The organism is Deltaproteobacteria bacterium (genome assembly GCA_016875395.1).
GTDB lineage: Bacteria > Myxococcota_A > UBA9160 > UBA9160 > UBA6930 > VGRF01.
In genome coordinates, this window is record VGRF01000002.1 from 224,427 (window position 1) to 337,150 (window position 112,724).

Below are 112,724 nucleotides of genomic sequence, written 5' to 3' on the forward strand. Positions count from 1 at the left end.
GGCGCGATTCGCGCCGCGTTTCCGCCCGGCTCGATGACGGGCGCGCCGAAGCTCGCGGCGATGGCGCTGCTCGCGCGCATCGAGCGCGCGCGCCGCGGCCTCTACGCCGGTGCGCTCGGTTACCTCGACGTGCGCGGTGGCTGCGATCTCGCGGTGGTGATTCGCAGCGCGTTCCTGACCGCGGGACGCATCGCGCTGCACACGGGCGGCGGCATCGTCGCGGACAGCGACGCCACAGCGGAGTGGGCCGAGGCGGAGGCGAAGGCCGCGGCGCTGCTGCGCGCCGCCGGCGCGAAGGTTTGAGCGCGCGCTGCCGAGCCGCGCGTCTCGCGTGGTAGCTTCGCCTCCTTCCTCGGGAGGCCCACCATGCATCGCGCGCTTCGTTTCGTGCTCGCCGCCGCAGTCGCGCTCGGCGCGGCGTTCGCCGCGCAGGCGGACGAGACCTGCCAGTCGCCGTACCTGCCCAAGATCGTCGGGCAGGAAGACTTCATCTACGTGTGGACGCTCGGGGTCGAGGGCCTCGGAGACGGCTCGGACAAGCTCGTCACGGTCGGCGCGAACCCGAGCCGCAGTGATTACGGCAAAGTCGTGCACTCGCTCTCTGTCGGCGGGCGCAACGAAGCGCACCACGCGGGCTTCACCGACGACCGCCGCCACCTTTGGGCCGGCGGCCTCGACTCGAGCAAGATCTTCGTGTTCGACGTCGCGACGGATCCAGCAGCGCCGAAGCTGCTGCGCACGATCGAGGACTTCCCCGCGAAGACCGGCTGGGTCGGCCCGCACACGTTCTATCCGATCCCCGGCCGCATGCTGATCACCGGCCTCTCGAACGCGAAGGATCTCGGCGGGCGCACCGGCTTCGCCGAGTACAACAACGACGGCACGCTGGTGCGCACCGTGTCGATGCCCGAGGGCGCCCCTTACGGCTACGACCTGCGCATCAACGCGCACCTGAATCGCATGCTCTCGTCGTCGTTCACGGGCCACCAGAACTACATGCGCAAGCTGCCCGAGCTGTTGGGCGACGCCGAGGCGATGAAGAATTTCGGCAACACCATGGTGGTGTGGGACTTCCACGCGCGGCGGGCGCTGCAAACGCTCGACGTGCCGGGCGCGCCGCTCGAAGTGCGCTGGGCGCTCGCGCCCGACGCGGAGTACGCGTTCACGAGCACCGCGCTCACCTCGAAGATCTGGGGCGTTTTCCGCAAGGAGGACGGCTCGTTCGAGGCGGTCGAGGTGGGCACGATCGGCGACCCCGCGAAGGTTCCGCTGCCCGTCGACATCTCGCTCTCGCGCGACGACAAGTTCCTGTTCGTCGACACCTTCTTCGACGGCACGGTGCGCGTGTTCGACGTGAGCAGCCCGCGCGCGGCGAAGCAGGTGTACGAACACAAGATCGGCTCGCAGGTGAACATGGTCTCGCAGAGCTGGGACGGGAAGCGCCTCTACTTCACCAGCTCGCTGCTCGCGAACTGGGACGGCACGGGCCACCCCGACGAGCAGTTCCTGAAAGCGTTCACCTGGGACGGCGCCAAGCTCGCGCCCACTTTCGCGATCGACTTCACCGAGGCGAAGCTCGGCCGGCCCCATCACATGCACTTCGGCCAGCTCGGCTTCTGGGGCCTGCCCGCGGAAGGCGCGGCGGGCGGTGAAGTGGCGAAGTAGCTCGGGAGAAGCGATGCGCTCGGTACTCGCGGGGATCGGGTTCGCGCTCGGGGCGCTCGCCGCCCACGCGAATCCACACGCGCAGCACCATGCGCCGCCGCCCGCCGAGCGCGAGCGTTTCGCGGCGCCGGCTGCCGGCACGTACGAGCTGCCGCCGATCGACCGCGTGGCGCAGCACTACTTGTTGGGGACGAGCGCGAAGCCCGAGCCGCTGATCGGCCTCGAGACCGGCGAGCTCGCGCTGATCTCGTTCGTGTACCTGCAGTGCGGCGAAGCCTGCCCGCTCGCGACGGCGATGCTGCACCGCCTCGACGGCGAGCTCGCGAAGCAGCCGGAGGTCGCGAAGCGCGTCGAGCTGGTGACGGTGAGCTTCGACCCGCAGCGCGACACGCCCGCGCAGATGCGCGCACTGCGCGAGCGCCTCGCACCGAAGGGGCGCTGGCGTTTCCTCACCGCCGCGAACGAGAGCGCACTGCGACCCGTGCTCGAGGACTTCGGGCAGGACGCGGTGTGGATTCCGGGCACGCCCGAAGCGCCGGACTCTCTGCGCCACGTGCTCAAGGTGTTCGTGGTCGACGCGAACGGCGCGGTGCGCCAGATCTACTCGACGGGATTTCTCGACTCGCGCCTCGTGATCGCGGATCTGCGGACGCTGCTGGGTCTTTACTCGCCGGCGCCTGCACGCCCGGGATCCCACGCGCACCATCCCAGGTGAGCGCGCGCTTCGGCTCAGCCGCTGCGGGCTTTGGCGTGGGCGCGGGCTGCGCCGGCGCGACCGGCCGTGCCGCACGCATGCTCGGCCGCCGCTCCTCCAGCTCCTCGAGCGTGCGCGGCCAGTCCTTCCGTAACAACTGCGAGAGCGCGCGATCCGCGAGCACGCGTCCCCCCGTTTGACAGCGCGCGCAGTAGTTCGTCTCGTTCTCGGCGTGCACGATGCGCTGCACCGGCGCTGCGCAGACGGGGCATGGCTGCTTGAACTTGCCGTGCACCGCCATCTCGGGGCGGAACGCGGTGACTTCCTCCGGGAACGCATCGCCCGTTTGCACGCGTAGGCGCTCGGTCCACGCGCGCAGCGTCTCGCGAGTCGCGGCGAAGAGGCGCGCGATTTCTTCGGGCGCGAGGTTCGTCGTCATCTGCACCGGCGAGAGACGCGCGGCGTGGAGGATCTCGTCCGAGTATGCGTTGCCGATGCCGGAGAACACGTGCGGGTCGGTGAGCGTGCGCTTCAGCGTGTGCCGCTCGCGCGTGAGCAGCGCCGCGAACTCGGCTTCGTCGCACGCGAACGGGTCGACGCCGCCAGGGTCGTGCGCGAGCAGCGCCGCCTCGCCTCGCACGGCGTGCAGCGTCGCGCGCTTCTTCGTGCCGGCCTCGGTGAGCAGCAGCGTGCCGTTCTCGAAGTCGAAGCCGGCGTGCGCGTAGCGGCGCTGCAGCTTCGCGCCGAGCGCGCGCCAACGCAGGCGGCCCGCGATCATCAGGTGGATCACGAGAAACAGCTCGCCCTCGAAGCCGAGCACGACGCGCTTGCCGAGCCGGCGCGTCGTCACGAGCCGCCGCCCCGCGAGCTCCGCCAGTGGCGGCTCGACGCTGCGCAGCAGCGAGATGCTCGCGAGCCGCACGCCCTCGAGCCGCCTCCCGACCAGGCGCCGCTCGATCGCCTCGCGATAGAGCTCGATGTCGGGGAGCTCGGGCATACGCGCACTCTACGAAACGCGCACAGGGGACGTACGTGCACAAAACCGCGCACCAGGGACGTACGTGCACAGAACCGCGCACTAGGGACGTACGTGCACACTCTCACGCGTAAGACGGTGCACGTACGTCCCAGGTGCGCGCAGATGTGCAGGTACGTCCCCAGTGCGCGCCACCGGGCGCGTTCGAGCGAGATGCACGTACGTCCCCGTTGCACGTCCCGCGGGTGTCAGGCGGCGCAGACGAAGTCGCGTCGCTCCTCGTACCCCAGCGCGGCGAGCTCGGCGCGGATCTCGGCGCGCGGCTTCGAGCCCGCGACCGAGACGAGGAGCGGCAGCGCGCTTCGTTCGCGCAGCGCGGCGGGCGGCACGACCTCGGCGCCGTGGATGCGCTGACCGAGCCGGCGCGGGTGTAGCTCGATCACGCGCCCGAGCTGCTTGCCGCGGGCGGCGAGCGCTTTCGCGAGGGCGCGCCCGGTGCCGCCGTAGCCCCAGAGCGCGTAGCGCTCGTGCGCCGCGAGGAAGCCCTGCGCGAGGTACTCGGCCTTGCACGCGGTGAAGGCGGCCTGGGCGTAGGCGGGCGACGTGCGCGAGAGCCGGGCGGGGCCGTCGCGCCAGGCGAGCAGCTTCTCAGGCACGACACCGAGCGCACGCCCGGATGCGAGAACGCGCAGCACGAGGTCGTAGTCCTCGGGCCAGCCGCGCTCGCGATAGCCGAGGCTCCGAAGCAGCTCGCGGCGCAACACGAGGGTCGGATGCGCGAGCGGACACTCGACGAACGCGTCGCGCGCGATGTCGGCCGCGCTCGCGAGCGAGTTCAGCCACGCGCCGTAGTCGCGCAGGCCCTCCGAGATCGCGCGCTGCGGGAAGAGATGCACGTGGCAGCCCACACCCGCGAGCGCAGGGTCCGCGTCGAGCGCGTCGCACTGCTTCGCGAGACGCGTGCGTCGCATCACGTCGTCGGCGTCGAAGCGCGCGACGAGCGGTGCGCCGCACTCCGCGATGCCCCGATTCAGCGCCGCGACGAGCCCTTCTCGCGGTGCCGCGATCACGCGAAAGCGCGCGTCGCGTGCGGCGAAGCGCTGCGCGATCTCGCGCGACTCGTCGCGCGAGCCGTCGTCCACGATCACGCACTCGAAACGCGCCTCGCTCTGCCGCGCCACCGACGCGAGCGCGCACGCGAGCGTCGCCTCCGCATCGCGCACGGGCAGCAGCACCGAGACGCGCGGCGTCAGTCTGTGCGCCCCGATCACGCGCGCATCTCGCTGTCGCTCTGCCCGAGCGGTCCGAACAGGACCCGCGCGCCGAGCTCGCGGTGATCGAGCTGTGCGGCCTTGTCCATGCGCGCGACGAACTCGGGGCGCTGCATCGTCCAGCGCACCGAGCCGCTCGCGCAGCCGAGCGCGGCGAAGCGCGCCGCGACTTCGTCCCACCACGGCACCACACGACCGGCGAGCGGCTCGAGCACGAGCACGCGCGCGCCGGCGGCGAGGCCGCGTTCGAGCGCGCCGAACACGCGCTCGCGGGCGTCGTCGTCGCACTCGTTGAGTAACCAGCCGAGCAGCGCGACATCGCCGCGCGCGAGCTTCGGGATGCCGAGGGGGAGCTGTGCGCGCTGCGTCTCGCCGCGCAGGCCGAACGCGGCGTACGTGCGGCGCGCTTCGGCGAGCGCGAAGCCCGAGCGCTCGAGCGCGAGAATCGGCGGGTGGCTCGGCGCCGCGAGCGCAGCGCCCGCGCCCGCCGCGCCGCTGCCTGCACCGAGGTCGACGATGCGCGCCGTGTCCGTGAAGCCGCGCTCGGGCAGCGCGCGCACGACGCCATACGCGGTCGCGAGATGCAGCGGTGCGAAGTAGGCGGCGAACGCGGCGCGCTTCGCAGGCGAAGCGAGCGCGTCGCCCGGGTCGCGGCGCAGGGTGTAACGCCGAGAAAGCGCCTGAACGCCCTTGCGGATCTCGCTGAAGGTGAGCGGCGCCGCGCGCTCGACTGCGGAAGCGATCCATGCGTCGACACTCGCCGCGATCTCGGCGGGAAACTCGGCCGGCGGATCCGCAGCGAGCACCGCCTCCATCCCGTGTCCGCCGGCGCGAGTCATCAGGCCACGGTAGTCGCGCTCGCGCGGCGCAATCCCCTTTTTCCGCACTTCCTCGCGGCTACCGTGCCGCGCGTGATGCGCGCCCTCGCCACGCTCCTCCCGCTCTGCGTGCTCGTGGGCGCTCCCGCGGCGGCGCAAACCGACATCGCAGCGACGCCTCCGGTCACCGTGACCTCGACCAACTGGGACGAGGTCGAGCTGCTCGGCAAGCGCGTTCGGCCCGGCGACAAGCGGCGCCTCTTCCTGAGCTCGAGCGAGTCGTTCGCCGGTTCCGACACCGAGCTGCCGGTCCTGGTGACGCGCGGCGCGACGCCGGGGCCCACGGTGTGCCTGATCGCCGGCATTCACGGCGACGAGCTGAACGGCATCGAGATCGTGCGCAAGGTGGTGGAAGGCCTAACACCTCGGCGCATCTCGGGCATGGTGATCGCGGTGCCGGTGGCGAACCTGCACGGCTTCCGCCGCTCCTCGCGCTACTTGCCCGATCGCCGCGATCTGAACCGCTTCTTTCCCGGCACCGCTTCCGGCAGCGCGGCCTCGCGCATCGCGTGGTCGCTCTGGAACGACGTCGTGCGCCACTGCAGCTCGCTGATCGACCTCCATACCGGCTCGTTTCACCGCACGAACCTTCCGCAGGTGCGCACCGACACGACGGACGAGCGCTCGCTCGCACTCGCGAAGGGCTTCGGTGGCGCTCTCATCGTGCACGACCCGGGGCAGGATGGAACGCTGCGCCGCGCGGCGCGGCGAGCGGGCATCGGCGCGATCACGTACGAGGCCGGTGAGCCGCTGCGCTTCCAGGAGCGCGAGATCGCGCGGGGCGTCGAGGGCGTGCGCAACATCCTCGCCACGCTGGGCATGAGCGACGCCGCGCCGCTGAAGTACGCGCCGCGCGTCTACCAGCGAGCGCGCTGGGTGCGCGTCGACGACGGCGGGATCTTCTTCACGCGCAGGCGCCTCGGCGAGCAGGTGCAGCCGGGTGATCTGTTAGGCACCGTCACCGACCCCGTGACGAACGAGACGAAATCCGTCGAGTCGCCGCTGCGCGGTCGCATCATCGGCATGGCCGTTCCACAGGTCGTGATCCCCGGGTACGCCGCGTTCCACCTCGGGATCGACGCGGCGGCGACTGCCGCGGAGGAGCCCGCGCTGCCTGCGCCGAGCGAGGATGCGGATGCGATGGCCGAGCAAGAGGCTGGGCGCGAGATGGATCCGGAGGCGGCGCCGGAATGAGCCGTTCCTCGCTCATCGTCGGCGCGCTGCTCGCCCTGCTCGGGCTCGCGGTCTTCGGCGTGAAGCACTTCCGCTACGGAATTCCGCTGCGCGTCGCCGAGGGCGTGGGCCCGTGGCAGGTGGAGCTGCGCGTGAACGTGCGCGGCGCGAACACGCGCGGCAGCGTGCGCGCGCTGCTGCCGAACAGCGAAGCCGGGCAGACCCTCTTCGACGAGAAGCCCACGAACGACCGGCTCGAGTTCACGACGCGCGACGAAGCGACCGGCAACCGCATCGGCGTCTGGTCGGGCGTGATCGGACCGATCCACGAGGTCGTGTACGCGCTTCACGTGCAGATGAGCGCCGTCGAGGCGCCGCTGCCCGAGGGCCGCAGCTTCCCGGCGCCGCCGCGCGGGGTCGCGGCGCTGTATCTCGCTCCCGCAGCACAGCTGCCGATCGATGCGCCAGAGATCGTCGCGCGGCTCGAGCAGCTCAAGCTGCCGTCTTCGCAGGATCTGCCGGCGCGCATTCGCATGATTTATCAGGCCGTCGCGAACGAGGTCGCGACGATCGAGCGAGGCCCCGAGGATCCGCTGCTCGTGCTCGCGAACCGCGAAGGCAGCGAAGCGGGCAAGGAGCTGCTGCTCGTGACGCTGATGCGCGCCGCGGGCGTGCCGGCGCGCGTCGTGCACGGGCTCGAGCTGCGCGCCGACGCGACGCCGCGCGAGCGCACGTGGAGCGAGGTGTGGATCGCGGACAAGTGGGTGCCGATGCACGCGAGCGCGCTCGAGGGCAGCCCCGAGGGCTTTTTCGCGCGGCGGCCTGAGAACTTCCTCGTGCTCGGCCGCGGCCTCGTGCCCAACGTCGAGGCGACTTCGGTCACGAACATCGGCCATCGCTACCGCTCGCTGCGCGAGCACCTGCGCGCGGACGAGGTCGCGAATCTGCTCACCCCGGACAACCCGGTGTTCGAGTTCCTCTCCTTCTATCGCTTGCCGCTTCCCACGCAGGCCGCGCTGCGTGTGCTGCTGCTGATCCCCCTCGGTGCGGTGGTGATCGCGCTCTTCCGCAACGTCGTCGGCGTGCGCACGTACGGCACGTTCATGCCGATTCTCATCTCGCTCGCGCTGCGCGAGTACTCGCTGTGGCGCAGCCTGGCGCTGGTCGTCGGCGTGATTCTGTTCGCGATCGTGCTTCGGCGCGCGCTCGAGTCCCTGCGCCTGCTGATGGTGCCGCGCCTCTCGATCATGCTCTGCACCGTGGTGCTCTTGGTGGCCGGCTTCGCGCTCGTCGGCGAAGACGCCGAGACCTCGGCCCTGTTCGCCGGCGTGCTCTTCCCGATGGTGATCCTCACCATGCTCACGGAGCGCATCTTCATCACCGCCGCGGAGGAGGGCGTGCGCGAGGCGACGGTGCGCGCGGGCATTTCGACCGCGGTGGCGGCGACGATCCATCCGCTCTTTCAAAGCGCGCGCGCCGAGTACCTGATGTTCACCTTCCCCGAGCTCACGTTCTGCGCGATGGGCGTGCTGATCTGGATCGGCGGCTACACCGGCTATCGCATCGCCGACTTGCTGCGCTTCCGCTCGCTCGCGCATGACCCGAACGCCGAGGCCGCGTGATGCTCCCGAAGCGGCTGCACGCGCTCGGCGTGCTCGGCATCAACGCGCGCAATCAGAAGTACACGCTGCGCGTGAACGAGCGGCGCTTCTATCCGCTCGTCGACGACAAGCTCGCGACCAAGCGCATGTGCCAGGAGGCGGGCATTCCGGTGCCGCGGCTGCTGGCGGTCGCCGAGGTGCACGCGCAGGCGAAGCGCCTTCTGCCGCAACTCGCGGGCGAAAAGGCGTTCGTGCTGAAGCCCGCGCGCGGCGCGATGGGCAACGGCATTCTCGTGATCGACGTGCGCGAGGGGAAGATGATGCGCGGCTCGCGCGTCGTCAGCGCCGACGACTTCGTCTACCACGCGGCGGGCATCATCTCCGGGCTCTACTCGCTCGCGGGCCACGCAGACGTCGCGATGGTGGAAGAGAAGCTCGTGATCGACGCGCGCATCGCGCACCTCGCCGTCGACGGCGTGCCCGACCTGCGCGTGATCGTCTACCGCGGCATTCCGGTGATGGCGATGACGCGCCTCCCGACGTCGATGTCGGGCGGACGCGCGAACTTGCATCAAGGCGCGCTCGGCGTGGGAATCGATCTCGGAACCGGCGAGACGACGCACGCGATGTTTCGCGGCGAGTCGATCGCGAAGCATCCCGACAACGGCCACGCGCTGATCGGCTTCCTGATCCCGAGCTTCGACGACGTGCTCACGACCGCGGTCTCCGCGGCGGCGCGCACCGGCCTCGGCTACGTCGGCGCCGACGTCGTGATCGACGCGAACCTCGGCCCCGCGATCCTCGAGCTGAACGCTCGCCCGGGCCTCGCGATCCAGCTGGCGAATCGCGCGGGGCTCGGCCCGCGGCTCGACGCGGTGGACGAGGCATTAGGGGAATGGAAGAAGGGCGAGAGCAACGACATGTCGATCGAGGCTCGCGTGGCGCTCGGCCGCGAAGTGGCGCGCATCGCGCAGGCGCGGCGGGCGGCGTGATGCGGCGCGCGGTGGTGCTGCTCGCTGCACTGCTCGCGCTGGCGAGCGCGGCGCTCGCGCAGCAGGCGCCCGCGCCTCGAGGCACCGCCTACGTCACCACCTTCGAGGCGCGCATCGTGCCGAGCGAGCGCCTCGCGCACGCCACGATTCGCCTCGGAACCGGCGCGCTCGCGGTGCGCTTCATCGAGCTTCAGATCGACCCGAAGCGGCACGTCGACTTTCGCGGCGACGGCCGCGTGGTCGTGGATGGCGCGCGCGTGCGCTGGGAGCCACCCGCGCGCGGCGGTGCGCTGCAGTACGTGTTCCGCGTCGACAACTTGCGCACGTCGTCGGCCTACGACGCGCGCTGCGCCGAGGACTGGGCGCTGCTGCGCGGCGACGACTTGTTCCCGCCCGCGCGCGTGCGCTCGAACGTCGGTTCGCGCTCGCGCTCGACGCTGAAGCTGCGCGTACCCGAGGGCTGGAAGATTGCGGTGCCGTACGAGCGCCTCGCCGATGGCAGCTATCGCGTCGAGCACGCGACGCGGAACTTCGATCGCCCGATCGGTTGGTTCGCGCTCGGCAACATCGGCGTGCTGCGCGAGAGCATCGCGGGCTCGCGCGTCGCGGTGGCGGGCCCGGTCGGGCAGGGCGTGCGGCGCCAGGACCTGCTCGCGCTGATGCGCTGGACGCTGCCGAGATTGAAGGCAGTGCTCGGCGAGCTGCCCGATCGAATCCTGATCGTGTCTGCGGGCGACCCGATGTGGCGCGGCGGCCTGTCGGGCCCGAGCTCGGTGTTCATCCATGCCGACCGGCCCCTGATCACCCCCGACCTAACAAGTCCGATCCTGCACGAGCTCTTCCACGCCGTCACCCGCGCGCGCGCGGGCGACGACGGCGACTGGGTCGTCGAGGGCCTCGCCGAGTACTACAGCCTCGAGCTGCTCGTGCGCTCGCGCGGCGTCTCGAAGCGGCGCCACGCGAACGCGCTCGACGAGCTCGAGCGCCGCGGCCGCGGCGCGCAGCTCGCGGGCACGCGCTCCTCCGGCGCCGAGACTGCGCGCGCGGTCGCCGTGCTGCGCGACCTCGACGCACTCATCCGCAGCGAGACGAGCGACCGCGTGAGCCTCGACGCCGTCGTCGCCGTTCTCGCGCGCCAGCAAGCGCCCGTCACGACCGCGGGTTTCCGCGCCACCGCGGAAGGGGTGACCGGCCTCGACCTCGGCGGCTTCTTCCGCTCGCGCGTCGGGCTGGTGAGGTAGGGCGAGCCGGGCCGCGGCTCACCGCCACGCGAACACGGGCTGCTCGTAGTGGTCGACGCGCGTGGCGCGGCCGAACAGCGCGACTTCGCGCAGCTGGAAGAGGATCGCGGCGGTGGGCGCATGGATGTGGGTGTCGAGCAGCGGGATCGAGATCACCGGGCGCTCGCTCTCCGGGATGCGGCGCAGGTGGGGCACTCCCGGGTGCGAGAGGTCGGCGACGGGCACGCGGTAGATCGCGGCGACCTCCTTCGGGTCGGGTCGCAGCTCGGGGTGCTCGCCGGTCCACACCACCACCGGAGTGATCACGAAGCCCGAGCGCGTGGGGTAGTCGTCGAGACGCCCGAGAATCGCGTCGTCGCGCAGCTCGAGCCCCACCTCTTCGTGCAGCTCGCGCAGTGCCGCGCGCTCCGGCGTTTCGCCGGCGTCGAGGCGGCCGCCGGGTAGCGCCCACTGGCCCGCGTGATTGCGCAGCCGCGCCGCGCGGCGCGTGATCACGAACGCGAGCGCGCCGTCGTCTCCGGGCACGAGCGTCGCCGCGACCGCGGCGTGCCGCCTGCCCTCGAGCGGGGCCTCGCGCCGCTTGGCCGCGAAGCTCGCGAGATTCCGGCGCACCTCTTCGATTCGCTCGCGCATTCGCGCACGGTAGACCGCCTCGCAGAGACTCGTGCGGCTGCGCCGCCGCTCGCTCGCCGAGTTACGTTGCGCGCCCCTTCGGAGGCCGCTCGTGACTCCCGCTCGCGCCATGCTCGCCAGCGCAACGCAGCGCACGCTCTCGCTGCCGCAGCGCGGCGTCGAGATCGCGCTGCTCGACTTCGGCGGCGACGGGCCCCTCGCGCTCCTCCATCACGCGACGGGCTTCTGCAAAGGCGTGTGGGCCCCGATCGCGGAGCAGCTGCGCGCGCGCTTCCGCGTGATCGCGATGGACGCGCGCGGCCACGGCGACTCCTCCGTCGTCGAGGGCCCCGCGGCGTATGCGTGGCCGGAGTTCGCGCGCGATCTCCAGGCGGTCGTCGAATCGCTCGCGAGCGAGCTCGGCCCGGTCGCGCTCGGGATGGGTCACTCGTTCGGCGGCACCGCGATGCTCAGCGCCGGCAAGGCGCGCCCCGACTTGTTACGGCGTCTCGTGCTCGTCGACCCCGTCGTGCCGATGCCCGCCGCGATGTATCCGCCGGACGCGCTCTCGCGGCCGAACGCGCTCGCGGACGGCGCGCGCCGCCGCAGGACCGAGTGGCCAAGCCTCGCGGAGGCGCGCAGGAGCTGGGGCGAGCGCAGCGTGTTCAAGACTTGGCGGCCGGAGGTTCTCGACCTCTATGCGCTCGATGGCCTGCGCGAGCGCGCGGACGGCAGCGTCACGCTGAAGTGCCCGAGCGCGGTCGAGGCGGCGATCTTCGATCAGGGCCGCGACCTCGACGTGGCGGCGATCGCGCAGGACCACCCCGTCCCGACGCTTTGGATCCGCGCCGGTCAGGGCAATTTTCCCGGCGAGTGGTGCCGGTCCCTTGCCGGCCGGATGCGCGCTTGTGAGTACCGCGACCTCGACGTCGGCCACCTCGTGGTGATGGAGCAGCCCGAGCTCGTGGCCGCCGAAGCGCTGCGCTTCGCCGAACCGGCAACAGAGGCGTAAACCCGCCCGCAGCGTTGGCCGATGCACTAGGCGCCATGAATTTGCGCGTGCACGCGGCCGTTGTCTTCGCGGGGATCCTCCTGTGGACGGGAGCGACCTCGGCCCAGCAGGCGCAGAGCCTCGACGCGAAGGCGCCGCCCCCCGAGATGCGCGTGCTCGTGATGCCACCGCGCGCGACGAGCGTGTATCGCAGCGTCGATGCTGGCGTGCGCGAGTGGTGGGCCGCCGAGATCGCGGCGAACGACGTGAGGGTGATCGGGCGGCACGAGACGGCGGCCGCATCTGCGGCGGTGCTCGCCGGTGCGACGCGTCCCCACTTCAGCGCCGACGCGCCCGCGCTCGCGAAGCAAGCGAACGCCACGCACGTCGCGCTCAGCGAGCTGCGTTACGAGAAGGGCCTCGCGGAAGTCTGGCTGCGCGTCTACGACGCGAGCGGGAAGGCGCTCGCTGCGGGAAGCGCGAAGGGCAAGCTGGCGAAGCTCGGCGACGTGCTCGTGCAGGCCTCGGCGCCCGCACGAAAGCTGTTCGGCGCCGCGCCGCCGGAGTCGCCGCGGCTCTCGGAGCTCGGCGTGTTCGAGACCGCGGGCGATGCGCTGGGCGCATCCCGCCCGTCAGACGCAGTGGCTTCGCTCCTCAGCGCGAAGGGACGCACTGCCGACGCGCTGCGCGCCGAGCTCGAGCGCGCCGCGAGCGACGACCGCGTGCCGCTGCCCGAGCGCTCCCGTCTCGCGAGCGTGACCGGCAACGACGACCCGAACTGGCTGCGCGTCCGCCAGGGCATCATCGAGGGCAAGGATCCCGAGTTGTTATTGGCGGGCGCGGTGAACGCGAGCGCACGCGGCGAGCACGCGCGTGCGCTCGAGTTGTACCGCCAAGTGGAGACCGCAGCGCCCGACGCGCGCGCACGCCTCGGCATCGCGCGTGCGCTCACCGCGCTCGACCGCCATGCGGAGGCGCGGCCCGCGTGGGAGGGCGTGCTTGGGGACGATCCCGAGAGCTTCGAGGCGCGCAGCGCGCTGTCGCGGAATCCGTCGTTGCCGCCGGCAAAACGCGCTGAGCACGCGGTCGCGCTCGGCGAGCTGAAGGCGAAGGCGTTCGATCGCGAGGGCGCGGAGAAGGCGTTCGAGCACGCCACGCTGCTCGCGCCCAAGGAATCCGGGGCTCGCGCGAAGCTCGGCGTCGCGCAGATGCAGGCGCAGCTCGGCGAGCGCGAGGAAGCCTTGCTCGTGTACGAAGAGCTCGGCGCCGCGGGGCCGGAGGCGCTCGGCGAGCACGCCGCGAGCACGTATGCAGGGCTCGGCGACATCCGCGCGCTCTCCGGTGACGACGCCGGCGCGAGTGAGGCCTACGCCACTGCCCTGGCGGCCGACCCGCAGAACGTCGACGCGCTGTCGGGGCAAGGCGAGATGCTGATGAAGGCGGGCAAGCCGCAGGAGGCGCTCTCGCCACTCGAGCGGGCCGCGCAGCTGGAGTCGCAGGCCGCGGATCGCCAGCTCCGCTGGGCGCGGGCGCTGCGCGCGGCGGGAGACGAGGAAGGCGCGCTGGTGGCGCTGAAGGCGCCGATGGTGCCTGAAGACCAGCAGGCCGAGCTGCTGCGCGAGACGGCCGACATTCAGCACGAGCAGGGCAATGCGGCGGCGGCGGCGGAGACGCTGCAGAAGGCCGTCGCGCTCGAGCCCGACGACGCTCCGCTGCGCACCGCACTCGCCGAGGCGTACGAAGAGACTGGCGACGCCGAGGCCGCCGCGCGCGAGCGCGCGCGGGTGTCGGCGCTGACCGGCCTCGCGCCGACCGACACGCGCGCGACGGCGCGCCAGGAGACGGAGAAGCCGAAGGAAGCGGGCGCCGGTGGCCCCTTCGCGTCGGTCGCCGCGGGCTTTCCGAAGGCGCGCCGTGACGGATCGCCGTTCGCGGGCGTCGCGTTCATCGGCGTCGCGCAGGAGCGCACGCCCGTCGATCACGTCCGCGCGTGGCTGTTGCCGCGCAGCCTCGACCTCGGTGCGCTCGAGGCTGAGCTGCGCGCCGCCTTCGAAGCGCGCTACGGCCTCGCGCCCGTTGGAGCCGTGAGCGACCTCGTTCGCCCGGCCTACGAGCGCGTGCTCGCGTTCTCGTCGACGGACCGCTCGGACCTCTCGCTCGTCAACGACGACCTCGGAGTCGAAGTCTCCTTCGTCGCGATGCTGACGCCGAACGAGCCGACCGGCATCGACTCACCGCTCGCGCCCGAGTCGCAGCTCGAGATTCGCATGCACACGGGCCGCACGACCGACGCGGTCGAGATCCTGCGTCTCGCGGCGAGCGTGCCGAACCCCGAGTCGTACCTGCGCTGGAACCCGCGCGCGCTGCTGCCCTACGGAATTCTGCTCGCGCTCGCGATGGCCCCGTTCATCCGCGGCTGGGGAAAGCTCAACGTGCGGCTCGAGCACGAGTCGCGGAAGAGCGCGAAGGGCTTCTTCACGATCGAGATCTCGCGCAGGCCCGGTCAAGCCAAGCGCGAGAAGGAGAAGGCCGGAGCCAGCAAGCTCACGCAATACCAGAAGAAGGGCGCCGCCTGGTCGCGCTTCCGCCGCTTCATGGCGCAGCGCGAGAACGCGTTCCGGATGATTCCCGCGCGCAGTTATTACGTGTGCGTGCACGGAGTCATGCAGGACGACAAGGGCGATATCGTCGGTAGCTACCTCGAAGAGCGGAAGGTGAGGATTCCGCGCGGCGGCACGGTCGACGTCTCGTTCGACTTCCGGCCGCGCGAAGCGGCGCTCGAGGTGCGCTTGGTACGGCCCGAGGGCGACACGCACGGCGTGGCGCGCGTGTGCGTGCGCGGGATGCCTTCGACCATGCGCTTCGTGAAGGAAGAGACCACGACGCTCTACGTGAGCAAGGGCGAGCACTTCGTCGTGGTCGGATACGGCGACTGCGTGTTCGAGCGCCGCGTCGAGATCAGCGAGCTGACCGCGCACCAGGTGACCATCGGTCTCGGCGACGTGAATCAGGCCGTGTTCCAAGGCGTGAAGGAAGCGATCGAGCCCTTCCTGATCGGCGATTTGCCGGCGTGCGCGCGCCCTCGACAAGGCCGGGCTGACGAAGCAGGCCAACGAGCTGCGCGCGCAGTACCACGAGCAGCAGGGCGACAAGGCCGCGGCTGCGAAGTTCTACCGCGAAGCCGGCCAGCTCACGCAGGCGGCGGCGCTGTCTGCGGAGAGCGGCGGAAGCGCGCAGAGCGCCGAGCTGTACGAGCAGGCCGGCGATCATCGCAGCGCAGCCAGCGCGTATCTCGAAGCCGGCGAGTTTCAGCGCGCCGCCGAGATGTTCGAGGCCGCGTACGACTTCGCGGACGCGATCGAGGCATACCGCAAGGCGGGCGCGCGCGAGAAGGTGTGCGACTTGCTCGAGCGCGTCGGGCGCCATCACGAAGCCGGCGTGCTCTCACTCGAGCTCGGCGACGAGGACCGCGCGATTCGCAATCTCCAGCAGGTCGACCTGCGCGATCCCGACTACGCGGAGTCGTGTCGCGCGCTCGCGGATCTGTTCCTCGCGCGCGAGGAGTGGATGCTCGCGATCGACCGCCTCAAGGAGGCGATCCACACCGTCGGCGAAGACGCGGCGTCGCTCGAGATGTTCGAGCAGCTCGGCGACGCGTTCGAGAAGAACGGCGACCTGCAGGACGCGCTGCAGACCTTCGAGGGCATCCGCAAGCGCGACTACCAGTACGCGAACATCGCCGACCGCATCCGCTCGCTGCGTGAGCGCACGCAGATCCAGGAGACGCAGCGCCAGTCGCAGCTGAACACCGCAGCTGCGGGCGCCACCACCATGGCCGCGGGCGCCGCGACCGCACCCGCCGCTGCGCCCGTGGAGGATCGCTACGAGATTCTCGGCGAGCTCGGGCGCGGTGGCATGGGCATCGTCTTCAAGGCGCGCGATCGCCGCCTCGGGCGCGTCGTCGCGCTGAAGCGCCTGCCCGACAACCTTCGCGATCACCCCACCGCGGTCGCGCTGTTCCTGCGCGAGGCGCAGTCGGCGGCGGCGCTCAATCATCCGAACATCGTCACGATCTACGACGCCGACCAAACGGCGGGGAACTATTACTTGACGATGGAGTTCCTCGAGGGCATGCCCCTCGATGCGGTCTTGAGAAAGCGCGGGAAGCTCTCGCCCAAGGACGCCGCGCGCATGGGCGTGCAGATCGCGACGGGCCTCCAGTTCGCGCACGAGCGCGGCCTCGTTCATCGCGACATCAAGACGGCGAACCTGTTCTTCACGCGGGATCGCGTGGTGAAGATCATGGACTTCGGCCTCGCGAAGATGGTCGAAGAGGTGCGCAAGGCGGCGACGGTCGTCGGCGGCACGCCGTACTACATGGCGCCCGAGCAGGCGCTCGGTGAGCGCGTCGATCACCGCGCGGATCTGTACGCCTTCGGCGTCACGCTCTTCGAACTCGTCGCCGGCCGCGTGCCCTTCAAGGACGGCGACGTCGCGTACCACCACCGGCACACGGCGCCGCCGGATCTTCGCGGTCTCGTGCCGGGCATCCCCGAGGCGCTGGCCGCGCTGATCGAGCAGCTGATGGCGAAGAAGGCTGCCGATCGCCCCGCGACGACCGCGGAAGTGACCGCTGCGCTCGAGGCGCTGGTGCGCGGCGCGTAGCGAGCGCGCGCCCGATCCCCGCCATGCAGAGGAACTTCGAGCGGGTACGATGCGGCGCTTCCGAGAGTGAGGAAGCGATGCGAGACGAGAACGCGGCGCCCGAAGGTGGCGAGGCACAGGACGAGCTGCTCGAAGCCTTCGGCGTGAATGCCGGCATCGTTGCCGAGATTCGGCAGCGCTACGAGCTCGATCCACGCTCCGTGCATGCGAGCTGGGCGAAGCTGTTCGAGCCCGAGCGCGATCACGACGCCGAGCCGCTGCCGGAGGAGACGCCCGGCGCCGCGCCTTCGCTCGCGAGCCCACAGATCGCGGAGAAGTACGCGCGCGTGCTGCGCATGATCCACGCCTACCGCGCGCGCGGTCACCGCATCGCGGATACCGATCCGTTGGGGAGCCGCGTCGAGTACTTCCCGGAGCTCGATCCCGCTCACTACGGTCTCGGCAAGGACGACGAGAGCAAGCCCTTCTTCGCCGGAGATCTGCCGGGCGGCCCGATTCAAAGCCTGGCGCAGATTCTCGATCGCCTGCGCACCACGTACTGCCGCCGCGTCGGCGTCGAGTTCACGCACATCCAGGACCCCGGCAAGCGCCAGTGGCTGATGCGGCGCATGGAGGAATCGCAGAACGCGACGCAGCTCTCCGCCGAGGAGCAGCTGCGCGTGCTCGAGAAGATCTGCGCGGCGGAATTGTTCGAGCGCTTCCTCCACACCAAGTTCGTCGGCCAGAAGCGCTTCTCACTCGAAGGCGCCGAGGCGCTGATCCCGCTGCTCGACACGATCGTCGAGGACGCGCCGAGCCATCACGCGCGCTCGCTCGTGATCGGCATGGCGCACCGGGGGCGCCTGAACGTGCTCTCGAACATCGTCGGCAAGTCGCTCGCCTCGATCTTCTCGGAGTTCGAGGACGTCGAGGAAGCCGAGGCGCCGTTCGGCTCGGGCGACGTGAAGTACCACAAGGGCTACACGACCGATCGCATCACGCGCAGCGGCGGACGAGTGCACCTCTCGCTCACCGCGAATCCGTCGCACCTCGAAGCGGTCGACCCGGTGGTCGAAGGCCGCACCAAGGCGAAGCAGGTGCGCGCAGGCGACGCGAAGGGCAAGCAGTTCGTGCCGGTGCTCGTGCACGGCGACGCCGCGTTCGCGGGCCAGGGCATGGTCGCGGAGGTGCTGAACCTCTCGCAGCTGAAGGGCTACTCGACGGGCGGCACGATCCACGTCGTGGTCAACAACCAGATCGGCTTCACCACGACGCCGCAGGAAGCGCGCTCGACGCTCTACTGCACCGACGTCGCGAAGATGATCCAGTCGCCGATCTTCCACGTGAACGGCGACGACCCCGACGCGGTGGTGCACTGCACGCGGCTCGCCTTCGCGTATCGCCAGCGTTTCGGCGACGACGTCGTGATCGACATGGTTTGTTATCGCCGCCACGGCCACAACGAGGGCGACGAGCCGAGCTTCACGCAGCCGCTGCTGTACGAGAAGATCCGCAAGCTGCCGGGCCTGCGCGCGCAATACACCGAGCAGCTCGTGCGCAGCGGCGTGCTCGTGACGGCGGACGCCCAGCGCATCGAGGCGGACCTGAACAAGCAGCTCGTGCAGGCGCGCGAGTCGATCAAGACCGCACCGCCGAGCGCCGAGGCGGAGTACGAGCTGCGCGGGGCGTGGACGAACTTCTCGCGCACCCGTCCGAGCGAGCCGGCGCTGACGAGCGTCCCAGCCGAGCGCCTGGCGCGAATCGCAGAGTCGCTCTCGGCCGCGCCGGCGGGCTTCCAGGTGCACAAGAAGCTGGTGCCGCTGCTCGAGCGGCGCAGCAAGGTCGTCGCCGAGGGCGGACCGATCGACTGGGCGCTCGCGGAGGCGCTCGCGTTCGGCAGCCTGGTCACGGAAGGCACGCCCGTGCGCTTGTCGGGGCAGGACTGCTCGCGCGGCACGTTCAGCCAGCGCCACGCGGTCGTCGTCGACCAGGCGACGGGGCAGGAGTACGCGGCGCTCGACCACATCGCGGAGACGCAGGCGCGCTTCGAGGTGTACGACAGCCATCTCTCGGAGGCGGGCGTGCTCGGCTTCGAGTACGGCTACTCGCTCGCGGCGCCTGGCACGCTCACGCTGTGGGAGGCGCAGTTCGGCGACTTCGCGAACGGCGCGCAGGTGATCATCGACCAGTTCATCGCGTCGGCTCACGCGAAGTGGGGGCGCATGAGCGGGCTCGTGATGCTGCTGCCCCACGGCTACGAAGGGCAGGGTCCCGAGCACTCGAGCGCGCGCATCGAGCGGTACTTGCAGCTCTGCGCAGAGGACAACCTGCAGGTCGCGAACTGCACGACGCCCGCGCAGTACTTCCACATCCTGCGCCGCCAGATGCGCCGCAACTACCGCGCGCCGCTGATCCTGTTCACGCCGAAGAGCCTGCTGCGCGCGCCGCGCGCGGTGTCGAGCGTGAGCGAGCTCGCGAGCGGCGGCTTTCAGCCCGTGATCGACGACGCCGCGATTCGCGATGCGAGCGCCGTGCAGCGCGTGCTCGTGTGCAGCGGCAAGGTCTACTACGACCTCGTCGCTCGCCGCGAAGAACGCGACGGACGCGGCGAGGGAAGCGTGCGCGGCGACGTTGCGATCGTGCGCGTCGAAGAGATCTACCCGTGGCCCGACACCGAGCTGGGCGCCGCGCTCGCGCGCTACGCGAATGCGGCGCGCGTGACCTGGGTGCAGGAAGAGCCCGCGAACATGGGGCCCTGGACGTTCGTGCGCGCGCGCGTGCAGGCGCTGCTGCCTCCGCGCGCGCAGCTCGCCTACGCGGGCCGCGCGCCGAGCGCCAGCACCGCGGTCGGCTCCGGCCGCGTGCATCGCCTCGAGCTCGAGGAGCTGCTCGGCGTGGCGTTCGGGGAGTAGCGGTAACGGGCGGGCGCCCGAATCGAGAAGCGAGCGTCAGACGCGTTCTCCTCGATTTCGGAGAATCGAGGGCCAGGCGTCTGACGCTGGATTGGCGATTCGCCCCGCGGGTGCGTCGCGCGCCCACGCGCGGCACCGTCGTGTGATGCGCGCGCTCGAGCCCCGCGTTGCCGTCACCGCCGAAAGCGTCGCCGAGGCCCGCGCGCTGCAGGAGCAACTGCGTTCCCGCGTAGTCGCGCGCGATGCGTTCCCGCGCCGCGTGCGCTTCGTCGCGGGCACGGACGTCTCGTTCGATCGCTTTGCGCCGACGCTCTTCGCCGCGGTCGTGGTGCTCGACGCGCGCACGCTCGCGGTGGTCGACGCCGCGTGCGCGGAGGTACCCGCGTCGTTCCCGTACGTGCCGGGCTTCCTCTCGTTCCGCGAGCTTCCGCCGCTGCTCGCCGCGTTCGCGAAGCTGCGCGTCGCGCCCGATCTCGTCGTGTGCGACGGCCATGGCCGCGCGCACCCGCGGCGCTTCGGCCTCGCGTGCCATCTCGGCGTCGCGCTCGATCTGCCGACGCTCGGCTGCGCGAAGTCGGTGCTCACAGGCGAGCACGCCGAGCCCGCGCGCGAGCGCGGCAGCTTCGCGCCGCTACGCGACGGCGGCCGCACGCTCGGCTCCGCGCTGCGCACGCGCGACGGCGTCGCGCCCGTGTACGTGAGCGTGGGGCACCGCGTCTCGCTCGCGACGGCGCGCCGCTGGCTGCTGCGCCTCGCGCCGACGCATCGCCTCAGCGAGCCGATTCGCGCTGCCCACGAAGCGAGCAATCGCGCGCGGCGTGGAGGCGTAGCATGAGCGCGCCCAGCGAGGAGACGCGATGCGCCACTTGTTACGCCCGATCGCGGCGGTGCTCGCGATGAGCGCGGCGGCGTACGGCGGCGACGACCGCCCCGCCGAGCGCGAGCGCATGGTCGCGGAGCAGATCGCGGCTCGCGGCGTCTCCGACGCGCGCGTGCTCGCGGCGCTGCGCAAGGTGCCGCGTCATCGCTTCATGCCCGAAGCGGTGCGCGACCTCGCGTACGAGGACCGCGCGCTGCCGATCGAGAATGGGCAGACGATCTCGCAGCCCTACATCGTGGCGGTGATGTCCGAGGCCGCGCGCGTGAAGCCGGGCGACCGCGTGCTCGAGGTCGGCACGGGCTCGGGCTATCAGGCCGCGGTGCTCGCGGAGATGGGCGCAGACCTCGACTCGATCGAGATCGTGCCCGCGCTCGCCGACTCCGCCGCGAAGGTGTTAGGCGAGATGGGCTACGCGCGCGTTCGGGTGCACACCGGCGACGGCTACCGCGGCCTGCCCGAGCGCGCGCCGTTCGACGCGATTCTCGTGACCGCCGCGCCTGATCACGTGCCGCAGCCGCTGCTCGATCAGCTCGCGATCGGCGGCCGGCTCGTGATCCCCGTCGGCGCGAGCGTGCAGGAGCTGCGCGTCATCGAGCGCACCAAGGACGGCACCGCGCAGCACTCGATCTTTCCCGTGATGTTCGTGCCGATGACGGGCGAGGCGCAGCGCGGGCGCGAGTGAGCTGCTGCGCTTCTCTCAGGGCCGCAGATGCAGGCGTCCCGTCAGTGCTTCCCCGCTTCGAGCTTCACGCCCGCGCGGCGCGAGAGCATGTAGGCCTCGAGCGCGATCATGCGCGGGTCGTCGTGCGCGAGCGGCTTGCCCTCGAGCGGGTTCTCGATGCACCAGTTCGTCATGTCGCGAAGCAGGGCCACCTTCTTCAGCTGGGCCTGGAACTTCGGATACGTCTCGGGGTGCGTGTTCGACGCGTGCGGGTGGCACATCGCGCACGCCACGCCGTTCGTGCCGATCTCGTCGCTGTGGAAGAGCCGGTCGCCCTCGGTCACGACCTTGTCGAGCTCCGCCTGCCAGATCTTCTTCTCGCGTTCGGTCGGCTCGCCGAAGCTCACCTTCAAGAACGGGATGTCCGCGCCTGGCACGTAGTTTTCGTAGACCATGCCGTTCGCTGCGACGGTGATGTGCTGGTCCACGCCGACGTGCGCGACGATTTCTTCCTTGCAGTAACGCATCAGCCCCGTGAGCACGTCGGCCACGAGCTGCGCCTTCTCGGGCGACATCTTCTCGTCGGGCCTGACACCTTGCACCACGACGATCTTGCGGCGGTCGCACGCGGTCACCGTGCGCGACGCCCAGCCGCCGCGCTCGCCCGCGACGACCTCGCCCGCGAGCGCAGGCGCGCTCGGCGCGCCGAGCACGAGCCACGCGCCGGCCAGCAGTGCGGCGCCCATCGCCGAAGCCACGATCTTGTTCGCGTTCATCTCGTTCTCCTCGAGTGCGTTTCCGTTCCGCCGCGACCGCAAGCGCAACGCGCAGCAAGCCGCAGGCGAAGTCGACTAGTAAGAAGGGCCCTGATAACCGCGCGGGCCGGGCACCGCGTCGCCCGCGAGCTGCGCGGCGGTGACGATGCGCGGCGACTTCGCCCACAGGTTGTAGTGCTTGTCGACGTGGCCACCCGTGAGCACGTCGACGCGGCCGTCGCCGCAGCCGTCGAGCTGATTGAACGGATCCGAGCGCGACATCTGCACCGTGTACTCGGGCAGGCCCTGCGGTGCGTACGGCCACGGCCACGCGGTCGAGAGCATGCCGTGGAAGTGGATGTTGCCGATGCGGTTCGTGAGCAGCTGATGCGTGTGACCGTGAATCACGCTGACCGAATCGAAGGGCGAGAGGATCGCCTGCACCTGCTCGGCGTCGTCGGTCCAAAAGTTCCACGGCTTGTAGAGCTTGTAGAGCGGTGAGTGGGAGAACACGACGAGCGGCCTCTGCTTCGGCACGCGCTTCAGCTTGCGCGCAAGCCAGTCGCGCTGCTCCTCGCCTACCTCGAATGGGCTCTGCCGGTTGTCGTCGAGGCCCGACACGATCGCCATGCGCTCGGCCGGCGTGTAGCCCTTCTCCGTCCAGAAGTCCTTCTCGACGACGCTGTTGAGCACGACGAACTGCACGCCCTTGTGCTCGAACGTGTAGTAGTCGCGGCCGAACATGCGGCGCCACTCGTCGCCCATGTCGTAGTACCAGTCGTGCTCGCCGACCATCATGCGCAGCGGCGCGCGCACGTCCTTCAGGATCTGACGCCCGAGCTCGAGCTCGTCTTTGCGCCCGAGCTGCGCGAGATCGCCGCCGAACAGCACGAAGTCCGGCTGCGGGTCGAGCGCGTTGATGTCTTCGACCGCCTTCACGAGCGACTTCGCGAAGCGGTGCGTCATGCCCTTCGCGTACAGGTGCGCGTCGGAGATGTACGCGAAGCGAAACTTAACCGTCGGCTCCGCGCCCGGGGTCTCCGCGTACGCAGCGCTCACGAGCTGGAAGCTCTGGTCGGGGATGAGGCTCGCCGCGGCCGCCATGCCCGCGAACTTCAGCGACGTGCGCAGGAACTGGCGGCGGTCGCAGTTCAGCAGCGCGCGAATCTCGCGCTCCGCCTCGGGCGTGCGCTCCGCGAACGCGCGCTCGATCTCCTTCTTCGTCATGTCGTTGCGGTACATCGGGATCCTCCCGTCGTTGGGCGAAATCAGTTTTTCGGTGCGACCTGCGCGAGGCGCTCGAGGTCGTCGCTCGTGAAGCTCTCGAGCAGCGCGACGAGGTCCGTCTTTTCGTCCGCCGTCAGCGCCAAGGGACGCATGCCGCCGTCGAGGTACGGGTTCGCGTTGCCGCCGCGGTCGTAGTAGTCGATCACGCTCGCGAGCGTCGCCTCGCTGCCGCCGTGCATGTACGGCGCCGTCTTCGCGACGTTGCGCAGCTGCGGCGTCTTGAAGGCCCCGAGGTGCCGCTCTTCGCGCGTCACGAGGAAGCGCCCGAGCTCGCCCATTTCCTCGCTGCCGAGCGCGAGGTCGTCGATCGAGGCGCCCGCAGCGCCAGCCGCGGCGGCTTTGCGCGATGCGACCGCGAAGTCCACGCGCGTCACGCCCACGCCGATGTTGTGGAAGTCGTCGTCAGTGAAGAGCGGGATCGCTTCGACGTAGCCGTGACACGTGCTGCAGCGCGCCTTGCCGTTGAACAGCTCCCAGCCGCGTTGCGCCTCGGCGGAGATCGCGCTCGCATCGCCGCGCAGAAAGCGATCGATCGGCGCGTTCACCTCGATCAGCGTGCGCTCGAAGCTCGCGATCGCCTGCCCCACGCGTTCGATCGTGATCTCGCGCGAGCCGAACGCCGCCTCTAAGGGAGCGCCGTAGTCGCTCAGCGTGCTCAGCTTCGCGACGACGGCCGGATGATCCGCGAAGCCGTGCTCGATCGCGTTGATCAGCGGCAGCACCGCCTGCGCCTCGAGATTCGCGGCGCGGCCGTCCCAGAACTGCGTCGCGAGGAACGCGGCGTTCAGCACGGTGGGCGCGTTCTTCGAGCCGACCGCGCCGCCGACGCCGGCCGAGCCCTTCGTGCCGCGCCCGTCTGCGAACGCGTGCTTCGGATCGTGACAGGTCGCGCACGCGACCGTGCCGTCGGTCGAGAGGCGCGTGTCGAAGTAGAGCTTCTGGCCGAGCGCGATTTTCTCCGCGCTGAGCGCGTTGTCTGCGGGGATCTCGGGCGGGAACACGCCGGCCGGAAGCGCGGGCAACAGTGCGTCGTTCGCGCCGAGCGCGAGCAGCGCGAGCGCCGCTGCCGAGATCGCCGTGAATGCGCGCCGCTTCATCGCGAGCCTCCGACTCGGCGCGACTCTCGGCTAGATAACAACGACTGGCAACAAGAAATCGGCTTCAGACCGAGTTTTCGCAGCGGGCGCAGCGCCCCAGCACCACGACCGAGATGCGCTCGAGCGCGAAGCCTTCGGGCAGGTTCGCCTTGGCGCGGATCGCGGAGTCCGCGCTGCTCGGGAGATCGTGCAGCGCGCCGCACACGCGGCAGCGCGCGTGATAGTGCGGCGCGCTGTTCGCCTCGTAGCGGTAGGGCTCGCCGCCGTCGGTCACGCACGCGGCGAGCCCCGCGCCGACGAGCGAGCCCAGCACTTCGTACACGGTCTTCAAGCTGAGGCTCGGCTGCTTGCGCGCGAGCGCGCGATGCAAGCTCGCGGCGGTGGGGTGAGCATTCGATGCGCGCAGCGCCTCCAGCACGCCGACGCGCTGGCGCGTTGCGCGCAGACCGTGCGCCGCGAGCTCGATCGCGATCTGCTTGTGGTTGGGGTTCGCGCGCGCCATGCGCGAAATCGTTATCCGATCGAGGGAAACTCTGCCGCGCCTCGACGTCCAGCCACTTCGCGAGGATCGTCGCGGGATGCCGCAGCCCTGCGTCGCCGAGCCGATCACGCAGCCGCGCTCGCCCGACGCCGAGCGCTTCGATCCCGCGGTGTGGAAGGCGCGCTGGGTGCCCGAGCGCGAGCTCGCGTGGGGCGCGTTTCTGCGCGATGCGCGCGAGCGACTGGGAGCTCGCGCGGCGGACCTCGAGCGCGCGCTGGAGCACGGCGGGATGCACGTGTCGGGGCGGCCGATCGATCCGAGCGCGCCACCCGGGACGATTCCGGCAGGCTGTTGGGTCGCGATCTACGGCTTCGTGCGCGAGCCGGAGCCCGTCGCGTTCGACGCGGCGCGCATCCTGCTCGACGCGGACGGCCTCGTCGCCGTCGACAAGCCGCCGTGGCTCTCGATGCAGCGCACGCGCGCGAGCTTTCGCGCCTCGCTCGAGGATCAGCTGCAAGCGTTGTTAGGGGATCGCACGCTGTTCGCGGTGCATCGCCTCGACCGCCAGACGAGCGGCGTCGCCCTGTTCGCGCGCGGGCGCGAGCGCACCGCGGAGCTCGGGCGCGCCTTCCGCGACCGCCGCGTCGAGAAGCGCTACGTGGCGTGCGTATCCCCGCCGCCGCACGAGGACGAGCTCGCGGTGCGCGGATTCCTCGGTCGCGTGCCCCATCCGTCGCGCTTCAAGTTCGGCCTGTTCGCCGAGCCTGCAGAGGGCCGGCGCGAGAGCGCGACACACTTTCGTGTCACGCGGCGCTGCGCGCGCGGCGCGCTCGTCACCGCCGCGCCCGAGACCGGGCGCACGCACCAGCTACGCGTGCACCTCGCCGCGCACGGCTGCCCGATTGCGGGCGATGACCTCTACGGCCTCGCATGGGCGCCCGGCGCATCCCACGCCGCGGCGCGCGTCCTCTTGCACGCGAAGTCGCTCGCGCTCTCGCTCGCGGGGCGCAGCCTCGTCGTGGACGCGCCGACACCGCCCGACATTCGCGAGTTTGCGCTGGAAGGTGCTGGCTGAGCGCGGGCCGACTGCCGTGCGCGCGCTCGCGGGTGACGCGCTGCACGCGCTCGCCTAAAAACTCGCGCCCATGAACGACTCGAGCCTCGACTCCGACGAACGCGCCGCCGCGAGCTACCCCGGCGCGCGCCTGCCCGACCGCCGCCGCACCGTGAAGTCGTTCGGCGTCGACTTGTGCGTCTCCGAGTGGGGCGACGAGCGCGCGCCCGTGATTTTCTGCTCGCACGGCGGCTTCGACTTCACCGGCACCTTCGACGTGTTCGCACCGCTGCTCGCCGCGGGCGGCTACCGCGTCGTCGTGTGGGATCAGCGCGGCCACGGCGACTCGGGCCATGCGCCGCTCTACTCGTGGGACGCCGACGTGCGCGATCTGCTCACGGCGCTCGATTCGACGACGCGCGAGCCCGCGATCTTGTTGGGGCACTCGAAGGGCGGATCGATCTCGACGTACGCGATCCAAGCCGCACCGCACCGCGTGCGCGCCTTCGTGAACATCGACGGCATGCCCTCGCACCGGCCGCCGCCCGACGTCGCCGATCACGAGCGCACGAAGCTGCTCGCGACCGAGTTATCAGGCTGGCTCGACCACCGCCGCGCGGCCGGCGACAAGGTGCGCCGCGCCGACACGCTCGGCGGCCTCGCCGAGCGCCGCGCGCGCCAGAACCCGCGCCTCTCGAAGGCGTGGCTCCGCTACCTCGTGACGCGCGGCGCGCGCAAGGACGCCGACGGCTGGCGCTGGAAGATCGATCCCGTGCTGCGCCCCGGCGGCTTCGGGCCGTGGCGCGCGACGTGGTCGATGGCGCGCCTCGCGAGCCTGCCCGTGCCGCTGCTCGGCCTGCTCGCGACCGAGAGCGAGCCGATGGGCTGGGAGACGCGCGCCAGCGAGGTGAAGCCGTACCTGCCGCGCCGCGCCGAAGTGGTGGAGATGAAGGGCGTTGGCCACTTCATCCACATCGAGCAACCCGAGCGGACCGCGAAGCTCGTGCTCGACTTCTTGCGGAACCTCGCGTGAAGACGATTCGCCTGAAGCACGCGCGCATCGAGCTCGCGCTGCACGAGCTACGCGCAGGCGACGGACGCGCGCTGTTGCTCCTGCACGGCCTCGGCGAACGCTCGCCGCGCGAAGTCCCAGCCTACGCCGCAGCCTGGTCTGGTCCCGTGTTCGCGGTCGACTTCACGGGCCACGGCGAGAGCTCGCTCACGAGCGGCGGCGGCTACAGCGCCGAAGTGCTGATGGGCGACGCCGACTGCGCGTTGCGCCATCTCGGCCGAGCGACGTTGTTAGGGCGCGGCCTTGGCGCCTACATCGCGCTGCTGATCGCCGGCGCGCGCCCCACGCTCGTGCGCGGCGCCATCCTGTGCGACGGCCTCGGCCTCGCCGGCGGCGGCGCCGAAGCCGCCACGCCGAGCCTCGTCTACCCGAACCCGCACGCCGTCGCGTCGCCCGACCCGTTCGCGCTGGTCGAGCTCGCCCGCGACGTGCGCCCGCCGGATTACGCCACTGCCTTCTGGCGCCAAGCGAACGAGTTATCAGGGCTCGAGCGCCCCATCGCGGTGTGCTGCGCCGAGCGTCCGGATTGGCTCGAAGCGGTGCTGAAGGAATCCGAGCTGCGCGTGACGACGGTCGAGGATGCGGTCGCGGAGTACGCGCGGGTGGCCTGAAACGGCGCGTCGACGCACTCGCGAGCCGCGGCGTCGAGCTGAAGTGGTTCACGCACGCGGAAGAGAGACGCGCCCCGAGTGGTCGCCGCTCGGTCGAGGACGCTCAGCGGCGTTCGTCGCGAGTCTCTCGTGAGTCCTCCGCAATCGCCCTCATCTCCCGATGCAGCGCCTCGCGCTCGGCTTTGAGCTTCGCCGCCTCCGCAGGGCGCAGCTTCACCGTCGCCCACGCGCGCGCGTGCTCCCAGAAATGTTCGTAGCGTTCGTGGAAGAGCATCGCGAACCACGCGGCGAGCGGGCCTAACAAGAACGTCGCGACGCCCGCGGCCCAGCCCCACATGCCGCCGGCGACGAACGCCCACACGAGCCAGGTGATCGGGTAGAGGAAGAACCCGCCGAGCAGCTTGACCGTGGCGGGCAGGTTCTCGCCGGGCGTGAGGCGCGCGCCGGCCCAGATGATGCGGTACGGGATCCAGTTCATCGCGCTGCCCAATGCCGCGATCGGGAGCCAGAAGAAGAGCAACGTCGCGCTGCCGATCGCGTACGCGATCACCTCCTCGCGCGGATACTTCGCAGCGACATGCTCGTCGCGCAGGCGCTGCTCGGCGAGGCGGTGCTGGTAGTTCTCGACGCGCGCGGTGAGCGCGGCGACGCGATGCGGGTAGCGCTGCTTCGCGCGCTCGTAGAGGCGCAGCGCCGTGCTGCGCAGCTGGAACGCCTCCTCGAGCGCCATGCGCGCGGGCAGGTCGCGCTCGCGCTCGGCCCAGAGCGCAGACGCCTGATCGATCACCGGCACGTCCTCGTGCTTCGGGTAGTTGAGCGTCACCGCCTCCAGCGCGGAACGCACGGCAGCTGTCAGGTCGCGCACGGCGCCGGCTTCGTCGCTCGCAGCGCTCGCGATGAACGGCGCAGGATCGAGCGGCGCGCCGATCGTCACGAGCGAGCGCGAGCGGAACTTTCCCTTCTGCTCGAAGGTGAGTCCCACGGGCACGATCTGCGTGCCGCGCACGCCGAGCTCACTGGCGGCGCCGAGCACGATGCGCGCGGCGCCAGTCTTGAGCCGCGCGAGATGCGGCGCGTCGTGGCTGATGCCTTCGGGAAAGAGCGCGATCGCACCGCCCTCGGCCAGCACGCTCCAGCACGCGCGGAATGTCTCGTCGTTCTTCGACATGTCCGAGCCGTCCTGCGCCCGGTACACCGGGATCACCTTCGCGAGCTTCAGCAAGAGGCGCGTGAACGGCACCTGCCAAAGCGTCGCCTTCGCGAGAAAGCGCGCGTGCACGCCCGTCGTCCCCAACACCAAGATCGGATCGACTAGGCTGTTGTGGTGATTCGAGACGAGCACGAGCGGCACGCCGCGCGGAATGCGCTCCTCGCCCGTGACTTCGATGCTGCGGAAGAACGTGAAGCAGGCCGCCTTCGCGAGCCCTTCCACGAACGTGCCCGCGCCTCGCTTGTCGCTCGTTTCGCTCACGACGCCCCCGCCTGCGAGCACTCTACTCGCCGCATCGGGCGGGCGATGAAGGAGCGTGAGTCCGGGTCTCGTAGACGGATAATCTGCGCGCGAGAGGCGATCCATGAAGCTGTTCGACGACGGCCAGCGGCGCATCGCGGAGGCGCTCTCGAAGCTCACGCACGCGAACCCGTTTCTTCCGGAGCGCATCGAGCACGAGCGCGAGGTGCTCGGGGGCGCGTTCGTGCCGGGCCGCGTGGTGTGGAACGTCGACGCCGACCTCGACGGCATGAACCCGAACCTCGCGCGCCTCGAGACCACCGCGCGCGAGCTGCTCGCGACCGCGCGCGAGCGCATCCTCGGCGGGCGCAAGCCGAGCGCCGAGGAAGCCGCGCTCTACGAGGACGTCGTGCTCTATTGCGTCTACGCGCGCTACGAGCGCGAGTGGCGCGCGACGCTCGATCGCGATGCGGAGCGGCCGCGCCCCGTGGCGGCGTGGGAGGCGTTCGCCGAAGACGTCCAGCGCGACCTCGCGCTGCCCGGTTTCCCGAAGCCCGACGCCGCATTCCTGTTCGCGTACGGCTACCAGACGCGCCGCGCCTTCCACTTCGTCTTCCGCCATCTGTACGGCGCCTCGCTGCCCGCGGCGCAGCTGCGTGCGGCGGCGTGGCAGTCGATCTTCTCGCGCGATCGCCGCCGCTATCGCCGCGCGCTCGTCGCGCACATGCACGACGTTCCGACGCTCATCACCGGCCCGAGCGGCACCGGCAAAGAGCTCGTCGCGCGCGCGATCGGCTGCTCGCAGTTCATCCCCTTCGACGCCGAGGCGAAGGCGTTCGCGCATGCGCCCGAAAAGCGCTTCTTCGCGCTGAACCTCTCGGCGCTCACGCCCACGCTGATCGAGTCCGAGCTGTTCGGGCACCGCCGCGGCGCGTTCACCGGCGCGGTCGACGATCGCGAGGGCTGGCTCGAAGCCTGCGGCCGCGGCGGCGCGGTGTTCCTCGACGAGATCGGCGAAGTCTCGCCCGAGATCCAGGTGAAGTTGTTACGGGTGCTGCAGACGCGCAGCTTCGAGCGCCTCGGTGAAACGCGCGCACGCCGCTTCGACGGCAAGATCGTGGCCGCGACGAATCGCGACATCGCGGCCGAGATGCAGGCCGGCCGCTTCCGCGAAGACTTCTACTACCGCCTGTGCGCCGACCTCGTGCGCACGCCGAGCCTTCGCGAGCAGCTCGACGACCACCCCGACGACCTGCGCAGCTTCGTCGTGGTGATCGCGCGCCGCCTGTTCGGCGAAAGCGAAGGCGACGCCGTGGCGCGCGAGGTGCACACGTGGATCGACGCGAACCTGCCGCGCGACTACGCGTGGCCCGGCAACGTGCGCGAGCTCGAGCAGTGCGTGCGCAACGTCGTGATTCGCGGCGGCTACGCGCCCGCGCTGCCGGCCGCGCGCGCCGCCGGCGTGCCCGCGAGCGGGCCGGTCGCCGAGCTCGCGGCCGAGCTCGCGCGCGGCAGCACCTCTGCCGACGCGCTGCTCTCGCGCTACGCGACGCTCGTCTACTGGCAAGCCGGCTCGTACGAGGAGACGGCGCGGCGGATCGGGCTCGATCGCCGAACCGTCAGGGCGCGCATCGATCAGGAGTTCTTGGCGCGGCTGAAGGGATCGGATCAGGGCGAGAAGAGCGAAAGCTGATCCGCGATCCCCGGTCTCCGGAACGCCGCGGTGGAGAGCTCCGGCCCGCGGCGCGCGAGTCCCGCGCGCTTCAGGCCCAGCGCGAACAGTGCCTCGATCTGCGCCGCGAACTCGCCGGCGCCGCGCTGGCGGTGCGCGTAGCGCGAGTCGTAGAGCGCCCCGCCGTGCAGCGAGCGCAGGCGATTCAGCACCTTCTCGCGGCGCTCGGGGACGTGCTGCGCGAGCCAGTCCGCGAACAGCTCCTTCACGCCGTGCGGCAGGCGCAGCACGACGAAGCCCGCATTCTTCGCGCCCGCGTTCGCGGCGGCCTGTAGAATCGCAGGCAGCTCGTGATCTGTTAGGCCCGGAATCATCGGCGCCGCCATCACGCCCACGGGTACGCCTGCCTTCGCGAGAGCCTCGATCGCGGCGAGCCGCTTCGACGGCGGCGACGCGAGCGGTTCCATCTTGCGCTGAAGCTCGGGATCGAGCGTCGTGACCGAGATCATCACCGAAGCAGCATTGACGCTCGCGAGCTCCGCGAGCACGTCGGCGTCCCGCGTCACGAGGAAACCCTTCGTCACGATGCCGACGGGGTTCTTGAACTCGGCCAGCACCTCGAGGCAGCCGCGCGTGATGCGCAGGCGTCGCTCCGCGGGCTGATACGGATCCGTCACGCCCGAGAGCGCCACGACCTGCGGCTTCCACGCCGGGGACATCAGCTGCTTCCGCAACAACTCGGCGGCGCGCGGCTTCACGAGGATCTTGGTCGAGAAGTCGAGGCCCGCGGAGTAGCCGAGGTATTCGTGCGTGGGGCGCGCGTAGCAGTTGTGAGTGGCGAGGCCGTTCGCGTAGAAGGTTCGCGTAGAGGTCTGGATGTCGACGACGTCGCGAATCGGCCCTGGCTCGATCGCGGCGATCGTCGCGGCGCTTGTTACGGGATCGAGCTCGAAGCAGGCATTGATCTTGCGCTGGATCGCGGGGCGCACGGCAGCGAAGAAGCGCATGCGCTCGCTGACCGTGCCCACGAGCCTGGCCGAGCTCGCGTGGTTCTCGCGGGGTTCGAGCTTGAACTTGAAGCCGAGGCTCGCCGCGTAGCGGATCACTCGCTCGAGAACGGCCTGATCCAGCTGTGATACGCGAAGCGTCCCGCTGTTGTGCCCCTCTGCGTCGAAGAAGCCCGCGAGCCAGCCTCGACGGAAAGACTCGCTGTCGAGCTCCGTGCGAATCACCTTCGACACGATCTCGAGCTTCGAAAGCGAGCGAGTCTCGACCTTGAAGAGCGGCTGTCGCGCGGACTTCCCGCCGTCGAAGGGGCGCAAGAACAGCTCTACGCCGAGGGGGCGCATGAACTCGATGCAGCGTTCGAGAGGCGCGCGATCGATCATTGCGACGCGCCAGTACGCGGCAGGGAAGCCGAGCTTGTCGCTCCGCCAGCCCGGCTCGTAGCGGAAGGTCCCGTCACCGAGCGACAGGCCCGCGACGTAACCGACTCGGTAGTCCGCATCGAGCGCAACGCGGGTTGGATTCATTAGGTGGCGGAGCCGCCTTCCGACCTGAAGCTGGGTCGTTCGCGACCAGCGAAACATCCACCACTGCAGCCAGCGGTGCTCAGCTGTCGTGACGACCTCCGCACGATCAGTCACCACGCGGATCGTCGACTGCCGCGACCACCACACATGCTCCACGACACTATTCCTGAGCTTGCGCGTGTGATGACCGTCGGCTGGGAACTCGTCGAGGCCGACGATCTCGTCGCCCGGCTTCAATTCTCCGATCGGGCTCGATGTCATGTCCGCACGGAGAACGGATGTCTCCGGCTCCAGGCAGTAGCTGCACGCGTGTTGGCAACCCCGATACGGGTTCACGCTGGCGCCGAAGTTCAGGTCGGGGCTGTCGTTGGTGGCGACGATCGTGCGCGATGGATCCACGAGCAGCTCGGTGCGCGGATCCTCGGGCGGGTCGTCGGGGCTCGGCCCGAAGCCGAGCTCGGGCATGTCGGCGACGTGGACGCGCTCGAAGCGGTTGGGCGGGTTGGCGAGGGCGCCGGGCGGGGAGGGCATGAGGCGAATCTACGACGAATCTGTCTAGGCGATCAAGCGCGAAGTCGAAGCCGCGTGCGCGGGGTGGCGCCTAGTCCGCCCACTCCGGCAGGCCACTCGCGCGCAGCGCCTCCAGATCGTGCGAGACCACCACCGTGAAGTCGTCCTCGGCGTCGAGCGCGGCGAGGTAGCGCCGCAGCTGCTCGGTGCGGCGCGTGTCTTCCGGCACGAGCAGGCCGCTGTAGAGGAAGCCCTTGCCGCGATTGGCGAGCAGCGCCTCGCGCGTGTTGGTGATGTCGCCGGACAGGATCCAGACGTGGTTGCCCACGGCGAACGCGAACATCGTCGAGCACGCCGTGTGCCCGCCGAGCGGAATCAGCGCCGTGCCCGGGAACGCGGCGAGCGTGAGCAGGCCCTCGTCTCCCGCGCTCGTCGCTTCGAAGCACGAGCTTTCGACTAGCGCAGCGCCTTCCGCGGTGTTCGGGTCGCGCAGCGTCGCCTGCGGACTCCCCCTGATACACGCGCGCGCCGGGCGCCGGCCCGGCCGCGCACAGCGCCTCGATGCCCTGCGTGTGATCGATGTGCAGATGCGTGAAGCCGAGGCCGCGCACGCGCGCGACCGCGCTGCCGATCTGCTCGGACACCGTGCCGTGCGGCGTCACCTGCCCGCCGCCCGAGAGCGTGCCTAACAACTCGCCGAACTCGACGGCGGCTGCGGCATCCATGCCCGCGTCGACCTCGAACAGCGAGCCATCGGGCCACTCGGCGAGAAACACCGAGTGCGCGATGACGCCGCGCGCGAGCGGCTGCGAGGAGGTGTTGATCCAGCGCAGCGAGCGCGGACCGCCGGGAGCGCTCGTCAGCGAGCGCAGCTCCTCCGCGCTGGGAAGCCGCGGCGCGACCCGGCGGATCTGCAGGTGAGCGGGAACGATGCGCAGAGCGAGCGCGGCGAGTGCGAGCAAGGGCAGGGCGGCGGCGATGCGAAGTGCCCAGCGCATGGCGAGAGCTGCTCCTTACGCCCGCTCGATCCTCGCTCTTACGTGCTTGTGCCACGGCGTGCCCGCGATCCAGTCGCGGTCCTCGCTCGCGGTGAGCTCGTTCGGCGCGACGCCCGTCGTGCGCGAGCCCTCGGCGCCGCCGGGGTAGTGGAGGCCGAGGCCGTTGGGCAGCGTCGCGTGGCCGGGCAGCAGCGTGTCCGTCACCTCCACCTCCGCGACGCCTTCGCCGCGCTTCGTGGTGATGCGCGCGCGGGCGCCGCTCGCGAGGCCGAGGCGCGCGGCGTCCTCGGGGTTCATGCGCAGCGCGCCTGCCGCGTCCTTCGTGCGCCACGCGGGGTCGCGCACGATCGTGTTCGCGGTGCTGGTGCGCCGCTCGCCGGCCGCGAGCACGAACGGGTAGGCGTCGTCGCGCGCGGGCCGCTCGTCGCGCAGCGCGCGCAACTCGCCTAACAGCTCCGGGATCGCGAGGTGCGCCCGGCGGCCGTCGTGCGTGACGCGGCTCCACGAGTCGGCGTGCTCGTCCGCCGTGAACACGACTCCGCTGCGCTCGCGCAGGATCGCGTCGAACAGCGCGAGGCCCTGCTCGATCGGGTTCGCGCCTGCGAAGCCCGCGCGCCGCACCGAGTCCGGGTACTCCTGCGCGCACTGGATCGCGAGCGCCGCGAGCGCCGCGGCGTTCGCGGCGCCGTCCGGCAGCGTGGGCCCGAGCGTCTCGTACATCACCACGGGCGCGACCTGCGCGAACTTCGGGCTCTTCGCGAGCGCTCCGAGCAGCGCGACGGCGTACTGCGCGCGGCCCTGCCTCGCGGCCTCGTGCAGCGGCGCCACGTCCTCGTCTCCGTAACAACCGAGCGCGCGCACGAGGCGGCGGTGAATCTCGGCCTCGACGAGCGTTCCCGGCGCGGGCTCGAACAACGGCGCGCGCAGGTGGAACACGTTCTTCGGGAACTCGAAGTTGAAGAAGGTCGCCTCCCACTTCTCGAGCTGCGACGCCGCGGGCAGCACCCAGTGCGCGAGGCGCGCCGTCTCCGTCATCGCGACGTCGATCACCACGACGCACTCGAGCGCGGCGATCGCCTCGCGCATGCGAGCGCTGTCCGCGAGCGAGTGCGCGGGGTTGCCGCTCTCGACGAGCAGCGCGCGGAAGCGCTGCGGGTGATCCGTGAGGATCTCTTCCGGAATCGCGTTGCAGGGCATGATGCCGCCGATCACGCGCGCGCCCGTCACCGCCGTCTTGCGCTCGCTGCTCTTGCCGATCAGCGCGCCGAAGTGCGTGTGCAGGTTCATCGCGCCGGGCTTCGCGAAGTTGCCCGTCAGCAGCCACGCGAGCTTCTCGAGGTACGAGTTGAGCGTCGAGTGCGGCGCCATCTGCACGCCGAGGTCTTCGAGGATCGACACGCTCGCCGCGCGCCCGATGCGCCGCGCGACTTCGCGCAGCGTGCTCTCCTCGACCCCGGCGCGCGCGCAGTAGTCCGCGATCGGCACCTCGGCGAGCGCGGCCAGCACTTCGTCTGCGCCCACCGTGCGCGCGGCGAGGAATTCGCGGTCGATGAGATCTTCACTCGCGAGGATCGCGAGCAGCGCGGCCAGCAGGAACGCGTCGCAGCCGGGCTTCACCCGCAGGTGGAAGTCGGCGAGCTCCGCGGTCTCGGTGCGGCGCGGATCGATCACGACGAGCGTGCGCTCCGGATCGCGCGCGATTTCCTTCAGCACGATGCGCGCGCGCGGGAAGCCGTGCGACTGCCACGGGTTCTTCCCTAACAACACCGCGACTTCGGCGTGCTCGAAGTCCGGCGTCGAGTGGCAGTTGGGCCGCCCGAACAGCTTGCCGTCCACCCAGAACTCGCCCGTCTTCTCCTGCGCGAGCGCGTTCGACGCGTACACGTAGCCGACCGCTGCGCGCGTCGCGCGCCCGTAGCCGCCGGGTAGGTGGTTGCCCTGGCCGCCGCCGCCGTAGTAGAGGATCGACGCGCCGCCGTGCGTGTCGCGCACGCGCGCGAGGTCGCGCGCCACGCCCGCGATCGCGACATCCCAGCTCACCGCCTCGAACGTGCCGTCCGCGCGCCGGCGCAGCGGCGACGTGAGGCGATCGCGCCCGTTCTGATAGGCGTCGAGCCCGCGCGCCGGCTTCTCGCACGTGTAGCCCTGAGACGCGGGGTGCGCGCGATCGCCGCGCATCTTCACGACGCGGCGGCCGTCGGTCTGCACCTCGAGTCCGCAGTTGAGGCTGCACAGAATGCACGCGGACTTCTGCCAGCGTGATGCATCGGCGTTCGGCATGGAACCTCGCGGGGCGCGTCGCCACGGAACCTACCGCGGACCCGAGAGGCGGCAGGGGGCAGTCGGCCGGGCCGATTAGGCCCCCGCCCGCGCTACTTCGCGCTCTCCAGCCACTTCGCGAGCTGCGGCTTCACGCGTGCGTCGAAGGCGAGCGTCAGGTCGATCTGCTCGGTCGCCTTCCTCACGGCGCGCACCGCAGTCGGCACCGGGTTCTGCTTGAAGAACGCGGCGATGTCCTTTCGCGCGCCCCTCGTGGCGAGGGTCGCGGCGGCCTCGATCGGGCGCGCCACGAGCGCGGGCGGCAGCTTCTTGCGCAGCGCGACGAAGCGACGCTTGAAGAACTCCCAGGTCGCGGGCGCCGCGTTCGGGTTCGCGAGCTGTGCCGCGAGCACGAGGCCCACGTCCTGCGCGCCGATGTCGTCCGTGAGGCACTGCGCGTGCGTGCGCTGCACGAGCTCTTTGCTGCGGAACTCCGCGAGCGCCATCAGCATGCGCCGGCTCTCGAGCGGCGTGGCAGCGTCCTTGCGCGCCGCGACGTAGCGGTCGTAGAGCGCGGCGTCGCCGCACGACGCCGCGATCGTGATCGCGGCCGCCGCGAGCTCGGGCTCGACGCTGCCGCGGTCCGCGAGGTACGCCGCCACGAGCTCGGCAGCCTGCCCGCGCGCGGCGGCGTTCTCGCCGACATCGCCGACGAGCGCGAACAGCACCGCGCGGCGGCGCCGCGTGTCGTCGCTCTCGCGTGCGCTCGCCGCGAGGCCGAGCTGCGCGAGCGCGGGCCCGAACGTGACGGCGATGCGCGCGCGCAGCTTCTGCTCCGCGTCCGCGCCGAGCGTGCGCTTCGCTGCGCGCGCGATGCCCTCGAGCGCGGGCCGCAGCGCGACGAGCACGTCCGCGTCCGGCTCGTCGCCGAGCGAGAGCGCGAAGCCGAGGAAGCTCGCGAGATCGCAGTGGCCCGCGCGCAGCGAAGCCCAGAGGTGCCCGACGAGCCCTTGCCTCTCGACCGAGGTGAGCTCCTTCTTCGCCTGTGCGAGCGCCGAGAGCTCCGCGGCCGTGTGGAGCGGGCGAATGAACGCGGACTCCTCGGCGTTTCCGTACAGGAAGCGCGGCGTCTCGCCTTCGACCTCGAATTCGCCGCGCGAGCGCCCTAACAGCTGGCGCAGGCTGCGCGAGCCGACCGCGGTGCCGGCACGCCCGACCCACGGAATCGGCCAGCGCTTCGTCGCGTCCTTGGCGGGTTTGTCGGCGTTGGGGCGGAAGCGTTCCTGCCGGTAGCGCACGAGCTGCTTGCCGCCGCGCTCGACGCGTTCGAGTCGCAGCAGCGGGAAGCCCGGCTGCTCGATCCACGCGCGCATGATCGGCTCGACGTTCTGCCCGGAGACCTCGGAGAGCGCGTTCCAAAGATCCGCCGCGACCGTGTTCCCCTCCTGGTGCTCGCGGATGTACTTGCGCACCCCCGCGCGGAACACTTCGGCGCCGAGGTAGCGCTCGATCATGCGCACGACCGACGCGCCCTTCTCGTACGTGATCAGGTCGAAGTTCTCGGTCGCCTCGGCGGGGCTGCGCACCTCGACGTAGATCGGATGCGTCGAATCGAGCGCGTCCATGCCGAGCGCGGCGGCGCGGTCGTGCTGGAACGTCGACCACATGCTCCACTCGGGCTTCCACGCGTCGACGATCTGGTACGCCATCCAGGTCGCGAAGGCCTCGTTGAGCCAGAGGTCGTCCCACCAGCGCATCGTGACGAGATCGCCGTACCACATGTGCGCGAGCTCGTGACAGATCACCTCGGCGACGCGCTTCAGCTCGAGCGTCGTCGTGCGCGCGGGGTCGACGAGCAGCAGCGTCTCGCGGAAGAACACGGCGCCCGCGTTCTCCATCGCACCCGCCTCGAACTCCGGGCACGCCACGAGGTCGAGCTTCTCGTACGGGTAGGGCATGTCGAAGTACGTCTCGAGTCGCGCGAGCGTCTCGCGCGCGCACTCGAGCGCGAACGCGGTGAGGTTCTCCTTGCCCGGCACGTGCCAGATGCGGATCTCGGTCTCGCCGCAGTGCACGGGCTCCGAGGCGACGAGCTCGCCCACCGCGAGCGCGAGCAGATACGTCGAGAGCGGCGGCGTCTGCGAGAACACCACCGTCTTCCGTCCGCCCTCGCGGGGCACGATCTTCTCGACGGGGTTGTTACTGAGCACGGTGTTCGCGTGCGCAGTCGTCACCGAGAGCCCGAAGCGCGCCTTCAGCGCGGGCTCGTCGAAGCACGGGAACACGCGGCGCGCCTCGGTCGACTCCATCTGCGTGAAGGCGTACTTGCGCTCGCCCGCGCGCGCGGCGTAGAAGCCGCGCAGATCGGTCGCGAGCTTGCCCTTGAACTCGAGCGCGAGCGTCACCTCGCCCGCGGGCGTTGTCTCCGCGAGCACGATGTCCACCGTCTCGCGATCGGGGCGCATCACCGCGCGCCCGCGAATCACGCGGTCGCCCACTTCGGCCTGCGCGCGCGTGATGGTGATGCCCACCGCGTGCAGCTCGAGCGTTCGCTTCGGCCGCGCGAGATCGAGGTGATGCAGCACCTCGCCCGTGAACGCGGCGCTCTGCGCCGGGTCGACCGCGATGTGCAGGTCGACCTCGACCGGGCGCGTGTCGGCGGGCAGGCGATACGCGCCGCGCTGCCGCTCGCTGCGCACGCGCCGCGCCTCGCGCCGGGCGGCGGGCGTCGCTTGCTTGCGTCCGGGTTGCTTCGCGCCGTCGCCCTTCGCCACATCGGCCTCCGAAAAAGAGGGCGCATCTTACCGGCAGGAATGGGGAATCCGAGAAGCCCGCGAAATCGAGGGACCGGCGCCTGACGCTGGGCCCTCGATCTGCGCGTTTGCGTCCGCCCGCGTGCGAAACCGTTCGCGCGGGGGCGCGTTCTACCTCGTGCACGCCCTGAGGAGTCACGTCATGTCCCGCATGCTCGTCGCTTCGCTCGCGCTGGTTGCCTCGTTCGCCGCCGCTGGCGCCGCCGGCGCGCGCGAGTACCGGTTCTTCCAGGGCAGCGATCGCGTCTACTACGAGACGTTCCACCGCCGCTTCGAGCCGATCTCGGAACCGCACATCCACTTGACGCGCGCGGCGCGCGCGTTCGCGAACGCGAGTCGCTGGTACGCGGCGGAGAATCTCGAGAAGGCCGCGGCCGGGTTCTCGTACTTCGAGGAGCGCGCCGCGGGCGAGGACCGGCGCCAGCTCGATCGCGCGGGCCGCGCGCTCGAGAAGCTCGCGCGTCAGGTGCGGCGCGGCGACGTCGACGGCGTCGAGATCGTCGAGCGCGCCGTCAGCGATGCCCAGCGCGTGCTCGCAGGCGAGCGCGTGATGGAGACGCGCGTTCCGGCGCAGTCCTGACTACTGGCTAGCCGCCCCGCGCGCGCTCGCGACGAGGGCTGCGACCGCGGCGCGCAGCGCGCTCGCTGCGCGCTCGTTCGCGAGGATCGCGCTCGCGTCGACGCGATTACTCGCGAGATGCAGCGTGATCGACGCCTCCGGCACGATGCGCGCCTCCATCGTCGCGAGGATCTCGCGCAGCTGCGGCGTTGCGAAGTGCGAGCGCGATGTGTCGATCAGCGCGAGCGGCTTCCCGCACAGCTCGCCGCTCGACACGATCCAGTCGAGCGCGTCCTTCAGCGCGCCGGGAACGCCGTGCACGTACTCCGGGCTCGACAGCAGCAGGGCGTCGCACTCGCGCAGCGCGTCTCGCCAGCGCGCGACCGCCGGCGGCGGAGTGTCGGCCTCGCGGTCGAGGTCGGGGTTGAAGTGCGGCAGTTCGCCGATTCCGAGGAAGCGCTCGACGCGCGCGCCAGCAGGCGCCAGTTGAGCGGCGGCATCGAGCAGAGCCGCATTCGAGGAAGCCGCGCGCAGACTCCCGCAAGCGGCGAGGACGCGTGTCACAGCGCGAGCCGCGCGATCTCGTCGCGCCGACGGGGCTCGTCGTAACGCAAGAAGAACTCGTCGAGCTGCGGCGGCGCAACGCGGGTGCCCGCGAGCATCGAGTGGACCTGCCCGCGGTGATGGATCTGGTGCGCGAACAAGTGCTCCAGTGCTGCGGGCAACGCCTCTTCGAACACGCCCTCGTCTCCGCGATCGAGGCCGACCGTGCGAGCGAGCGCGGCATCGCCCTGCGCATCGCAGTACGCGATGAGCCGGCGGTCGGACGCGAGCTGCTCGGCGGCGAGCGGCGCGATCTCGCCGTGCTCGCGCTCGCGCAGCGCGGTCCACGTCGCGAGCCCGCGCCCGGTCGCTTCGAGCTCGCCGAGGTAGTACGCGTCGACGCGCAGGATGTGATTCAGCGTGAGCATCAGCGAGGGGAAGAAGCTCACGCGCGGCGCGTGCAGCTCTTCGCGCGTGAGCTGGGCGCACGCGCGCAGCAGGCGATCGTTCGACCACGCGTTGTTACGGGCGCAGGCGCGAAAGTGCGCGGCGAGGGTCATCGCGGTTCTCCGGCACGAGGCGCGATCTTCGCACGCATCCAGCTTGCGCGAAGTACGATGCGCGCATGACGCCGCTGCGCGCTTCCGGCTTCGCCTTCCGCGATCTGCGCGAGGTGCTCGCCAAGGCGAACGAACCGAAGAGCGGCGATCAGCTCGCGGGCATCGCGGCGGCGAGCGCGCAGGAGCGCGTCGCCGCGAAGCGCGCGCTCGCGGAGCTGCCGCTCGTGCGCTTCGTGGAGGAGTCCGTGATCGCGCCGGAGCGCGACGAGCTCACGCGCGCGTTCCTCGCGGAGCAAGACGCCGCGGCGTTCCGCTCGCTCGCGAACGTCAGCGTGGGCGAGCTGCGCGAGAAGCTGCTCGCGGGCGAGCTCGCGAGTGCCGAGGCGCAGGCGAAGCTGCGCCGCGCGCTCCTGCCCGAGCACGCCGCCGCCGTCGCGAAGCTCTGCTCGAACCTCGATCTCGCGCTCGCGGCGAAGCGGCTCCCTGTCGTCGCGAGCGCGCGCACGACGCTCGGCCTCGCGGGTCGCCTCGCTTCGCGCATTCAGCCGAATCACCCCGCCGATGCTGCGGACGGAATCCGTGCGGCGATCCTCGAGGGCCTCGCGTACGGCTCCGGCGACGCGGTGATCGGCGTGAATCCGGTCGAGGATCGCCTCGAGACGGTGGAGCGCATCGCGCGCGCGATCGACGGCGTGATGACGCCGCTCGGCGTTCCGACGCAGAGCTGTGTGCTCGCGCACGTGACGACGCAGATGCGGGCCTTCGAGCGCGGCGCGCCGCTCGATCTCGTGTTCCAGTCGGTCGCTGGCACGCAGAAGGGGAATCGCGCGTTCGGCATCGACCTCGCGCTGCTGGGCGAAGCGACGGCGCTCGTGCGCGAGAAGGGGCGCATGAAGTCGCCGCACGTCTGGTACTTCGAGACGGGGCAGGGCTCCGAGCTCTCGAGCGACGCGCACGAGGGCGTCGATCAGGTCACGCTGGAGGCGCGTTGTTATGGCGTCGCGCGCCGCCATGCGCCGCTGCTCGTGAACACGGTCGTCGGCTTCATCGGCCCCGAGTACCTGTTCGACGCGCGCGAGATCGCGCGCGCGGCGCTCGAAGATCACTTCATGGGCAAGCTGCTCGGCGTCCCGATGGGCGCCGACGTCTGTTACACGAACCACGCCGAGGCCGATCAGAACGACCTCGAGAGCACCGCGATGCTGCTCGCGAGCGCTGGCTGCAACTACTTCATGGGCGTGCCGCTCGGCGACGACTGCATGCTCCACTACCAGAGCACGAGCTATCACGACGTCGCGGCGCTGCGTGAGCTGTTGGGCCTGCGCCCCGCGCCCGAGCTCGAGGCGTGGCTCGAAGCGCGCGGTCTCATGCGCGACGGCAAGCTCACCGCGCGCGCCGGCGATCCGCGGGTGCTCGCGTGAGCGACGAGCTCACGCGCCTCCTGCGCTCGACGCCCGCGCGGCTCGATCTCGGCCGCGCCGGGGAGCGCCCGCGCACCGCGAGCGCGCTCGACTTTCGCGAAGACCACGCGCGCGCGCGCGATGCCGTGCACGGCGCATGGAGCGAGGCGTTTCGCGAGCAGCTCGCAGCGCGCGGCTGCCTGTTCGTGCAATCCGCCGCGCCCGATCACGCGACGTACTTGCGCCGCCCCGATCTCGGGCGCGCGCTTGCCGATGGCGAAGCCGCGCGCATCGCCGCAGCGCGCGTGCCGGGTGCCGTCGCGCAGATCGTCGTGAGCGACGGCCTCTCTGCACGCGCCGCCGAGGCGCAGCTCGCACACGTGTGGCCCACGCTCGTGCGCGGCCTCGAGCGGCTCGGCCCGCTCGCGCGGCCCGTCGCCGTCACGCTCGGCCGCGTCGCGATCGCCGACCGCATCTGCGAAGCGAGCGGTGCGCGGCTCGCGGTGCACCTGATCGGAGAGCGCCCCGGCCTCAAGGCCGCCGAGAGTCTCGGTTGTTACGTGACGCTCGCGCCGAACGCCGCCACGACCGACGCCGATCGCAAGTGCATCAGCAACATCCACGCGCGCGGCCTCGCACCCGACGAAGCCGGCGCCGCGATCGTCGAGGTGTGCGAGAAGATTCTGCGCGCGGGGAGTAGTGGGACGAAGGTGGAGCTGTAGAACCGAGTCAGCGCATCGCGACGAATGCCTCGACGGTCACTCCGATGTCGAGCGTGATCTGGCGCAAGAGCCGTGGCGAGATGTCGCGACCTTGGTGCATCGGCACGGTGGTCGCGCGCCCGTCGGGGTGCCGGAAGCGCCGGTGTGATCCGCGCTGGCGGATTGCCACGAAGCCAAGGCGCTCGAGGATCGCTGCGACCTCGCGAGGTCGCAGCACCGCGGTCGGCGCCATGGCTACGAGACGACGACTTGGTGAGTGCCGACGAACTCCGACTCGAGAACGGGTTCGCCGTCCTCCAGCAGAAGCTCGACGACCTCGCGCAGGTTCTGCGCGAGCTCCTCCATGGTGGCGCCCTGCGAGTGAGCGCCGGGGAATCCCGGGATGTGGCCCACGAAGAGGCCCGTTTCGAGATCCTTCTCGATGACGGCGGTGAACTTTCTCACCTGATGAACTCCGCGGGACCGGGGTTCGGACACGCTACTCCCGACATCCGCAATTGGCGACGGCGTCGAATCACCTCTCCAGCGGCACCTCCGGAGCCACCGCCCACCACATCAGCCCCGACACGAAGTAGAGCGCGGCGACGCTCGCGAGTGGGATGTTCCAGCTGCCGAAGTGCTCGAGGCAGTAGCCGAACACGACCGGGCTCGTGGCGCCGCCGAGGTTGCCGAACATGTTCATCGCGCCGCTGACGACGCCGCCGTGGCGGCCGCCGATCGCGAGGCAGGTCGACCATGCGGACGCGATGCCGAGCGCGGCGAAGCCCGCGGCGGCCGTCAGGAACGCGGTCGCAACGCGTGCGCTCGGGGTCTCGATCGCGCCGAGAATCATCAGCGCGGCGATGGGCAAGCCGACGATCCCCGGCGCGCGCAGGCCGAAGCGGAGCCCGCGGCGGCGCACGAGCGCGTCGGAGACGAGGCCGCCGAAGAAGCAGCCTGCGGCGATCGCGAGCCACGGCAGCGCCGCGAGCCAGCTCGTCTGCGCGAGGCTGAAGCCGCGCGCCTTCTCGAGGTACTGCGGCAGCCACGTCATGAAGAAGTACCAGCCGTAGATCGCGCAGAAGTACATCGCGCAGATCACGATCAGGTTGCGGCTGCGCGCGAAGCGCCCCCACGGCACGCCCGTGTGCGGCTCCTGCGCGGGCGGTCCGATCTCCGCGACCTCGGCTGCGCTGACGTCGCGGTGCTCGCGCGGGTCGTCGCGCATCCACGCGTACCACGCGAGCGCCCACACGCCGCCTAACAAGCCGAACGCGACGAAGGACTCGCGCCAGGTGAAGCGCCCGAGCATCGCGCCCACGATCGGCTGCGCGATCGCGCTGCCGAGCGCGCCCGCCGCGACCGTGAGCCCGAACGCGCTCCCGCGCTCGCGCTCGGGCAGCCAGCGCCGGAACGCGCTCGCGAGGGTCGGCAACACGCCAGCCTCGCCCATCCCGAACAAGAAGCGGATGCCGATCAGCGAGAAGAACCCTCGCGCCGCTGCGGTGGCTGCGGTCCACGCGGACCACCACAGCACGATGCGCGTCATCATGCGGCGCGAGCCGAAGCGATCCGCGAGCCAGCCGCTCGGCACCTCGAACAGCGCGTAGGCGAGCGTGAACGCGCTGAACGCGTAGCCCATCTGCGTGGGAGTCAGCGAGAGATCGCGCTGGATCGCCGAGCTCGACAGCGAGATCGCGACGCGGTCGATGTAGGCGAGCGCCATCGTGCCGAGCGCGAAGGCGAGCATCGTGTAGCGGGTGCGCCAGAAGAGCATGGACGGCGCAGTCTCTCGCGGCGGGAGACGCGTCGCTACGGGTTATTGGGGCTTCGCGGTGTCGCAGCTCCCTCTTCGGAGCGCGCTCACCCGCACGAGGCTCACCGCGCGATCGGCGTCTCGTGCGGCGGGCCAATCAGAGGGGAGCGGCCCCTCGATCGCGGCGAAATCCAGGAGCAGCGGGCCTTCGTTCTCCGCAAGCCACTTTTCGATTTGCCAATCGAACGTGTAGTTGCTCGAACCCATGCCGATCTGCAACCGCGCACCCGTCGAGCAGTCGAGCATCAGCCGGTCCGTGAACTCGCCCCAACGAATCACCTGCGCGGTCCCGCTCGTGCGCAGCGGGGTGACGCAGGCGGCTGCTGCGACGCAGGCGCTCGCGAGCAGCCACGCCCTCACCCGCGCTCCCACACGAGCTGAAACTCGATCTCCTCCTGCTCGTCGCCGCGCTCGTGCTCGATGTTGATCACGGCGTTCGCTGGGATCGCGACGCGCTCGCCGGCGACCTGGATGCGGAAGCGCCCGCCGCTCTCGATCGCGTCGGCGAGGCGCCGCAGCTTCGCGGCGAACTGCTTCGGCGGATAGTTCTTCTCGATGTCGCGCTTTCGCTTCGCTGCCATGGCGGCTCCTACTTCGCTGCTTTCCAGTGATCACTCATCAGCTCGCTCGCCCACGCGGGCTGGCGGACTTCCTCGCGCGGCAAGAACTCGCGCATCACCGGCTTGATGTCCACCACCGGCGTGCCCTCGACCGCGTCGAGCTCGCGCACGAACAACGTGCGGCCTTCGCGGCGCGCGACGCGGCAGATCGTCGAGCCGAGTCGGTTCACGCGGTTCTTCGCGCGCTGCGCGAGGATGCCCGTCACCGGCCAGGCCGTGTTGTTCCGCGGATGCCGCGCGCCGCGCACGATCTTCGCGTCCGGAACGCGATCGAACACGAACAGCACTTCGACATGGGAGAACTGCTCGATGCCGTCGAGCGCGCTCTCCTCCACGGCGTCCGTGAGCACGAGGCGCGACACCGCGCCGCCCCAGTAGTCATCCTCGACGTCACTGCGCGCATCACGTACGAACGCGATCGGCGTGAGCTCGAGCTTCACGTGACCTCCTCGGGTGATGCGCCGACTCTCAGCGATGCGCTCGTTACCGCAATCTTCTCTGCCGGATCAGTGTGAGCGCGGCGCGCGTGATCTGCGTCCGGAACGCGACGGCGATCGCGCTCGCGCACGAGCCTAGAACGAACGCAGCGTCCCAGGTGCTCGCCCGGAACCCACCGACAGCGAGCCCGGTTGAGTAAGCCACTAGCAACGCGAGGAGGGGCGCGGCACCGACGACCCTCAGCCAGAAAGGTCGCTCGATACACGTGAGGATCAGAAACGATCCGATCGCTGCCGCGGCTCCATTGGCCAGATCTTCAGAGGTTCCAGTCGAGAGGGGTGTCGTCCAGCCTCGGACAGCGATCACGATCCATCTTCCGGCGAAGAACCCGACAAGCACCCGCAGCGGAATCCATCGCGCCACCTTCGATGGATCGCCGCCCTCATTCGAGAGCTCCGACTCCGGCGGGCGATAGCGCTCATCCACTACGCGAAGTACTTCGCAAACGCCGCGCGCAGGTCGCGCGGCCCTGCTTCGAGCGGCTCGCCGTGCGCGACGACGATGCGCGCGAAATCCCACGCGCACACGCGTTCGATCCACGCCTGCACGGCGGCGCGGTTGTAGAGCAGGAACCAGTGTGCGGTCTTCGTCGGGCCGAAGCGCCCGAGCGCGCCGTAGCCGCCCCACACCACGCGGTCGATCCAGCGCTCGACGTGGCGCACGTTGAACGAGCTGTCGACGAGCGCGAGCGTGCGCGAGGCGGCGTGGAAGAACGCGACCTCGGCGGTGCCGCGGCCGCCGGCGAGGACGCGATGCGCGAAGGTGCTCGCGAACGGCGTCGCGTCCTCGTCCACGAGCTCGCGGCCCGCAGGCACTGCGTCCCTGACGCGCGCGCGCAGGCCCGGTGCGAGCCACACCTCGGCGCTCGGGAACGCGCGCTGCCACTCGGCGAGGCCGAGGTAGTGGAACGAGTTCGGCGCGACGAGAAAGCGCGCACCGCCGCGCGCCTCGACGAAGGCGCGCAATTCGGCGCCGAGCGGAACGGGCGCCCACGCGAGCACGCCGCCACCCGGCAGGTCGACGAGCAGCGCGCGCGTCCCGAGCCGCGGACCCATGCCGATGCCGAGCATGCGATCCACGGACCACAGCCCCGGCGCGAGCTCGTGCGGCGCGGGCTCGCCGGGCAGCCACGTCGGCGAGCTGAGCGCGACGATGCGTTCGAGAAGGCTCCGCTCACTCGCCACGAGGCTCGAGCCGGTAGATGAAGCGCGTGGGATCGAAGCCCGCGAGCTCGCCGGGTCTTCCGGCCAGCACGGCCGTCGCGAGGTAGATCTTCTCGCCGAAGCGCACGCGCACGCGCGGGTCCTCGCGGATGTGATCGAGCCAGCGGCGCCCTTCCGCGGGGTCGATGTAGAGCGCGCCGTCTTTCACGACGTAGTTGAGCTCTACGGAGTATGGGTCGCTCGGGCGCGTCTCGAGGTCGACGAATTCGTCGGTCGCGAACGACCAGTCCGCGACGGGCTCGGTGACGACTTCGCCTGATAACTCGCCGCCTGGAAAGACGAGGAAGGGTCCGCCGCAGCCGAGCGCAGCGGCGAGAACGAACGAGCATGCGAACGAGCGTCTCATGCTGGCCTCGGGGCGCCGCCAGGAGGTAGCGCGTGCCGCATTCGGCGCGCGGCTACTCGAGAATCCCCGCGACCCGTGCTCTCACGAGCGCCTCGATCGCGTCCACGCGGCGGATGTCTTCGCGCAGCTCCGCGGCGAACGCGCGGCGCTGCTCGTGCAGCGCTTCGTCCGTGCCGTCCACGAGGCCGCGGTGGCGCGCGAGCTTCAGCGCCGTCGCGAACAGCGCGATCGACACGCTCTCCTGCCGCGCAACGCGACCCTGCAGCGCGTACTGCTTGCCGAGCGCGAGGCAGCTCCGCAGGAACGCGCTCTCTTCGATCTTCGCGCCGGGCGCTCGCTCCAGCGCATCGGCCACCACGCGATACGCCTCGAGGAACGGGCGCAAGATGCGGTGCGCGTGAAAGGGGCGAAGGCGCGGCAGCACGCCCGTGATCGCGTCGGCACCCTCTTCGAGCGCGCGCTCCCACTGCAGGGCGTGCATGCCGAGCTCGGCGCGCAGCTCGGCGACGAAGTGCTCGCGGTCGGGGAAAAAGAACTCGAACTTGAGCAGGTCGCGCAGCGCGAGCGCGGCGTTCCAGAACTCGGCGCGGCGATCCCCGACGCCGGGCTCCGCCGCCCGCAACAACGCCAGCTCCGCGATCGCGCCCGTCACGAAGTAGTGGATCACCGTGTTGCGGTAGTAGGCCGCCGCGAGGTGCTGCTCGGGCGCGATGCCGTAGACGACCTCGGGGCCTTCGTCGTAGCGATGCAGCAGCCCGTTCTGCACGAGGTGCTCGAGCACGGGCAAGAGCCCCGCCGCGTCGAGCGCGATCTCCTCGCTCACCGGGAGCGCGCGCGCGTGCACGTAGTCGACCAGGTTGCGCAGCGACTCGCGCAGCTCCTCGGCGGTCAGCGCGCGGTCGCCTCGCCCCAACAAGCTGAGGCACACCAGCGAGATCGGCGTGATCGGCGTCGCGCGGTTGATGCGCACGCACACCTCGAACGCGAGCTTCTGCAGCGCGAGGCTCTGCTCGTTCGGATCGGGCGCCGCGTTCGGGTTCGGCGCGCCGAGCGTCTTCGCGAGCGAGACGTCTTCGCCGAAGCGCACGTGGATGCGGCCGTAGCGCTTGTTCAGCCGGCGCACGATGCGCACGAACCACGCGAAGCTCTCGCGCTCCTTCGCCGCGCCGCGCTGCTCGGCGGCGTAGTCGCTCACGTCCGAGATCTGGTCGTAACAAATCGAGACCGGCACGAGGTGCACGTCCTCGCAGCGCCCCCGCCGATACGCGTCGACGACGTACGCGAGCATTCCGAAGCGGGGCGGCAAGAGCTTCCCGCTTCGCGAGCGCCCGCCCTCGATGTACCACTCGAGCGGGAAGCGCTTCTCGACGAGGTAGTCGACGTAGTGGCGCAGCACCGCCTTGTAGACCTCGTCGTCCTTGAACGTGCGGCGAATGAAGAACACGCCGGCGCGGCGCACGAGCGGGCCGAGCGGAAAGAAGTTCATGTTGATGCCGCCGGCGGTGTGGTTTTGCGGCATGCCGTTCTCGTGCAGCAGCACCTGCAGTGAGCCGTGATCGAGGTTCGACTTGTGCGTCGGCAGGAACACCACGCTGTGGTGCTGCGAGAGCGCGCGAATGCGGTCGAGCTCGCGTGGGTCGTACTGGAGCACGCCGCCGTAGCCGCGCGTGATCATCCAGCGCCAGAGCTGCACCACGAGGTCGATCACGGTGGGCTGATGCGCGGCGGCGATCTCGCGCAGGTCGGCCTCGGCTTCCTTCAGCACGTCGTCCGCGCTGCGTCCGAGGCGCGACGCGAGCAGCGCGATCTCGCCGCGGAACGCCGGGCGCGCGAGGATCTCTTCGCGCACGAAGCGCGGGATCTTGTAGCGCGCGCCGCGCAGGCGGCGCTCGGCGCGCTCGAGCGCGAGATGCGCTTGGCGCACCACGAATTCCGCGAAGCCGAGCGTCGCGCCGGCCTCCGCGGTGGTGTTGCGCCGCCAGCGCTCGCGAAGCTCGTTCGCGCGCGCGGGCTCGCCCGCTACGATGCGTACGCGCTGCTTCGCGAAGCGCAGGACCAAGCGCTCGCGCAGCGCATCCGGGTCGCGCGGGTCGCCGAACCAGAGCAGGTCCGACCAGCGCGCCGCGCGCACGCCCTTGCGCGTGGGCGCGAGCCAAACGACGCGCAGCGGCGCGAACAGCGCGTCGTCGCCCGCGGCGAGCGCGGCTTCGAGGTCGAGCCCGAGCTCGCCGCGCGCGCGCCGCGAAGCCGGAATCGCGAGCGCATCGGCCTGCGCGCGCTCGGGCTTCGCGCGCGCGATCCAGTCGCGCAGCAGCCGCTCCTCGCGCGCACTCGCGGCGTCGAGCAGAAACACCACGCGCCCGAACGCCGCGGGCCAGCTCGGCTCGTGGGGCGCGTTCTCCGCGAGCGCGGAGGCATCCGCCTGCGGCGCATCCGCGCTCTTCAGCGGAAGCGAGCCTTGCCGCGGATCGCTCATTCGGGCGCCTGCGCGTTGAACGCGACCGCGAGCTCCGCGAGCGCGCGCACGCCCGTTGCGAGCGCGCTTTCGTCCACGAGGAAGCGAGGTGAGTGATTCGGCGCCGCCTGTTCGGGCGCGAGCTTGGGATCGCGCGTGCCGAGGAACAGGAACACGCCGCCGACTTCGTTCGCGAAGAACGAGAAGTCCTCCGCGCCGGTCACGGGCTTTCCAGCGTGAATCTTCGCGGCGCCGAGCGCGCCCTCGAGCACGCCGCGCGCCCACGCGCTGCGCGCCTCGTGGTTGAACGTGACGGGGTAGCCGCGTTCGATCTCCACTTCGGCGGTGGCGCCGCTCGCCTCGGCGGTCTTCGTCGCCACCCGCGCGATCTTCGCGTGCAGCGCATCGCGCGCGGCTTCGTCGAAGCTGCGAATCGTGCCGATCATCTCCGTGGTCTCGGGGATGATGTTGTTACGGACGCCGCCGTGGATCGCGCCCACGGTGACGACGCTCGGCGTCATCACGTCGATTTCGCGCGCGGGCAGCGCCTCGATCGCGAGCACGATGCGCGCGGCGATCGGGATCGGATCGATGCCCGCGGCCGGCATCGCGCCGTGCGTCTGCCGCCCCTTCACCACGATGCGGAAGCGGTCCGACGCCGCCATCGCCGGGCCGGGCACGAGGTTGATCTCGCCCGCCACGTTCCACGGGCCGACGTGGAGGCCGAACACGGCCTCGGGCTCCGGGTTCGCGAGCGCGCCGTCCGCGAGCATCGCCTGCGCGCCGCCGGGCTGGCCGGGCGCGCCGCCTTCCTCCGCGGGCTGGAACAGGAACACGACCGTTCCCGCGAGCTCGCTCTGCATGCCCGCGAGCACCTCGGCCACACCCAACAAGATCGCGGTGTGCGCGTCGTGGCCGCACGCGTGCATCACGCCCACTTCCTGGCCGTTGTAGGTGGCGCGCACCTTCGACGCGAAGGGCAGTCCCGTCTCCTCCGTTACGGGCAGCGCGTCCATGTCCGCCCGCAGCGCAACGGTGCGCCCCGGCATTGCGCCGCGCAGGACGCCCACCACGCCGGTCTGGCCCACGCCCTCGCGCACTTCGAGGCCGAGCTTCCTCAGCCGCTTCGCGACGATGCCCGCCGTGCGCTTCTCCTGGAAGCCGAGCTCCGGGTTCGCGTGAAAGTCGCGGCGCAGCTCGATCACGCGCGCCTCGACCGCGGCGACGCGCCCGGCGAGGTCCTGGGCGACCGCGGGGGAAGTCATTAGGGCGAGCGCGGAGCAGAACGCGAGCGTGCGAAACATCGAGACCTCGTGCGGGGGTTCGATTCTATCGCCGCGCAGCCAGCAGTTTTCGCGCAAGTGCGCGGGCGGGCGCGGCATTCTTGTCGCGTGGCGCGCATCCGGCGCGTCGTAGACTCGTGACTCTGCCTGGAGGACTGCGCGCGCGATGCCCTCGAACCCGCGCCTTTCGCCCGAGAATCTCCTCGTGCTCGCGGCCGGGCTCGCGTGGTTCGCGCTGGGGCGGGGCGGCTGGCTCGGCTTCGCGCTCGCGATCGTGCCCGGAGCGCTGCTCGTCGCGAGCGGCGTCGCCACGCTGTTGGGGCACGGCGAGGGCCGACTGCGCGACATGGCGGCGCTCGGCGGCGGAGCGGGCGCGCTGATCGCGGTGTTCTTCTCGCCACTGTGGGGCGTCGCGGGCGCGCTGACGTTGCTCGCGCTCTCGGGCGGGGCGTTCGTGGCGGCGGGTGCGCTCACCGCACGCGACGCCGAGCGCGTCGAGGGCACGCCGCACTTCGAGCGAACGGCGAGGCTCCACACCGAGATCGCGACCGACCAGGCGATCCGCGGCGCGATGCTCTCGCTGGTCCCGTTCGCGCCCGCGAGCGAACGAACGCGCCTCGCCCGCGAGTTCGACGAAGCGAGCAAGCTGTGGAGCGAGCGCGGCTGGGACTCAGCGCCCGCGACCTATCACGTGGCGCCGCCGCCCGCGGAGCGCGTCGCGAGTCGGGCGCGGCGCACGCTCGGGGCGGCGTTCGAGGAGCTTCGCTTCGAGAGCGGCTACGCGCCGCACGCGGACGAGCCCGGGCGCGAGCGCTACCTTGGCTACGAGCCGAATCGGCTCGCCTTTGCCTGGTTGTTACGGGCGAGCGACTCCAGCCGGCCGTGGCTGATCTGCCTTCACGGCTACCAGATGGGCACGCCCGCGATCGACCTGCAGGTGTTCCGCGCCCAGCAGTGGCGCGAGCGCGGCTTCAACGTCGTGCTGCCCGTGCTGCCGTTTCACGGCCCGCGCCGGCTCGGCGCGATCTCCGGCATCGGCATGTTCGGCGCGGACTTCCTCGACAGCGCGCACGCGCTCGCGCAAGCGATGTGGGACGTGCGCCGCTTGATCGGCTGGATTCGCGCGCAGGGCGGCAGCGAGATCACTTGTTACGGCCTCTCGCTCGGCGGCTACTCCGCGGCGCTGCTGGCAAGCCTCGCGCCCGAGCTGCACGCCGTCGTCGCCGGCATTCCCGCCGCCGACTTCGTGCGCCTCGTCTTCACGCACGCTCCCGCGGCCGAGCGCGAGCGCATCCTGCGCGCGGGCGTCACGCGCGAGCTCGCCACGAAGGTGATGCGCCCCGTCTCGCCGCTCGCGCTCGCGCCGCTCGTCCCGCACGAGCGCCGCTTCGTGTTCGGCGCGCCCGACGATCAATTCGTGCCGGCCGACCAAGTGCGCGACCTGCTCTCACACTGGGAGAAGCCGCGTCACGTGTGGTTCCCCGGCGCCCACGTCACGTTCCGCGTGCACGCACAGGTGCAGGCGCTCGTGGCGGAGGCATTGGTTTCCGGAGGACCGAGAGCATGACTCCTCGAATTGCCGGCGTATTCCTCGCGGCGCTGCTTGCGACGAGTGCCTTTGCACAGGCGCCCGCCGCCACGGCGCGCTCCGTCTCCTGGCTCGCGGGCTGCTGGGCTCATCGGGGAGGGGAGGCCGGCTCGGGCGAGACCTGGATGCCGCCCGCAGGCGGCGCGCTGCTCAGCGTCGCCCGGCGCATCGAGAGCGGGAAGCTCGCCTCGTGGGAGTTCCAGCGCATCGTCGAGCGAGGCGGCAGCCTCGTGTTCATCGCGCTGCCGTCGGGTCAGAGCGAGGGGCGCTTTCCGCTGAAGTCCCTAACAGCTCACGAAGTCGTGTTCGAGCGCCCCGAGGACGACTTCCCGAAGCGCGTGATCTATCGCCTCGCGCAGAACGGCAACATCGCCGCGCGCATCGAGAGCTCGGATGGGAAGGAAGCGATCGATTTTCCGATGAAGCGGACGCACTGCGAGAAGGCGCGGAAGCGCTGACCGCGCGCGGTTCTACCGAAGCACGAGCTCGACGGGATCGCAGTCGAGGCCCGCCGCGACCAGCACGAGGGTCGCGTAGTCGACCGCCTCGTTCTCTTCCTCGACGTGCTGCAGCAGGTTCAAGTTGAATGGCAGGCGCATGCCCGTCGCGCGCTCTTGGGCGTCGCCGATCGCTCGCACGAGGTCGCGCTGCGACCAGCCGCGTTCGCGCCGTCGTCGGCGAATGCCGACGCCGTCGGGCACGACGCGCGCGTGATCCGCGAAGCGCGTCACGCGCCGGCTCGCACGCGCGGGCGCTCGATCCACTCGAGGCACGCGCCGTCGGGGTCGGGGAAGAAGCCGGCGTGAAGGCCCTCGATCGGGATGTCGGGACCCATGTCGAGCCAGACCGAGCCCGAGTGCGCGAGCCCCAACGAATCGAGCTGCGCGCATGCGCGCGCAGCGTCGTCGACGAGCAACGCCATGCGATAGAGGCCGAGCGCGTTCGCGCTGCGCGCGGCGCCGCGCGCGGGCAGCGGCTGCTGCCACTCCACGATGCGAATCGCGAACGTCGGCGTCGCGGCGAACGTCGCCTCGCGCCAGCGGACTTCGCCCGCGAGGCCGAACGCGACGCCCTCCGCGCGGCAGGTCGCGGGCGCGCTCGCGCGCAGGCCGAGCAGGCGCTCGTACCACGGCACGGCGCGCGCGAGGCTGGCGACGTTGATCGCGACGCCCGCGAAGCGCGGCGTCGCCGCGCCGGTCGCGTCGTCGGCGATCTCGAGCAGCGCGCCGTCGGGGTCGCGCGCGACGAAGCCGAAGCGCGCGCCGCCGAGGAGCGCGGGCGCCGCGAGCGCGTGCGCGTCGCCGAGCCGCGCGTGCAGCGCGCTCGCGCTGCGCGCGCCCAACACGAGGCGCGAGAGGCCGAGCTCGTTCGCGAGCGCGGGCCGGCCCACGGGCGGCGGCTGCTTCCACTCGAGCAGGTCGATGCCTTGCGCCGCCTGGCCGCGGTCGTCGTGGATGATCCATGCATCCCACTGCACGCGGCCCGCGAGCCCGAAGCCCGCGCCGTCCTGCGGCACCGGGTTCGTGTGCGAGAGCGGCATGAGGCCGAGCGCGTCGCGATAGAAAGCGAGCGAGCGCGCGAGGGCGGAGCAGTTCACGTTCACGTGCACGACGGAGACGAAGTCGAGCGCCATCTCGCGTGGCTAGCACACGCGCTGCGCAGCTCTGCGAAGCGCGCGAAGGTGCGCACATGCGAGCGAACCTCGAGCTGAAGGCGCACTGCGCGGACCTCGATGCCGCGCGCGAGCGCGCGCGCGAGGTGGCGACCGAGTGGCTCGGCGTCGACGAGCAAGTCGACACGTACTTCGCGACGCGCGCAGGCCGGCTCAAGCTGCGCGAGTCGAGCCGCTCCGGCGCGCAGCTGCTCCCGTACCTGCGCGCAGACGAGCCCGGCGCGAAGCGCAGCGATTATCAGGTGATCGCGGTCGAGGACGGACCCGGTCTCGTGCGCCAGCTCGCCGCGATGCTGGGCATCCACCGCGTGGTGCGGAAGCGCCGCGAGATCGCGCTCTACGAGAACGTGCGCATCCACCTCGACCGCGTCGAAGGCCTCGGCTCGTTCATCGAGCTCGAGGCGGTGTGGGATGGCGCGGAGAGCGGGCTCGCGGAGCAGCAGCGCAAGCTCGCCTTCCTGCGCGAGAAGCTCGGCGTGCGCGACGCAGACCTGATCGCGGGCAGCTACGAGACGTTGTTAGGGCGGCGCGAACCCTGAAGCTCGCCGAGCGAGCGCACACACGAGCGCGCCCCGCAGCACGGTCTGCACCCGAAACGCGGCGGGGCCGAGGGCCGGGGCGAACTGCGCAGTAGCCCGCAACGGCCACGAACCTCCGGGCCACGCGGATGCCGCGCACCGCATCTGGCGCACCGCCCCGCATCGCCGCTGCGGCGTCGGGCGCGTGCGCCGCGCCGGACGCGTAGCTCCCTAACACCGCGGGGCCCAGCGCGAGCCGAGCCCAAAGCAAGCGCCGGCGTGCGGGTGCTTGCACAGGGCACAGAAGGCGAACGAAGCTGGGCGCCTCGCACGCCGAGTTGCGCAGCCCACGGACCCGCACTTCGAGGCGAGACCTCGAGAAGTCTCGCCACCACGCTGCGCTTCGAGGCGACTCTATTCCTGGAGGACTCCGCGATGGGTACGTTCGACGCGCTGCGGCAGGCGGAACGACGCCGCAACGAGCGGCGCGCGCTCGAAGCCACGGCCGCGCCGCGTCGTTTTCGCGTCGTGACGATCGCGAATCCGAAGGGCGGCGTCGGCAAGACCACGCTCACCGCGAACCTCGCCGTGTACCTGCGCGCGCTCCGCGAGGACCTGCCCGTGATCGTGCTCGGCCTCGACGGCCAGGACGGGCTCGATCGCACACTCGCGCCGAGCCATGCAGCGCCAGCGCCTGACTTGCTGGACGCGCTGGCTTCGGGCGACCTCTCGCGCGCCGCGTGCTTGGGCGAGTTCGGGATCGAGTTCGTGCCGAGCCCGCCTTCGCGCGAAGCGCTGAGCGAATCGCTTCGAGACGCGGGCGGTCTCGGCCGTCGGCTTGCCTCGCGCGACGCGGAAGGCGTGGTCCTGATCGACACCGGCAGCGAGCTGGGCGCCCCGGTGCGCGCCGCACTCGCGCAAAGCGATCTCGTGATCCTCCCCGTTCGCGATCTCGAGTCTCTCGCGCAGGCAGAGCGCCTACTCGCGCTCGGCGTCGACCGCGGACGATTTCGTTTCGCGCTCAGTGGCCTCGACCTGCGCGTCAAGTTCGCAGACGAGACGCGCCCCGACGTGCTCGCGCTGCTGCTCTACGAGCTGCGCGTGCGCGGGCTCGCGCACTTCGCGACACCGATCTCGCGCAGTCCTGCGGTCGAGGCGCTCGGGACGACGCCGGATGGGCGGCGCCGAACCGTGCTGCACGGCGCGCCGACATCGGTCGTGCACCGCCAGCTGCATGCGCTCGCGCAAGAAGTGCTCGAGGCGCTGGATGCACTTCCCGCCGCGCCGACCGCGCCCGTCGCGGAGCCGGTCGCCGTGCTTCCGCAAGCTCGCGGTGTGCTGCAGTGGCTGCGATCACCGTCGCGTGTGACCGCGACGTAGCGACATTCGAGCACGCTGCGCCCCACCCTCGCGAGATTCAGCTTCCCGTCGCGACTTCGCGCTGCTCCTCGCGCCAGCGCTTCATCGAGCCGTCGAGCAGCCGCACGTTCGCGAAGCCCGCAGCGCGCAGAATCTCGGCGGCCTTGCTCGCGCGCCCGCCGACTTCGCAGTACGCGACGACGCCTCGCTCCTTGTACGCCGCGAGCTCCGCCGCGCGCGCTTCGAGCTCCTGCACCGGCACCAGCGTCGCGCCAGGCACGTGCCCCGCCGCGAACTCCTCGGGAGTCCGCACGTCGAGCAGCAGCGGCGCCTCCTCGCGCGCGAGCACTGCGGCGAGCTCCGCAGGCTGCACCGGTGCCGAGTCGTGCGACGACTCGGCACACGCTGCGAAAGCGATCAGCACGAACGCGAGCGAGCAGAAGCGTGCGGCGGTGGACATGTGCGCACACTACCGCGCAGCGGCCCGACGAGTTGCGCAAGAACGACCCCAACTCCGAGTGATGCGACGCGTCTGCGCGGGATACCGTGCGCGCATGCCGAGTCTCTTCACGCGCATCATTCGGGGCGAGCTGCCGGGCCGGTTCGTCTGGCGCGACGCGCAGTGCGTCGCGTTTCTCACCATCGCGCCGCTGCGGCAAGGGCACACGCTGGTCGTGCCCATTCGCGAGGTCGATCACTGGCTCGATCTCGCGCCCGAGGAGGCGGCGCACCTCACCGTGGTGGCGCAGAAGATCGGGCGCGCAATGCAGAGTGCGTTCTCGCCCGTGAAGGTTGGGCTGATGATCGCGGGCCTCGAGGTGCCGCACGTCCATCTGCACCTCGTGCCGATTCACGAGCTGCGCGACCTCGACTTCGCGCGCGCCGAGAAGAACCCCGCGCCCGCCGCGATGGATGAAGCCGCCGCGAAGCTGCGCGCCGCGCTGCGTGCTGCGGGGCACGCGGAAGTCTCGGCGTGACGCGCGCGCTGCTCGCGCTGTGCGCGGCGCTCGCGCTAGCCGAGGCTGCGCCCGCGAAGCCGACCGTGATTCTCGTCTCGATGGATGGCGTGCGGCACGACTACCTCGCGCGGGGCGAGCTGCCCACGTTCGCGCGCATCGCGAGGGACGGAGCGCGCGCGGAGTCCCTCACACCTGTGTTCCCGAGCATCACGTTCCCCGCGCACACGACGCTCTCGACCGGAGCGCATCCCGACGTTCACGGCATCGTGAACAACACGTTCACGCCGCCCGGCGGCGAGACGCTCGCCTACGGCACGACCGGCGTCGCGCTCGAGGCGGAGCCGCTCTGGGCAGCGGCGGAACGGCAAGGCGTGAAAGCGGCGACGTTCTTCTGGCCGATCTCGGAGACCGCGTGGCGCGGCGTCGCCCCGAGCTACTCACGCGCGCCGTTCGACTCCGAGCTGCCCGAGAGCGCGAAGGTCGAGCAGATTCTCGCGTGGCTCGATCTGCCGGAGGCGCAGCGGCCCGGCCTCGTGATGACGTGGTGGCACGGCGCCGACGGCGCGGGTCACGAGAACGGGCCGGACGCCGAAGCCACGCGTGCGGCGCTGCGCGATCAGGATGCCGAGCTTGGGCGCCTCATCGCGGGCATCGACGCGAGAAAGCGCTGGCACGAAGTCACGCTGCTCGTCGTGAGCGATCACGGCATGCTCGCGCCCGAGGACGTGCTCGACGCGAACGATCTGCTCGCGGAAGCCGGCGTCGCGGGCCGCGCGATCAACGCGAGTGCGCTCGCGCTCGTGACGCTCAGCGAGCCGCGCGAGGCGGATGCCGCCGCGAAGCAGCTCGCGGCCGCCGACCCGCGTGTGCGCGCCTACCCGCGCGCGCAGCTTCCCCGCGCGCTGCGCTTCGCGCACCCGAACGCGGGCGACGTGGTGCTGCTCGTCGATCCGCCGCTCGCGTTCATGGACTCCTACACGCGGCTCGACTGGTGGCGGCGCATCTCCTCGCTGTGGGGAGGCGAGGTCGGCGTGCACGGCTACGACGCGGAGAAGAGCCCCGCGATGCGCGCGATCTTCTGCGCGCTCGGCCGCGGCATCGCGCCCGGCGCGAAGCTCGCCCGCGTGCGCGCGCTCGACGTCGCCGCCACCGTCGCGCACCTGCTCGGGATCGCGCCGCCCGCGCAGAACGAAGGGCGCGTGATCGCGGGGATCGGAGGCCCGTAGCCATCGGTGCCAGGCACGGATGGCTACGCCCGCGGGCGGCCTTTCGTGCCTGGCACGGATGGCCAACTACGGCTTCGGCATCACGTCCGCGCTGATGCCGTGGCGCTTGCCCGCGGTGTAGCCGCCGTCGACGGTGAGCGCGGCGCCGTTCACGAACGAGGCGTCGTCGCTGCACAGGAAGAGCGCGGCGGCGGCGATCTCCTCGGGCTCGCCGAGGCGCCCGAGCGGGTGTGCGGAGACCACGCGGTCGGCGACTTCCTTCATCGTGGGGTCCCCGAGCGCCGCGGTCATCGGCGTGCGGATGAAGCCGGGGCAAATCGCGTTGGTGCGGATGCGGTGCGGGCCGTAGTCGATCGCGAGGTTGCGCGTGAGCAGCACCACGCCGCCCTTCGACGCGTTGTACGGCGCCGTCGACTCGCCGCCTTCGAGCCCGTACACGCTCGCGAGGTTCACGATCGAGCCCGGCCGCTTGCGCTTAAGCATCGCTGCGAGCGCGTGCTTCGCGACGAGGAACGTGCCGGTGAGGTTGATGTCGACCACGCGCTTCCACTCTGCGAGGTCGAGCTCGTGCGCGAGCGTGCCGCCGGCGACGCCCGCGGCGTTGATCACGCAGTCGATGCCGCCGAGCGCCGCGTCGATCGCCGCGATCGCGCGCTTCACCTGCTCCTCGTCGCGCACGTCGGCGCTCTCGAACGCGTCGAGCGGCAGCGCGTTCGCGGGCCGCGACAGGTCGAGCCCCGCCACGCGCGCGCCCTCGGCCGCGAAGCGCTTCACGCACGCGCTGCCGATGCCGGACGCTGCGCCCGTAACAAGTGCGCGTTTTCCTGCGAGACGTCCCGACATCGTGGCTCCTTCGTGTGCGAGGGCGCGCACGTTATCGCGGTGTCGGAACCCGCCGGCGTAGAGTTCGCCGGATCGACCGAGGGCAAGCCATGGCGACCCAAGTTCACGGCACGTGTGATCCGCAGTTCGACGCGGTGCGCGAAGTCTTTGCGCGCAGCTTCGAGCGCGCGGACGGGAAGAACGAAGTCGGCGCGTCGGTGGCGCTCTGGCGCGAGGGGAGGCTGGTGGTCGACTTGTGGGGCGGCTTCGCGGACGCGGCGAAGACGCGCCCGTGGGCGCGCGACACGATCGCGAACGTCTACTCCACCACGAAAGGCGTGACGGCGCTGTGCGCGCTGCGCCTCGCGGAGACGGGCGCGCTCGATCTCGACGCGCCGGTCGCGCGCTACTGGCCCGAGTTCGCGGCGAGCGGGAAGGGCGCGATTCCCGTGCGCTGGTTGCTCACGCATCAAGCCGGCCTCGCCGCGGTGCGCGAGAAGCTGCCCGACGAAGCGCTCTTCGATTGGCGCGCGACCTGCGACGCGCTCGCGGCGCAGGCGCCATGGTGGGAGCCGGGCACGAGGCACGGCTACCACGCGATGACGTTCGGGCACCTCGTCGGCGAAGTGATCCGCCGCGTCGACGGCCGCACCGTCGGCAACTATTTCCGCGAAGAGCTCGCGCAGCCGTTGGGACTCGATTTCCAGATCGGCGTGCACGAGGCGGACCTCGGACGCTGCGCGGAGATGGTTCCGACGCCCGTCGCGCCCGGCGAGAAGGACGCGCTCGCGACGTTCGCGACCGAAGGCGGCGGCGCGTCGGTGACGGCGCACGCGTTCAACAACCCGCGCCAGCGCCGCGGGGTCGTGAACACGGCCGAGTGGCGGCGCGCGGAGCTGCCCGCCGGAAACGGACATGGCACGGCGCGCTCGCTCGCGAAGCTCTACGGGATTCTCGTGAACGGCGGCGCCCACGAGGGCGTGCACGTGCTCTCACCGGCGTGGGTCGCGCGCGCGCGCACGGAGCAGGTGTTCGGCAAGGACGCGGTGCTGATGGGGATGCCGACGCGCTTCGGCCTCGGCTTCATGCTGCGCCACGACATGCTGCCGCTCGGACCTAACAAGAGCTCGTTCGGCCACCCCGGCGCGGGCGGCTCGATCGCGTTCGCGGACCCCGACGCGCAGATCGGCTTCGGCTACGTGATGAACCAGATGCAGGCTGGAGTCGCCGGCGACCCGCGCGGGTACCGATTGATCAAGGCTGCCTACGAAGGGCTCGCGGCCTAATCGTCCGGCCGCCAGTCCTCGCTGCGGATCTCGCGCCCCGTCATCGCGTCCATCACGCGCGCGACGCCGAGGCAGTCGCCGACGTAGCGCTCGAAGGTGTCGCGATCCTCGGGCGCGAGCGCGAACCAGACGGCGCGCACGTAGACGGCGCGCTCGTCGAGTCGCCACGCGGCGACGAGGTCGCCGAGCGCGTCTTGGCGCATCGAGCTGCACAGCGCCTCGCTCGTGCTCGCGCTCGGGCGCAGCGCTTCGCGCAGCGGCGCGAGGCGCTCGCTCATGCGCTCGGGAGCGCCGATGTCTGGCGTGCTCGCGTCGGCGGGCAGCCAGCCCGTGAGTCCGTCCGAGGTGCGCGCGAGCTTCCAGCCGCGCTCGATGCGGTCGACCGCGAGGCGCGCGCCGCTGGGCTGCTCACCCACGCTCGCGGCATTCGCGCTCGGCGCTTCGCGCAGCGCGACGTGCGCGGCGAGCATGCGCTCCCAGCGCAGCTTCGGCGGCGCGATCAGGAGCGGCGGTTCTTCTGCCGCTGCGTCGCTTGTTAGGGGGTCGGGCGCGTTCGCCGCGACATCGGGCGCGCCGCCCTCGTCCCCGGGCTCGGCGAAGTCGGCGTCGCGGTCGTGCGCGAGCGCGCGCACGTCCCGGAAGGTGCAGCCGCACTCGCGGTGCTTCGGGTCGGCGGCGACGCGCACGGTGAGCTCCTGCGTCTCCCGCGCGCGCAGGCGGAGCGAGCTCGTGACGGGAGCCAGGAAGAACGGCGCGCCGTCTTCGCCGTAGGCGCCGCACTGAAGCGGCGGCAGCTCGAGCGCGCTGCCGCGCGCGCGCAGCTTCACGTGCGCTTCGAGCAGTGCGTCGCTGCCGCCGATCGGGCGACAGCGCTTCACCTTCAGCTCGACGCGGTCGCGAAGCTCCCGCGGAAGCTCCGGCGTGCGAGCGAAACTCGCACTCGCGCACAGTGCAGCGAACGCCATCGCGAACCAGCCGAGCCGCACGTCGATCTCCCGAGCTCGCGGCTTGTGACGTTACGCTGCGCCGGAATGTTCTCCTCGCCCACGCTGCGCGCGAGTTGCCTACGCCTGCTCCTCTCGGGAGAGCTCGAAGCGAAGCTCGCGCCGCTGGAGGGCGCGTGGCAGCCCGGCGGGGCGCCGGTTCGCTGCGCGAGGCCGGCGCGCGGCGTCTCCCTAAGGATGGGCGCGGGCGCTGCGCCGCTGCCGCGCCCGGAGCAGCTCGGCGCTGCGCCGGCCCGCGCGGCAGCGCTCGCGCGCTTCGCGCACCACGAGATTCAGGCGGCGGAGCTGTTCGCCGCGGCGCTGCTGCGCTGGCCCGAGCTGCCGGCGCCCCTCGCTCGCGCGCTCGCCGGCGTGCTCGCGGACGAGCAGCGCCACGCGCGCGTCTATCTGGCGCGGCTCGAGGGCCTCGGCGCGCGCTTCGAGGATTTCGCGCCGCACAGCGATTACTTCTGGAAGCACGAAGCGGCGCTGCTCGGCGGCGAGCCGGCGGCGTTCTTCGCCGCGCTGGGTCTCACACTCGAGCAGGCGAACCTCGACTTCGCGGGCATCTACCGCGACGCGTTTCTCGCTGCGGGCGATGCCGAGAGCGCGGCCGTGTGTGCGCAGGTTCACGCAGACGAGATTCGCCACGTCGCGCTGGCGGCGCGCGCGCTGCGCGAGCTGGGCGTTCCCGGCGCGGGCGACACGCAGCGCTTCGAGCGCGCCGTGCCGTTTCCGTTCTCGGCGGCGCGCGCGAAGGGGCGGCGCTTCGATGCGGACGCGCGGCGCGACGCGGGCCTCGACGCGAAGTTCATCGCCCACGTGCGCCACGCGCGCTCGCCGCAAGAAGCGCCGCGTGCGCGCGCGGGCCTGACGTTGCTCGCGAACATCGGAGCCGAGGAGGGCGCGGGCGCAGAGCGTGCGCGCGGCGCGCCGCAGCCGCGCGCGCTCGCGGCGCTGTGGCGCGCGCTCTGGGACGAGCCGCTCGCGTTCGCGTGGCTGCCGCGCGCAGGCGTCGCGGCGTGGTGGAACGACGAAGCGGCGGGGCACGCGGCGCGCGATGCGAACGCGGCGCTCTTCGGCGTCGCTCCCGGGATCGTTCGCGCGGCGCACGACAAAGCGTTCGCGTGGCGCGCAGCGTGCGAGGCGAAGCTCGTTCCGCCGCTGCTGCGCGAAGTGATTACGGTGCTCGAGCCCGAGCAACTGAGCGCGCCCGGCGCAGCGCGCGAGATCGAGGCGCGCATCGCGGCGTGGCCGGCGTGGGCGCGGCGCAGCTTCGTGCTGAAGCCGCGGCTCGGCACGAGCGGGCGCGGCCGCGCGGTCGGCGGCGAAGGGCGCGAGCCGCGCTGGCACGGCGCGCTCGCGCGGCTCGCAGAGCGCGGCGGCGCAATGCTCGAGCCGTGGCTCGAGCGCACCTGGGACGCCTCGACGCAGCTCTTCATCGCGCCGAGCGGCGAGGTCGAGCTGTTAGGGACGCTCGCGCAGATCGTGACGCCGGCGGGGATCGCGCTCGGGCATCGCGGCGTGATCGATGCACGTGGCGAGATCAGCTCCGGGCTCGCCGCCGACGCCGAGCTGCGAGCTGCGGCGCTGCGCATCGCAGAGGCAGCCGCGCGCGCGGGCTACCGAGGGCCGTGTGGCGTCGACGCATTCGCCTTTCGCGATCCCGAGGGCGGCGACGAGACGCTGCGCGCGGTGGTCGAGCTCAACGCGCGCTTCACGCTCGGCACCGTCGCGCTCGGGCACGTCCGGCGCGCCCTACGAGATCGCGCGGACTTCGCGAGGGAGCTGCCGGCGCGCTTCGCGTTCGCGCTCGACGGTGCGCAGCTGCCCGCGCGCGCGGGGGCCGTTCGCATCTCGCTCGGCCCGCGCGCGGCCCTCGAGCTGGAGCCCGTGCGCGCTTCGTGACCTGTTCGTGACCGCGCGCCACGACGCCCCACGTCGGTGTCACTTCAGCGTGGAACGAGAATTGGGGTTCTTCATGCTGCGCGCGTTCGGAATCGTCTCGCTCACCTATCTGCTCGCGGCTCCCGCATCCGCATCGACGGTCACGCTCTTCAGCGACGACTTCGAGAGCCCGGCCTACACGCTCGGCACCGTTTCCACCAACCAGCACGATCCGTCGACTTGGCAAGGCGGCTGGAATGGCGTGTTCGCGAGCGCGACGATCTCGGACGATTTCGCTCACACCGGCACGCAGTCGATGCGAACGAATGGCTCGCTTTCGGGCGCGGTGAAGGCCATCCCGAACGCCGGCTCCGGCTTCGAGCTGAACAACGCGCAGGACTGGTGGGTGCAGGCCTGGGTGCGCGTGAACTCCGGCAGCAGCGGGGCGCAGATCGCGCTGGCGAACGGGCTCGGTGGTTGCCCGCTTTTCAGATCAGCGGATCCGGCGTGCCCTACCCGAACACGTGCACTCAGCACCTCCCGGGTCTCGCTTCGCTCGGATCGGCGGCGTTCGACCAGTGGTTGCTCGTCGAGTTGTTCCACACCGCTTCGATGGGCCAGGGCATGGTGATTCGCCTCTCCGGCGCCGGCGTCTTCGAGGAGTACCAGCTCCAGAGCTACAGCGGCCCAGGTTCGGGGAACCCCAGCTCGCTCGCGATCGGCGGCGACGCGTACTGGGACGACATCCGCGTCGGCTACGGCCCCCTGCCGGCCGCGGTGCCCGCACCGAGCGCGCTCGCGCTGCTCGGCTGCGCCGGGATCGCGCTCGCGCGTGCTCGAATGCGCGCCCGCCCCTAATCACTCCGCCGCGAACACGAGGAACGACTGCCGCTCGAGGAAGTCGTGCTGCGCGGTTTTGCGGAAGCCCGCCTGCACGAGCTCGCGCTCGATCACGGCCGGGTCGGTCGCGTGCGAGAACTTCTCGGGCAGGAAGTCGATCACCGCGAGCCGTCCGCCGCTCGCCAGGTACTTCTCGCGCAGCTGCGCGAAGTACGCGACGCGATCCTCGATGTGGTGGTACGTGTTGCACGTGAACACGAGGTCGACGCGTTCGGGCAGCTTCGCGTCGTCGAAGGCGGCGAGCACGGTCGTCACCTGTGCGAGGCCGTCGTGCGCGGCTCGCTCAGCGACGCTCGCGTTCAGGTCGGCGTCGACGTCGGCGGCGTAGACGCGCCCGCTCGGGCCGACGGCGCGAGCGAAGTGCCACGTGAAGTAGCCGCCTCCGGAGCCGAGATCGGCGACGCGCATGCCCGGCGCGAGCGCGAGCGCTTCCACGACGCGCTCCGGTTGCTGCCAGCGGTCGCGGGCGATGCCCTCGTATGCGAAGCGCTTCAGCGTGGCGGGCGAGAACAGCCAGAGCGCGCCGCCTGCGAGGGCGACGGCGGCGGCGAGCGCGAGCACGGCGACGAGAAGGCGGCGAAGCATGTGGACCTCGGTCGGGCGCTCGCGGCAGTATGCGCCCAACCACACCCGAACGAGGGGGACTCGCAATGGACGAGATGCAGCGCGTGCTCGACGAAGCGGCGATTCAGCGCGTGCTCGTGCAGTACTGCCGCGGCGTCGACCGCGGCGACGAGGAGCTGATCGCGGCTTGCTACTGGGAAGACTCGATCGACGACCACGGCGGCTACAAGGGCAGCGGCCCCGGCTTCGCGCCGTTCGTGGTGAAGGCGCTGAACGCCCACGCGATCAACACGCAGCATCTCGTCGCGAACGTCACGATCGAGCTCGTGGGCGCGAAGGCGTTCGTCGAGAGCTACGTGCTCGCGCGTCACAAGATTCGCCGCGACGGGCGGCTCGTCCTCGAGACCTTTGGCGGGCGCTACACGGACCGCTTCGAGAAGCGCGGCGGCGAGTGGCGCATCGCGTACCGCCAGGTGATCCACGACTGGAGCAACATCGTGCCGATCACCGCCGAGTACCCGAACGAGGCGTTCGAGAACGGCAAGCGCAGCCGCGAGGACATCACCTACCGGCGCTGACGCCGGTTCCGGATAGAGTGAAGCGCCGCGCCCCGATCGCCCGCGCGTAGCGCTGCGTTCGTGGCTCGCGCTCGACGGTGGAGGAATGAGCATGCTTCTGGTCCCCCGGCTCTCGCTAGCGGCGGCTCTTGCCGCGCTCGCACTCGCTTCTGCGCAAGCGCAGGAGGCCGCCGCGCCCGCGGCTCCCGCCGGCGAGGTGGAGGAGCTGATCGTCACCGGCACCGCGGCGACGGATCGCACCGCGCTCGACAGCCCCGTGCCCGTCGACCTGATCAGCGGCGAAGACCTCGCGCGCACGGGCGCGGTGGGCGACGAGCTCGGGCAGGCGCTCGCGGTCGCGGCGCCGTCGTTCAACTTCCCGCGCCAGTCGAACTCGGGCACCTCCGACCACGTGCGCGCGGGGCAGCTGCGCGGCCTCTCGCCCGATCAGCTGCTCGTGCTCGTGAACGGCAAGCGCCGCCACGGCTCGGCGGTCGTGAACTCCGAGACGAAGATCGGGCGCGGCACCGCGGCGGTGGACTTCAACACGATCCCGCTGGCCGCGGTCGAGCGCGTCGAGATCCTGCGCGACGGCGCGGGCGCGCAGTACGGGAGCGACGCGCTCGCCGGCGTGATCAACGTGCTGTTCGACGAGGATCCCGACCGCACCGAGATCGAGGTCACGACGGGCGCGCACTTCACGCACCACGAGCCGACGGGTCGCGACATCAGCGACGGCGAGACGTTCACGCTCAACGCCAGCACCGGCTTCGCGCTGCCGAACGAGGGCTTCCTGCGTATCGGCTTCGAGCTCGAGAACCGCAACAAGACCAACCGCGCTGGCTTCGACGACGTGCCGTTCTTCGAGGACCCGCTGAACGCCTATCTCGCGGGGCGCCGCAACTACACGATGGGCGACCCGAAGACCGACGCGTACGGCGCGTGGTTCAACGGCGAGCTGCCTCTCGCGGAAGGCAGCCTCTACGCGTTCGGCACGATCAGCCACCGCGAGTAGCGCGGCGGCGCGGCCTTCTACCGCTACCCGATCAGCTCGCAGAACGAGCCGAGCATCTACCCCGATGGCTATCGCCCGCACACGCGCGCCGACGATCTCGACTTCGCGCTCACGGGCGGATCTTGCGGGCTGGGCGGCCGACACGAGCGTCGGCTTCGGCCGCGACGAGCTCGACTTCGGCGTGTCGAACTCGCTGAACCCCTCGCTCGGCCCCGCGAGCCCGACGCGCTTCGATTCCGGCGGCTACGAGTTCGGGCAACTCGCGCTGAATGCGGACGCGACCCGGGAGTTCGCGGTTGGCGCGCTCGACGGCCCGCTCACGGTCGCCGTCGGCGTCGAGTACCGTCGCGAGATGTACGAGACGAAGCGCGGCGATCTCGAGAGCTACGTCGCCGGCCCCGTGGTCGGGAACTCCATCGGCGCGCAAGCGGGCCCCGGACTAACGCCAGGCGATGAAGTCGACCTCGATCGCGACGTGGTCGGCCTCTACGTCGACCTCGCGGCCGAGGTGCTCCCGAACCTGCTCCTCGACGTCGCGGGCCGTTACGAGCACTACTCGGACTTCGGCAGCGAGGTCACCGGCAAGCTCTCGGCGGCGTTCACGGTGGGCGACGCCGTCACGTTCCGAGGCGCGGTCAGCAACAGCTTCCGCGCGCCCGGCATTCAGCAGAACGGCTTCAGCGACACATCCACCAACTTCGGGACTGCCGGCGCGCTCGTGCGCACGCGCACAGTGCGCCCCGACGACCCGATTGGGCAAGTGCTCGGCGCCGACGAACTCGACCCGGAGCAGTCCTTCAATGCGAGCCTCGGCGCGACCGCGCAGTTCGGGGATTTCTCCGCGTCCCTCGATCTGTTCCACGTTGCGATCGACGACCGCATCACGCTCTCGGAGCGCTTCTTCGGTCCCGGTGTGGAGGCGCTCGTTCAAGCGCTGCCCGGCGGTGCAGGCATCGAGTCCGTGCGCTTCTTCGCGAACGCCATCGACACCACGACGCAGGGAGTCGACGTGGTGCTCGGCTACGGCCACGAGGTCCTCGGCGGATCACTCGGGCTCGACGTGGCGTTCAGTTACGCCGACACAGAGATCGACTCGTTTCGCGATACGCCGAGCCAGCTCACGAACATCGATCCGACCTTCCGCCTCGTCGGCATCGAGGAGTCGAACACGATCCTCACGGCGGCGCCGAAGACCAAGCTCGTGATGACCGCGGATTGGGAGAACGAGCGCTTCGCGTTCTTGCTGCGCGCGAGCCGCTTCGGCAAGGCGCAGCGCGTGTTCAACTTCGGCGGCGGCTTCGAGCCCTCGCAGTGGTACGGCTCCGAGTGGCAGCTCGACCTCGAAGGCGAGTGGCGCGTGACCGAGATCGTCACCGTCGCGCTCGGCGCCGCGAACGTGCTCGACGAGTACCCGGATCGCTCGATCTACGACATCACGTACTTCGGGAATCTGCCGTACGACATCCTCTCGCCCGTCGGCGTGAACGGCCGCTACGTCTACGCGCGCTTGAACCTCAGCTTCTGAGCGCGCCGTTCTGCGCGCGCAGCTCTCCGTCGTCGACCAAGCGCCCGTGCGCAAAGGCGGCAGCGCCGCCGAGGCGCTGCGCGAGGCGCTCGCGCTGGCGGAGCGCTGCGATGCGCTCGGCTACGCGCGCTACTGGGTGGCGGAGCATCACAGCCTGCCCGGCATCGCGAGCACGAGCCCAGAGATCCTGATCGGGCAGATCGCAGCGCGCACCCGCGCGATCCGCGTCGGCAGCGGCGGCGTGATGCTGATGCACTACAGCGCGCTCAAAGTCGCCGAGAACTTCCGCATGCTCGAATCGCTCTTCCCTGGCCGCATCGACTGCGGCCTTGGGCGCGCGCCGGGCAGCGACCAGCGCACCGCGGCGGCGCTCGCGTACCCCGGCCAGCTGCGCAGCGTCCACCACTACCCGGAGCAGCTCGACGACCTCGCCGCGTTCCTCACGGATGAAATGCCCGCCGGGCACCCATTTCGCGGGATCCAGGCGAGCCCAACGCGGGACGGCGTGCCCGAGCTGTGGCTGCTCGGCTCTGGCATCGACTCGGCGCTGATGGCCGCCGAGCGCGGCCTGCCTTTCTCGTTCGCGCACTTCTTCGGCGCACACGCGGGCGGCGGCCCGAAGATCGTGGCCGCCTACCGCGACCGCTTCCGCCCCTCGCGCTGGCTCGCCGCGCCGCGCGTGCACGTGGGCGTGATGACGATCTGCGCCGAGAGCGAGGAGCGCGCCCGGTACCACGCCGCGAGCCTGCGGCTCTCGCGCCTCAACCTCGCCCGGGGCGTGAACACCGGGCTCGCAAGCCCCGAAGAGGCGCTCGCCTACCCGTACTCGCAGGCCGAGCTCGACTACCTCGAGAAGGCGGCGATGCCGGCGGTGGTCGGCGACCCCGGGCAGGTCCTCGCGGGGCTCGAGCGCGTCGCCGCCGACTACGCCGCGGACGAGCTCGGCATCGTCACGTTCTGCTTCGACTTCGCGGCCCGCGTCCGCTCCTACGAGCTGATCGCCGAGGCCGCACGGCTCGCGCCGCGAGGCTGAGCGCGTCCGCCGGAGAATCGCTCGCGATTCCGAGAGGTTACGCGAGCGGGGAGAGTGGTGGCCCAGGCCAGAATCGAACTGGCGACACCCGCATTTTCAGTCGGTCGCGGCGGGCCGAAGAAACGCTGAAACCACGGGAACTTGCGGGGTTAGATTCGCCCCGAGGGTAGTTGGAGGGGGCCACTCGGAGCGAAGTGGCCCCACGGTGGCCCCACCTCAGGCGCTCCGTGATTCCAGGTGCTTCGTCGCCCAGATCGACCCCGAGCACTGGAGTAGACGGCTACCTGTGTTTCTTGGCGCTGAACGAGCCGGTGCTCTTCGGCGGCCTGCTGCGCGCACTCATCCCCCATGAGCTCAAGGCGTTGGGTAATGGACTGCCGCTTCTCGACGTGCGCGTGTACACGCGCCCGGAGCAGCCGGCGAATCGGGCCGTGCATGACGTCCCGGGATCTCTCTCATGAGCGCAAGGCGAACGCCTGCGTGCGCTCGGCGTGCTGCGTGCCGACGAGGGTTAGGTGCGAGAGCGAAGACCCGGTGAGCGGACGGGAAGACATCCTGCGCGAAGCGCTGAGTGCATTCGAGCGCATCAAAGCCGACCCCGTGGAGATCGATCGCGCTCCACAGATCGCTCAGCAGGCGCACGACTTGCTGGCCCGCAAGACGCCGAGCTGAGAGCACGCCGGAGGGCCACCGCTCTGACTACCCAACAACCAGGCGACCGAGCCCGGCGGGGGGTGTGGGCGCCCACGGATCAACGCGGAGCTGCCCTGCAGCGAAGCGCTGATCACGAATACAATGTGGTCATCTATGGATGCGCGACGAGATGAGAACGGCCGCTTCCTCCGCGGGCCTGGACGACCCAAGGGGTCTCCCAATCGCATCACGGCGAACGTCCGCAGCATGATCGAGGAGGCGCTCGCGGCGGAAGGCGGCGTCGCCTACTTGCGCAAGCAGGCGCGAGAGAACCCACAGTCGTTTCTCGCGCTCGTCGGCAAGCTCTTGCCGAAGGATGTTCGGACGAAGACCGATCTCCCCACGGTCATCTTCCGAGACTACACGGGGCTAGGGGCCGAGGTCCTCAAGCGCGTGGACGCGGAGCTAAAGCGAGAGAAGGGTTCGGCACCCCGCGCGTAGTTTCGCCCGAGATGCTGCGCGTCGACCCCGACGAAGCCGACTGGACGCTCGGAAACTGCGCCATAACAACTGCTCCACCGAAGCCGACCAGCGAGATCGGGCGCTCGATAGGGGCGCCGACGGGAGACCCGCCGGCGACCGAATCTCGGCGCTCAGGTTGGCCCGTGCCCCGGGTCCAGCGGCGATCGGCGAACTCGCGCAGCCGACCAAGCGATCAGATCGTCAGCGCGTAGACGACGTGGCTCCCGTGCCACGCCGACTTCCGAGCGCTGTTCGCGCGGTCCTCAACGAGTTGCGCGAAGCCTCGGGCGGCCGCCTGCGCAGTCGCGAGCGCGTATCCATCGCGGTACGCGGCTCCCAGTGGCTCGCGTGGGTGTGCGGCCGCTCGGCCAGAAGCTCGCCGGCGAGTTGTTACTGGCGAAGCTGATGAACGGCGGCGCCTGGGTCGAGGCGGTGGGCGCGGTGCCGCTCGTCAGCGCGGTGCTCTCCGCCGCGGCGCATCACGACGCGGACACGAAGCTGCTCGGCTTCTTCGTGCGCAAAGAGGCGAAGAAGCACGGCAAGGGTCAGCAGATCGAGGGCGCGTTCAAGAGCGGCATGAGCGTCGCGCTCGTCGAAGACACCACGACGACGGGCGGCTCCACGCTCGAGGCGCAGGGCATCGTGCAGGCTGCCGGCGGCAAGGTGGCGCGCGTGCTCTGCCTCGTGGACCGCGGCGAGGGCGCCGCCGAGGCGTTCGCGGCGCGCGGCGTCGCGCTCGAGGCGCTGTTCACGCGCGCCGACCTGCCGGTGTGAGCTGCCCCGTCACGGGTAGCGCCCGAGCTCTCCACGGAGCGCCGCGCGCGCGCGATTGAGTCGCGAACGCACGGTGCCGACCGGCACGCGCAGCTGCGCAGCGATCGCCTCGTAGTCGAGCTCTTCGACCTCGCGCAGCGCGAGGATCAGGCGCTGCTCTTCGCTGAGGCGCGCGAGCGCCTCGTCGAGGAGGTTGCGCTGCTCGGCGCGCTCGATCTCCTGGTCCGCGCCGCACATCGTGCAGCTGCGGGCCCAGTCGAGCCCGCCGCGTTCCTCCCACTTGCGCCGACGCAGCTCGCTGCGACGCAGGTGGAGCGAGCGGTGCACCACGGCGCGCAGCAGCCAGGCGAGCACGTTCTCGGGCGCGCGCGGCGCGGCGGCGAGGGTGCAGAGCGCCTCCTGCACGGCGTCGTGCGCGAGGTCGGGATCTTGGAGGATTCGTTTGGCGATGCGCAGCAGGTGCGGCGAATGGCGCCACGCCGCGCGCGCGCGCGCGTCGGGCGTGTCGTCGCCGAGAGACTCGGCGAGGGCAGTCGTCATGGAGCACTTTCCAGGCTCGCGGCGCGGAAGCGCGCGAGCGGACGGCATGAATCGCGGGCAGGGCGCTCGCTGCGCCCGGCGCTGGAGGCGAATCAGCCGATGCTGGGCGGTGCGCGTGCGCGCGCGACGTCGAGCGCGTGGCTCGGACCGCCGAGCGCGATGCGCGGCGCGTCGCTGTGCGAAGCAGCGGGCGCCGCGACTGATGGTGCGGGGGGCGCCTCGTCCAGCGGGTTGCCGTGCAAGGGGCCGCACAAGGCGCAGGAGGCCTCGAGCGCGCTGCTCTCCGTGACGTCGTGAAGCGCGTGGCCCGCTGCATGTGCCGCGCGCAACGCGGGGAGCAGCGCGAACGCAAGCGCCAGCGCGAGTGAAATGACGTGACGGCGGAGAAGCATCTTCACGCCGATTAGTTCAGCGCTCGCTGTCGCGCAACTCGCAACGAACCCGAACCACCCGAGCGGCACTCGTCAGGCGATGCTCGAATGGCTCGTCGTCGGTGCCGGGATCCACGGCACGCTCCTCGCGCACCGCTTGCTCGCGTCGGGCCGCGTCTCGCGCGATCGCCTCCGCCTGCTCGATCCACACGACGAGCCGCTCTCCGCTTGGCGCTTGCGCGCGGAGACCGTGGGCATGCCGTTCCTGCGCTCGCCGTCGGTTCACCACCTCGCAGTTGAGCCCGGCGCACTCGTCGCGTTCGCCGCAGCGCGAGACCGCGGCTCCGAGTTCATCGGGGCCTATGGGCGCCCTTCCACCGCGCTGTTCGCGGCACACTGCCGCGACCTCGTGATGCGCGAGAAGCTTTGCGAGGTCTGCGTGCGAGCTGAGGCGCGCGGGTTGACGCGCAGCGCGCGCGGCTTCCGAGTCGAGACGACGAGCGGTGCGCTCAAAGCGCGCAACGTCCTGGTCGCCCACGGGCGCAGCCGTCTCACGCGCCCCGCATGGACGCGCGAGCTCGCCGCCGCCGGTGCGCGGGTCGCCCACGTGTTCGAGCCGGGCATCGACGCGGCCCTCGCGGGCGCGCAGCGGATCGCAATCGTGGGCGGAGGCATCACGGCGGCGCAGCTCGCCGTACGCCTCGCCGAGCGCGCGCAGCTGACCGTGATCGCGCGTCACCCAATCCGAGAGCACGACTTCGATTCCGACCCGGGCTGGCTCGGGCCGCGGCACCTCGCCGACTTCGCGCGGCTCCGCGATCCCGAAGAGCGCCGCGCCCGGATCCGCAAGGCGCGCAATCGCGGCTCGCTCCCGCGCGACGTCGCTCTCGCGGTCGACCAGGCGCGCACGCGCAGCGCGCTGGACTGGCGGAAAGACGAAGTGCGCTCCGCGGGCTTCGCCGGTGGCACGATCGCACTCGACTGCGCGAGCGGCGCACGTCTCTCGTGCGACGCCGTCGCCCTTGCGACCGGATTCGCGCCCGAGCCGGCGCGCGATACGTGGCTCGGCGACGCAGTCGACGTGCTTGGCCTCCCGTGCGCACCCTGCGGCAGCCCGCTGGTCGACGGCGCACTGCGCTGGGCGCCGGGCCTTTTCGTGAGCGGCGCCCTCGCGGAGCTCGAGATCGGGCCCGCCGCGCCGAACATTGCGGGAGCGCGCATGGCGGCAGAGCGAATCCTCGCAGCGCTCTGAGTGCGAACTCGGCTGCCGCGAGCGGCACTCCTTGCGCATGTCGAATCAACCCGCTCGCCGACTCCCTGTCACGGTGCTCTCTGGCTTCCTCGGCGCCGGCAAGACGTCGCTGCTCAATCACGTGCTCGCGAACCGCGAAGGGATGCGCGTCGCGGTGATCGTGAACGACATGAGCGAGGTGAACATCGACGCGCGCTTGGTCGAGCGCGGCGACGCGAACCTGCACCGCACCGAGGAGAAGCTGGTCGAGATGAGCAACGGCTGCATCTGCTGCACGTTGCGCGACGACCTACTCAAGGAAGTGGCAGACCTCGCACGCGCCGGTCGCTTCGACTACTTGCTGATCGAGTCCACCGGGATCTCGGAGCCGGTGCCCGTCGCGCAGACGTTCACGTTCGAGGATGAGCACGGCGTCAGCCTCGGGCAGCTCGCGCAGCTCGACACGATGGTCACCGTGGTGGACGGGGCGAGCTTTCTGCGGGACTACCGCGCTTCGCAGACGCTCGCTTCGCTCGGCCAGGTGGCCGGCGAAGAGGACGAACGCACCGTCAGCGATCTCTTGATCGAGCAGGTCGAGTTCGCCGATGTGCTCGTGATCAACAAGCTCGATCTCGTCTCCGAGCGCGACGCCGACGAGCTCGCCGCAATCCTGAAGGCGTTGAATCCAGGCGCGCGGCAGGTGCGCGCCCAGCATGGCCGCGTTCCGCTTCCGGAGGTGCTCGGCACCGGCCGCTTCGACTACGAGCGGGCGGCCGCTTCGGCGGGCTGGATCCGCGAGCTCGAAGCCGAGCACGTGCCCGAGACGGAGGCCTACGGCATCTCGAGCTTCGTGTTCCGAGCGCGGGCGCCGTTCCACCCCGAGAGGCTCTGGGAGTTCTTCAACGCCGACCCTGCGTGGGGAACGGTGCTGCGCTCGAAGGGCTTTTTCTGGATCGCGTCTCGGCACCACCTCGTGTGGGAGTGGGCGCAGGCGGGCGGAGTCTCGTCGGCGCGGCCCATCGGAGGGTGGTTCGCTGCGACCCCGAGCGAGGAATGGGGCGACGAGCATCCCGACCGCGACTCGCGCTGGGATCCGATCTTCGGGGATCGCCAACAAGAGATCGTGTTCATCGGGCGACGCATGGACCGCGCGGGCATCGAGAAGCGCCTCGCCGAGTGCCTCCTCGATGAGGGCAGCGTCTACCTCGGATCGGATGCGTGGCGCACGCTCCCGGACCCTTTCCCGCGCCCGGAGCCGCCGTCAGAGGCTCACGCGAAGGACGCATGAAGCGATGACGGCGCCCGCGCTCGACCTCCTGCTCCGAGGCGGAAATCTCCTCACCAGCGCAGGGGTGACGCGCGCCGACATCGGCGTTCGCGACGGCAAGATCGTCGCGCTCGGCGACCTCGAGCTGGAGCGCGCGGCGCTCACCGTCAAGGCTGAGCACCTGCACATCATGGCCGGCGCGATCGACACGCAGGTCCACTTCCGCGAGCCCGGCCTCGAGCACAAGGAAGACCTCGCGACGGGCACTGCCGCGGCCATCGCGGGAGGCATCACGAGCGTGCTCGAGATGCCGAACACGCAGCCGCCCACCCTCGATGCCGCAGCCCTCGCAGACAAGCTCGCTCGCGCCAGCGGCCGCGCGTGGTGCGACCACGCCTTCTACGTCGGTGCGAGCCCGAGCAACGTCGACTCGCTCGCCGCGCTCGAACGGCTTCCTGGCTGTGCGGGCGTGAAGCTGTTCATGGGCTCCTCCACCGGCGGTCTGCTCGTTGCGGACGACGAGACGATCGCGCGCGTGCTCGCGAGCGGTCGCCGCCGAATCGCGGTGCACGCGGAAGACGAGGCGCGGCTGCGCGAGCGGCGCGCGCTGATCGGCGCGGGCGCGACCGCGGCCATGCACCCGGTATGGCGCGACGCGGAGACCGCACTGCGCGCGACGCAGCGCCTGCTCACGCTGGCCGAGCGCGCCGGGCGCCGCGTGCACGTGCTGCACGTGACCACTGCGGAGGAAGTCGCGCTGCTCGGGCGACACCGTGCGCTCGCGAGCGTCGAAGTGACGCCGCAGCATCTCACGCTGGCAGCGCCGCACTGTTACCAGGCGCTCGGGACGCTCGCGCAGATGAATCCGCCGATCCGCGACGAGCGCCACCGTGCTGCGCTTTGGGAAGCGGTCCGCGACGGCCGCGTCGACGTGATCGGCTCGGATCACGCGCCGCACACGCTTGCAGAGAAGGCACGCGCGTACCCGGAGTCGCCTTCCGGCATGCCCGGCGTGCAGACGCTCCTGCCGCTGCTGCTCGATCACGCCGCCACGGGCCGCCTGCCGCTGGCGCGCATCCCCGATCTCATGAGCGAGGGGCCCGCGCGCGTGTTCGGCATCGCGGGCAAGGGATTCCTGCGTGCGGGCTACGACGCCGACTTCTCGCTCATCGACCTCGCGGAGAGGTGGACGGTGGAGAAGAGCTGGCTGCGCAGCCGCTGCGGCTGGAGCCCGTTCGAGGGAATGAAGCTGACGGGCAAGCCGGTGATGACGGTGCTGCGCGGGCGGATCGCGATGCGCGACGGGGAGCTGATCGGAGCACCGACGGGAGAACCGCTGCGCTTTGCATGAGCGCCCTCCGGTCGTGCGCCGGCGGGGTGCCGCCGCGAGGGAACGCAGCCTCGCCGAACGGCACTCGCCCTAGCGATGGACGCCGCGCGACTGACGCTCTTCCTGCTGACGTCATTCCCGTACGCAAGCACGCAGCGTGTGCTCAGCGAGATCCGTCGTCGCTTCGCCACGTTGCAGTTGCAGGCACCGAGCCTGCCCGATCTCGCAGGCGCTGCGGTACTTCCGGTCGAGGCTCCGCCGTCAGTCGAGCCGGCAGTCCTGACGGAACAGTGGAGCGATCCTGGATTCCTCTCCGAGTGGCTGGGCCGTCCTGCACGCCTTGGGGGCGTGGTCGCGCTCCTCGATGCACACCGCATGCTCGGTGATCTCAGCTCGGACGACCGACTCGCAGATCGCGGATGGGCAGCGACTCCGTTCGACGGCCGAAGCGTCGCGGATCTCCTGGTCGAGCAGATCGAATCCGCGTCGATCGTCGTGCTGCTCGACCCCGACGATCGACTCGAGGCAACGCGACGCAAGGTGCGCGTGTTGAATCCGACGGCGCGGATCGCGTCGTGCAGCTCCGACGATCTCGAGCTGCCGCCCAGGCTGCTCTCCGTGGAAGCGACTCCTCACTCCGTGAGCACGCCTCCGTGGCTTCGCGCACTTCGCGGCGCGCCGCCCTGGCACGAGGGCTTTCGCGAAGGCCACTGCCTCGACTTCCGGAGGCGGCTGCCGTTCGACCCTGAGCGACTCGCTCGGTGGCTCGAGCGGCCGCTGCCCGGCCTCGTGCGCGGCAAGGGCTACCTGTGGCTGTCCGATCGCGATGACGAGCGAATCGGGTATTCGCGCGCGGGCTCGCTCCAGCGCACGTTCCAAGCGGGAGGTTGGTGGGCGAGCGCGGCGCCTGGACGCTGGCCTGCTTGTCCTACGCAAGCCGCCGATCTGCTCTCACGCTGGGATCCGCGCGTCGGCGACCGAGAGCAGCGGCTCGTGTTGATCGGCGATGACTTCGATCCCGTCGAGCTGGAGAGATCACTCGACGAGTGCTTGGTCTCCGACAGTGCACGCGGAGGCGTGTGGGGTCTCGGCAGCCACCCGGGCGGCGCGGCGTTTCACTAGCGCGACTCGCCCCGGAGCTGCGCATGCCTCGTAGCGCCGGACGCTGCGCAGCGTCGCCATCGCTGTCGTTGCCGAGGCATCGCGGCGGAACGTCGCGCACCCCACCGGCACAAGGCGCGGGAGGGAGATGCCATGCGGCGCGGGTCATTCATCTGGGCAGTTGCGTTTGCGGCGACGGCGAACGCGCAAGAGCCGCCGCGGAGCGAAGAGTCGCCCGGTCTCGACGAGACAGTCGAAGAGCTGATCGTCACCGCCCAGCGGCGCGAGCAGCGCGCAATCGAGGTGCCCGCGAGCCTGCACGTTCTTCCCGGCGACGCGCTCGCCGCTCGGGGCGTGCGGGACGTGCGAGACGCCTTTGCGGCGGTCCCGAACCTCCAGTTCAACATGCTCGGCGACGGCGGTGGTGGCACCGGCATCGCGATTCGCGGCGTTTCGGCGGCCGGCGTGTTCGGCGTGGATCAGGCCGTGGCGATCTACGTCGACGGCGTGTTGATGAACGCGGAGGGAGCTTGGAACCCGCGGCTCGTGGACGTAGACCGGGTCGAAGTTCTGCGCGGACCCCAAGGAACGCTCTACGGGCGCAACGCACTCGCCGGGGCGGTGTCGATCATCTCGGTGCAGCCGAATCCGGAACGGCTCGGCGGGTTCGCGGAGGCGACAGTTGGTTGGTTCGGAGAGTTCGGCGCGAGTGGCGCCCTGAACGTCCCACTCGGTGAAGCGGCCGCGTTCCGCGTCACAGCGTTCGGAGCGCAGAGCGACGGCTTCATTCGGAATCGCCTCGGTGGTCGCCGCTTCGGTGGCCTCGCGGAAGGAGGTGTGCGCGCACAGCTTGCCGTCGAACCGGCGGAGCGCTGGTCGTTGGCACTGGCCGCGGACTACGCGAAGGACGACGGACGCAAGTGGGGCGTCGGCGATCGGGTTCGCGTTGCCGACGAGCTCGCAGTCGACGTTGCGACGCCCTTCCTCAGTGAGCTCGAGAACTACGGCGCCGCGCTCACCGCGACGCGGGAGGGTGCCTGCTGCGCTGGGTGAGCATTTCCGCCTACCGCAAGACCGAGTCCGACGGCAGCGGCGGCGACTTCACCTCGTCGCCGTTCGTGAAGCAGGGCTACGCGCGTCGCAATCGTCAGCTGTCCCAAGAGCTTCGCGTGCATCGCGAAGGCACTCGTGGGGACTGGGTGCTTGGCCTCTACGCCTTCGGCTACGACGAAGAGCGTGTCGACTTTTTCGGCTTCACGGAGCTGACCCCCGCGGACACCTTCTTTCCCGGACAACCGGAGCTGCCGGCCGGTTATCAGGAGCAGTCGATTCCGGACATCGAGGCGCGCAGTGCATCGCTGTTCTCCGACGGCACTCTGCGCGTCGGCGAGCGCTGGGAGCTGACGGCCGGCCTCCGAGTGAGCTGGGACAGGCGCTGGATCCGCTACGACCACGCCGGGACGCTGCCGGGCTTCTCGTTCTTCGCACCGACGCTGCGCTTCACAGACTCGTTCGAGGAGACGACCGTCACGCCGCGGGTCGCCGTGCGCTACGCGGCCAACGACGCACTGAGCCTGTACGCAACGATTGCCCGCGGCCAGAAGGCGGCAGGCTTCAATCCGAGCTTCGCGTTCTCGTCGGACCTGCTTTACGACAAGGAGTCGGCGTGGAGCTACGAGATCGGCGCCAAGGGGATGGCGCTCGATGGCGCGATCGACTTCGCGCTGTCCGCGTTCTACTTCGATTGGCGCGACAAGCAGGCCTACTACTACAACGGCTTCTTCGTGACGATTCAGAACGCGCCGAAGGCGCGGTCCTACGGCGCAGAGCTCGAGCTCGCGTGGCGGGCGAGCGAGCGGTTGAGCATCGGCGCCCAACTCGGCTGGCTGCGAGCGAACTTCGTGCGTTTCGAGAACGCGGGCGACTCGAGCACGGGGTCGCCGGTGGACGCGAGCGGCTTCCGGCTGCCGCTCGCACCGCGCTTCAGCGGCAACGTCTTCGCGGAGTACGTGCTGCCCCTACCGCGCGAGATCTCGCTGCGCGGTCGCCTCGCCTACGACTTCCGATCGTCGTTCACCTTCGACGTGCTCGAGCGCTCGCGAACCGAAGCGGTGGGGCTGCTCGGCGCGACGCTTGCGCTCGAGCGAGGTCGCTTCGAGCTGTCGTTCGCGGCCGAGAATCTCGTCGACGAGCGCTACCTCGCGTACGCCTACTCGACCGATCGCGGGCTTCCTGCGGAGCCGCGGACGTTCCGCGGCAGCTTGCGCGTGCGCTTCTGACCCTCAGCGTCGCGCATCTCCGAAGCGCAGGCGCCACGACGCGAGCCAGAGCAGCGGAACGACGCCGATCGCGAGCGCGATCGGCGCGACGGAGGTCCAGCGCTCCGCAAGCACACCGCCGGCGCCCCAGCTCGCAAAGCCAGCAATCTGCAGCACCGAGTACTGCGCGGTGAAGTCGGTCCCCGCGGTCGAGCCACGCGCGCGATCCATCATCATCGCGTAGAGCGTCGTGGTGGAGAAAGCGACACCGAAGTGGGCGGCGGCGATGCAGGCGACGAGCGCGGATGGAGCGGGCGCTCCGCTCGCGAACGTGGCAAGGCCCGGCGCTAGCGAGAGCGCGAACACGGCACCCGCGGCGCGGAACGCCCGCTCGCGCGGACGGCCCCGCATCCATGCCCCCGCCGCCCCCGCCCCGCCGATCCCTGCCGCGCTCGAACAGACGCCGTACACGAGGCCGATCTGCGTGAGATCCAAGCCCGCGTCGACGAGCGCGCCCTGGTAGGGAACGCCGAACAGCCCGTAACCAAGACCGAAGCCCGCAAGCCACACGAGCCAGCGGCGCATCTCCCAGCCCCGGCCGATCGCAGCGAAGTCTGCGAGGCGCGCGCGGGGGAGGCGCGCCAGCGAATCGGGCTCCGAAGCTCGTGCCGCAAGGAGAAACGGAATCGCGTAGAGGGCCGCGACCCCATAACAAGTCGCGCTCCAGCCCCACAGTCCGACCCCCACCACGGCCACGCCTCCGCCGAGAAGGTTTCCCGCCATCTGCCCTGCATTCAGCGCCGCGTTGCCGTCGCCTCGCTCGTGTGACTCGAGCACCACGACCGCGAGACCGTGAGCCGCCGTATCGACCGTGGCGCAGAGCGTCGTCAGAAGGACGAGGAAGCCGATCCCGAGCGCGCGATCTCGGGCGATCACGTCGGAGACGTCGGCTGCGCCGAGTGCGCACACGAGGGCCGCAACACTGGGCAGCAGCGTGATCACCCAGCTCCGGTAGCGACCGAACCGCTCGCTTCCGAAGCGATCGACGAGCGGCGCCCACGCGAACTTGAAGGCCCACGGGAGGAAGGCGAGCGAGAGCCAGCCGATCTCTTCGAGCGAGGCTCCCGCACGGCGCAGCAGCACGGGCAGCGTGGTGTTGAGCAGCGCCATCGGTAACTGCTCGCCGAGACCGAGCGCGAACAACAACGCGAGCCGATCACGCCGCGTCCGTGGTTTGCGAGGCCGGTCGTCCACCGACGAGGCGAGGTGTTCGGCCATGATCCGAGCGGTGCCGACGGGAGAGCGCGAGTTCCTGCGCGACGGAACCTCCCGAGGCCGATCGGCACCCTCTGACTCGCCGACCGCGAGGATCGTCATGTCCCTCTCATTCGGGTTGTTCGTCAACTGCGGGGCACCCGAAGGACGAGACGACGCCGGCGTGCTCGATCTCGCCGTCGCGCAGGCGGATCACGCGGAGCGGCTCGGCTACGACCAGGTGTGGCTCACCGAGCACCACTTCATCCGCTTCGGGATCAATCCCTCGGCGCTCGCGTTCGCCGGGTACCTGCTGGGGAGGACGCAGCGGATCCGCGTCGGCACTGCCGTGACGCTCGCGCCGCTCTACCACCCGCTCCAACTCGCCGAGCAGGCAGCGCTGCTCGACCAGCTATCGAATGGCCGCTTTGACTTCGGGCTTGGGCGAGGCGGTTATCGACGCGACTTCGAGGAGTTCGAGATCGACTCGGCGCGCTGGGGCATCGAGGTCGAGAGGACTCTCAGCGCGCTCGAACGCGCCTGGGCGCCCGGTTCCGACGTTCTGCCTCGCCCGCGAACGCAGCCGTTCCCGCCGCTCTACGTGGCGAGCACGACGCCCGCTTCGCTCGACCGAGCCGCGCGTATCGGAGCGCCGCTACTCCACTACTTCGCGACACCGCTCGACGCGCGCGCGAAGGTCGAGGCCGCGTACCGCGAAGCGGCGCGAGCCGCGGAGGCTCCGCCGCAGCGCGGGCCGCACGTGCACAGCTTCGTATGCGCCGTCAGCGACGACGCGCCCGCAACGCGCGCTGCGATACGCGACTACCTCACGCGCTCCTTCCGAGACGGAGACCATCCGCACGTCGGCGGCGCGGCGAGCCGCGGACGCCACGGCCCCGAAGGAGCGCCGCGCGACAATGCCGCGCTCGCGAACGGCGTCGCCGACGCTGCGCTGATCGGGACCCCGGCCGAGCTCGTCCGCGCATTCGAGACGCTTCGCGACGAGCACGGCGTTCGCAACGCGGCGCTCTACGTGGAGCCGTGCGGGGAGCGCAGCGCCGTACTCGAGACCGTGTCGCGTTTCGCAACGGAGGTGATGCCGCGGCTGAGCGCGAGTCAGCGCCTTCGCGCCGACCACGCGCCGTAGATCAGCGAGCCGAACACCTTCTGCACCTCCTCGAAGCCGGCGCCCTCGAGGAGCGCGACGATGCGCGCTTCGTCGCGCAGGGCGGGATCGACGCCGATGCGCGCGAGCATGCCGTCGGCGAGCGTGGGCTCGATGCCGGACATCACCGCCTGGCGCCGCCACGAAGCGAGGAGGAGCTGCCGGTCCTGGCCCGCCGCGACATGCGCGTCTGCGGTGAAAAGCAGGCCCCCCGGGCGCAGCAACGCGGCGAGCTTCCCGAAGAACGCGGCAGCCGCATCGTCGGGCACGACGTGCTGCGACACGAGGATTGACGTAGCGGCGTCGAACGCGCGGGTCGGCACAAAGGCGTCGAGCGTCTCGGCCCGGAGCGCGATGCGCTCGCCCAAGCCTTCGTCCGCAACCCGGTGCGCGCAGTGCGCGAGCATCGGCTCAGCGGGCTCGATCGCGACGAAGCGTGCGTCCGGAAGCGAGCGCGCGAGCGCAAACAGCTCTTCACCCGTTCCGGCGCCGACCACGAGCACGTCGGACCGCGGAGGCAGTTGCGTGAGGAACGCGCGGCAGAGGCGGTAGAGCCCCTCGCGTCCGGGGATCGCCGCGTCGGCGCGCCGCGCGTAGTTCGCTGCCCATTCGCCGTCGTAAGTCGCCATGCTTCGTCTTCGTCCGAGCCGGTGCACTCACGCAGCGGTTTGTCGCCACACCGCGACGTTGCCGTCGCCGTCGATCGCGGCGAGCAGCCGATCGTCCGGCGAGAACGCGACGCGTTCGATCGCGCCGCTGAGCACCGCGGCGCCCGCGGTGCGCGCCTTGCCCGTCTGCCCGATCGACCACACCCCGACGCCGCCATCGCGGCCGCCCGAAGCGAGCAGACCCTTGCGGTTCGCGAAGCGCAGCGCGGAAACCGGCAGCTGGTGGAGGTCGAGCAGCAGCGGGCGGCTTCCCTCGGGCCCGCGGCCGGAGAAGTCCCACACGCAGATCTGCTTACCGCCGCCGGTGGCGAGCCAGCGCGATCGCGCATCGAACGCGAGCGCCGTGGGCTTCACCTCGTAGCCCGACATCTCCGCGTCTCGGCCACTCGTGCGCCGCCAGAAGTGCACGCTCGATTCCTGCGTCGCGCACGCGGCGATCTTCGCGTCCGACGAGATGACGAGCCCGAGCAGCGAGCTCTTGTACGACAGGCGCTGCTCGAGCGCCCCCGTCTCCGCGTTCCAGAATGCGACGGCGCCGTAACAACTCGTGCCGAGCTGCTCGCGGCAAAAGGCGAGGCCGCTAACGGTGCTGGCGTGGTCGTCGCAAGAGAACGCCTCGCTGCCGTCCTCGCGGTAGACGCGCGCACGCTTGCCGGCGGCGATCGCGTAGCGCGCACCGTCGGGCGACCACGCGGCGTGCTCGCCCCAGCTCGCGCCGAGCGCATGCTCGCGCCGCAGCGCGCCGCTCGTCTCTTCCCAGAGTCGCGCGGCACCGTCCTGGCCCGTGCTGAGGAGTCCTCGCGCATTGGGATGGCCGGCGATCGCGAGCACGCCGCCCGGGTGCGCCTCGACGCGCCACGCCTCGGCGCCGCTTTGGGCGTCGAACGCCGCGAGGGCTCCGCTCGCATCGCTCACGAACAGCCGCGCGCTGCTCGCCGACCAGGCGAGGTCCGTCGCCCAATCGCCGGCCTTCGCCTGCCAGAGCAACGCGAGGGCGCCCGTGGAATACGCCTTGCCTCCCGCCGCCTTCACGCGAGACAGGCCCGGAAGCCAGTCTCGATCTCGGCGCGCGGCAGATCGCGCCCGATGAACACGAGCTGGTTGCGGCGCGGCTTGCGGCCCCAGGCGCGTTCCGGCTTCGCCTCGAAGAGCATGTGTACGCCCTGGAACACGTAGCGGCGCTCGTCGCCGGTGAAGGCGAGGAAGCCCTTCATGCGAAAGAGATTCACGCCGTGAGTGCGCAGCAGGTCGCCGATCCACGCGTCGAACTTGTCCGGGCGCACGTCGCCGTCGGCCTCGATCGCGATCGACGAGACGGCCTCGTCGTGCTCGTGCTGCAGCGCCCAGCGCCGCTCGGCGACCGGGACAGCGCTCGCACCGTCCGGCAGCGCGATGCGCATCGAGAACTCTTCGGGGAAGTGCTCGGTGAAGACGGCGACGTGCGCCGGCTCCTCGAGCGCGAGCCCGAAGTGTTTGACGCCAGGGCCCTCGAGCACGGCGGACGCGTGCTCCCCCGTCGCACGAATGGTCCCGCCGGGCGCGACGCGCCGCGCCGGCTCCGAGAAGGCGCGCATCGCCTCGTCTGCGGCCTCGCGCAAGGACGCCTCGTCCCAGTGGACCACGGGCGTCACACGGATCGACATGGTTGGGTCGGGCCCCTCGGCGAGCTCGAGCGTCGCGCGTCCGGCCGGCAGGGCGTAGACGCCGCTCCACTCGAACGGGTACTCCGGTTCGAGGAAGGTTGGTCGCTTCGCCAGCGCGCCGTCGAGATCGAAGCCGCCGATCGAGAGCACACGCTCGACTGCGATCTCGGCGTTCCGCGTGCGGAAGATTCTCGCCATGCCGTTCATCGCGCGGATCCGCGTTTCGAGCGTGTCGAGCTCGCGCGGCATCACGAGGTCCGTCTTGTTGAGCAGAACGACGTCCGCGAAGGCGACCTGCTCTTCGCACTCGCGGCTTCGCCCGAGTTGTTGGGCGACATGCTTGGCGTCGACGAGCGTGACGATTCCGTCGAGCCAGAACTGCTCACGGACCTCGTCGTCCATGAAGAAGGTCTGCGCCACGGGACCCGGGTCGGCGAGGCCGGTGGTCTCGAGCAGCACGTGGTCGAACTTGTCGCGGCGCTTCGCGAGGTTGCCGAGGATGCGGATCAGGTCCCCCCGCACCGTGCAGCAGATGCAGCCGTTGTTCATCTCGAAGATTTCTTCGTCGGCGTCGATCACGAGCCCTTGGTCGACGCCGATCTCGCCGTACTCATTCTCGATCACGGCGATCCGTTGGCCGTGTCGTTCGGTGAGGATTCGATTCAGCAGCGTCGTCTTCCCGGAGCCAAGAAATCCGGTGAGGATCGTTACGGGCGTCCTATCCATCGGGGCGCTCCTTTTTCTCGAAGAGCGCGCGCACGTCGGCCTCGACGACCTCCGCGAGCGGTTTGTGGATCGAGCGGCGGTCCGGCCGCGCTCCGGAGCGCGAGACCGCGATCACCGTCTCGAGCGGCGGGCAGCCCGGCTCGCGGCATGCGAGCTCGATCACCAACACCGTGTCGTCGTCGGCGAGCTGAGCGTGTGCAGCCGTCCACGCCTTGATCGCGCGCACGAGCGCGATCCGGGCGCGCGCGTCGTCAGCGCCGTTACGCAGCATCGATCGCTCTGGGCGCGTCGCGCTCGGCGAGCCACGTGCGCCCGTCCTCGAGATGAACGACGCGGGTGATCTCGTTGGGAAGGCTCGCCGTCTCGTGTGCGGTCCAGACGATCGTGAGCGGACGCGCGCGCGAGAGCTCACGCAGCCGCTCGACGACGCGCGCCTGCGCGCGCCGATCGATGCCGGCGGTGGGTTCGTCGAGCAGCAGCAGCTCGGGATCTGTCGCGAGCAGTCCGGCGAGTGCGACGCGCCGCCGCTCGCCGAAGCTAAGCGAGTAGGGGGAGCGGCCGGCGAGCGCGGAGAGCGCGAGCGCGTCGAGCTCCGCGAGCGCGCGTGCGTGTGCCGCTCCGGCGGAGACGCCGCGCTGCAGCAGCCCCCACGCGACGTCGTCGCTGACGGTCGGCGCGAGCAGCTGGTCATCCGGGTTCTGGAACAGAAAGCCGACGCGTGGATCGAGCCGGTCTGCGAGCCGCGAGCGCGCGTCGAGCACGTGTCCGAAGCGGTGGAGCGCACCGCTCGCGATCGCGTCGAGGCCAGCGATCGCGCGAAGCAGCGTCGTCTTGCCCGATCCGCTGTCGCCAACGAGTGCGATCCACTCGCACTCGCCGGCGCGAAAGCAGATCTCTTCGAGCAGGGGCCGCGCCGCGCGTCCCGCGAGACTCACCCCGACGAGCGCGAGCGTGTCTCCGCCCAAGCACGGCGTCGCGGCGCCGCCCTTCCCGCGGAGCTGCGCACACTCGGCGGCGCGCTCGCCGCGTTCGATCGCACCCGCGAGCCCGTTTCCGATCAAGGAGCCGAGTGCGCCGAGCGGCGCGCTCGCGCGGCCGAGTCGCGCGCGGACGGCGCATTGACGCGCGCGCCATTCCGCTTCGAGCACGCGGGCGTGAAGCACCGAGCGGTCGATCGAGTCGAGGACCGGGAGCGGCGCCCCGAGCGCGCTCACGAGTGCGCGGAAATCTCGCCACGGCGTCGTCGCCGCGAACCAAGCCGCCCACGCGCCTCCGCACACTATGCGCGCCGCCACCAGCGCGAGCTCCGAGGTGGCGCCGAGCGCCCAGTGACCCAGCAGCGCCGCGGCGGCTGGCGGCGCGACCCACACCGCGCGACCGAGCGCGCGGCGGCCACCCTCTACCGCGCATGCAACGACGCCGCAGCATCCGAGGGCGACGATCGGCGCGAGATCGGCGAGCGCCGCGTTCGCGAGCAGCGCGACGAGTAGCGCGGTGAAGCGCGCGGCCGCGGCGCGCACGCCGAGCCGCTCAACGCGCATCATCACGCTGCTGCGACGCTTGCACGAAGCGGCCCGTGACGAAGCCGGCGCCGAACAGCAGCGCGATCGTCGCGGCGAGTCCGAGCTCGCTCCCGCTCAGGTCGAGCAGCGAAGCACGCGCCGGCTGACCCGCCCGCTCCGCGGTGGCTGCGAACACGCTCTCGTCGATCCCGGTCACTGCGCAGCCGGTCAGCGCCACCACGGCGAACGCGGCCGCTGCCGATCGCCCGAGCCGGAGACGGGCCGGGACGCGGTCCCGCGCCGCCAGCGCGCGGAGCGCATACGCGGACAGCGCGCCCTCGAGCACCGCGAGTGGGATCTGGGTCGGGGCAAAGCCGAGCAGCACGGCGGTGAAGGTCTGGGCCGGTGCGACGGAGCGCGCGAGGCCGAACGCGAGCAGGGCTGCATCCCCGACGTAGACGCACAGGTCTGCGATCGCACAGCTGGCCGCGACCGCGGGGAACGCGGGCACCCGACAGGCGCGCAGCAGCGCGAACAATGCGAGCGCCGAGACCGGCCCGATCACGCCGAGCGTGAGCAAGTTGGCGCCGAGTGTGGTCAGCCCGCCGTGCGCGAAGAACAGTGCATGGGCCGCGAGCACGCACGCAGTCGGCCAGACGACGCGCCGCACGCCGACCATCAGGGCGAACAGCGGCGTCAAGCAGATGTGCGAGCTCGCCCCTGCGACCGGCACCGGAATCGGGAACAGAGACGCCGCGAAGATCACTGCGGTCGCGGTCGCAGTGAGAGCGCGTTCATCCGGGGGAGCAGCGTGCCGCTCGCCCGCCAGGCTCCAGGTGAGCGGGACCGCCGCCACGGCCGTCCAAAGCGCGGCGTGCGCGAGGGGGAGGGTGCCTTCAGCGAGATGCAACGCGGGGGCTCCAGAAGCGCATCCGACGCTAAGTGCCGACCTGCGCCGCGAAGTTCCCTCCACGTGCGCCCTGCTCACACCGCGGAGACTGAGGGAACTAGAAGATAGGGACCGGCACTTCGTCCTCGTGAGTCGCGTCTTACGTCTCGCGACGGCCCTTCTCTGGGGAGCTCTGGCCTCCGCTCACCTCAACGCGGAGCCCCACGCTGGCGCGCACCGCCACGAACACGCGGCGCCCCACGCCGGCGAGCTGATCGAGCTCGGCGAGGAGTTCGCACACGTCGAGCTGCTGCGAGACGTCGCAGGGGGCCGCGTCACCGCGTGGATCCTGGACGGCGAGGCTCAGCGCGGCGTGCCGATCGCTCAGGCCGAGGTGGTGATCGCGTGGCGCACTCCATCCGGCGCGCCGCTAAGGCTGGTCCTCCGCGCGGTCGAGAATCCGCTCTCCGGCGAGCGCGTGGGCTCGACATCGCAGTTCACGGCGACCCATCCGCAGTTGAAGCGCCCGGGTGCAGTCGACGGGGAGATCGAACGCATCGAGCTGAAGGGGCGTGCGTTCGAGCGCATCCCCGTTCGCCTCGACTGATCGCGAAGGAGGCCGCATGCAGGGCGATTCGGCAGTGACGCAAGAACCTCCGAAGAAGAGGACGTGGCGAGCCGCGTTCGGCTTTGGTGCCTACCTCGCGTTCGTGTTCGGCGGGGCCCTGTGGATCGCCGGCTCACCGGAGACGGCGGAGGCCGACCTCAACCGCGCGGAGCGGGCGAAGTACAGCGTCGTGTCGTGGGCGCAGCTGACCCGCTCCTCGGTTCCGGCCACTCTCTGGGAAGAGCCTCGAGCGCCCGTCGTCCTCCCGGCGGATGTAAAGGCGCTCGACGGCAAGTCGGTGGCGCTGCGCGGCTTCGTTATTCCGACGTGGGTGGAGGCGGGCGGCGTCCGAGAGTTCGTGCTCGCCGCGAAGAACGAGATCGGCTGCTGCTTCGGCGACGGGCTCACCATCAACCAACTCGTCGTCGTCAGCGTCCCAGAGACGAAGAAGCTGAGGCTCGAGCCCTACCGGCTGATGACGGTGCTCGGAACGCTCGCCGTCGGTGAGGAGCGGAGCGGAGAGATGTTGCTGAGCCTCTATCGGATGACGGCGGACGACGTCCGCGATGAGTGAGGCGCCCGCGCTCGAGCTTCTCGGGCTCCGCAAGTCGTACCCGGACGCCGAGGGGCGCGAGCTCCGGATCGTCTCCGTCGAGCGCTTCGTGCTGGCCCGCGGCGAGCAAGCGGCCCTCTTCGGCGAGAGCGGATCCGGAAAGACCACACTGCTGCACCTCGTGAGCGGCATTCTCGCGCCCGATGCGGGCGTCGTGCGGGTCGCCGGCGAAGAGCTCACGGCGCTCTCCGAGGCCGCGCGGGATCGCCTGCGCGCCCGTGCGATCGGCATCGTGTTCCAGACCTTCCACTTGTTAGGAGGGTACGACGTCCTCGAGAACGTCCTGCTCGCGCAGAACTTCGGACGCGGCGAAGACGAGGCCTACGCGCGCGAGCTGCTGCGTCGCGTGGGGCTCGAACGCCACCTGCGCGCCAGGCCGGCGCGGCTCTCGGTCGGGCAGCGACAGCGCGTCGCCGTCGCCCGCGCGCTCGCGAACCGCCCTGCGCTCGTGATCGCCGACGAGCCCACCGGGAGCCTCGATGGCGCAAACGCCGCTGCCGCGCTGACGCTGATCCGGGAGGCGTGTGCAGAGGTTGGCGCGGCGCTGCTCTTGGTGAGCCACGATGCGGTGGTGCTGAGCGCGTTCCCGCGGCGCCACGCGCTCGCGGATCTCGCGAGCGCCGCGTGAGGGCCGGCATCGGCCTGCGCGTGCGCCGAAGCCTCGCACGCCACGCACTTTCGAGCGGCGTTGCGGTCGTCTCGATCGCGCTCGCGTGCGGACTCGCGGTGGCGGTGTTCTCCCTGCGCACGCAGGCTGAGCGCGCGTTCACCGAGAGCCGCATGGGCTTCGACGCGGTGCTCGGCGCGCGCGGAAGTCCGCTCCAGCTGGTGCTCAACTCCGTTTTCCATCTGGAGACGTCGCCCGGCAATCTGCCGTGGTCCATGTTCGAGGCGATCGCGACGAACACGCTCGTGAAGCGGGCCGTGCCTTACGTCGTCGGTGACAGCTATCGCGGGCACCGCATCGTCGGCACCTTTGCGGGCGCGTTCGATCACGCGAGCGCTCCGCGCCTTCGAGCCGGAGGGCGGCTGTTCGCGGCCGGCGCGCGCGAGGCCGTCGTCGGTGCGGCCGTCGCGGAGGAGGCCGAGCTCGAACGGGGCGCCCGCTTCAAGCCCTATCACGGGCTCGTGAACGACGCCGCGGCGCAACACGATGAGGAGTTCACCGTCGTCGGCGTGCTGGAGGCGACCGGCGGCCCCGCCGATCGCGCGATCTGGGTCCCGCTCGAGGCGCTCTATGCGATGTCCGGGCACGTGCTGCGGGGGGCGGGCGAGGAGCGCCGCGGCGTCGAGGCTGCCGGCGATCGGGCGAACTGGGAGGTGAGCGCGGTGATGCTCGAGCTGCGCTCGCCGCAGGCTGGCTTCGCGCTCGATCAGCTCGTGAACAAGCAGGGCAAGGTCGCGACGCTGGCATGGCCGATCGCGACCGTGATGGCGGATCTGTTCCGCAAGCTCGGCTGGGCGACGCGCGTCCTCGGCTTCGTGGCCTACCTGGTCGTGGTCGTCGCGGCAGGCACGATCCTCGCCGCCGTCAGTAGCGCGATGAACGAGCGACGGCGCGAGATGGCGATCCTCCGTGCGCTCGGCGCGCGCCGCGCGGGGCTCTCGCTCGGAGTGGTGCTCGAGTCCGCGACCCTCGGCGCCGCGGGCTCGATCCTCGGACTGCTCGTGTTCGCAGGGCTCGCCGGCATCGCTCGCGAGATCGTGCGCAGGCAGACCGGCGTCGCTCTAGATCCATGGGTGTGGCATCCCGTGTTCGCGTACGCGCCGCTCGGCGCGACAGCGCTGGCTTCGGTCGCCGGCGCGATTCCAGCCGTTTTGCTCTATCGGACCGACGTCGCGACTCAGCTCGCCAGCACGGAGTGAACGATCGTCCGGTAGGGCGCGCGCCCTGGAACTCACGGCTCTCCATCGGCACCTCCGACAAACGAACTCGGAGGTTCCTTGCCGACGTCATTCCTGTCCCAACTGCTGTTCGTCGCTACCTCGCTCGCGGTCGGCACGCTCGCTCACGCCCAGGCCGCACCGACTCCGCCCGCGTCGGATCGCGTGGAGGAGCTCGTCATCATCGCGACGCGCACGGAGCAGCCGTCTCTGTTCGTGCCCGCGGCCGTCTCGACGCAGGACTTCAGCGAGCTTCGCCAAGAGGGCTTCCTCTACGGCACCGACGAGTTCCGCGGCGTGCCGGGAGTCTATTTCCGGCGAGGCGTGGGGCCGTTGGTTGATTTGGGACGGTCGTCGTTGGGCCATCGACGATGGAAACCGGGTTCGCGAACTCGTGCGCCAGAGCGTGCTCACGCTGTACATGGACGCCGCGGGTGCGGAATCCGATCGGCAGCGGGACGCATTCGCAAGCGCCGCGAAGCGCCTGCGTCACGCCAACCGCATGCAGGCCGCCCTATGGATCGCGGCCGGGGACCCGAAGTTGACCGTGCATCACATGATGCTCGACACCGATCCGTGGCTTCTGAATGTTGAGAACGGGACGATCGATCTGCGCACCGGGAATTTGCGCGAGCACCGGCGCGAAGACCTCATCACGAAGCTCGTGCCGACCTACTTCGACCCGAGCAAGGACGCACCCGGTTGGGATGCATTCCTGAATCGAGTGCAGCCTGACGCCGCGATGCGGGACTACCTGCAGCGCGCAATCGGGTATTCGATCACCGGGAGCACGCGCGAGGAGTGTGTGTTCCTAAACCATGGGGGCGGTGCCAACGGGAAGACCACTTTCATCGAGACGTTTCGCTTACTGCTCGGGGACTATGGCATCGCGCTCCCGCAGGAGACGGTGGTCCGCGCTCGCTTCTCGTCGATCCCCAACGACCTCGCTCAGCTGCCGGGCCGCCGTTTCGCGACGATCGTCGAGACCGGCGAGGACCAGCGCCTTGATGAGGAGCGGATCAAGGCGCTCGCGACCGGCGACAAGCTGCCCGCGCGCTTCATGCGCCAGGAGTGGTTCGAGTTCGAGCCGAGATCGAAGTTCTGGATGGCGACCAACCACCTTCCAACAGTGTCCGGCGACGATGACGGGATTTGGCGGCGGATTCGCCTCGTGCCGTGGGCCGTTCAGATCCCCGAAGCCGAGCGGGATCGCGACCTCCGCGAGAAGCTGCAGGCTGAACTGCCGGGCGTTCTGGTTTGGGCCGTTCGTGGCTGTCTTGACTGGCAGCGTGACGGTCTTCGGCCACCGAACGCAGTTACTGCTGCCACAGGCGAGTACCGGGAGGAAGAAGACGTGATCGGCGCCTTCCTCCAGGAGCGGTGCGATTTCGGCCCCGCCCTAACGGTCTCGAACAAGCGACTGCGGCGGGAGTTCTCGGGTTGGTGCGAGCAGCAGGGGCACCCGCTGCCGAGTCCGAAGGCGGTTGCTTCACGGTTTTCGCGGCGCGGCATGCTGAAGTGCAAGGTGGGCTCTGACAGAGGCTGGCGCGGTCTCAACGTGCGCAGCCTCGAGGAGGGAGAACATGCGAGGGACGGATGGGACGGTTAGGACGAGATTCCAGCTATCGATCAGATCCTACGCGCGCGATCCGGTGATGAGATAAGACGAGGAAGATGTGTCCCATCTGGCCGGCTCCCAAAGGCTCCGCGACGCGCGTTTGCTGATGCCCCAACCCCGTTTGGCGGCCACGCCCACCGGTACAGGAAACTAGGTAGTCGCCATGAAGAAGAAGCCCTCCGGCCCTCGATATCGAAACCTCTTCGCCCGCGGCGGAGTCATCTACTACAGGCGCAAAATCGGCGGGCGTCGGCTGAAGGTCAGCACAGCGACGAGCGACTGGAGTGAGGCCGCCGCATTCCGCGATCTCTACGAGCAGCGGAAGGGCATCGGGCGCCTCCCGCTCGCGATACTGGACACGCCGACATTCGCGGCGTTCGCCACCCGCTATCTCGCTGAGGACACATCGCACCTCGCCGGGACGACGCGGGCCGATCGCGAGGGGTACCTGAGGCCAGACGGGCCGCTGATTCGCTTTTTCGGTGGGCGCAAGCTCGACGAGATCACCGCGCCGATCGTTCGCGAGTGGTGGAACCAGGAGGTCCTCGGCAGGAGCCGTTCGATCTCGACCGGCCGGTCCTACCTCTCCGCTCTCGCTGGCGTGGTCGGCTACGCGACGGATCTCGGGCTTCTAGAGGCGAACCCGCTGCCCGCGTTCCGGGAGCAGCTGCGGCGCCGTGGGCGCACGAAGGGCGCGCGCGCACGGTCGGATTCGGGAAGCACGATCCGCCCGATCGAGAGCCTCGGCGACCTCCTGAGCTTCACGCGGGCCGCGTTCGCTGAAGCCGAGATCGACCTTGCGCAGACGCGAAGCGTTCAACGCCACAGGGAGACTCGGCACGCGCGGTCGCTCGAGGAGCGGACCGGGGGCTTGCGAGCCGTCGTCGCGATCCTCTGCATGTTGGACGCTGGCCTTCGCGTAGGCGAAGTAGCGGGCATGACTTGGGGGCAGGTTCGCTGGGGGTCCGATGAGAGCGACCCCAATCGCGCCATCGTGATCGACAGGTCTCGCCCTCGCGGTGGAGAGGTCGCCCCTCCGAAGAGTGGACGCCGCCGAGTGGTCGCACTCTCTCGGCGCCTACGCGCAGCACTAGAGCTCTTGTATCGGATTCAGTTTCGCCCCGCCCCCGAAGCTGCGGTGCTGCCCGGCTTCGAGCCCCACAACTTCTCGACGCGAGCTTGGAGGCGAATCACCGAACGCGCTGGGATCGGGCACCGGGCACCGAAGGACCTCCGCGACACATTCGCCTCGTGGGTGCTCAGCCTGGGCGTCCAGCTCGGGTACGTCTCCCAACAGCTCGGCCACGCGGACGTAGCCGTCACGGCGCGGCACTACGCACGCTGGTGCGGCGGCGACGTTTACCGGGATCCCATGCCGCTCGAGGCTGGGGAGGTGCCCGCGGATCTGATCGCGCGGGCGTCGGAGTGGTCCCAGAGTGGCCCCACCCCCGAGTTCTCGTGGCGCGACGAGATCGAAAAGCTCAGCAATCTCGCAGGTTTGGTGGTGGCCCAGGCCAGAGTCGAACTGGCGACACCCGCATTTTCAGTGCGGTGCTCTACCAACTGAGCTACCGGGCCGAAGGCGCGGCAACGTACCTCACGCATCTGGTGGGGCCATCGGACCGCCCGAGTTTTTTCGCTCGTCCGCGCGACCTGCTCGCATTCGTACGAATTCCGCACTTCCTTTGCCACTTCGCGCCCTTGCCTCCCACTTAAAGCAGAGGGAAGGCAGAGGGGATTTGCATGAAGCGGCTGTTGCTGGGTCTGCTCTTTTCGATTTGTGCCGCGAGCTCGGCACAAGCCGTCACGTTCGGCTTCGACTGCTTGGCAGGACCGTCGGCGGCCTGCGGAGTCGGTGAGGCACAGATCAGGGTCGAGGTGACCGACGCCGGCAGCGGCATGGTGAACCTCGTGTTCACGAACACCGGGGCCGAGGTGTCCGCGGTCCGAAGCATCTACTTCGATCGTCCCGAGAATTTCGCCAAGCTCGTGCTGTTGGGTGGAGCGGGCACCCGGTTCAAGAAGGGCGGGAAGCCCAAGGATCTTCCGGGCGTTCCGAGCTTCATGAGCGACTTCCGCTTCACGGCGCGGTCGCCGCAGGACATCAACGGCCTCAACCCGGGCGAGAGCCTCACCATCGTGCTCAAGCTGGCGTCGGGTCGCACCTTCGCCGACGTGGTGAGCGCGCTCGAGAGTGGTTCGCTGAAGATCGGCGTCTTCATGGTCGCCAACACGCCAACGACCGGAGAGGCGAGCCTGGTGAACCTGCCGAGGCCGGTACCTGAGCCCGTCGCCGCGCTGATGGGCGGTGTGGCTTGCCTCGGCCTCGCGCTCTTGGGTCGCCGCCGCTAGCACGCAAAGCCCGCAGCCCGGCGGACTCCGCCGCGAATCCCTAACAACCCGTGGCCCGGACGTGCGATAGCGTCCGGGCCATGTGCTTTTCGAGAGCCGCGCACGCGGCGTTCTTCATCGTATTTCTCGCTGCGCGGCTGTCGTTCGCCGCATCTCCCGATCCCGCGACGGGAACGCGCGGGATGGTCGTCACGCCGCATCCCTCCGCGACCGCGGCGGGCGTGCGCGTGCTCGAGCGCGGCGGCAACGCGATCGACGCGGCGATCACCGCTGCCCTCGCGATCGCCGTGGCGCAGCCGAACTCCACCGGCATCGGTGGCGGCGCGTTCATCCTCGTGCGCCTCGCGGATGGCCGCGCGTTCGCGATCGACGCGCGCGAGACGGCGCCCGCCGCTGCGCACGCCGAGATGTACACGCGCCCCGACCTCGCGGCAGACGCATCGCGCTTCGGTGGGCTCGCCGTCGGCACGCCGGGCCTGATCGCGGGCTTCGCGCTCGCGCTCGAGGAGCACGGCACGATCTCGTGGAAGCACGCGCTCGCGCCGGCCATCGCGCTCGCGGACGAGGGCACGCCGCTCGGGCCCTACACGCGCCGCTTCATGGGCTTCATGCGCGCGACCCCGCTGCCCGCGCGCTTTCCCGAGGTCGCGCGCATCCAGCTGCCGCCGGAGCCGATCGCGGGGGGCAAGCTGCGCCAGCCCGAGCTCGCGGGGACGCTGCGCCTGCTCGCGAAGCGCGGCCCGCGCGCCTTCTACGAGGGCGCGCTCGCGGAGAAGATCGCGGCCGCGGCGCAGGCGAGCGGCGGCGTGCTCACGGCGCGCGACCTCGCGGGCTACACGCCGCTCGTGCGCGAGCCGCTGCGCGGCGAGTACCGCGGCGTCGAGCTGCTCGCGTTCCCGCCTCCGTCGTCGGGCGGAGTGACGCTGATCCAGACGCTGAACATTCTCGAAGGCTTCGACCTGCGCGCGAAGGGCGCCGGCTCCTCCGAGTCGATTCACCTCGTGAGCGAGGCGCTGAAGCTGGCCTTCGCCGATCGCGCGCTTCACCTCGGTGACCCGGCGTTCGTGGCCGACATGCCGGTGAAGCAGCTGCTCAGTGACGAGTACGCGGCGAAGCTGCGCGCGCGCATTCGCGCGGACCGCGCGAGTCGCGTCGACGGCTCGCAGCTCGCGGTCGACGACGCCGGCACTGCGCATCTCTCGGTGGTGGACGGAGCGGGCAACGCCGTCGCGATCACGCAGACCGTGAACGGCCCCTACGGCGCGTGGGTCGTCGTGCCCGGAACCGGCGTGATCCTCAACAACGAAATGGACGACTTCGTCACGCAGCCGGGCGAGGTGAACCAGTGGGGCTTGTTAGGGCTCGCCGATGCCGCGAATCGCGTCGAGCCGGACAAGCGCCCGCTCTCGAGCATGGCGCCGCTGATCGGCATCGAGAACGGGCGCGTGCGCTTCGTGGCCGGCAGCAACGGCGGGCCCCGCATCATCACCTCCACCTTGATCGCACTGCTCAACGTCGTCGACTTCGGGATGGACGCGCAGGAGGCCGTCTCGGCGCCGCGCTTCCATCACCAGTGGCGGCCCGACGTGCTCGACGTCGAGGGCGAGACGCCCGCCGACGTCGTCGCTGCGCTGAAGGCGCGCGGGCACGAGGTGAAAGTCTCGGACGAGATCATCAGCGGTGTCGAAGCGATCGTGGTCGATCCGAAGACGGGCGTGATGAGCGGCGGCGCCGATCCGAGGCGCGACAGCAGCGCGATGGGGCTCGACTAGAGCGCTAGGCGGGGCTCATCGCGCCGAGCGTGCGGTCGACGCTCGCGCCGAAGTCTTCGCCCCACGCGTAGGGCAGGTCGACGAGCGTGCCGCCGTGTGTCGCGGTCTCGGCGAGGTGCAGCGCGTCTGACAGCACGCGGCGCTGCATCGCGACATCGCGGGCCCGCCCGAACGGGTTGCCCATCGGGAAGTTCACGAACACGCTGCGCGGCGGCAGCACCTGCGCGGTGAGATCGCGCCCCGTCGAGACGAGCACGGTCGGAATGCCGCGAGCTTCGAGGACGCGAGCGACCAGACCCACGGTCTGGTGGTCGAGCGGTCAAGCGGGCACGAGCACGAAGAGATCGACGTGCTCCTTCGAGAGCGTCTCCGCGAGCGCGGGCGCTGCGACCTCCGTGACGTGCGAGCGCTTGTAGATGCGCCCCATGAAGCCGCTGTAGTGGTGCGGCGCGACTTCGGCGATCACGACTTCGCGCGCGAGCTCGCGCAGGCGCTCGAGCGGGAACACGCAGTTCACGTCCTCGCGCGCCGAGCGCACGTCGTAGTAGGAGTCGTGCACCTGGAAGTCCGGCGCGGAAGCGCCGCTCGCGATCGCGTCGAGCCGGAACTCGTTGCGCGCGTCGGGATTCCACGCCGGCATCGCGCAGTGTGACACGCCTCCGGAGGTGAGCAGCGAAACGCGGCACTCGCGCAACGGCTTCGCGAGGGGCGTCAGCGGCGCTTCGCGGTGAATCGTCCATTGATAAGGCGGGAAGCCTTGTGCGCGGTAGCGCGCGTTCAGGCGATCGACGTAGCGGACGGGTTCCACGCGCACCTCGATCTGGCTCGGTAGCGCAGCGCGTTGCTCGCGCGCTCCATCGTTCAGGCCGCGCGGGCTCGCGTTAGCGTGCGCTCCGATGCGCCTCGCAAAGCCCTGCATCGACGTCGGCATCCTCACCAACCGCGGTGAGGAGCAGCTCGCGTTCTGGCAGAACGAAGTCGGGTTGCCGTTCGAGGAGCGGCTGCCGGTGCGGCGCGGCTTCGTGCAGATGCGCCACGCGCTGAACGGATCCGTGTTCAAGCTGAACGTGGTGGACGCGGAGATTCCCGGCGCGCCGCCGAGCGGCTACCGCGAGCTGTGGATCGCGCGCGAGGGTGTGGCAGCGCCGCGCGCGCTCGCAGATCCCGACGGCAATCGCGTCGTGCTCGTGCCGCCGGGGCACGCGGGAGTCAGGGGAATCGGCGTCGTGCTCGCGGTGCGCGACGCGGCTGCGCACCGCGCGTTCTTCACGCGCGCGCTCGGGCTCGCCGAGGAGGCGCCGGGCGCGTACCGCTGCGGCACCTCGCTGTTCCTCGCGCGCGAAGACGCGAGCGCGCGCGGCGACGTCGTGCGCGACGGCCTCGGCTACCGCTACACGACGATCCAGATCTTCGACTGCGACGCGGAGACGAACGGCATCGTGGCGCGCGGCGGCGTGCTCGGTGCGCCTGCGATCACGCTCGGCAAGACCGCGCGCTTCTCGTTCGTGCGCGATCCCGACGGCAACTGGATCGAGATCTCGCAGCGCGCCTCGCTCACCGGCCCGCTGCCCGAATGACGCGCGCGATTCGCTGATGCCTGCATCGGCAGACGCCTTCGCCGCGCCCGCGTGGCTGTGGATCCCGATCACGATCGCCGCCGCGCTCGCGCAGAACTTGCGAACCGCGGTCCAGCGCAAGCTGAAGGGCGCGCTCTCGACGAACGGCGCGAACTACACGCGCTTCGTGTTCGGCATCCCCCTCGCAGCGGCCTGGCTCGCGGCGCTGCACGCGGCGGGCATCTCGCTCGCTCGGCCGAACGCGCAGTTCTTCGCCGGCATCGCCGTGGGCGGCGTCGCGCAGATCCTCGCGACCTCCGCGCTGCTCGAAGCCACCGCGCGCCGCAACTTCGCGGCTGGCATCGCGTTCTCGAAGACCGAGGCGGTGCAGGCGGCGTTGTTCGAGGCGCTCGTGCTCGGCGCCGCACTCGCGCCGCTCGGCTGGCTCGCGATCGCGGTGGCGACTGCGGGCGTGATGGCGATCTCGCTCGCGCGCCCGAGCGACGCGGGGCTGCGCGATCCCGCGCTCTGGCTCGGCGTCGCTTCGGGGGGGCTCTTCGCGATCGCGGCGGTCGCGTTTCGCGCCGCTTCGCTCTCGCTCGCGCATCCGTCGTTCCTGATGAGCGCCGCCACCACGTTGTTAGGCGCGCAAGCCCTGCAGACCGCACTTCTCGGCGGCTGGCTCGCGCTGCGCGAGCCCGGCCAGCTCGCCGCGGTGCGCGCGAACTGGCGCGTCGCGAGCCTCGCTGGCGCCGCGGGCACCCTCGCGAGCGCGGGCTGGTTCACTGCGATGACGCTCACCGTTGCCGCCTACGTGCGCACGCTCGGCCTCGTCGAGCTGCTGTTCACGTTCGCGGTCGGCCGCATCGCGTTCCGCGAGACGCCCGCGCCGCGCGAGATCGCCGGCGCGCTCCTGCTCGCCGCGGGCATCGCACTGCTGCTGAACGCGGGTTAGCGCGGCGCCGATTCGCGCCGCGGGTGCGCGCGATAGGCTGCGTCGCATGCCGGCCGCGCGCCCGCCCGTGACGGGCATCGTCACTTGCTTCAACGAGGAGCGGCACATCGCTGCTTGCCTCGAGAGCCTCGCGTGGTGCGACGAGATCGTGGTGCTCGACTCGTTCTCCACGGATCGCACGGCCGAGATCGCGCGTGCGTTCCCGCGTGTGCGCTTCCTCGAGCGCACTTATTACGGCGCCGCCGCCGCGAAGAACTTCGCGATGGATCAGGCGCGCCACGAATGGATGTTCATCCTCGATGCCGACGAGCGCTGCACGCCCGAGCTGCAGCGCGAGATCGAGGCGCTGCTCGCTGCTGGCCCCGAACGCGGCGCTTGGTTCGTGAAGCGCCGCTGCTTCTTCCTCGGGCGCGAGATTCGCTTCTCGGGCTGGCGCAACGATCGCGTCGTGCGCTTGATTCGGCGCGGCGCCGCGCGCCACGAGGACGCGCGGGTGCACCCGAAGGTGGTCGTCGCGGGCGGCGCGGCGTCGGTCCTGACGAATCCGCTCGTCCACTACGTGGTCGAGGACTTTCACGCCTACCTGCAGCGCATGGTGAAGTACGGCTACTGGGGCGCGGCGCAGGCGTGGCGCGAGGGCAAGCGCGCGCACTCGTTCGCCGACGTGCTGTTCCGCCCCGCCTGGCGCTTCCTGCGCACGTACGTGCTGCAGCTCGGCTTTCTCGACGGCGGCGTCGGCATCGCGTTCTGCCTCTGCCAAGCGTTCGCCACTTACGCGAAGTGGTCCGTGCTCTGGAGCTGGCAGCTCGACGCGAAGCGCGGGCGCGAGCCGCAGCTGCCGGAGTTCGAAGCCCGCGGCGACGCCTGACTACGGCTCCTCGACCAGCTTCAGCGCGCGGTTCGGGCAGTACTTCACCGCAGCCTCGACTTGCGCGCGCATCGTCTCCGGGATCGGGTCGAGCAGCAGCTGCGCCTGCCCATGATCACCGGCGCGCTCGACCACGAGGAACGCCTCCGGCGCTTCGCCCATGCACACGCCGTGGCCTTGGCAGAGATCGCGATCGATCACGACGTGCAGCTTCATCTCGCGCCGCGCCTCCGGTACCGCAGCCGGCACGGGTCGCTCGTGCGCAGGATCAGACTCGGCATCACGTCCTGATAACTCTCGGGTGCATCCACCAGCTCGAACTCGTAGCGCGCGAGCAGCGCGGCGAAGATCGCCTTCACTTGCAGCAGCGCGAACGCGTTGCCCACGCACTTGCGGCGCCCGCCGCCGAACGGGATGTAGGCGAACACGTTTTCCGGGAACGCGCGCTCGGGATCGAAGCGTTCCGCGTCGGGGAAGCTCTCGGGCAGGCGGTGCGCGACGTAGGGCGAGACCACGACGACGCTGCCCGCCGGAATCACGACGTCTCGGAACGCGAGGTCGCGCTTCACGAGGCGCATCAACGTCACGAGTGGCGGATGCTTGCGCAGCACCTCGAACACGAAGCGCTCGAGCGCGGGCAGCTCGCGCAGCGCGGTGTGTGCGAGCTGGCTGCCCGGCGCGACCACCGCGTCGATCTCGCGCACCACCCTCGCCGCGTGCTGCGGGTTGCGCGCGAGCTCGACGAGCGTCCAGGTCGCGGTGTTCGAGCTGGTGTGAAAGCCCGCGAACATGATCCAGATGACCATGCCTACGATCTCGTCATCCGTCAGGCGGCGGCCATCGAGGTACGCAGCCTCCATGAACGACTGCAGCATGTCGGGCGACGAGGCGCCCGTGCGGCGTCGCTCCTCGATCACTGCGGTGACGAGCTGCGCGAGCCGCGCGCGCGAGCGGTCGCGCTTCGCGAACGCCTCCTCCTGCGCGTAGGGGTCGACGATCGAGGACGCGCTCACGGCGTGCTCGAGGTCTTGGTAGAGCGCCCCGAACTCGCCGGTCAGCTTCGCGCGGAACTCGCTGCCCATCAGGCAATGCGTCGACGTGCGCAGCACGAGCTCCTTGAGCTCCTCGTAGAAATCCTTCTCGCCCTCGTCGTCCCAGGTCGAGACGTACGCCTCGACTTCGCGAGCGATCACCTGCGCGTAGCTCTTCATGCGATCGAGGCGCAGCGCGTTCGATTGCATCTTCACCTGCTGCCGCTCGAGCTCGAGCGGCGCGCCGTACTGAATGCCCGCGCCGAACACCGGGACCATGAAGTGGTACGGCTCGCGCGGGCTCAGCTGATCGTCGCCCGCGCGGAACACGGCTTCGTAGGCGGCGGGGCTGCTCAAGAGCAAGTGCTTCGCGCCGCCGAGATCGAACTCCGCAAGCTCGCCGCACTCGCGATACGCGCGCCACATGAAGTGCGCGGGGTGCGCGTTGAACTCCTCGAAGTGCCCCGAGCCGGGCTTCGCGCCCGACACCTGAGGCCAGCGCGGTGCGCTCACGCCGCGCTCCTGGGTCGCACTCTCGGGAACTCCGGGTGACGGAACGCGTCGCCGGGCTTCAGGCGGCCCGACAACAGCTGGAACACGCTCGTCGCCTTCGCCTCGGGGATCTGCTTGTCCGTGAGAAACGGGCGCCGCGCGTAGTGTGCGTCGGCGCCGAAGAAGCGCAGCGAGAGCGTGCGGCGCCGCATGTCTCGCCGCGTCGCCGCGCCGCCATGCAACAGGCCCGGATGAAACACGACGGCATCGCCCGGCTCGACCGCGAACGACGTGATGTCCCACGCGCCGCGGTTCTTCTCGATGTCGGGCAGCCGCGGCAGCGAGCCGTCGCCGTAGATCGGCAGCGTGTCGTCGCTCGGGTCGAAGCGCGAGCCGTCGTACATCGGACCGCGGTGCGAGCCGCGCACGAACTCGAGCGAGTGCGCGGCGTCGACCGCGTCGAAGCTGATCCACACCACTGCGATCTGCTCGCCGTCGACGGGCAGGTACGACGAGTCCTGATGCCACGGCGTGCGGCGCGTGTCGCCGCCTTCCTTCAGGAACACCTGCTCGTACATGAACCACACGTCGGGCGCGCCCCACAGCGCAGCGCACGCGTCGGCCGCGGGCGTCGCGTGCACGAGGTCGCGATAGACGGGCTGTGCCTTGCGGTTCGCGAGGTCCTGATAGAAACGCCCCTCGCCGCCCTGGTACACGTTCGCGCTCGGGCTCGGATTCGCGAGGCTCCACTCGTACGCCGCGCGCGCTTCGGCCAGGTCGTGCTCCCCTAACAACCCGCGCAGGCACACCACGCCGTCGCTCCGGAACGCTTCCCGCTGCGCGTCGTCCACGCGAATGCTCATGAGAGCACGTAGTCGTCTGCGTTCACGGCGCGCGTCTGTTGCCAGTACCCGAGCAGCGTGAAGGGCCAGTTCTGCGCGACGCGTCCGCTCGCGCTCTTGTACCAGCTGTTCACCTTCGAGACGCCCCACGCCATCTCGAGGTTGCCCTGGTCGATCCAGGCGTTGTAGCGGTCGTGCACGTCCTTCTTGCAGTCCATCGCGCGCTTGCCGCTCTCGAGCAGCAGGCGGATCGCCGCCGTGATGTACGTCATCTCGCACTCGCTGAAGTAGATGATGCTGCCGTTCACCACGATGTTGGTGTTGGGGCCGTACATGAAGAAGAAGTTCGGGAAGCTCGGTGCGACCAGGCCGAGGTAGGCCCTCGCGTTGCCGTCCCACTGCTTGTGAAGGTCCGCGCCGTTCCGCCCCAACACCTGCATCGGCGTCAGGAACTGCGAGGCCTTGAAGCCGGTCGCGTAGATGATCACGTCGGCGGCGCGCTCGACTCCCGCCTTGTCGACGACACCGCGGGGCGTGATCTCGCGAATGCCGCCGGTATGCAGGTTTACGTTGGGGCGCTTCAGCGCCGCGCACCACACGCCGTTGTCGACGAGGATGCGCTTGCTCGCGGGCGGGTACTTCGGGACGACCTTCTCGGCGAGGTCGGGGCGATCCGCGAGCTGGTCGCGCAGCGCCTGCGCCAGCATCGCGCGCAGCTCCTCGTTGCTCTCGCTCACGCTGTCCTCGCGCTGCCAGCCCTTCTGCACGCGCACGCGCGGCAGGAACCAGCCGTCGCCGGTACGCCAGAACAGCCAGAAGCGATGCCAGTGCGCCGCGTGCGGCACGTGCGAGAACACCCAGCGTTGGCCTTCGGGAATCGGCGCGTGGTAGTCAGGCGCCGGCAGCAGCCAGTTCGGCGTGCGCTGGTAGATGTCGAGTTGCGCGGCCTCTTCCGCGATCACGGGCACGAACTGCGCCGCCGTCGCGCCGGTGCCGATCACCGCGACGCGCTTGCCCTTCAGCGAGACGCCGTGATTCCAGCGCGCCGAGTGCCAGCTCGGCCCCCCGAACTTCTCCATGCCCGCGATGTCCGGCAGCTTCGGCTGATTGAGCTGGCCCACCGCGCTGATCAGCGCGTTCGCCTCGATCACGTCCTCGGCGCCGTCGGGCTTGCGCACGCGGATGCGCCACACCGCGCGATCTTCTTGCCATGCCGCCTGCAGCACTTCCGTCTTGAAGCGAAGGAGCTTGCGCAGATCGAAGCGCTCGGCGCACTCGCGGAAGTAGGAGAGCAGCGCGGGCTGCGTCGAATAATGATTCGGCCAGTCCGAGCGCTGCGCGAACGAGTAGGAGAAGAACGAGTTCGCGACGTCGACGCGGCAGCCGGGGTACGAGTTCTCGTACCACGTCCCGCCCACTTCGTCGTTCTTCTCGAGGATCACGCACGCGACGCCGGCTTGTTGCAGGCGATACGCCGCGAGCAGGCCCGACATGCCCGCGCCGATGATCGCGACGAGGAATTCGCGCGCCGGCGCGAGCTTCTCCTTCCTCCACTGCGGCGCGCGCAGGTCGTTCTCGCCGACCGAGAGCTCTTCCTGAATCAGCGGCAGATACGGATCCGCGTCCGCGCTCGGCGTGACCCAGCGCATGATCGCGCGCAGAAAGTCCTCGCTCGGCGTCTTCGGCGGCGGGCAGCCCGCATCGCGGTACTTCGCGAGCACCTCGAGCGCGAGTGCGCGCGCGCGCGCCGCGGCCGCCTCGCCGCCCGCGAACCCGGACGGATCGCCCGCGAGCGCGATCGCGTCGGGCTTCACGTCGTCGCGCAGCACGCTGAGATCGCCGGTGACGTGCGCGAGCGCGGGGAGCAGCGAGGGCAGATGCGCCTGCGCGAGCGCGCGCGCGATCTCGTCGTTCGACTCGGTGATGCGCAGGGCGGGGCGCGACAAGTCCATGCGAGAGATCTCCCGTGCGAGAGGACGGATTGCATCGCAGCACGCAGGCGGGCGCTAGGGGACGCGGTCTCGAGCCGCCTGGCGGCGCTCGCTAGCGGACGCGGGTCCGACGCTCTAGTGAGCGTCGCGCGGCGGTCGTGCGGCGCGACGCCGGCGAGCGCCAGTTCTCTCCGGCGGTGCCGGCGGAGCTCTGAGCGCTCACGTCCCCAGCTTCCAGTTCGCCTCGGCCGCGAGCTTCTGCATGAACGCCTCGCCGTAGGCGTCTTCAGGCGCCTCGCGCACGAGGCGGTCGAGCACGTGCGCGTCGTGGCCGACGAGGATGCGCCACTTCTTCGCGCGCACGCCGTCGAGGATGATCTTCGCGGCCTGCGAGGCGGTGGTGGGTGCGTCGTTCTCGAACGCGTCGCCCATCGCGATCATCGCGAGTCGCAGCTGCTCGGCAGAGAGCGTGGCGACAGGAAGACCCGCGCGGGTCATGCGAGCACGCGCGTCGAGCAGCTGCTGCTCGCTCAGCTCCTTCGGGTCGCGCCCCAACACCTTCGCCGAGTTCTTCGCGATCGCGGTGCCGATGTGGCCGGGCATCACGACCGAGACGCCGACGTGCGGCGCGTTCACCTTGAAGTCGTTGATCAGCGCCTCGCTGAAGCCCTTCACCGCGAACTTCGCCGCGCTGTAGGCGCTGTGCGCGCTCTTCGGCCCGAGCGAGGCCCAGAAGCCGTTCACACTCGCGGTGTTCACGAGCCAGCCCTCGGGCGCGGCCACGAGCAGCGGCACGAACGCGCGCGCCGTGAAGTACACGCCGTTCCAACACACCGCGAAGGTCTTGTCCCACTCCTCGCGGGCGTCGCTCACGAAGCTGCCGCCGCCGCCGATGCCCGCGTTCGCGAATACGAGGTGCACGCACCTCGTCGCGTGCTCGCGCACCACGGCGTCCCGAAACGCCACGATCTGCGCCTCGCTCGACACGTCCGCGACTTGCGTGGTGACGCGCACGCTTCGGTTCTCGCGCTCACACAGTGCCTTCGTCGCGGCCATGTTCTCCGCCGACACGTCGCACATCGCGATGTGGCAGCCCTCCGCAGCGAGCTGGCGCGCGAGCTCGCGCCCCATGCCGGTGCCGCCGCCCGTAATCACTGCGATCTTTCCGTCGAAGCGCTCCATCACGCGTTCTCCCGTTGAAGGGAGCGAGGGTGCCGCGCTACGACGCAGCGCGCGACACCGAGGAGCCGCCATGCCCGAGCGCAATCTCCGCTTCGTGATCATCGGCGCCGGCATGGCCGGCATCATGAGCGGGATCAAGCTGCGCGAGGCCGGCTACGACGACTGGGTCGTGTACGAGAAGGGCGAGAGAGTCGGCGGCACTTGGTTCTATAACAGCTACCCCGGCCTCTCCTGCGACGTGCCCTCGCACATCTACAGCTACGCGTTCGAGCCCAATCCGGAGTGGAGCCATCGCTTCTCGCCGGGTCCGGAGATCCGCGAGTACTTCGAGGGCGTCGCGCGCAAGCGCAACGTGCTGGAGCGGATTCGATTCAACGAAGAGATCGTGCGCATGGAGCTCTCCGGCTCGCGCTGGCACATCGAGACGAGCGCGGGCCGGCGCGACGAGGCCGATGTCGTGATCGCCGCGACGGGCGTCCTGCATCACCCGATGATTCCCGAGATCGCGGGCCTCGAGACGTTCGCGGGCGCGCGCTTCCACAGCGCGCAGTGGGACCACTCGGTCCCGCTCGATGGCAAGCGCGTCGGCGTGATCGGCACGGGCTCCACCGCGATCCAGATCACCGGCGCGCTCGTGCCGCGCGTCGCGAGGTTTTCGCTGTTCCAGCGCACCGCGCAGTGGGTCGCGCCGCAGGACAATCCCGCCTACACGGACGAAGAGAAGACGCAGCTGCGCCGCGATCCGAATGCGCTGCGCGCGCTCAGCATCGAGATGACGCGCGCGTTCCACGAGAACTTCTCGAACGGCGTGGTCGACGCCAACAGCGAGCAGATGCGCCTGCTCGAGCAGACTTGCCGCGATCACCTCGAGAGCGCGGTGAAGGATCCCGTGCTGCGCGAGAAGCTGCGCCCGAACTACCGCGCGGCCTGCAAGCGCCTGATCATCTCGGGCGAGTTCTACCCCGCGATCCAGCAGCCGAACGCCGAGCTCGTGACGGAGGCGATCGAGCGCATCGAGCCGCGCGGTGTGCGCACGAAAGACGGGCGCCTGCACGAGCTCGACGTGCTCGTGCTCGCGACGGGCTTCCGCGTCGACCGCTTCCTACGCCCGATTCAGGTGGTCGGCCGCGATGGCGTGAAGCTCGACACGGTGTGGGCGCAGCGGCCGAACGCGTACCTGTCCATCTCGGTGCCCGGCTTCCCCAATCTCTACATGCTGAACGGCCCGAACGGCCCGGTCGGCAATTTCTCCCTCATCACCATCGCCGAGATGCAGCTCCACTACATCCTGCAGCTCGTCGCTGAGCTGCGCGCCGGCCGCGCGCGCGAGGTGTGCGCGAGCGAGGCCGCGATGGCGCGCTTCAGCGCCGAGTTCGACGCCGCCGCGAAGAACACGATCTGGGCGACGGGCTGCCGCAGCTGGTACCTCGACTCGCGCGGCGTGCCGGCGGTTTGGCCGTTCACGTATCAGCGCTTCGTCGACGAGATGAAGGGGCCGAAGCTCGAGGCGTACGAGCTGCGGGCGTGAACGCTCCCCCCGACGATCTCCTCGCCCCGGACGCCGTCGCCGACCCGCACGCGTTCTTCGCGCGGCTGCGCGAGCACGCGCCGGTGCACTGGAGCGCGCGGCATCGCGCTTGGCTCCTCACCTCGCACGCGGAGGTGAGCGCGGCGCTGCGCGACAACTCGCTCTCGACGGCGCGCATGGACGCGTTCGCGGCGCGGCTCGCGCCCGCGCGCCGCGAGGCGCTCGCGCCGGCGCTCGACTTGTTACGGGGCTGGATGCTCTTCAACGATCCCCCCGCGCACGACCGCATGCGCGCGCCGGTCGCGCGTGCGTTCACGCCGCGGCGCGTGGAGAAGCTGCGCGGTGCAATCGAGCAGGTCGTGGACGAGCTGCTCGCCGCGTTCGAAGCGCGCGGTGGCGGCGACTTCGTCGCGGAGCTCGCGCATCCGCTGCCCGCGATCGTGATCGCGGATTTGTTCGGCGTGCCCAAGGCGGACCGCGACATGCTCGTGCGCTGGTCCGCGAAGTTCGGCGTGATCGTGTTCGGCGCGACCGAGCGCGCCGACTACGAGCAGAAGGCGCGCGAGGCGGGCCTCGAGCTGCGCGACTACGTCGCCTGGCTCGTGGCGCAGCGCAAAGCCGCGGGCGAGCTCGGCGACGACTTGTTGGGCGCGCTGCTCGCGACCGCCGGAACACAGGACGGGCTGCGCGAGGAGGAGCTCGCGGGCGCGTGCTCGCTGCTCCTGTTCGCCGGCCACGACACGACCGCGAGCCTGCTCGGCAGCAGCGTGAACGCGCTGCTGCGCGACGACGCCGCGCGCGCCGCGTTCCCACGCGATGCCGACGATCCGCGCGCGCCGGCGGCGATCGAGGAGCTGCTGCGCTTCGAGGGCCCGGCGAAGATCATGATGCGGCGCGCGCTCCACGCGCACGAACGCGGCGGACGGCGCATCGAAGCGGGGCACACGATCTTCATGGCGCTCGGCGCCGCGAACCGCGACCCGGCGGTGTTCGCGCAGCCCGATCGCCTCGACCTCGCGCGCTCGCCGAACCCGCACGTCGCGTTCGGCGACGGCATCCACTTCTGCCTCGGCGCTCCGCTCGCGCGCCTCGAGGCGCGCATCGCGCTCACGCGCCTGTTCGCGCGCTTCCCGAAGCTCGCGCTCGCGCGCGAGGAGGTGCGCTGGCGCGCGACGATCTCGGATCGCTCGCTGGTCGAGCTGCACGTCGCGATCTGAGGGGCACCTCAGCCAATCACGCCTTCCTCCGCGAGCTTCGCGAGCTCTTCATCCGTGAGTCCGAGCCGCGTCAGCTCCTCGAAGGTGTGCTCGCCCGCAGCCGGCGCCGGGCCGCGCACGCCGACGTCGGCGCCGTACATCTTGAACGGCGTGCCCAGCGTCTCGAACTTGCCGAGCACGGGGCTGTCGATCGTGGTGAACCAGCCCATCTCGCGCGCCTGCGGGTCGTTGATGACGTCGGTGAGCGTTGCGACCGGCGCCCAGATCAAGCCCTGCGCGTCCATGCGCGCGGCCCACTCCGCGCGCGTCCGCGTCGCGAAGATCGCGTCGAGCGCGGCTGTCAGATCGCGTGAGCGCTCGCGGCGTTTCGCGAGCGAGTCGTAGCGAGGGTCGCTCGCCCACTCGGGCTTCGCGATCGCGGCGCAAAACTTCGGCCAGTACGGGTCGGGCATCGGCATCACGAGCAGCACCCAGAGCCCGTCCTTCGCCTGATAACTGTTCCAGATCGGATTCGCGGGCTGCGTGCGCACGTGGCGCCCCGGGTTCTCGCGCGCCACGAGCGCGGCCTGCATGTCGCCCGCGAGCGTCCACATGCCCGTGCCCTGCAGCGTCACCTCGACGTGCTGGCCCTCGCCCGTGCGATCGCGCAGGCGCAGCGCGGCGAGCACCGCGGCGAGAATGTTGAGCGCGGTGGTGTGGTCGCCTTGGCCGCCGCGGCAGAGCGGCGGCGGCGAGGGCGGCTCGCCGAGCAGACCCATCAGCCCCGAGCGCGCCCAGAACGCGGCGTAGTCGAAGCCCGGCCGCGCGCGATCGGGCCCGCGCACGCCGTAGCCGCTGAACGAGGCGAACACGCAGCGCGGATTCACGGCGCGCACGTCCTCGTAGGTGAGCCCGTACTTCTCGCGCCGCGTCTGCACGAGGTTGGTGAGGAACACGTCCGCGTCCTTCGCAAGCCGCTTCACCAGCTCGGGGCCGCCGGGCTTGTCGAGCGCGACGGTGACGGAGCGCTTGCCGCGGTTGTCGAGCTCGAAGCCGTAGTTGCCGGCGAACTCGTGCTTGTATCCCATCGAGCTCAGCAGGAAGCCGCGAAACGCATCGCCCTCCGGCGGCTCGATCTTGATCACTTCGGCGCCGAGATCGCGCATCAACGCGGCAGCGGCCGGCGCTGCGAGCCAGTTCGCCACCTCGATCACACGAACGCCTTCGAGCGGTGCGGGCATGAGAGCTCCTCGATGGAAGGAGCGCATTCTATGCGCGCCGGCGCAGAGATTCGCCGTGATAGGTTGCGCGAATGACGACTCCCGAACGCGACCTCACGAAACACGACGACCTCGGCGACTTCGAAGCCCGCGAGCTCACGTTCCTTGGCGAAACGAAGCGCGTGTTCGTCGCGGGCAAGGGGCCTGCGGTGATCGTGATGGCCGAGATGCCCGGCATCTCGCCGCACGTCGCGCGCTTCGCGCGCTGGGTGACGGGTGCGGGCTTCACGGTGTGGATGCCCGACTTGTTCGGCCGCGCGGGCGCGCCCGCCACGATGGCGCGCGCGGTCGGCACGATGCTGCGCTGCTGTGTGAGCCGCGAGTTCAAGGCGTTCGCGGCGAATGAGTCGAGCCCCGTGATCGACTGGCTGCGCGCGCTCGCCGCGCACGCGTTCCCGCTGTGCGGCGGCAAGGGCGTGGGCGCGATCGGCATGTGCTTCACCGGCAACTTCGCGCTCTCGCTGATGCTCGAGCCCGCCGTGCTCGCGCCAGTGCTCTCGCAGCCCTCGCTGCCGATGGGCCGCGCGGGCGGCATGCACATCTCGCCGAGCGAGCTCGCGCAGGTGAAGGCGCGCATGGAGCGCGAAGACCTGACCGTGCTCGCGTATCGCTTCGAAGGCGACTCGTTCTGCAAAGCCGAGCGCTTCGCCGCTTATCAGGCCGCGCTCGGCGATCGCTTCGTCGCGCGCGTGCTGCCCGATTCCGCCGCGAATCCCGACGCGCAGATGAAGAACCCCCACAGCGTGGTGACGATTCACCTGATCGACCGCGAGGGCGAGCCCACGGCGAAGGCGCGGGACGAGATCCTCGCCTTCTTCAAGACGCGGCTCAGCTGACCAGCGCGTGGGCAGCAGCGAGGCGGTGGGCAAGGTGACCGTGTGGGAGACGGCGTAGCGCCCGAGGAGGACGCGGATTGGACGCGCAGCTGCGCCTCGAGGATGTGGACTTCGGCCTGCACGAGCTGCCGGGAGAGTCACTGTACGACGTGCTGCGCCGCTTTCGCGAGCGCGGGCCGATCCAGCCGACGCGCTTCCTCGGGCTCCCGAGCTTCGTGATCACCAGCTACGACGCGCTGCACGCGGCCTTCCTCGACGAGCACGTGCTGCCCGGCCACCGCATGTATCAGGCTTCGTTCGAGCCGGCGGTCGGGAAGAGCTTCATTTCGGACCCCGACCCCGCGAGCCATCTGCTCTTTCGCAAGCTCGCGACGCCCGCGTTCCGTTCGCGCGCCGTCGCCAGCTACGAGGAGTCGGGTCTCGCTGCGCTCGCGAACGAGCTCGTCGATCGTTTGGCTCGTCGCGACGAGCTCGATCTCGTGCGCGACTTCACGGCGCGCTTTCCGTATCTCGTCATCAGCCGCCTGCTCGGTTTGCCGCGCGACCGCGAGGACGAGTTCCACGGCTGGGCGATCGCGCTCTTCGCGTTCCGCGGGGATCCGGCGGGAGCGCTCGCGGCCAAGCAGTCGCTGACCGAGTTCCTGCTTCCGCTGCTCGAGGAGCGCAGGCGGCGCCCACAGAACGACGTGCTCTCCGAGCTGCTCGCGGCCGAGGTCGAGGGCCGCCGGCTCTCGGACGAGCAGGTGCTTTCGCACATCCGTCTGCTCTTCCCGACGGGTGGCGAGACGACGCATGGCGCGCTCGCGAACTTGCTCGCGGCGCTGCTGCTTCGCGACGGCGCGTGGCAGGCGCTGTGTCGCGAGCCGCACAAGATTCCCGCCGCCGTCGCCGAGGGGTTGCGCTTCGACACGTCGATCGCGGTGCTGCCCCGCCTCACGCGCTCCGAGCCGACGCGCTTTCGTGGCGTCGATTTTGCCCCCGACACGTGGGTGCTGTTCGCCATCGCAGGCGCGAATCGCGACCCCGCCATCGTGGCGAGCCCCGACCACTTCGACATCGACCGCGTGCAGCCGCCGAATCTCACCTTCGGCCGCGGCGCGAAGAGTTGCCCAGGCATGCACCTCGCGCGCCGCAACATGGCGGTGGCGCTGGAGACGTTGACGCGGCGCATGCCCGACCTCGCGCTCGTCGACCGCGAGGCCGCGCTGCCTCGCAAGACGGTGCTGCGCGCTCCCGCGGCGCTGCGCGTCCGGCGTCGCGGCTGACGCAGGCGCAGCGGCTCGAGCTCGCCCGGCCTCAGCGCTCGCCGTCGCGCTTCACGAGCACGCGCTTGCCGCGGATCTTCGAGCCGCGCAGCGCGTCGATCACGACCTGCGCCGCGTCGGCCGGCACCTCGACGAGCGAGAAACCGTCGGTGATCTCGATCGCGCCGATCGCCGAGCCCGGCACGCCCGCCTCGTTCGCAATCGCGCCCACGATGTCCGCAGGCCGCAGCCCCGCAGCGCGGCCCGCGTTGATGAAGAGGCGCACGCGATCCCACGCGCGCGGATCGCGCCCGCCTTCGTCGCGCCGCTGCGACCCACGTCGCTGCGGCGCGCGTTCGTCTCCGCGCGGCGCGAAGTCGCGCGCGCCGCGCCCTCGCGCGGGGACGCGCTCGTGAGGCTCGTGCACGCGCGGCGTGGGAATGTCCTGCTCGTCGGCGCGCGCGCCTTCCTCGTCATGCGTGGCTTGATGCGCGAGCTTCACCGCGGCGGCGGCGACGTCGAGCGGGTCGAGCTCGGAGGCGAGGTCCTCGACGAGCTTGCGGAACGAGTCGAGCTCGCCGGATTCGACCGCATCGCGCAGCGCGGCGCGCGTCAGCTCGAGCCGGCGATTGCGCAGATCATTCACCGTGGGCAGCGTCGCCACCGCGATCTTGTGCTTCGTCGCGAACTGGATGTTGCGCAGCAGGCGGTGCTCGCGCGGCTCGACGAAGGTGATCGCGACGCCTTCGCGCCCCGCGCGCCCAGTGCGGCCGATGCGGTGCACGTACGCGTCGGCCTCGGTGGGAACGTCGTAGTTGAAGACGTGGCTCAGGTGCTCGATGTCGAGCCCGCGCGCGGCCACGTCGGTCGCGATGAGCAGGTCGGCCGCGCCGCTGCGGAAGCGCTTCATCACGCGGTCGCGCTGCTCCTGCGCGAAGCCGCCGTGCAGCGCCTCCGCGCGATACCCGCGCGCGTTCATCGCCTCGGCCAGCTCGTCGACCTCGAGGCGCGTGCGGCAGAACACGATCGCGGAAGTGGGCGACTCCATGTCGAGCACGCGCCCGAGCGCCGCGTGCTTGTGCGGGCGCGCCACGACGTATGCCGTCTGCCGCACGCGCGGCGCCTCACCGGCACGCGCTCGCGCGGGGGCGATCGCGATGCGCACCGGATCGCGCAGGTGCCGCTCCGCGATCGCGAGGATGCGCTTGGGCAGCGTGGCGGAGAACAGCGCGGTTTGGCGGTGCTGCGGCGTGCGCTTCAGGATCGCGTCGAGGTCGTCGGCGAAGCCCATGTCGAGCATCTCGTCGGCTTCGTCGAGCACGACGAGCTGAACGCTCGCGAGGTCGAGCGTGCCGCGCTCGATGTGATCGAGCGCGCGCCCCGGCGTCGCGACGACGACTTCCGCGCCGCGCTGCAGCGCGCGCAGCTGCTGCCCGATGTGCTGGCCGCCGTAGATCGGCAGCACCGTTGCGTGCTTCGCGCGTCCGTAGCGATGCAGCGCCTCGGCGACCTGCATCGCGAGCTCGCGCGTGGGCACCAGCACGAGCGCGCGCGGGCGATTCGGCTCCGGGATGCTCATCACGATGCGCTGCACGATCGGCAGCGCGAACGCCGCGGTCTTGCCCGTGCCGGTCGCGGCTTGACCTAACAGATCGCGCCCCGCGAGCAGCGGCGGAATCGACTCGCGCTGGATCGCCGTCGGCTCCTCGTATCCCAGCGCGGCGAGCGCGTCCGCGAGATCGGAGTCGAGGCCGAGCGCGGCGAAGCCGGAGGCGGGGGCAGATTCGGGGTCGGACATGAGCGGCAGCCTAGAGACTTCCGGCTCCCCACGAACCCTGCGAGGCGGCCTACGCCGTCCGCGCGCGCAAGAAGCGCAGCACGCCGATGAACGCGAGCGCGAGCATCACGTGCACCGCGATCACCGGCGGCCAGCCGAGCAGGTAGAGCGCGTCGTTCGCGGGGCCGGCCTTGAAGGGGCCGCCGCCGAACGCGAGGCCGCGCGTTCCGAAGAATGGATGCAGGATCGCCGGAATCGTGAACAGCCACGCGGTGACGAGCGCGCTGCGCACGAACCAACGCTCAGCGCGCGGCGAGAGCAGGAGGAAGCGCCCGCCGAAGGCGAGCGCCATCAGCAAGAGGCCGTGCGTGATGCCTTCCATGTGCGCCATGCGGAAGCCGCGCGAGTCGCCGGGGATCTGCACGTCGAGCGAGCCGGGGATCGGCCACAGCACGATCTCGCCTAACAAGTGAAAGAACCACGCCCAACCGACCACGACCGCGGCCGCGATCAGGCCGAGGCCGTTCGCGAACAGCACGGCCCGCGCGCGCTCGGAGAGCGGAGCGTGCGCGCTCACGAGCAGATCGCTCGCGGCAGCTCGCCGAT

Annotated in this window: 107 protein-coding genes, 1 tRNA gene and 2 pseudogenes (2 of these 110 cut by a window edge); 57 read left to right on the top strand and 53 right to left on the bottom strand. The window is 70.7% G+C overall.

Going from position 1 to position 112,724, the window contains the following annotated elements; genetic code table 11:
• Both pabB and FJ091_02820 read left to right on the top strand, forming a co-directional pair.
• A protein-coding gene (pabB, locus tag FJ091_02815; GenBank protein MBM4382281.1) for an aminodeoxychorismate synthase component I crosses the window boundary here: on the top strand, positions 1-303 show its final stretch. 1,065 nt of this gene lie to the left of the window's left edge; the window shows 303 of its 1,368 coding nt (coding positions 1,066-1,368); the start codon falls outside the window, past its left edge; the stop codon is at positions 301-303.
• Between the two features lie 63 nt (positions 304-366).
• Positions 367-1,665: a selenium-binding protein gene (locus FJ091_02820; GenBank protein ID MBM4382282.1), complete on the top strand. Its 1,299-nt coding sequence runs from the start codon at positions 367-369 to the stop codon at positions 1,663-1,665.
• A 557-nt stretch (positions 1,666-2,222) separates the two neighbouring features.
• On the opposite strand, the gene FJ091_02825 is transcribed toward FJ091_02820, so the two are convergent.
• The 3 genes from FJ091_02825 to FJ091_02835 form a co-directional block, all read right to left on the bottom strand.
• On the bottom strand, positions 2,223-3,356 hold the full coding sequence (locus FJ091_02825; GenBank protein ID MBM4382283.1) for a formamidopyrimidine-DNA glycosylase: 1,134 nt from the start codon (positions 3,354-3,356) through the stop codon (positions 2,223-2,225).
• Positions 3,357-3,583: 227 nt separating this feature from the next.
• Positions 3,584-4,606, bottom strand: a complete 1,023-nt coding sequence (locus FJ091_02830; GenBank protein ID MBM4382284.1) for a glycosyltransferase — start codon at positions 4,604-4,606, stop codon at positions 3,584-3,586.
• Positions 4,603-5,445, bottom strand: coding sequence for a hypothetical protein (locus FJ091_02835; GenBank protein MBM4382285.1), 843 nt, complete (start codon positions 5,443-5,445; stop codon positions 4,603-4,605). The genes FJ091_02830 and FJ091_02835 overlap by 4 nt, the downstream gene beginning before the upstream one ends.
• 75 nt (positions 5,446-5,520) lie before the next feature.
• Between FJ091_02835 and FJ091_02840 the strand changes: the two genes are divergently transcribed.
• The 4 genes from FJ091_02840 to FJ091_02855 are packed head-to-tail and all read left to right on the top strand — an operon-like array spanning position 5,521 to position 10,491.
• On the top strand, positions 5,521-6,678 hold the full coding sequence (locus FJ091_02840) for a succinylglutamate desuccinylase/aspartoacylase family protein (GenBank protein MBM4382286.1): 1,158 nt from the start codon (positions 5,521-5,523) through the stop codon (positions 6,676-6,678).
• Positions 6,675-8,279: a UUP1 family membrane protein gene (locus tag FJ091_02845; GenBank protein ID MBM4382287.1), complete on the top strand. Its 1,605-nt coding sequence runs from the start codon at positions 6,675-6,677 to the stop codon at positions 8,277-8,279. The genes FJ091_02840 and FJ091_02845 overlap by 4 nt, the downstream gene beginning before the upstream one ends.
• Entirely contained in the window at positions 8,276-9,250 is a 975-nt protein-coding gene (locus FJ091_02850; GenBank protein ID MBM4382288.1) for an alpha-L-glutamate ligase-like protein, read from the top strand. Before FJ091_02845 ends, FJ091_02850 begins: the two co-directional genes overlap by 4 nt.
• Positions 9,250-10,491 carry a hypothetical protein gene (locus FJ091_02855; GenBank protein ID MBM4382289.1) on the top strand — a complete coding sequence of 414 codons (1,242 nt, stop codon included), beginning with the start codon at positions 9,250-9,252 and terminating at the stop codon, positions 10,489-10,491. Before FJ091_02850 ends, FJ091_02855 begins: the two co-directional genes overlap by 1 nt.
• 18 nt (positions 10,492-10,509) lie before the next feature.
• Here the strand turns inward: FJ091_02855 and FJ091_02860 are convergent, their stop codons facing one another.
• A complete protein-coding gene (locus FJ091_02860; protein ID MBM4382290.1) occupies positions 10,510-11,124 on the bottom strand; it encodes a CoA pyrophosphatase in 615 nt (204 codons plus the stop codon).
• 91 nt (positions 11,125-11,215) lie between these two features.
• On the opposite strand from FJ091_02860, the gene FJ091_02865 reads away from it, so the two are divergent.
• From FJ091_02865 to FJ091_02885, 5 genes are all read left to right on the top strand, one after another.
• Positions 11,216-12,115: an alpha/beta hydrolase gene (locus tag FJ091_02865; protein MBM4382291.1), complete on the top strand. Its 900-nt coding sequence runs from the start codon at positions 11,216-11,218 to the stop codon at positions 12,113-12,115.
• A 3,546-nt stretch (positions 12,116-15,661) separates the two neighbouring features.
• Positions 15,662-16,759, top strand: a complete 1,098-nt coding sequence (locus FJ091_02870; GenBank protein ID MBM4382292.1) for a serine/threonine protein kinase — start codon at positions 15,662-15,664, stop codon at positions 16,757-16,759.
• Positions 16,760-16,836: 77 nt separating this feature from the next.
• Positions 16,837-19,650 (top strand): 2-oxoglutarate dehydrogenase E1 component, encoded by a 2,814-nt coding sequence (locus tag FJ091_02875; protein ID MBM4382293.1) that lies wholly within the window; start codon positions 16,837-16,839, stop codon positions 19,648-19,650.
• 145 nt (positions 19,651-19,795) lie between these two features.
• On the top strand, positions 19,796-20,485 hold the full coding sequence (nfi, locus tag FJ091_02880) for a deoxyribonuclease V (GenBank protein MBM4382294.1): 690 nt from the start codon (positions 19,796-19,798) through the stop codon (positions 20,483-20,485).
• A 61-nt stretch (positions 20,486-20,546) separates the two neighbouring features.
• Positions 20,547-21,212 carry a protein-L-isoaspartate(D-aspartate) O-methyltransferase gene (locus FJ091_02885; protein MBM4382295.1) on the top strand — a complete coding sequence of 222 codons (666 nt, stop codon included), beginning with the start codon at positions 20,547-20,549 and terminating at the stop codon, positions 21,210-21,212.
• A 41-nt stretch (positions 21,213-21,253) separates the two neighbouring features.
• Here FJ091_02885 and FJ091_02890 read toward each other — a convergent pair whose 3' ends face one another.
• The 4 genes from FJ091_02890 to FJ091_02905 all read right to left on the bottom strand — a co-directional run bounded on the left by FJ091_02890 (position 21,254) and on the right by FJ091_02905 (position 24,832).
• Positions 21,254-21,967, bottom strand: a complete 714-nt coding sequence (locus tag FJ091_02890; protein ID MBM4382296.1) for a hypothetical protein — start codon at positions 21,965-21,967, stop codon at positions 21,254-21,256.
• Positions 21,968-22,042: 75 nt separating this feature from the next.
• A complete protein-coding gene (locus FJ091_02895; GenBank protein MBM4382297.1) occupies positions 22,043-23,173 on the bottom strand; it encodes a metallophosphoesterase in 1,131 nt (376 codons plus the stop codon).
• Positions 23,174-23,214: 41 nt separating this feature from the next.
• Positions 23,215-24,330, bottom strand: coding sequence for a cytochrome-c peroxidase (locus tag FJ091_02900; GenBank protein ID MBM4382298.1), 1,116 nt, complete (start codon positions 24,328-24,330; stop codon positions 23,215-23,217).
• A 64-nt stretch (positions 24,331-24,394) separates the two neighbouring features.
• Entirely contained in the window at positions 24,395-24,832 is a 438-nt protein-coding gene (locus FJ091_02905; protein MBM4382299.1) for a transcriptional repressor, read from the bottom strand.
• Positions 24,833-24,908: 76 nt separating this feature from the next.
• Here FJ091_02905 and FJ091_02910 point away from each other — a divergent pair, with 76 nt between their 5' ends.
• The 3 genes from FJ091_02910 to FJ091_02920 all read left to right on the top strand — a co-directional run bounded on the left by FJ091_02910 (position 24,909) and on the right by FJ091_02920 (position 27,548).
• The gene (locus FJ091_02910) at positions 24,909-25,886 is read left to right on the top strand and encodes an RNA pseudouridine synthase (GenBank protein MBM4382300.1); all 978 of its coding nucleotides are present in this window, start codon (positions 24,909-24,911) and stop codon (positions 25,884-25,886) included.
• A 70-nt stretch (positions 25,887-25,956) separates the two neighbouring features.
• Entirely contained in the window at positions 25,957-26,898 is a 942-nt protein-coding gene (locus FJ091_02915) for an alpha/beta hydrolase (GenBank protein MBM4382301.1), read from the top strand.
• Entirely contained in the window at positions 26,895-27,548 is a 654-nt protein-coding gene (locus FJ091_02920) for an alpha/beta hydrolase (protein ID MBM4382302.1), read from the top strand. Before FJ091_02915 ends, FJ091_02920 begins: the two co-directional genes overlap by 4 nt.
• Before the next feature lie 103 nt (positions 27,549-27,651).
• Here the strand turns inward: FJ091_02920 and FJ091_02925 are convergent, their stop codons facing one another.
• Positions 27,652-29,019 (bottom strand): 1-acyl-sn-glycerol-3-phosphate acyltransferase, encoded by a 1,368-nt coding sequence (locus FJ091_02925; protein ID MBM4382303.1) that lies wholly within the window; start codon positions 29,017-29,019, stop codon positions 27,652-27,654.
• 103 nt (positions 29,020-29,122) lie between these two features.
• On the opposite strand from FJ091_02925, the gene FJ091_02930 reads away from it, so the two are divergent.
• Positions 29,123-30,691 (top strand): sigma-54-dependent Fis family transcriptional regulator, encoded by a 1,569-nt coding sequence (locus FJ091_02930; protein MBM4382304.1) that lies wholly within the window; start codon positions 29,123-29,125, stop codon positions 30,689-30,691.
• On the opposite strand, the gene FJ091_02935 is transcribed toward FJ091_02930, so the two are convergent.
• From FJ091_02935 to FJ091_02950, 4 genes are all read right to left on the bottom strand, one after another.
• Positions 30,667-32,733, bottom strand: coding sequence for a PA0069 family radical SAM protein (locus FJ091_02935; protein ID MBM4382305.1), 2,067 nt, complete (start codon positions 32,731-32,733; stop codon positions 30,667-30,669). The genes FJ091_02930 and FJ091_02935 overlap by 25 nt on opposite strands.
• Positions 32,734-32,765: 32 nt before the next feature.
• Entirely contained in the window at positions 32,766-33,710 is a 945-nt protein-coding gene (locus FJ091_02940) for an MBL fold metallo-hydrolase (protein MBM4382306.1), read from the bottom strand.
• A gap of 15 nt (positions 33,711-33,725) precedes the next feature.
• Entirely contained in the window at positions 33,726-35,990 is a 2,265-nt protein-coding gene (locus tag FJ091_02945) for a molybdopterin-dependent oxidoreductase (GenBank protein ID MBM4382307.1), read from the bottom strand.
• A 92-nt stretch (positions 35,991-36,082) separates the two neighbouring features.
• A complete protein-coding gene (locus tag FJ091_02950; GenBank protein MBM4382308.1) occupies positions 36,083-38,743 on the bottom strand; it encodes a M1 family metallopeptidase in 2,661 nt (886 codons plus the stop codon).
• Positions 38,744-38,924: 181 nt separating this feature from the next.
• On the opposite strand from FJ091_02950, the gene FJ091_02955 reads away from it, so the two are divergent.
• Positions 38,925-39,362, top strand: a complete 438-nt coding sequence (locus FJ091_02955) for a hypothetical protein (protein MBM4382309.1) — start codon at positions 38,925-38,927, stop codon at positions 39,360-39,362.
• Here the strand turns inward: FJ091_02955 and FJ091_02960 are convergent, their stop codons facing one another.
• Positions 39,363-39,905, bottom strand: a complete 543-nt coding sequence (locus FJ091_02960; GenBank protein MBM4382310.1) for an NAD(P)H-dependent oxidoreductase — start codon at positions 39,903-39,905, stop codon at positions 39,363-39,365.
• On the bottom strand, positions 39,902-40,444 hold the full coding sequence (locus FJ091_02965; GenBank protein ID MBM4382311.1) for a DinB family protein: 543 nt from the start codon (positions 40,442-40,444) through the stop codon (positions 39,902-39,904). The genes FJ091_02960 and FJ091_02965 overlap by 4 nt, the downstream gene beginning before the upstream one ends.
• A gap of 65 nt (positions 40,445-40,509) precedes the next feature.
• Here FJ091_02965 and FJ091_02970 point away from each other — a divergent pair, with 65 nt between their 5' ends.
• Complete coding sequence (locus FJ091_02970; GenBank protein MBM4382312.1) at positions 40,510-41,865, top strand: ethanolamine ammonia-lyase subunit EutB; 1,356 nt, start codon at positions 40,510-40,512, stop codon at positions 41,863-41,865.
• The gene (eutC, locus tag FJ091_02975; GenBank protein MBM4382313.1) at positions 41,862-42,566 is read left to right on the top strand and encodes an ethanolamine ammonia-lyase subunit EutC; all 705 of its coding nucleotides are present in this window, start codon (positions 41,862-41,864) and stop codon (positions 42,564-42,566) included. The genes FJ091_02970 and eutC overlap by 4 nt, the downstream gene beginning before the upstream one ends.
• 7 nt (positions 42,567-42,573) lie before the next feature.
• On the opposite strand, the gene FJ091_02980 is transcribed toward eutC, so the two are convergent.
• The 11 genes from FJ091_02980 to FJ091_03030 form a co-directional block, all read right to left on the bottom strand.
• Positions 42,574-42,798: a type II toxin-antitoxin system HicA family toxin gene (locus tag FJ091_02980; protein MBM4382314.1), complete on the bottom strand. Its 225-nt coding sequence runs from the start codon at positions 42,796-42,798 to the stop codon at positions 42,574-42,576.
• Between the two features lie 2 nt (positions 42,799-42,800).
• Positions 42,801-43,010, bottom strand: a complete 210-nt coding sequence (locus tag FJ091_02985) for a type II toxin-antitoxin system HicB family antitoxin (protein MBM4382315.1) — start codon at positions 43,008-43,010, stop codon at positions 42,801-42,803.
• A gap of 70 nt (positions 43,011-43,080) precedes the next feature.
• Positions 43,081-44,322 carry an MFS transporter gene (locus FJ091_02990; protein MBM4382316.1) on the bottom strand — a complete coding sequence of 414 codons (1,242 nt, stop codon included), beginning with the start codon at positions 44,320-44,322 and terminating at the stop codon, positions 43,081-43,083.
• Positions 44,323-44,364: 42 nt separating this feature from the next.
• Entirely contained in the window at positions 44,365-44,721 is a 357-nt protein-coding gene (locus FJ091_02995; protein MBM4382317.1) for a hypothetical protein, read from the bottom strand.
• Complete coding sequence (locus FJ091_03000; protein MBM4382318.1) at positions 44,718-44,942, bottom strand: amphi-Trp domain-containing protein; 225 nt, start codon at positions 44,940-44,942, stop codon at positions 44,718-44,720. The genes FJ091_02995 and FJ091_03000 overlap by 4 nt, the downstream gene beginning before the upstream one ends.
• Positions 44,943-44,950: 8 nt before the next feature.
• Entirely contained in the window at positions 44,951-45,421 is a 471-nt protein-coding gene (locus tag FJ091_03005) for an SAM-dependent methyltransferase (GenBank protein MBM4382319.1), read from the bottom strand.
• A 43-nt stretch (positions 45,422-45,464) separates the two neighbouring features.
• Positions 45,465-45,905, bottom strand: coding sequence for a hypothetical protein (locus FJ091_03010; GenBank protein MBM4382320.1), 441 nt, complete (start codon positions 45,903-45,905; stop codon positions 45,465-45,467).
• On the bottom strand, positions 45,905-46,663 hold the full coding sequence (locus tag FJ091_03015) for a DUF4336 domain-containing protein (GenBank protein MBM4382321.1): 759 nt from the start codon (positions 46,661-46,663) through the stop codon (positions 45,905-45,907). Before FJ091_03015 ends, FJ091_03010 begins: the two co-directional genes overlap by 1 nt.
• Positions 46,653-47,048: a hypothetical protein gene (locus FJ091_03020; protein ID MBM4382322.1), complete on the bottom strand. Its 396-nt coding sequence runs from the start codon at positions 47,046-47,048 to the stop codon at positions 46,653-46,655. Before FJ091_03020 ends, FJ091_03015 begins: the two co-directional genes overlap by 11 nt.
• Positions 47,049-47,100: 52 nt before the next feature.
• Positions 47,101-49,524 carry a glycerol-3-phosphate 1-O-acyltransferase gene (locus FJ091_03025; protein ID MBM4382323.1) on the bottom strand — a complete coding sequence of 808 codons (2,424 nt, stop codon included), beginning with the start codon at positions 49,522-49,524 and terminating at the stop codon, positions 47,101-47,103.
• A complete protein-coding gene (locus FJ091_03030) occupies positions 49,521-50,807 on the bottom strand; it encodes an amidohydrolase (GenBank protein ID MBM4382324.1) in 1,287 nt (428 codons plus the stop codon). The genes FJ091_03025 and FJ091_03030 overlap by 4 nt, the downstream gene beginning before the upstream one ends.
• 145 nt (positions 50,808-50,952) lie before the next feature.
• Between FJ091_03030 and FJ091_03035 the strand changes: the two genes are divergently transcribed.
• Both FJ091_03035 and FJ091_03040 read left to right on the top strand, forming a co-directional pair.
• Positions 50,953-52,353 (top strand): hypothetical protein, encoded by a 1,401-nt coding sequence (locus tag FJ091_03035; GenBank protein ID MBM4382325.1) that lies wholly within the window; start codon positions 50,953-50,955, stop codon positions 52,351-52,353.
• Positions 52,350-52,832 carry a hypothetical protein gene (locus FJ091_03040; protein MBM4382326.1) on the top strand — a complete coding sequence of 161 codons (483 nt, stop codon included), beginning with the start codon at positions 52,350-52,352 and terminating at the stop codon, positions 52,830-52,832. Before FJ091_03035 ends, FJ091_03040 begins: the two co-directional genes overlap by 4 nt.
• A 12-nt stretch (positions 52,833-52,844) precedes the next feature.
• On the opposite strand, the gene FJ091_03045 is transcribed toward FJ091_03040, so the two are convergent.
• Complete coding sequence (locus tag FJ091_03045) at positions 52,845-53,105, bottom strand: hypothetical protein (protein MBM4382327.1); 261 nt, start codon at positions 53,103-53,105, stop codon at positions 52,845-52,847.
• Complete coding sequence (locus FJ091_03050) at positions 53,102-54,007, bottom strand: VOC family protein (GenBank protein MBM4382328.1); 906 nt, start codon at positions 54,005-54,007, stop codon at positions 53,102-53,104. The genes FJ091_03045 and FJ091_03050 overlap by 4 nt, the downstream gene beginning before the upstream one ends.
• Before the next feature lie 56 nt (positions 54,008-54,063).
• On the opposite strand from FJ091_03050, the gene FJ091_03055 reads away from it, so the two are divergent.
• Both FJ091_03055 and FJ091_03060 read left to right on the top strand, forming a co-directional pair.
• Positions 54,064-54,585, top strand: coding sequence for a class IV adenylate cyclase (locus FJ091_03055; protein ID MBM4382329.1), 522 nt, complete (start codon positions 54,064-54,066; stop codon positions 54,583-54,585).
• A gap of 414 nt (positions 54,586-54,999) precedes the next feature.
• A complete protein-coding gene (locus FJ091_03060; protein ID MBM4382330.1) occupies positions 55,000-55,944 on the top strand; it encodes a ParA family protein in 945 nt (314 codons plus the stop codon).
• Between the two features lie 37 nt (positions 55,945-55,981).
• On the opposite strand, the gene FJ091_03065 is transcribed toward FJ091_03060, so the two are convergent.
• Complete coding sequence (locus FJ091_03065) at positions 55,982-56,383, bottom strand: rhodanese-like domain-containing protein (protein MBM4382331.1); 402 nt, start codon at positions 56,381-56,383, stop codon at positions 55,982-55,984.
• Between the two features lie 94 nt (positions 56,384-56,477).
• Between FJ091_03065 and FJ091_03070 the strand changes: the two genes are divergently transcribed.
• A complete protein-coding gene (locus FJ091_03070) occupies positions 56,478-56,900 on the top strand; it encodes an HIT family protein (GenBank protein MBM4382332.1) in 423 nt (140 codons plus the stop codon).
• The gene (locus FJ091_03075) at positions 56,897-58,108 is read left to right on the top strand and encodes an alkaline phosphatase family protein (protein MBM4382333.1); all 1,212 of its coding nucleotides are present in this window, start codon (positions 56,897-56,899) and stop codon (positions 58,106-58,108) included. The genes FJ091_03070 and FJ091_03075 overlap by 4 nt, the downstream gene beginning before the upstream one ends.
• 66 nt (positions 58,109-58,174) lie before the next feature.
• Here FJ091_03075 and FJ091_03080 read toward each other — a convergent pair whose 3' ends face one another.
• Positions 58,175-58,951: an SDR family oxidoreductase gene (locus tag FJ091_03080; GenBank protein ID MBM4382334.1), complete on the bottom strand. Its 777-nt coding sequence runs from the start codon at positions 58,949-58,951 to the stop codon at positions 58,175-58,177.
• A gap of 89 nt (positions 58,952-59,040) precedes the next feature.
• Here FJ091_03080 and FJ091_03085 point away from each other — a divergent pair, with 89 nt between their 5' ends.
• On the top strand, positions 59,041-60,216 hold the full coding sequence (locus FJ091_03085) for a beta-lactamase family protein (GenBank protein ID MBM4382335.1): 1,176 nt from the start codon (positions 59,041-59,043) through the stop codon (positions 60,214-60,216).
• On the opposite strand, the gene FJ091_03090 is transcribed toward FJ091_03085, so the two are convergent.
• Positions 60,213-61,202, bottom strand: a complete 990-nt coding sequence (locus FJ091_03090) for an SH3 domain-containing protein (GenBank protein ID MBM4382336.1) — start codon at positions 61,200-61,202, stop codon at positions 60,213-60,215. The genes FJ091_03085 and FJ091_03090 overlap by 4 nt on opposite strands.
• 45 nt (positions 61,203-61,247) lie before the next feature.
• Between FJ091_03090 and FJ091_03095 the strand changes: the two genes are divergently transcribed.
• From FJ091_03095 to FJ091_03105, 3 genes are all read left to right on the top strand, one after another.
• Positions 61,248-63,107, top strand: a complete 1,860-nt coding sequence (locus tag FJ091_03095) for a DUF455 family protein (protein ID MBM4382337.1) — start codon at positions 61,248-61,250, stop codon at positions 63,105-63,107.
• Between the two features lie 73 nt (positions 63,108-63,180).
• Positions 63,181-63,717 (top strand): hypothetical protein, encoded by a 537-nt coding sequence (locus FJ091_03100; GenBank protein MBM4382338.1) that lies wholly within the window; start codon positions 63,181-63,183, stop codon positions 63,715-63,717.
• Positions 63,699-63,944, top strand: coding sequence for a hypothetical protein (locus FJ091_03105; GenBank protein MBM4382339.1), 246 nt, complete (start codon positions 63,699-63,701; stop codon positions 63,942-63,944). Before FJ091_03100 ends, FJ091_03105 begins: the two co-directional genes overlap by 19 nt.
• On the opposite strand, the gene FJ091_03110 is transcribed toward FJ091_03105, so the two are convergent.
• On the bottom strand, positions 63,945-64,571 hold the full coding sequence (locus tag FJ091_03110) for a methyltransferase domain-containing protein (protein ID MBM4382340.1): 627 nt from the start codon (positions 64,569-64,571) through the stop codon (positions 63,945-63,947).
• Positions 64,572-64,636: 65 nt separating this feature from the next.
• Between FJ091_03110 and FJ091_03115 the strand changes: the two genes are divergently transcribed.
• From FJ091_03115 to FJ091_03145, 7 genes and pseudogenes are all read left to right on the top strand, one after another.
• Entirely contained in the window at positions 64,637-65,128 is a 492-nt protein-coding gene (locus FJ091_03115) for a nuclear transport factor 2 family protein (protein ID MBM4382341.1), read from the top strand.
• A 91-nt stretch (positions 65,129-65,219) separates the two neighbouring features.
• Positions 65,220-67,647 (top strand): annotated as a pseudogene (locus FJ091_03120) (TonB-dependent receptor).
• Positions 67,648-67,657: 10 nt separating this feature from the next.
• Complete coding sequence (locus FJ091_03125; GenBank protein ID MBM4382342.1) at positions 67,658-68,680, top strand: LLM class flavin-dependent oxidoreductase; 1,023 nt, start codon at positions 67,658-67,660, stop codon at positions 68,678-68,680.
• Between the two features lie 293 nt (positions 68,681-68,973).
• Positions 68,974-69,141 carry a hypothetical protein gene (locus FJ091_03130; GenBank protein MBM4382343.1) on the top strand — a complete coding sequence of 56 codons (168 nt, stop codon included), beginning with the start codon at positions 68,974-68,976 and terminating at the stop codon, positions 69,139-69,141.
• 73 nt (positions 69,142-69,214) lie between these two features.
• A complete protein-coding gene (locus FJ091_03135; protein MBM4382344.1) occupies positions 69,215-69,352 on the top strand; it encodes a hypothetical protein in 138 nt (45 codons plus the stop codon).
• A 228-nt stretch (positions 69,353-69,580) separates the two neighbouring features.
• Positions 69,581-69,814, top strand: a complete 234-nt coding sequence (locus tag FJ091_03140; GenBank protein ID MBM4382345.1) for a hypothetical protein — start codon at positions 69,581-69,583, stop codon at positions 69,812-69,814.
• Positions 69,815-70,174: 360 nt separating this feature from the next.
• A complete protein-coding gene (locus FJ091_03145) occupies positions 70,175-70,609 on the top strand; it encodes an orotate phosphoribosyltransferase (protein MBM4382346.1) in 435 nt (144 codons plus the stop codon).
• A gap of 9 nt (positions 70,610-70,618) precedes the next feature.
• On the opposite strand, the gene FJ091_03150 is transcribed toward FJ091_03145, so the two are convergent.
• Together FJ091_03150 and FJ091_03155 are read right to left on the bottom strand one after the other, a co-directional pair.
• On the bottom strand, positions 70,619-71,149 hold the full coding sequence (locus FJ091_03150) for a sigma-70 family RNA polymerase sigma factor (protein ID MBM4382347.1): 531 nt from the start codon (positions 71,147-71,149) through the stop codon (positions 70,619-70,621).
• Between the two features lie 92 nt (positions 71,150-71,241).
• Positions 71,242-71,547: a hypothetical protein gene (locus FJ091_03155; GenBank protein MBM4382348.1), complete on the bottom strand. Its 306-nt coding sequence runs from the start codon at positions 71,545-71,547 to the stop codon at positions 71,242-71,244.
• A gap of 73 nt (positions 71,548-71,620) precedes the next feature.
• On the opposite strand from FJ091_03155, the gene FJ091_03160 reads away from it, so the two are divergent.
• From FJ091_03160 to FJ091_03185, 6 genes are all read left to right on the top strand, one after another.
• Positions 71,621-72,772: an FAD/NAD(P)-binding protein gene (locus tag FJ091_03160; protein MBM4382349.1), complete on the top strand. Its 1,152-nt coding sequence runs from the start codon at positions 71,621-71,623 to the stop codon at positions 72,770-72,772.
• 37 nt (positions 72,773-72,809) lie between these two features.
• A complete protein-coding gene (locus tag FJ091_03165) occupies positions 72,810-74,039 on the top strand; it encodes a GTP-binding protein (protein MBM4382350.1) in 1,230 nt (409 codons plus the stop codon).
• A gap of 4 nt (positions 74,040-74,043) precedes the next feature.
• Positions 74,044-75,369, top strand: a complete 1,326-nt coding sequence (locus FJ091_03170; GenBank protein ID MBM4382351.1) for a dihydroorotase — start codon at positions 74,044-74,046, stop codon at positions 75,367-75,369.
• A 327-nt stretch (positions 75,370-75,696) separates the two neighbouring features.
• Positions 75,697-76,470, top strand: a complete 774-nt coding sequence (locus FJ091_03175) for a GTP-binding protein (GenBank protein ID MBM4382352.1) — start codon at positions 75,697-75,699, stop codon at positions 76,468-76,470.
• Positions 76,471-76,602: 132 nt separating this feature from the next.
• A complete protein-coding gene (locus tag FJ091_03180) occupies positions 76,603-77,502 on the top strand; it encodes a TonB-dependent receptor plug domain-containing protein (GenBank protein MBM4382353.1) in 900 nt (299 codons plus the stop codon).
• Complete coding sequence (locus FJ091_03185) at positions 77,499-78,728, top strand: TonB-dependent receptor (protein MBM4382354.1); 1,230 nt, start codon at positions 77,499-77,501, stop codon at positions 78,726-78,728. Before FJ091_03180 ends, FJ091_03185 begins: the two co-directional genes overlap by 4 nt.
• A gap of 3 nt (positions 78,729-78,731) precedes the next feature.
• Here the strand turns inward: FJ091_03185 and FJ091_03190 are convergent, their stop codons facing one another.
• A complete protein-coding gene (locus FJ091_03190) occupies positions 78,732-79,877 on the bottom strand; it encodes an MFS transporter (protein ID MBM4382355.1) in 1,146 nt (381 codons plus the stop codon).
• A gap of 205 nt (positions 79,878-80,082) precedes the next feature.
• Here FJ091_03190 and FJ091_03195 point away from each other — a divergent pair, with 205 nt between their 5' ends.
• Positions 80,083-81,108 (top strand): LLM class flavin-dependent oxidoreductase, encoded by a 1,026-nt coding sequence (locus tag FJ091_03195; GenBank protein ID MBM4382356.1) that lies wholly within the window; start codon positions 80,083-80,085, stop codon positions 81,106-81,108.
• Here FJ091_03195 and FJ091_03200 read toward each other — a convergent pair.
• The 6 genes from FJ091_03200 to FJ091_03225 are packed head-to-tail and all read right to left on the bottom strand — an operon-like array spanning position 81,078 to position 86,575.
• Complete coding sequence (locus tag FJ091_03200) at positions 81,078-81,755, bottom strand: class I SAM-dependent methyltransferase (protein MBM4382357.1); 678 nt, start codon at positions 81,753-81,755, stop codon at positions 81,078-81,080. The genes FJ091_03195 and FJ091_03200 overlap by 31 nt on opposite strands.
• A gap of 27 nt (positions 81,756-81,782) precedes the next feature.
• On the bottom strand, positions 81,783-82,826 hold the full coding sequence (locus tag FJ091_03205; GenBank protein ID MBM4382358.1) for a hypothetical protein: 1,044 nt from the start codon (positions 82,824-82,826) through the stop codon (positions 81,783-81,785).
• Positions 82,823-84,163 (bottom strand): GTP-binding protein, encoded by a 1,341-nt coding sequence (locus FJ091_03210; GenBank protein MBM4382359.1) that lies wholly within the window; start codon positions 84,161-84,163, stop codon positions 82,823-82,825. The genes FJ091_03205 and FJ091_03210 overlap by 4 nt, the downstream gene beginning before the upstream one ends.
• Positions 84,156-84,434: a nitrate reductase gene (locus FJ091_03215; protein ID MBM4382360.1), complete on the bottom strand. Its 279-nt coding sequence runs from the start codon at positions 84,432-84,434 to the stop codon at positions 84,156-84,158. The genes FJ091_03210 and FJ091_03215 overlap by 8 nt, the downstream gene beginning before the upstream one ends.
• Entirely contained in the window at positions 84,424-85,710 is a 1,287-nt protein-coding gene (locus FJ091_03220) for an ABC transporter ATP-binding protein (protein MBM4382361.1), read from the bottom strand. The genes FJ091_03215 and FJ091_03220 overlap by 11 nt, the downstream gene beginning before the upstream one ends.
• Positions 85,694-86,575: an energy-coupling factor ABC transporter permease gene (locus FJ091_03225; GenBank protein ID MBM4382362.1), complete on the bottom strand. Its 882-nt coding sequence runs from the start codon at positions 86,573-86,575 to the stop codon at positions 85,694-85,696. The genes FJ091_03220 and FJ091_03225 overlap by 17 nt, the downstream gene beginning before the upstream one ends.
• Positions 86,576-86,702: 127 nt before the next feature.
• Here FJ091_03225 and FJ091_03230 point away from each other — a divergent pair, with 127 nt between their 5' ends.
• From FJ091_03230 to FJ091_03255, 6 genes and pseudogenes are all read left to right on the top strand, one after another.
• On the top strand, positions 86,703-87,161 hold the full coding sequence (locus tag FJ091_03230; GenBank protein ID MBM4382363.1) for a hypothetical protein: 459 nt from the start codon (positions 86,703-86,705) through the stop codon (positions 87,159-87,161).
• 16 nt (positions 87,162-87,177) lie between these two features.
• A complete protein-coding gene (locus FJ091_03235) occupies positions 87,178-87,735 on the top strand; it encodes a DUF3299 domain-containing protein (GenBank protein ID MBM4382364.1) in 558 nt (185 codons plus the stop codon).
• Positions 87,728-88,402, top strand: coding sequence for an ATP-binding cassette domain-containing protein (locus FJ091_03240; protein ID MBM4382365.1), 675 nt, complete (start codon positions 87,728-87,730; stop codon positions 88,400-88,402). Before FJ091_03235 ends, FJ091_03240 begins: the two co-directional genes overlap by 8 nt.
• A gap of 8 nt (positions 88,403-88,410) precedes the next feature.
• Complete coding sequence (locus FJ091_03245; GenBank protein ID MBM4382366.1) at positions 88,411-89,640, top strand: ABC transporter permease; 1,230 nt, start codon at positions 88,411-88,413, stop codon at positions 89,638-89,640.
• A 424-nt stretch (positions 89,641-90,064) separates the two neighbouring features.
• A complete protein-coding gene (locus tag FJ091_03250; protein MBM4382367.1) occupies positions 90,065-91,267 on the top strand; it encodes a hypothetical protein in 1,203 nt (400 codons plus the stop codon).
• 907 nt (positions 91,268-92,174) lie between these two features.
• Positions 92,175-92,618, top strand: a pseudogene (locus FJ091_03255) (site-specific integrase).
• A 160-nt stretch (positions 92,619-92,778) separates the two neighbouring features.
• Here the strand turns inward: FJ091_03255 and FJ091_03260 are convergent.
• A tRNA-Phe gene (locus FJ091_03260) sits at positions 92,779-92,854 on the bottom strand.
• 165 nt (positions 92,855-93,019) lie between these two features.
• On the opposite strand from FJ091_03260, the gene FJ091_03265 reads away from it, so the two are divergent.
• Both FJ091_03265 and ggt read left to right on the top strand, forming a co-directional pair.
• Positions 93,020-93,628, top strand: coding sequence for a hypothetical protein (locus tag FJ091_03265; GenBank protein MBM4382368.1), 609 nt, complete (start codon positions 93,020-93,022; stop codon positions 93,626-93,628).
• A gap of 80 nt (positions 93,629-93,708) precedes the next feature.
• Positions 93,709-95,400 (top strand): gamma-glutamyltransferase, encoded by a 1,692-nt coding sequence (ggt, locus tag FJ091_03270; GenBank protein ID MBM4382369.1) that lies wholly within the window; start codon positions 93,709-93,711, stop codon positions 95,398-95,400.
• Between the two features lie 4 nt (positions 95,401-95,404).
• Here ggt and FJ091_03275 read toward each other — a convergent pair whose 3' ends face one another.
• Positions 95,405-95,701, bottom strand: coding sequence for a hypothetical protein (locus tag FJ091_03275; GenBank protein MBM4382370.1), 297 nt, complete (start codon positions 95,699-95,701; stop codon positions 95,405-95,407).
• Between the two features lie 18 nt (positions 95,702-95,719).
• Positions 95,720-96,208 carry a hypothetical protein gene (locus tag FJ091_03280; protein ID MBM4382371.1) on the bottom strand — a complete coding sequence of 163 codons (489 nt, stop codon included), beginning with the start codon at positions 96,206-96,208 and terminating at the stop codon, positions 95,720-95,722.
• A gap of 88 nt (positions 96,209-96,296) precedes the next feature.
• Here FJ091_03280 and FJ091_03285 point away from each other — a divergent pair, with 88 nt between their 5' ends.
• The 3 genes from FJ091_03285 to FJ091_03295 are packed head-to-tail and all read left to right on the top strand — an operon-like array spanning position 96,297 to position 98,779.
• Entirely contained in the window at positions 96,297-96,977 is a 681-nt protein-coding gene (locus tag FJ091_03285) for a VOC family protein (GenBank protein MBM4382372.1), read from the top strand.
• 16 nt (positions 96,978-96,993) lie between these two features.
• Positions 96,994-97,911: a hypothetical protein gene (locus tag FJ091_03290; protein MBM4382373.1), complete on the top strand. Its 918-nt coding sequence runs from the start codon at positions 96,994-96,996 to the stop codon at positions 97,909-97,911.
• Between the two features lie 46 nt (positions 97,912-97,957).
• A complete protein-coding gene (locus FJ091_03295; protein ID MBM4382374.1) occupies positions 97,958-98,779 on the top strand; it encodes a glycosyltransferase family 2 protein in 822 nt (273 codons plus the stop codon).
• On the opposite strand, the gene FJ091_03300 is transcribed toward FJ091_03295, so the two are convergent.
• From FJ091_03300 to FJ091_03320, 5 genes are all read right to left on the bottom strand, one after another.
• Positions 98,780-98,989 (bottom strand): ferredoxin, encoded by a 210-nt coding sequence (locus tag FJ091_03300; protein ID MBM4382375.1) that lies wholly within the window; start codon positions 98,987-98,989, stop codon positions 98,780-98,782.
• Positions 98,990-98,991: 2 nt separating this feature from the next.
• Positions 98,992-100,323, bottom strand: coding sequence for a cytochrome P450 (locus FJ091_03305; protein MBM4382376.1), 1,332 nt, complete (start codon positions 100,321-100,323; stop codon positions 98,992-98,994).
• Positions 100,320-101,165, bottom strand: a complete 846-nt coding sequence (locus tag FJ091_03310) for a phytanoyl-CoA dioxygenase family protein (protein MBM4382377.1) — start codon at positions 101,163-101,165, stop codon at positions 100,320-100,322. The genes FJ091_03305 and FJ091_03310 overlap by 4 nt, the downstream gene beginning before the upstream one ends.
• A complete protein-coding gene (locus tag FJ091_03315; protein ID MBM4382378.1) occupies positions 101,162-103,096 on the bottom strand; it encodes an NAD(P)/FAD-dependent oxidoreductase in 1,935 nt (644 codons plus the stop codon). Before FJ091_03315 ends, FJ091_03310 begins: the two co-directional genes overlap by 4 nt.
• 198 nt (positions 103,097-103,294) lie before the next feature.
• The gene (locus FJ091_03320) at positions 103,295-104,257 is read right to left on the bottom strand and encodes an SDR family NAD(P)-dependent oxidoreductase (protein MBM4382379.1); all 963 of its coding nucleotides are present in this window, start codon (positions 104,255-104,257) and stop codon (positions 103,295-103,297) included.
• Positions 104,258-104,327: 70 nt separating this feature from the next.
• Here FJ091_03320 and FJ091_03325 point away from each other — a divergent pair, with 70 nt between their 5' ends.
• A complete protein-coding gene (locus tag FJ091_03325) occupies positions 104,328-105,785 on the top strand; it encodes an NAD(P)/FAD-dependent oxidoreductase (GenBank protein ID MBM4382380.1) in 1,458 nt (485 codons plus the stop codon).
• Positions 105,782-107,002, top strand: coding sequence for a cytochrome P450 (locus FJ091_03330; GenBank protein ID MBM4382381.1), 1,221 nt, complete (start codon positions 105,782-105,784; stop codon positions 107,000-107,002). Before FJ091_03325 ends, FJ091_03330 begins: the two co-directional genes overlap by 4 nt.
• 8 nt (positions 107,003-107,010) lie before the next feature.
• Here FJ091_03330 and FJ091_03335 read toward each other — a convergent pair whose 3' ends face one another.
• A complete protein-coding gene (locus FJ091_03335) occupies positions 107,011-108,222 on the bottom strand; it encodes a CoA transferase (protein MBM4382382.1) in 1,212 nt (403 codons plus the stop codon).
• Between the two features lie 71 nt (positions 108,223-108,293).
• On the opposite strand from FJ091_03335, the gene FJ091_03340 reads away from it, so the two are divergent.
• Positions 108,294-109,097 carry a dienelactone hydrolase family protein gene (locus FJ091_03340; GenBank protein MBM4382383.1) on the top strand — a complete coding sequence of 268 codons (804 nt, stop codon included), beginning with the start codon at positions 108,294-108,296 and terminating at the stop codon, positions 109,095-109,097.
• A gap of 77 nt (positions 109,098-109,174) precedes the next feature.
• Positions 109,175-110,362, top strand: coding sequence for a cytochrome P450 (locus FJ091_03345; GenBank protein ID MBM4382384.1), 1,188 nt, complete (start codon positions 109,175-109,177; stop codon positions 110,360-110,362).
• Between the two features lie 31 nt (positions 110,363-110,393).
• Here the strand turns inward: FJ091_03345 and FJ091_03350 are convergent, their stop codons facing one another.
• The 3 genes in view from FJ091_03350 to FJ091_03360 are tightly spaced (at most 49 nt apart) and all read right to left on the bottom strand, a layout consistent with a single transcriptional unit that may run on beyond the window.
• Positions 110,394-112,139, bottom strand: coding sequence for a DEAD/DEAH box helicase (locus FJ091_03350; GenBank protein MBM4382385.1), 1,746 nt, complete (start codon positions 112,137-112,139; stop codon positions 110,394-110,396).
• Between the two features lie 49 nt (positions 112,140-112,188).
• Positions 112,189-112,695: a hypothetical protein gene (locus tag FJ091_03355; protein ID MBM4382386.1), complete on the bottom strand. Its 507-nt coding sequence runs from the start codon at positions 112,693-112,695 to the stop codon at positions 112,189-112,191.
• Positions 112,692-112,724, bottom strand: the 3' portion of a protein-coding gene (locus tag FJ091_03360) for a metal-dependent hydrolase (GenBank protein ID MBM4382387.1). It continues 822 nt past the right edge of the window; the window shows 33 of its 855 coding nt (coding positions 823-855); its start codon lies off the right edge, out of view — the gene reads right to left on this strand; the stop codon is at positions 112,692-112,694. The genes FJ091_03355 and FJ091_03360 overlap by 4 nt, the downstream gene beginning before the upstream one ends.

Excerpts from the sequence above, each read along its gene's own strand:
- FJ091_02820 (MBM4382282.1), top strand. The coding sequence starts at position 367 with ATGCATCGCGCGCTTCGTTTCGTGCTCGCCGCCGCAGTCGCGCTCGGC.
- FJ091_02825 (MBM4382283.1), bottom strand. The coding sequence starts at position 3,356 with ATGCCCGAGCTCCCCGACATCGAGCTCTATCGCGAGGCGATCGAGCGG.
- FJ091_02835 (MBM4382285.1), bottom strand. The coding sequence starts at position 5,445 with ATGACTCGCGCCGGCGGACACGGGATGGAGGCGGTGCTCGCTGCGGAT.
- FJ091_02840 (MBM4382286.1), top strand. The coding sequence starts at position 5,521 with ATGCGCGCCCTCGCCACGCTCCTCCCGCTCTGCGTGCTCGTGGGCGCT.
- FJ091_02845 (MBM4382287.1), top strand. The coding sequence starts at position 6,675 with ATGAGCCGTTCCTCGCTCATCGTCGGCGCGCTGCTCGCCCTGCTCGGG.
- FJ091_02855 (MBM4382289.1), top strand. The coding sequence starts at position 9,250 with ATGCGGCGCGCGGTGGTGCTGCTCGCTGCACTGCTCGCGCTGGCGAGC.
- FJ091_02860 (MBM4382290.1), bottom strand. The coding sequence starts at position 11,124 with ATGCGCGAGCGAATCGAAGAGGTGCGCCGGAATCTCGCGAGCTTCGCG.
- FJ091_02870 (MBM4382292.1), top strand. The coding sequence starts at position 15,662 with ATGCTCGCGATCGACCGCCTCAAGGAGGCGATCCACACCGTCGGCGAA.
- FJ091_02875 (MBM4382293.1), top strand. The coding sequence starts at position 16,837 with ATGCGAGACGAGAACGCGGCGCCCGAAGGTGGCGAGGCACAGGACGAG.
- nfi (MBM4382294.1), top strand. The coding sequence starts at position 19,796 with ATGCGCGCGCTCGAGCCCCGCGTTGCCGTCACCGCCGAAAGCGTCGCC.
- FJ091_02885 (MBM4382295.1), top strand. The coding sequence starts at position 20,547 with ATGAGCGCGGCGGCGTACGGCGGCGACGACCGCCCCGCCGAGCGCGAG.
- FJ091_02890 (MBM4382296.1), bottom strand. The coding sequence starts at position 21,967 with ATGAACGCGAACAAGATCGTGGCTTCGGCGATGGGCGCCGCACTGCTG.
- FJ091_02895 (MBM4382297.1), bottom strand. The coding sequence starts at position 23,173 with ATGACGAAGAAGGAGATCGAGCGCGCGTTCGCGGAGCGCACGCCCGAG.
- FJ091_02900 (MBM4382298.1), bottom strand. The coding sequence starts at position 24,330 with ATGAAGCGGCGCGCATTCACGGCGATCTCGGCAGCGGCGCTCGCGCTG.
- FJ091_02905 (MBM4382299.1), bottom strand. The coding sequence starts at position 24,832 with ATGGCGCGCGCGAACCCCAACCACAAGCAGATCGCGATCGAGCTCGCG.
- FJ091_02910 (MBM4382300.1), top strand. The coding sequence starts at position 24,909 with ATGCCGCAGCCCTGCGTCGCCGAGCCGATCACGCAGCCGCGCTCGCCC.
- FJ091_02915 (MBM4382301.1), top strand. The coding sequence starts at position 25,957 with ATGAACGACTCGAGCCTCGACTCCGACGAACGCGCCGCCGCGAGCTAC.
- FJ091_02930 (MBM4382304.1), top strand. The coding sequence starts at position 29,123 with ATGAAGCTGTTCGACGACGGCCAGCGGCGCATCGCGGAGGCGCTCTCG.
- FJ091_02935 (MBM4382305.1), bottom strand. The coding sequence starts at position 32,733 with ATGCCCTCCCCGCCCGGCGCCCTCGCCAACCCGCCCAACCGCTTCGAG.
- FJ091_02940 (MBM4382306.1), bottom strand. The coding sequence starts at position 33,710 with ATGCGCTGGGCACTTCGCATCGCCGCCGCCCTGCCCTTGCTCGCACTC.
- FJ091_02945 (MBM4382307.1), bottom strand. The coding sequence starts at position 35,990 with ATGCCGAACGCCGATGCATCACGCTGGCAGAAGTCCGCGTGCATTCTG.
- FJ091_02955 (MBM4382309.1), top strand. The coding sequence starts at position 38,925 with ATGTCCCGCATGCTCGTCGCTTCGCTCGCGCTGGTTGCCTCGTTCGCC.
- FJ091_02965 (MBM4382311.1), bottom strand. The coding sequence starts at position 40,444 with ATGACCCTCGCCGCGCACTTTCGCGCCTGCGCCCGTAACAACGCGTGG.
- FJ091_02970 (MBM4382312.1), top strand. The coding sequence starts at position 40,510 with ATGACGCCGCTGCGCGCTTCCGGCTTCGCCTTCCGCGATCTGCGCGAG.
- FJ091_02980 (MBM4382314.1), bottom strand. The coding sequence starts at position 42,798 with ATGGCGCCGACCGCGGTGCTGCGACCTCGCGAGGTCGCAGCGATCCTC.
- FJ091_02990 (MBM4382316.1), bottom strand. The coding sequence starts at position 44,322 with ATGCTCTTCTGGCGCACCCGCTACACGATGCTCGCCTTCGCGCTCGGC.
- FJ091_03000 (MBM4382318.1), bottom strand. The coding sequence starts at position 44,942 with ATGGCAGCGAAGCGAAAGCGCGACATCGAGAAGAACTATCCGCCGAAG.
- FJ091_03020 (MBM4382322.1), bottom strand. The coding sequence starts at position 47,048 with ATGAGACGCTCGTTCGCATGCTCGTTCGTTCTCGCCGCTGCGCTCGGC.
- FJ091_03025 (MBM4382323.1), bottom strand. The coding sequence starts at position 49,524 with ATGAGCGATCCGCGGCAAGGCTCGCTTCCGCTGAAGAGCGCGGATGCG.
- FJ091_03030 (MBM4382324.1), bottom strand. The coding sequence starts at position 50,807 with ATGTTTCGCACGCTCGCGTTCTGCTCCGCGCTCGCCCTAATGACTTCC.
- FJ091_03035 (MBM4382325.1), top strand. The coding sequence starts at position 50,953 with ATGCCCTCGAACCCGCGCCTTTCGCCCGAGAATCTCCTCGTGCTCGCG.
- FJ091_03040 (MBM4382326.1), top strand. The coding sequence starts at position 52,350 with ATGACTCCTCGAATTGCCGGCGTATTCCTCGCGGCGCTGCTTGCGACG.
- FJ091_03050 (MBM4382328.1), bottom strand. The coding sequence starts at position 54,007 with ATGGCGCTCGACTTCGTCTCCGTCGTGCACGTGAACGTGAACTGCTCC.
- FJ091_03055 (MBM4382329.1), top strand. The coding sequence starts at position 54,064 with ATGCGAGCGAACCTCGAGCTGAAGGCGCACTGCGCGGACCTCGATGCC.
- FJ091_03060 (MBM4382330.1), top strand. The coding sequence starts at position 55,000 with ATGGGTACGTTCGACGCGCTGCGGCAGGCGGAACGACGCCGCAACGAG.
- FJ091_03065 (MBM4382331.1), bottom strand. The coding sequence starts at position 56,383 with ATGTCCACCGCCGCACGCTTCTGCTCGCTCGCGTTCGTGCTGATCGCT.
- FJ091_03070 (MBM4382332.1), top strand. The coding sequence starts at position 56,478 with ATGCCGAGTCTCTTCACGCGCATCATTCGGGGCGAGCTGCCGGGCCGG.
- FJ091_03080 (MBM4382334.1), bottom strand. The coding sequence starts at position 58,951 with ATGTCGGGACGTCTCGCAGGAAAACGCGCACTTGTTACGGGCGCAGCG.
- FJ091_03085 (MBM4382335.1), top strand. The coding sequence starts at position 59,041 with ATGGCGACCCAAGTTCACGGCACGTGTGATCCGCAGTTCGACGCGGTG.
- FJ091_03095 (MBM4382337.1), top strand. The coding sequence starts at position 61,248 with ATGTTCTCCTCGCCCACGCTGCGCGCGAGTTGCCTACGCCTGCTCCTC.
- FJ091_03100 (MBM4382338.1), top strand. The coding sequence starts at position 63,181 with ATGCTGCGCGCGTTCGGAATCGTCTCGCTCACCTATCTGCTCGCGGCT.
- FJ091_03105 (MBM4382339.1), top strand. The coding sequence starts at position 63,699 with ATGGGCCAGGGCATGGTGATTCGCCTCTCCGGCGCCGGCGTCTTCGAG.
- FJ091_03110 (MBM4382340.1), bottom strand. The coding sequence starts at position 64,571 with ATGCTTCGCCGCCTTCTCGTCGCCGTGCTCGCGCTCGCCGCCGCCGTC.
- FJ091_03115 (MBM4382341.1), top strand. The coding sequence starts at position 64,637 with ATGGACGAGATGCAGCGCGTGCTCGACGAAGCGGCGATTCAGCGCGTG.
- FJ091_03140 (MBM4382345.1), top strand. The coding sequence starts at position 69,581 with ATGATCGAGGAGGCGCTCGCGGCGGAAGGCGGCGTCGCCTACTTGCGC.
- FJ091_03150 (MBM4382347.1), bottom strand. The coding sequence starts at position 71,149 with ATGACGACTGCCCTCGCCGAGTCTCTCGGCGACGACACGCCCGACGCG.
- FJ091_03160 (MBM4382349.1), top strand. The coding sequence starts at position 71,621 with ATGCTCGAATGGCTCGTCGTCGGTGCCGGGATCCACGGCACGCTCCTC.
- FJ091_03165 (MBM4382350.1), top strand. The coding sequence starts at position 72,810 with ATGTCGAATCAACCCGCTCGCCGACTCCCTGTCACGGTGCTCTCTGGC.
- FJ091_03170 (MBM4382351.1), top strand. The coding sequence starts at position 74,044 with ATGACGGCGCCCGCGCTCGACCTCCTGCTCCGAGGCGGAAATCTCCTC.
- FJ091_03180 (MBM4382353.1), top strand. The coding sequence starts at position 76,603 with ATGCGGCGCGGGTCATTCATCTGGGCAGTTGCGTTTGCGGCGACGGCG.
- FJ091_03190 (MBM4382355.1), bottom strand. The coding sequence starts at position 79,877 with ATGGCGCTGCTCAACACCACGCTGCCCGTGCTGCTGCGCCGTGCGGGA.
- FJ091_03195 (MBM4382356.1), top strand. The coding sequence starts at position 80,083 with ATGTCCCTCTCATTCGGGTTGTTCGTCAACTGCGGGGCACCCGAAGGA.
- FJ091_03200 (MBM4382357.1), bottom strand. The coding sequence starts at position 81,755 with ATGGCGACTTACGACGGCGAATGGGCAGCGAACTACGCGCGGCGCGCC.
- FJ091_03210 (MBM4382359.1), bottom strand. The coding sequence starts at position 84,163 with ATGGATAGGACGCCCGTAACGATCCTCACCGGATTTCTTGGCTCCGGG.
- FJ091_03215 (MBM4382360.1), bottom strand. The coding sequence starts at position 84,434 with ATGCTGCGTAACGGCGCTGACGACGCGCGCGCCCGGATCGCGCTCGTG.
- FJ091_03235 (MBM4382364.1), top strand. The coding sequence starts at position 87,178 with ATGCAGGGCGATTCGGCAGTGACGCAAGAACCTCCGAAGAAGAGGACG.
- FJ091_03240 (MBM4382365.1), top strand. The coding sequence starts at position 87,728 with ATGAGTGAGGCGCCCGCGCTCGAGCTTCTCGGGCTCCGCAAGTCGTAC.
- FJ091_03265 (MBM4382368.1), top strand. The coding sequence starts at position 93,020 with ATGAAGCGGCTGTTGCTGGGTCTGCTCTTTTCGATTTGTGCCGCGAGC.
- ggt (MBM4382369.1), top strand. The coding sequence starts at position 93,709 with ATGTGCTTTTCGAGAGCCGCGCACGCGGCGTTCTTCATCGTATTTCTC.
- FJ091_03285 (MBM4382372.1), top strand. The coding sequence starts at position 96,297 with ATGCGCCTCGCAAAGCCCTGCATCGACGTCGGCATCCTCACCAACCGC.
- FJ091_03290 (MBM4382373.1), top strand. The coding sequence starts at position 96,994 with ATGCCTGCATCGGCAGACGCCTTCGCCGCGCCCGCGTGGCTGTGGATC.
- FJ091_03295 (MBM4382374.1), top strand. The coding sequence starts at position 97,958 with ATGCCGGCCGCGCGCCCGCCCGTGACGGGCATCGTCACTTGCTTCAAC.
- FJ091_03310 (MBM4382377.1), bottom strand. The coding sequence starts at position 101,165 with ATGAGCATTCGCGTGGACGACGCGCAGCGGGAAGCGTTCCGGAGCGAC.
- FJ091_03315 (MBM4382378.1), bottom strand. The coding sequence starts at position 103,096 with ATGGACTTGTCGCGCCCCGCCCTGCGCATCACCGAGTCGAACGACGAG.
- FJ091_03320 (MBM4382379.1), bottom strand. The coding sequence starts at position 104,257 with ATGGAGCGCTTCGACGGAAAGATCGCAGTGATTACGGGCGGCGGCACC.
- FJ091_03325 (MBM4382380.1), top strand. The coding sequence starts at position 104,328 with ATGCCCGAGCGCAATCTCCGCTTCGTGATCATCGGCGCCGGCATGGCC.
- FJ091_03335 (MBM4382382.1), bottom strand. The coding sequence starts at position 108,222 with ATGCCCGCACCGCTCGAAGGCGTTCGTGTGATCGAGGTGGCGAACTGG.
- FJ091_03340 (MBM4382383.1), top strand. The coding sequence starts at position 108,294 with ATGACGACTCCCGAACGCGACCTCACGAAACACGACGACCTCGGCGAC.
- FJ091_03350 (MBM4382385.1), bottom strand. The coding sequence starts at position 112,139 with ATGTCCGACCCCGAATCTGCCCCCGCCTCCGGCTTCGCCGCGCTCGGC.